We start from the raw sequence: 113,593 nt of genomic DNA on the forward strand, positions 1-113,593 counted from the left end.
GGCCGGCCACGGCGAAATCGGGACAGCACGCGCCTGATCCGGCGAAATCCGCGAAAACGCCCATCGCGATCTGCACGATGCGCTAGGCGGGCAACCCCGCGGCTACGCTGAGCCGCGTGCTGAAAGGCTTGCTGGTCGACTACGCCGGCGTCCTGACCGACCCCGACGCCCACCTGCTGTACGACTACCTCCGGGCCGCCCGCCGCCACGGCACGCGCACAGGCCTCGTCTCCAACGCACCGGGCGCCGGCCCGGCCGCCAAGAACGACCTCGCGCCCTACTTCGACACGCTCGTCTTCTCGGGTGAGGTCGGCGCCGCGAAGCCGAACCGCGAGATCTACCTCGTCGCGGCGGAGCGGCTGGGGCTCGTGGCCGCCACGTGCGTGTTCGTGGACGACGCCGCGCGCAACGTCCGCGGCGCCACCGAAGCGGGCATGGTCGGCATCCACCACGTCACCATGACCGGCACCCTCGACGAGCTCGCCGCCTTGTTCAGCTGACCCCGCGCCGCACCAGTTCGAACGATAGGACCGCGGCTGCCGCGGCGACGTTCAGCGACTCCACGTCGCCCGGCATCGGGATCGACAGCCAGTCCGTCACGAGCTCCGCGACCTCCGGGCTGACGCCGGCGGTTTCGCCGCCCAGCACGAACGCCGCCCGCTGCGGCAGCTCCACGTCGAACACCGTCGACTTGCCCGACGCACTCAGCGCGTACAGCCCGTACCCGGCCTCGGTCAGCAGCTCCGCGGCCTCGCGCGCGTTCCCGCACCGCAGCACCGGCGCCCGGAACGCCACGCCCGCCGAAGCCTTCACCACCAGCGGATCCAGCGCCGCGACGCCCCGCCGCGGCACGATCACGCCCTCGAGCCCCGCCGCGGTGGCCGTGCGCAGGATCATGCCGACGTTCGCCGGGGTGGTGATGCCGTCCAGCAGCAGGACCCGCGCGGGCGGGCGGCGGCTGTCCAGCGCCGCGCCGAGCGACCGCATCCGCGGCGCCACGACGTCCGCGAGCACGCCCTGGTCCTGCTTGCCATTGCCGGCCAGCACCTTCACGCGATGCGCGCTCGCGCGCTGCACCGGCACTCCCGCGGCCTTCGCGGCGCGCTGGATCTCGGCGGCGCCCGGGCCGCGCGCCGTGTCGGCGAGGATGACCTTGTCCACCTGCAGACCCTCGTCACCGAGCGCCTCGAGCACCGGCTTGCGCCCGTAGACGGTCAGGAAGCGGTCCTTCGGCGAAACCGCCGTGTCATCACCCACGCCGGTCAGTCTCGCACTGTGCGAGTATCGGCCCATGCCCGACCGCCTGTCCGCGCTGGACGCCTCGTTCCTCTACATCGAGGATCATGCGACCCCGATGCACGTGGGCGGCGTGGCGATCTTCGAGCGCCCGCGCGCCGGCTTCGACTACGCGGACCTGCTCGACCTCATCGGCTCGCGGCTGCCGTTCCTACCGCGCTACCGACAGCGCGTGCTCGACGTGCCGGGCCACCTCGCGCGCCCGGTGTGGGTCGACGACGTCGACTTCGACCTCAACTACCACGTCCGCCGCTCCGCGCTGCCACGGCCGGGCACCGACGAGCAGCTGTTCGAGCTGGTCGCGCGCCTGATGTCGCGCCGGCTCGCGCCCGAGCGGCCGTTGTGGGAGGCCTACTTCGTGGAAGGCCTGGCCGGCGACCGAGTCGCGCTCGTGACGAAGACGCACCAGTCCGTTGTGGACGGTGTCGGCACGATCGACCTCGCCCAGCTGATCCTCGACGACACCCCGGCGCCACCCGAACCGACGGAGGACACCTGGACGCCGCGGCGCGAGCCGAGCCGGGCGCAGCTCGTGTTCGACGCCGTCAGCGAAGCCGTGCAACGCCCGGGCGAGCTGGCCGAGAACGTCCGCTCCGCGGCCGGCGACGCCCTCGCCTCGGCGGGCAAGGTCGCCGAGACGCTGGGTGAGGTCGCTTCCACGCTGCGCACCGTCGTGAGCCCGGCGCCCCAGGGCCCGCTCAACGTGCGGGTGTCCGGCGGCCGCCTGTTCTCCGTCGTCCGCACGCGGCTGGAGGACTACCGCAAGATCCGGGCGGCGCACGGCGGGACCGTCAATGACGTGATCCTCACCGCGATCACCGGTGCGCTGCGCGAGTGGCTCCTCTCGCGCGATGTGAACCTCACCTCGACGGCCACCGTGCGCGCGCTCGTGCCCATGGCGGTGCGCGACGCCGACACGGCCGCGTACTCCACGCCGGCGCTGATCGGGAACCAGGTCGCCGCCTACCTCGTGGACCTGCCGGTGGGTGAGCCGAACCCCGTGCTGCGGCTCCAGCACGTCGGCCATGCGATGACCGACCACCTCGACTCCGGCCGCTCCGTCGCGGCACGCGGCCTGCTGAAGGTGAGCGGGTTCGCGCCGGCGACGCTGCACTCGCTGGGCGCGCGGGCGGGCGGTTCGCTGTCGGGCCGGATCTTCAACCTGATGATCACCAACTCGCCGGGGCCGCAGGCGCCGGTGTACGCGGGTGAGGCGAAACTGATCGAGATTTTCCCCGTGATGCCGCTCATGCGCACGCAGGCGCTGGCGATCGGGGTGACGTCCTACCACGGCGGTGTCTACTTCGGACTCAACGGCGACCGCAAGGCCGCGTTCGACGTCGGCCTGCTCGGCGGGATGATCGAGGAAGCGTTGGAAGAGCTGAAGGGCGCGCACTGGTGAGGGTCTACATTCCGGCGACGATCGCGATGCTTCGCGAGCTCGACGCGAACGGTGAGTTCCGGGCGCGCAGCGGCACGGCGTTCGCACTGACGCCCGGGCTGCGCGAGGCGTACGCGAGCGGTTCGGACGAAGAGCTGGAGTACGCCGCGCTGCTCGACGCCGCGCGCGCTTCGCTGCGTCTGATCAACGCGGAGGAGAAGGGTGAGCCGCGCCGCGCCGTCGTATCGGCCGACGTGGACAACGTCACGCTGCGCGCGGATCTCGACGCCGCTGTCGTCCGGCTCGACGGACCCGTGGTGCTGTCCCAGATCGCCGCGATCCACGTGGACGCCGCCGAAGCCGCCGACGCCGTCGCGGCCGCCGCGGCGGTGATCGACGCGGCCGACCTCGGCGACGAAGACGCGGAATTCACCCTCGGTGACGCGGAGGACCACGAGCTGGCCTGGTACGCGCCGCAGGAGCTGCCGTTCCTGCTGGAGCTGATGTAGCCGGTTTTGTCGTACCGCACTGGCACAGTTGCTGCCCGTGACCGACGAAGACCCCGCTGCCACCCGCTTCTGGCAGCTCATCGATTCCGCCCGCGCCTCCGGTGGCTCCGCCGCCGAGCTCCTGGCGGGCCGTCCCCGCGACGAGATCGTCGCCGCCCGGCACACGCTGGACGGCCTGCTCGCGACGGCCCACCGCAGCACCTTGTGGGCCGCCGCGTGCCTCGTCAACGGCGGCTGCTCCGACGACGGCTTCGACTACTTCCGCGGCTGGCTCCTCACCCAGGGCCGCACCGTGTTCGAGGCCGCCATCGCCGATCCCGACTCACTCGCCGACGTCCCGGCCGTGCGCGCCGCCGCGGCCGGCGGCGGCGAACTCGAGTGCGAGGACGTCCTCTACCTCGCCACCACCGCCCACCTCACGGCCACCGGCGAACCCCTCCTCGCCGGTGGCCTCCTCACGCGCCTGCCACCCCTGGAACCGGACTTCGACGTCGAAGACCCGGACGAGGTCCGGGAACGCCTGCCGCGCCTGGCGGAACTGTTCGAGAGCTGACCCTCGCGGCGGGTGGGTTCAGAACCAGTCCGGCCCCGGCACCGGCTTCTCCGGTCGCCACCCAGTGGCGCCGGTCAAGCGGTCCGACACGACGCGGTGCGAGCGCGACAGCACCTCCGTCGGCCCGAACAACCGGGCGGCCCAGCGGGGGAGCGCGCGCGGCCGCGAGACGCCCGCTGCCACTGCCAGAGCCGCGCCCAGCTGCCGCTTCCGCACGGGCGTCGCGCCGACGTTGTAGACGGCGCTGGGGGCACGCAACGCCGCAACGGCGGCCGCGGCGGCATCGGTGGGGTGGATGGCCGTCGTCCAGGCGTCGCGGCTGCCCATGATGAGCGGGGAGCCGCGGCGCGCGGCGGTGAGCAGGGCCGTCGTCATGGGATCGGCGCTGATCAGGGTGCCGATCCGGAGACGGACGGCGGTGCGGCCTTCGGCTTCGAGACCGGCGACAGCCGCGTGCGCTTCGAGCGACGACGTGGCCGGGAAGCGCGGGTCCAGGGGCGCGTCCTCAGTGAGTTCGGCGTCGCCGCCGTCGGCGTAGACGAGGGACACCCCTTCCTGCACGACGATCGCCAGCTCGTCCACCGCGCGCACGGCGGCGGCGAGCGTGCGTGCGCCCTCGGTGCGCAGCCGGTCGTTGTCCGCCCAGCCCGACTTGCGCGCGGCGTGTTTCGCGTCGGGGATCCGCGTCGCCAGGTTCAGCACGGCGTCGTGGCCGCGCAGCGCGGCCGTCAACGACTCGACGTCGAACACGTCGCCCAGCACCGGTTTCGCCCCCGTCGCCCGTACGGCCGCCACGCGCGACTCGTCCCGCGCCAAGCCGCTCACGTCGTGCCCATCGGCCAGCAGCCGCCGCACGGCGGGGATCCCAAGGACGCCGGTCGAGCCGATCACCATCACTCGCATGTCCCGCTCCTTCCACGTTCAGCACCAGGACGAAGCGAGCGCGGAAGATGTGACAGTCAGGCGCCGACGAGTGTCCCGACCTGGTCGGCCGGCGGCGGCGAAACGGCCACCGGCGACCCCCACGCCGAGTACCGCGCGGTGATCCGCGCGCCGCCCTGCGCGCTGACGACCGGCGACAGGTCCAGCACGAGCTGCAGCGGCCGGCTCTTCTCGTCAAGCCACAGGTCGAGCGGGACTTTCGTGCTCAGCTTCGCGTCCGCCGGCAGCCCCGCGGGCAGCTGGGAGCCGAGCCTCGCCAGGTCGACGTCCACGCGGTAGTGCTCGGCGGCCGCGCCGTCGAGCACCGTCGCATCGCTCGCCGTGAGGGTCCCCGCCGCGCGCACCTGCGCCAGCGTGCGCGCCGGGTCGTTCTGCTCGGCGAGCTGCGCGAGGCTGCCGCCGAGGACCTGCGAGAACGGGTCGCTCCCGTTAGGCGACACCTTCACCCACGCCTTCCCACCGGCCACCTGGTCGCGCGCACTCTCGGGCACCTTCGCGTAGAGGGTCCGGTCGACCAGTCGCAGCTCCAGCGGCTCGCCGACGTAGTCCGTGGTCATCACGAGCGCCGTCCCGCCCGGGCCGAACTCCGCCTGGCCTTGGCCGTGCGACACGAGCGCGCCCGCGGAGACGTCGGTGGTGAACTTCGCGGACCGCGCCGCGTTCGTCGCCGCGACGGCCGCGTCGGCCAGTGCCCGGGCGTCCGCGAACCGCGGCTGCTCACCCGAACACGCCGTCACCACGAGCAGCGCGGCGCACGCCAAAGCCGTCCTGCGCATCCGGAAAACCCCGTCCTGACCTGGCGGAAAGATGCCCCACCCAAGCACAGCGGGCGATTCGGCCCCGTTCGGGGGAAGCGGTACTACCGCCAGTAACGCGAAGGCGCCCCGACGGTGGTCGGGGCGCCTTCGCCGCGAAGAAGGCGGTCAGCCGCCGATCTTCTTGAGCAGCTCGCTCATGTCGCTCACCTGGTCCGCCGGCGGAGCGGTGACGGTGACCGAGGCACCCCAGTCGCTGTACTTGAGTGTCATCTTGCCGGCGCCGGACGCACCCGCGCCCACCGCCTGCATGACGGCGCTCTCGTCCATGGTGATCTGCAGCGGCAGCTGGTTCTTGTCGACCCAGAGCTCCATCGGGATCTTGACGTCCTTGCCCTTGAGCTGCTGCTCGACCTGAGCCTTGCTCTCGGCGGGCATCGACGCGGTGAACTTGTCCATCGCCTTGGCGAGGTCGATCTCCACCTTGTAGTGGTTCACCTGCTGACCGTCCAGCTGGGTCTGGTCGGAGCTGATGATCTGTCCGGCCTCGCCGATCTGGTCGAGCATCTTGGTCGGGTCGCTCTGCTCACCGGCGGAGCCCATGCTGCCGGAGAGCGACTTCGACAGCGGGTCGTCGGCGTTCGGCGAGATCTTGACCCACGGCTTGTCGGTGCCCACCTGGGCCAGCTGGGCCGCCGGAAGTTTCATGTACATCGTCTTGTCGACGAAACGCACCTCGACCTGCTGGCCGTCGCTCGTCATGGTCATCGACATGATGGGGTTGTTCGCCTCGTACGACGCGACGCCCTGGCCCGTTACCGTCTTGCCCGCGGCGGTCATCTCCATGGAGACCTTCGCCGACTTCGACTTCTGCGTGCCCTGCTTCGACGCGGACGCCAGCTCCAGCACGTTCTGGAACGGCGCGGCGAGTCCCAGCTCCGGCTTGTCGCCGGTGGCGGACGCCGTGCCGTTCTCGCTCTTGGCACCACAGCCCGTCAGCACGAGCGCCAGCGCGGCGCCCGCGGCGACGACGAAAGTGGTTTTGCGCATGCAATCCCCCTATGAAGGTCATTAAGGCATCCGCAGTATCGCCGAATCGGGCTAACAGTTACAGCGTTTTGATCACGATTCGGGAGACCGTTCGCTCGAAGGCCCGTCGACCTGCGGAGTGACGATGGGACGTTAGGAGAGGGAGTCCGGTTCCGCAACGGGATTGATCATTCCGCCGCCGCCCGCGCGCGACACGAGCAGCCGGCGTAGTGACGCGAGCCGTTCGGCGCTCGCGCGGCCCTCGGTGACGACGTCGTCGAGCGCACAGTTGGGGTCCTCCGGCGCGCCGAGGTGACCGCAGTTCGGCGGGCACTCCTCGGCGGCCTCGGCGAACTCCTCGAACGCGTTCACGATGTCGTCCGCGGTCACGTGCGCCAGGCCGAACGAGCGCACGCCCGGCGTGTCGATCACCCAGCCACCGCCCGGCAGCGGCAGCGGCAGCGCGACGGCCGCCACCGACGTGTGCCGCCCCTTGCCGACGGCGCTGACCACACCTGTCGCGAGCTCGGCATCGGGCACCAGGCGGTTGACCAGTGTCGACTTGCCGACGCCGGAGTGGCCGACGAGCGCCGTCACCTGACCTTTGAGGCGTTCGGCGAGGTCTTCGGGCTTCTCGTCGAAGCGCGTGACGACGGCCGGCACGTCGAGGCCCGCGTAACCGGCGAGCAGCTCGTCGGGGCTCGCGAGATCGGCCTTCGTCAGGCACAGCACGGGCTCGAGCCCGCCCGCGTAACAGGCGACCAGGCACCGGTCGATGAACCCGGTCCGCGGCGGCGGATCGGCCAGCGACGTGACGATCAGCAGCTGCGCGGCGTTCGCGACCACCACTCGCTCGTACGGGTCGGTGTCGTCGGCGGTGCGGCGCAGCACGCTGGTGCGCTCGTCGACGCGGACGATGCGCGCGAGCGTGTCCGGCCGGCCCGAAACGTCGCCGACCAGCGCGACCATGTCGCCGACGACCACGGACACCCGGCCCATCTCACGCGCCCGCATCGCCGTGACCACCCGCTCGGGGTCGGCGTCGACGGCGCACGTCCAGCGGCCGCGGTCCTTGCCGATCACCATGGCGGTGACGGCGTCGGCGTGTTCGGGCCGGCGCTTCGTGCGGGGCCTGGAGCCCTTGCCGGGACGCACCCGCACGTCGGATTCGTCCAGCCTGCTCCAGTCGCCTCGCGCCAAACCGCCCACCGTCCTCCCGGTCGTCCTGCCTGGTCGAAATGATCCCATGCCGGTCGCGCCCGGCCGGGCCTGCGTGTAACGATGTCGTCTTGAAGACCCGCTAGGAGGCTGGCATGTGCGGCCGTTACGCCGCGACGAAGGACCCCGCGAAGCTGATCGACGAGTTCGCCGCGGTCGATCTGACCGAGGGTGCCGCGCGGGAGGACTACAACGTCGCGCCCACGAAGAACGTCGTCACCGTGGTCCAGCGGCACCCCCGCGACGCCGAGGGCCAGGTGCTCGAGGACGAGCCCACCGAGCGATCGCTGCGGATCATGAAGTGGGGCCTGGTGCCGTTCTGGGCGAAGGACCCGTCCGTCGGCTCGCGCATGATCAACACGCGTGCCGAAACGGCCGCCGAGAAGCCCGCCTTCAAGCGCGCCCTGGCCTCCCGTCGCTGCCTCGTCCCCGCCGACGGCTGGTTCGAGTGGCGGCGCACGGGCAAGGAGAAGGAGCCGTTCTACATGACGGACCCGTCCGGCGCGTCGCTCGCGTTCGGCGGGATCTGGGAGAGCTGGCGCCCGAAGGACGGTTCCGCCGACGAGCAGCCGTTGATCACCTTCTCGATCATCACGACGGACGCCGCGGGCCAGCTGCGCAACATCCACGACCGCATGCCGCTCGTCGTCCCGCGCGACCACTGGGACGGCTGGCTCGACCCGGACCGGTCCGCGGTGTCGGACCTGCTGGTGCCCACGCCCGCCGACCTCGTCGAGTCGCTCGAACTGCGGCCGATTTCGAACCTCGTCAACAACGTCCGCAACAACGGCCCACAGCTCCTGTCGCGCGTCGAACCCGCCGTGGACTCGGACGCGCTGTTCTGATGACCACGCTCGAGATCGACACCCCCCACGGCCCGGCCCGGGCCGAGCTCCACTGCGCCAAGGACGGCGCCGCCGTGCTCATGCTGGGCCACGGCGCCGGGGGTGGGATCGGGGCGAAGGACCTGGTCGCCGTCGCGCGCGCCGCGAAGGAAGCCGGGGTGCACGTGGCGCTGGTCGAGCAGCCGTACCGGGTGGCGGGCCGGCGGGCGCCCGCGCCTGCGAAGCAGCTCGACACGGCTTGGCTCGCGGTGGCGGACGACGTGTCGGCCCACTTCGACGACCTGCCCCTGGTGTTCGGCGGACGGTCGTCGGGGGCTCGGGTGGCTTGCCGGACTTCGTCGGCCGGGCAGGCGGTGGCGGTGTTGTGCCTGGCGTTCCCGGAGCACCCTCCGGGCAAGCCCGAGAAGACCCGGCAGCCGGAACTGGACGCGGTGGCCGTGCCGACTTTGGTGGTGCAGGGCGAGCGGGACCCGTTCGGGCGGCCCTCGGGTGGTCCGCACCACGAAGTCGTGGTGGTCCCGGGGGACCACACACTGGCGGCTGATCTGGACGCCGTGTCGCGCGCCGCGGCGGAGTGGCTGGGGCGGGTGTTGAGGCCGCACCTCTGACGTTTCCCCAGGTTGTCCACAGGCTCTCCCCGTTGTGGACAACCTCCGCCGTCAGCCGGCGATCGGCGCCACCACCGCGGCCGTCAACCGCACCAGATCCGCGGGTGCCAGCTCCACCTCGAGCCCCCGCCGGCCGGCGGAGCAGTACACCGTTGGAAACCCCGGGGCCGACGAATCGATCACCACCGGCAGGCGGCTTCGATGGCCCAGCGGCGAAATCCCCCCGAGGACGTACCCCGTGGCTCGCTGGGCAGCGGCGGGATCAGCCATCCGGGCCTTCTTCCCGCCCGCGGCCGCGGCCAGTGCCTTGAGGTCGAGTTGCCCTGTGACCGGCACCACGCCCACCGTCAGCTTGCCGTCCACGTCGGCGACCAGCGTTTTGAACACCCGCGCCGCCTCGAGACCGAGAGCTTCGACCGCTTCGAGGCCGTACGAGTCGGCCCGCGGGTCGTGGTCGTACGCGTGCAACGTGTGGGCCACCTTCTGCTTCGTCAGCAGCGCCGTCGCCGGGGTTCCCTTGCCTGCCATGGGCTCGGAGTCTACGAAGGGGTGGGGAATGGACGCTCGCCACGTTCTGTTGAACCGGGTGTGACGACGACGCTGGCCACTACCCGCCCACGCAGGCGCAACCCCGAGAGGCCGGGGGGTCGGACCGTACCCGGGCCCCGCGTAAACTCTTCGATGCCGTATGCGCAGAAGCGCATCGACGCCGAACGGGAAGGGAACGGTTTGCCGAGCACCCCGAACACCGCGCCGGAGACGGCGGCCGACGAGCTGGAGCTCGCCGAGCGCTTCGAGCGCGAAGCCATGCCCCTGCTCGACCAGCTCTACTCGGCCGCAATGCGGATGACGCGGAACCCCTCCGACGCCGAGGACCTGGTCCAGGAGACCTACCTGAAGGCGTACGCGGCGTTCGCCTCCTTCAAGGCCGGCACGAACCTCAAGGCGTGGATGTACCGCATCCTCACCAACACCTACATCAACGGCTACCGCAAGCGTCAGCGGCAGCCGGTGCAGCAGCCCACCGAGGAGATCACCGACTGGCAGATCGCCAAGGCGGAGAGCCACACCTCCAGCGGGCTGCGCTCGGCCGAGGTCGAGGCGATGGACAACCTGCCCGACACCGACGTGAAGGCCGCGCTGCAGAAGCTGCCCGAGGAGTTCCGGCTGGCCGTTTACCTGGCGGACGTCGAAGGCTTCGCGTACAAGGAGATCGCCGAGATCATGGATACGCCGATCGGCACCGTGATGTCCCGTCTGCACCGCGGTCGCGCCCAGCTGCGCGACCTGCTGGCCGACGTCGCGCGTGAGCGCGGCTTCATCCGCGGTGACCGCGAGGAGGTGGCGAAGCGATGAGCACGGGTGACGCGTCGGAATCCGCCAAGGACAAGGTCCGCTGCGAAGAGGCGCTTTCGGAGATCTACCTGCTCCTGGACAGGGAGTGCAGCCCGATGCGCGACGCCGAGCTGCGCCGCCACATCGAGGACTGCCCCCCGTGCCTCGAGGAGTACGGCATCGACGAGGCCATCAAGCAGCTCCTCGCCCGAAAGTGTGGCGGTGACCACGCGCCGGCGGATCTGCGCAGCCGGCTGCGCGCCTCCATCCGCCAGACCGTCGCTTCGAGCGGCGGTGTCACGGTGGAGCGCACCGAGATCACCCTCGAGCAGCGGGCCGGCGAGTAATCCCCAGCTCGAACACGACGACGGCCCCCGTGCCTGCCGGTGCGGGGGCCGTGTCGCGTCCGGACGCCGGAATCAGGCGTTGGGCTTCTTGCCGTGGTTCGCGCCGTTCTTCTTGCGGTCGCGACGCTTGCGGGCGCGCTTCGACATGCTTCACTCCTCGTGTTCGCGCTGGGTGGCCCGTGTGCGGGGTGCCGGAGCACCTGCCGGGCTCGGGTCAACCGCTCCAGTGTGGCATGCGTGCGTGGGCTCACCTGCGGCGCCCGTGCTGATCGGGCCGCGCTCTGGTTGGATGGAGGGTCAGGAGGTGGTCGGAATGACCGGACGAACCACGCAGCAGGGCGACGAGTAGCTCGTGTCGACGCTCTCCGATCTGCTCGCCGAGAACACCGGCCTCCCTGGTGAGGCGGCCGACCACCTGCAGACCGTCGTCGCGGAGTGGCAGCTGCTGGCCGACCTGTCGTTCGCCGACTTCCTGCTGTGGGTTCCCGTCGCGAAAGACCTGCAGCCCGAGGGCGGCGATTTCGTGTGCGTCGCGCACGCGCGCCCCACCACGGCGCCGACCGCGCACCCCGAGGACGTCGTCGGCACGCGGTTCACCGTCGCCGAACACCCGGAGCTGGCGAAGGCCATGCGTGAGGTGCGGATCGGCCGGGAAGAGGACCCGCACTGGTACCGCGACCTGCCGATGCGCCGCGAAGCCGTGCCGGTGAGCTTCGGCGGCGAGGTGATCGCCGTGCTGAGCCGCGAGACGAACCTGGCCGCGCCGCGCGTGCCGAGCCCGCTGGAGATCGCGTACCTGGGCAGCGCGGGCGACCTGTGCCAGATGATCGTCGACGGCACCTTCCCCCCGTCGGGCGGCAACCAGACCGACACGCACACGAGCCCCCGCGTCGGCGACGGCCTCATCCGCCTGGACCCGAGCGGCACCGTCGTGTTCGCCAGCCCGAACGGCCTGTCCGCCTACCACCGCATGGGCCACGAGTCCGACCTGGTGGGGCAGCGGCTGGCGCCCTTGACGCGCTCACTGATCCGGGATCCGTTCGACGCCACCGAGGTCTCCCACCGCATCATCGAGGCCCTCGACGGCAAACCGTCCACCCGCACCGAGGCCGACTCGCGCCGCGGCGCCGTCGTGCTGTTCCGCGCCCTGCCGCTGCGCCCGGCCGGCCAGGCGGCGGGCGCGCTTGTGCTGGTCCGCGACGTCACCGAGGTCAAACGCCGCGACCGCGCGCTGCTGTCCAAGGACGCGACGATCCGCGAGATCCACCACCGCGTGAAGAACAACCTGCAGACCGTCGCCGCGTTGCTGCGACTGCAGTCGCGCCGCGTGACGAGCGAAGAGGCCCGTCTGGCCCTCACCGAGTCGGTGCGGCGCGTGTCGTCGATCGCGATGGTCCACGAGGCGCTGTCGATCTCCGTCGACGAGCGCGTGGACCTGGACAAGCTGCTCGACAACGTCCTGCCGATGGTCGGCGAGGTCGCCACCGCGGAGTCGCAGGTGGGGCTCACCCGCAAGGGCTCGTTCGGCATCGTCATCGCCGAGATCGCCACGCCGCTGGTGATGGTGCTGACGGAACTCGTGCAGAACGCCATCGAGCACGCGTTCCCGCAGGGCCGCCCGGGCAAGGTGGAGATCATCGTGGAGCGCTCGGCGCGCTGGCTCGACGTCCTCATCCGCGACAACGGCCGCGGCCTGCCGTCGGGCTTCTCGCTGGAACGCAGCGACGGCCTCGGCCTGCAGATCGTGCGGACGCTGGTGGAGTCGGAACTGCGCGGATCGCTTTCCCTGCGGAAGGTCCGCACGGACTCCACGGGCGCACGGGTGCCGGGCACCGAGGCAGCCCTGCGGATCCCGTTGTCCCGCCGGCTCTAGCCCGATCCGTACGGCCATTCCCAGCCGGTGGCCCCCGGCACGCGCGGCACCAGGACCAGCGCGCCGGCCGGGTCTTCCACTTCGATCTGCAGCTCGCCGCTGTAGGTGTGGTCCGACTCGTACTCGGGGCTGAGTTCGCTCACCGGCAGGTGACAGGGCGACACCGAAACCTCGTCGACGACGCCGTCGGGACCCCGGGTCTGGAAGGAAGTCAGGTCGAGCAGATCGCGAATTCCCGGGGCGTAGCCGTTCGAGATGTCGAGCGTCCGCACGGTCAGGTCGACCAACAGCACGTGGTCGCCGTGGTCCGGCTGCCAGTGCGTGGCGCACGGCGGGTCGACGGCGATCTTCGTGACCGTCAAGTCGAGCAGGTCGTGGCCGGTTTCCGCGTCCGCGACTCGGGTTGCTTGCCCGATCTTCCGCTGCAGGTTGTGGGAACCGGCGGGGGCCGACAAAGGAGCCGCGGCTGCGCTCGACGCCGGTGGCAGAACCCGGCCGAGCGTGCCGGTGGCAGGCCGCGAGCAGCCGGCGGCGAGCAGAACCGTTGCGGCGGCAGCGAACGAGCGCACAGCGGGACGAAGTCGGAACACGGTCATGGTCACCTTTCGCGGGGGGTTCGCTGGAGTCAGCACCGATATCGGTCCCGGCGTTTCCCTTCCGTCCGAAAAGGACGCCGCGGGCCGGGCCTGCCTGCGGCGTCGGGGTCACGCCTGGCTGAGCGTGACCGCCGGGAACTGCACGCGTTCCGCGGCCCGGCCGGCCTGCAGCATCCAGGCGTCGCCGGACCCGGTGGCCGACGCGATGGTCGCGACGGCGGCCGCGATCTCGGCGGGGGAGGCGACGGCGAGGCCGTGTTCGGCCAGCGCCGGCTTGATGCCCGCGATCATGCGCGTTTCGACGAAGCCCGGGCAGATGGCGTTCAGCGTGATGCCCGCTTCGGCGCACGCGGGCGCCAGTGACCGCACCAGGCCGATGATCGCGTGCTTGGTCGCCGAGTACACGGGATCGAACGTGGCCGGGGAGATGCCGGCGAGGCTGGACGTCACGACGATCGCGCCGCCGCCCGTGTCGCGCAGGGCGGGATAGGCGGCGCGCAGGCCGAACACGGTGCCGTCGACGTTGACGGCGAGCGTGCGGCGGTAGCGGTCCACGTTCAGGTCGGCGAGGCCACCCGCGCCGCCGGTGCCGGCGTTGAGGTGGACGACGTCCAGCCCGCCGAACGCGGACAGCGCGGCTCGTACGGCTGCTTCGTTGTCGGCTTCGCTGGTGACGTCGGTGCGGACGAACAGGCCGCCAATCTCCTCGGCGAGCGCGGCGCCCGCCTGTTCCTCGATGTCGGCGACGACCACGTGCGCGCCGTCGGCCGCGAAGTGCCGCGCGACCGCCGCGCCGATGCCGTTCGCGCCTCCGGTGATCAGGACGACGGTCATGCCGGGGTCTCCTCTCCGACTTCGGCCGCCACCGCGGCGGCCACGCTCTTGCGGCGGGCGTACACCCGTGTGGTGATCTCGAGGGCGAGGTACACGCCCACGTACTGCAACCCGCTGATCAGCGGCACCCGATCGACGGGCAGCGTGTCGGCGAGCAGCACCCGCACGCCCGCGTCGAGCACGAGCACCACGCCCCACATTGCGGTCGCCACGCGCAGGACGTGGCGGTAGGTGGGCGAGCCGAGCCAGTTGTGTTCGACGCGCTCGCGCGCTGCGGTGCCGAGGAACGACCGCAACACCTGGTACAGGAACGGTTTCCGCGGCAACGTCGCCAGCATCCAGCCGCCCGCCGCCGCGGTCAGCCAGCCGTCCTTGGCGAGCAGGAACCGTGGACTGCCGGACAGGAACGACGTCGCGACGCTCAGCACCAGGATGCTCAGCGTGAACACGGCGAGCGTGCCGACGCGCCGTTTCGTGACGACGGTCTGCCCGGCCCGCACGGCCGGCGGGACCACACCCGCCAGCAGTGCCAGCCACTGGTTCACGCCGAGCGCGCGCAGGCCGTAGAACAGCGCGGCGGGCGCGACGAGGTTGATGGCCAGGTTGACGATCAGCTCCCGCCGCTGCTCCGGTGGAGTGGTGGGCTTTTCGGGCGGTGGGAGCGTGGTCATCGAGCTGCCTCCGCGCTCTGGCGGGCGCGGTGGCCCCACGTCTTCGCCAGCACGGCGACCGTGATGACGCCGAGGACGACCAGCGCCAGCCACGCGATCCAGCTGCCCGTTTGCGTGAAGACAGGGCCGAGCGCCGGGTTGAGCAGGTGCGCGGTCCAGAACAGGCAGGCGAGCGGACCTGTCGCCGCCAGGATCAGGACGGTGCCGGCCACGGCGGTCGCGGGCGTCCACCCGCCCCGGCGCAGGTTGACGACGGCCAGCGCGATCGCCAGCACCAGCACGACCAGGAAGAACGGGATCCAGAAGCGCCACAGTTGCGGGTCGAGCACCGGCACGCGCGCGCCGTTCGCCGTGGTGACGGCGTGGCGGACCGCTGCCCGAACAGCACCACGACGACGAGCACTGCGAGCACGCAGCCGCTGACGACTTCGCTCCACGTGGTGGTCGAGGCGGCGTCGGCGAAGGGGAGCTGGTCGGGTGCCCACTCCTCGTCGGGCTCGCCGGCGCCGCGGTCGCTGCCGAAGCGATCGACGAGTACATAGAGGACAGTCACACCGGCGAGCAAGTACACCGCGACGGTGAGCGTGGCGCCGAGCGGCGAAAAGATCGCCGCACCAACGTTTCCGCCGCGCACCCAGTGGCCGATCCCGTTGACGACGTAGGCGATGGGCAGGACGGTGGCGCAGAGCAGTTTCAGCGCTCGGACGTAGTGGAGGTACGTCGCCGGGCCGATCAGCACGGTGGCCTTGTCCGCGTAGCGCGTGGCCAGGTGCGCGGGATCACCGAGATCCGCGAGCGCCGCGTACTCGGCCCCCGAGGGACTTTCCCCCAACGCGACGCGCGCCTCCACGTCATCGGCAATCGCGGCCCGCAACTCGCGGTCGATCTCCTCGCGGTGCGTCCCCGCAACGTGCCGCACCGTGGCGGCGACGTACCGGTCGGTGAGCGTGGTGGTCATGGTTCTTCCCCCAAAGGTGGTGTGTTTCCGGTGGATCAGGTGGTTGCCGGCCCCGCGGCGCTATCTGCGTCGCGGTCGGTGGTGGTGCCGGAGTCCGCCTCGGCTTCGGTGGCCAGGCGGCCGAGCGCCCGGTCGATGGCGCTGAATTCCTTCTGCAGTTCCTGCGCGAGCCGCACGCCTTCACGGCTCGTCCGGTAGAACTTCCGCGGCCGGCTCCCCGAGGTGTCCCACTCGCTGGTCAGGAGCGCCTGGCCCTCGAGCCGGCGCAGCAACGGGTACAGCGTGTTGGCCGGCGCGGGCACCCCGGCGCGCTCCAGGGTGTCGAGCAGGCCGTAGCCGTAGCCGGGCTTCTGGAGTGCCAGCAGGCTCGCCAGCACGACGGTTCCCCGCCACAGCTCCTGCCGGTGCGCATCCAGCAAGTCGGTGTCTTTCATATCGGCAACGATATTGTGTGAGGCACAGTATCGTCAACCGGCGATAATGTGTGCGAGGGGAATCTGTGTGGTGTCGTGACGCGTTCGCGCAGGTCAGCGTGCCTCTGCCCGCGAGGAGAGTGGGGGAGCGCGACGGGTCCAATGGCGGATGGATCGGCGCGCGGCGGTTGGTGAAGCTCTGAACGAACGTGTCCCGCGGAACGCGGCGCTTGCTCAGCGCGAACAAGCGCGCCGGACGAGGACTCAGCCGGACAGCCGAAGCCGGCGAAGGCGCGGCCGTGAACGCAGCCGCCGCCGAGGCGGCGCGGCAACGCAGGGGCAGCCGGCGGGGAGGCAAAGCGCAAAGCGCGAACTGGCACGAGTCGCAACGTCTTGAAGCGCAGGCGCCACGGGAAGGCTTCGAGGCGGCAGTCGGCGAGGAGGCAGGGGAGAAAGCGGGAGTCGGCGAGGGGCAACGCTGCGGAGTGCGCAGCCCGCCGAGCGGCAAGGCGGCCAAGCACTTCACCGGCAGCGTGGCAGTGCACTGAAGCGCGGCGACCGGCATCGCAGCAAAGCAGTGAAGCCGGCACGAGTCGCAACGTCTTGAAGTGCCGACACCACGGGAAGGCTTCGAGGCGACAGTCAACGGGGAGGCGAGTCGGCGAGGGGGCAAGGCCGCGGAGGGTGGAGCCTGCCGAGCGGCAAGGCGGCCTAGCACTTAACCGGCAGTGCGGCACTGCAGCGAAGCGTGGTAACCGCATCGCAGCAAAGCGGTGAAGCGGGCAACTGCGGGAAGGCAAGGCAATAAAGCACGAACCGGCACAAGCCCCAACGTCTTGAAGCGCGGGCAGCCGGCACCACGGGAAGGCATTGCGGCGGCAGTCGGCGGAGAGGCCAGGCGAGGAAGCGGGAGTCGGTGAGGGGGCAACGCCGTGGAGGGTGGGGCTGGCCGAGCGGGAAGGCGGCAAAGCACTTAGTCGGCAGCGTGGCAGTGCACTGAAGCGCGGTGGCCGGCATCGCAGCAAAGCAGTGAAGCCGGCAATGGCGGGGAAGCAAGGCAATAAAGCGCGAACTGGCACGAGTCGCAACGTCTTGAAGCGCAGGCGCCACGGGAAGGCTTCGAGGCGACAGTTGGCGGGGAGGCAAGGCGAGGGAGTGGGGGTCGGCGAGGGGCAACGCCGCGGAGGGTGGAGCTGGCCGAGCGTAAGGCGGAATAGCGCTTAACCGGCAGTGCGGCAGTGCACTGAAGCGTGGCAACCGGCATCGCAGCGCGGCAACGAAGCGGGCGGCCGGCGACGAGGCAAGGCAATGAAGCGACGGTCGCGGAGATGCGACGACGCGGAATGGGGCAACCGGCGGCGCGGCAAGGCAGTATGGCGTGGTGATCGGCGGCGCGGCGCGGCGGTGCGGCGTGGTGATCGGCGGCGCGGCAGGGCGGTGCGGCGTGGTGATCGGCGGCGCGGCAAGGCAGTACGGCGCGGCAGGGCGGCGCGGCAAGTCAGTGCGGCGCGGCGATCGGCAGCGGGGCAACGCAATGAGGCTCGGCACAGGGCAAGGCAACGAAGCACGGCGGCCGGCGAAGCGGCAACGCGGTCTCGCCCACACCCGGCGCAGTGTGCAACCCGCCAAGCGTCAAGCCGGCGAAAAGAAGCCGCAGCCCATCACGTCGAAAAGATCAAAATCCCTTGCTCCACACCGAAACCACACGCCAACACCACACCACACGCAGAACCGACACCGTCCACACCGGACTCACCTGGCTGAACCCAACCTCCGCCCGACCCCGGACACGCCGAAGGGCCGGTACCGAAAACTCCGGTACCGGCCCTCACGACGTTCCGCGGGAGGACTTGTTCAGTCCTGGTGAGGTGCGGCGCACCCGGGTGCGGGTGGTTTCACCTCGGTTGTTACGATCGAACCGGAGGGGTATCGCCCCAGCCTCCCGGCTGAGGGGACGCAAAAATCCCCCGGGGGAAAATCCGGTTCGGGTTGTGCCGCTGAGCGCTGGGCTCAGGCGATGGTACGCGTGCCGATCTGCGTACGGCGGCGCTTGAGCGCGCGTCGCTCGTCTTCGCTCATGCCGCCCCACACGCCGGCGTCCTGGCCGCTGGCCAGAGCCCAGGCCAGGCAGTCGGAAGCGACGGTGCAGCGGTGGCACACGGCCTTCGCCTCGGAGACCTGCAGCAGAGCAGGACCGCTGGTTCCCACGGGGAAGAACAGCTCGGGGTCCTCGTCTCGGCAGGCCGCGTCGTGGCGCCAGTCCATGTTCGTGAGCTCCTTCATAGTGGCGCGGGAGGCCGCAGCCACAGTCGTCATGGCGGTCGTGTTTTTGGGTGCTTGTGAATGCTTTCACGAAGCACCGCGTTCGACAAGGGTTTCTTGAAGATCGGTGAGTCAGCTCACCCGGCCGAGCGACGCCTCTGACCTGCGGTTTCTGTCCGAAACGAGCCGCTCGGCGGAAGCGCGATGCGGTGAGCGGAGGTTCTGCGTCGACGAGCGGCAGAATGCACTTTGCCGCAGGCGATCAGTGCTCGAACCGTCACACGATTACTGTGAGTGCGTCCGGGACGCTCTGGAACTCCACTCGCGTGCGCTGCCCGACGAGGTCGCCGTCGACCTGGAAGTTCACCGGCTCAGCTGCGTCGATGCGGATCAGCGGGACGTCGTCGAGGCGCACCAGGTGCCGACCGCGCTGGTTGCTCTTCGTGAGCAAAGCTTGGCGTACATGAGTGAACACGGTGGGCAACGCCAGACCGTTCAACGCGAACAGACCCAAACCCGTCTCGAACGAGCAACCCGGGTTGAGGTGAACGGGCCGCTCGCCCAGGTAGGTCCACGGGTCGGTGTTCGACACGAAAGCGGTCAGCACCTCGGCGGGTTCCTCGCCCGGGACCCGCACCGTCAGGGCCGGCCGGCCCAGCGGCGGCCGGAAGTAGGAGCGCACCGCGGCGCTCATGTACAAGGAAGCGCTCGTCTCCTTGCCCCGCCGCTTCGCGACGCGGCCCACCACATCGGCGTCCCAGCCGAGCCCGGCGTTGAACGTGAACCAGTGCCCGTCCGCGAGTCCGAGGCCGATGCGCCGCCGCCGGTCCTCTTCCAACGCGGTCAGCAGCTCGTGCGTCGCCTCGACCGGATCCACCGGGAGTCCGAGGGCGCGCGCGAAGACGTTGGCCGACCCGCCCGGCACGACACCCAGCATGGGCGCGAACCCGTCGGCGCCGTCGGCGAGGAGCCCGTTCACGACCTCGTTCACGGTGCCATCGCCGCCGTGCGCCACGACCAGGTCGAAGCCGTCGCGGGCAGCCGAGCGCGCCACGGCCATCGCGTGGCCGCGGTAGTCCGTCTCGACGACGTCGAGCTTCACCTGGCTGGCCAGCGCGTGCGCCAGCACGTCCCGGCCACCGGCGGTGGTCGAGGTGGCCTGGGGGTTCACGACGAGGATGGCGCGCACTTCCGCAGCGTAAGTGACGTTCGCCCGGCTGGAGAACCTTCGACGGCACAAGGTGACGCGAAGCTCAGCGCGACGAGCGGCAACCTCGACGACCGTTGGCGACCCTGTGGCGGGCGGTCCTCCCTCGTGTCCGGCGAACATCCGCTCGTCGTGACAAGTGCACCCGGGCCGACCGCCCGCTCATCGACGACAACCCCGATTTTCACGTGCTCGGCGTGCCGCGAAAACGGCCGACCGGGTGGCATACCATCGAAAGTGCTCACCCACCGTGACCCGCCCTGGTCGGGTCGCTGTGCTCCCGCAAAGCAGCTGGAAGGCCGCCCCGTGTCGCTCACCGAGAAGCCGCCGCACACTCCGTTCGAGGTCCGGCTCGCCGGGTTCCTCACCGCGCTGCCCGGGCTCGGGCTCCTGGCGCTGGGCGTCGTCATCCTCGTGCGGGGGCTGCAGGAGCCGGCGCGGCCCGGCAACAACATCTGGGCCGAATTCGCGACCTACGCCGTGCTGGCGCTGGCCTTCCTCGCCGCATCGGCCGGTCTCGTGCTCGGCAGGCAGTGGGCGCGGTCGCCGGGGGTGGTCGTCGCGCTGCTGCTCATGGGTGTGGGCTGGTACATCCTGGGCCCGTCCGGTCAGCCCGCGTGGGGCGCGCCGATCGGCGCGTGCGGACTGGTCGTTCTCGTCCTGCTCTTCCGCCGCCCGGCCCGCGCGTGGGCGCTCGGGCTGCGCGACGGCGAGACGGAAGAAGAAGCCGCCGAACGCGGCGGGCTCGCCGGGCGCCGGGCGGAGCGCGAGCGGCACGAAGAAGACTGACCGTCAGGCTTGCGCGGCCAGCGCACGCAGCGGATCGTCGGTGAGCCGGTAGGTCGTCCACTCGTCCTGCCCCACCGCGCCCAGCGCGCGGTAGAACCCGACCGCCGGGTTCCAGTTCAGCACGGACCACTCGAGCCGCGCGTACCCTTTGTCGACGCACTCCGCGGCCAGCGCGGCGAGCAGCGCCTTGCCCAGGCCCGAGCCGCGCAGTTCGGCGCGCACGAACAGGTCTTCGAGGTAGATGCCGTGCGTGCCGCGCCACGTCGAGAAGTTGAGGAACCACAAGGCGAACCCGCCCACGGCACCGTCGACCTCCGCGACGTGCCCGAACAACGCCGGGGCCGGGCCGAACAGGGCACTGTGCAGCTGAGGTGCTTCGAGATGGCATTCGCCGGGTGCGCGCTCGAACTCCGCCAGCGCGTAGACGAGTTTCACGACGGCGTCGACGTCTTCGGGTCGGATCCGCCGCACTCGGGGGTCGGGCACGGGTCAGTCTTCCAGTGCCGGCAACAGGTTCAGGTGCTCGATCTGCGGTTCGCCGCGCTCGTCGCCGAGCACCGCGATGCCGGCCGGGTCCAGTCCGAAGTGGACACCCGCGGTCGCGGAGAGCTCGACCCAGCGCGCGACGAGCACGCGGCTGAAGTGCCCGTGCCCCACCAGGACCACGTCACCGATTTCGATCTCGCGGCGCGCGCGGTCGAGTACCTTGTCGGCGCGCGCGGCTACATCGGCGGCGGTCTCGCCACCGGGGATCGGGTGTGTCCACACGGTCCAGTCGGGCACCGTTTCGCGGATCTTCTGCGTGGTGACGCCTTCGTAGTCGCCGTAGTCCCATTCGGCGAGGTCCTCGGTGATCTCGTCGATGCGCAGGCCGGCGAGTTCTGCCGTGCGCTTCGCGCGATCGCGCGGGCTCGAGATCACGAGTTTCGGGCCGCCGAGCAAGGTGCGCAGGGTGCTGCCCGCCGCGCGCGCTTGTTCTTCTCCCGCCTGGGTGAGCGGGATGTCAGTGCGCCCGGTGTGCCTGCCGTTGACGGACCACTCGGTCTGTCCGTGCCGGAGGATGAAGAGCCGATGTGCCACGAGCCCGAATATAGCGCCGCTCCCGATTGCGAGCAGGTTGCGTGATGTGCCCACTTACTCGTGAGTAGCTTGCCTGGGAGGTCCCGATGCGCGCGAGCGCGACGTTCGCGATGTGGCGCCGGCCGGCCGGCAAGACCGGCGGTGAGCAGCCGTTTTCCACCGCGTGGCCTGCTCGGGACGGTGCTGCCGACCGTCTGCCAGGTGCGTCCGGGCCACTGTTCGCTCGCCGCGCCGAAGTGGTGGGGTGTCCACAACCACATCCGGACCTTCCCGTACCCGTGCGGATCGTCGACAACCGCGGGGCGACCGTCGGCTCGGCCGCGATCACGATCTGGGTCACGCGCAGGAAATAACCGTTTTGCCGGGAGAGCAGCGCCACAATTCCGGCCGTGGAATTGTGGCGCCCGGGTGAGACTGGACCTTTTACCGGGCGGACACGGTGCACCCGGTATTCGCGGAGATCGCGCCCTTTGGGTTCGAGACGTGGTCGAACCTGTACCTCGTCACCACGAAGAACCCAGGACGTGGGCCCTTCACCTACGATGCGGCGACGGATTCGTCGTAGTCACAGTGGGAGGCCGTACATCCAGCGCGTGCCGGCTGAGGACGTGCCGGGTCAACGCGCGCGCAGCTTCTCGTAGTGGGCGGTGCAGTCCGCGTAGGACGGCAGCAGGCCCTGCGCCTCGGCCTCCGCGAGCGTCGGTGCCGAACGGTCCTTTTCGGACACGATGGGCGTGAGGTCCGCGGGCCACGGGAGGCCCAGCGCCGGGTCGAGCGGGTTGATCCCGTGCTCGGCCGGCGGGTTGTACGGCTCGGAACACAGGTACGACATGACCGTGTTGTCCTCGAGCGCGATGAACGCGTGGCCCAGGCCTTCGGCCAGATACACCGAGCGGAAGTCCACGGGGTCCAGCAGCACGGCGTCCCAATGCCCGAACGTGGGGGAGCCCGTGCGCAGGTCCACGACCACGTCGAGCAGCGAACCGGCCGGGCAGTAGACGTATTTCGCCTGGCCGGGCGGTACGTCGGCGAAGTGCACGCCGCGGATGGTGCCGCGCCGGGACACGCTGTGGTTGGTCTGGCCCACTCGCATCGGGTGCCCGGCCGCCTCGATCAGCGCGTCCTCCTGGAACGGCGCCACGAACAGCCCGCGCTCGTCGGGGAACGCGCGGGGCGTGAACTCGTAGGCGTCGGCGACCTTCAGCGCGCGGAATCGCATGCGCTCACCTTATCGAGGGCACCGGAAGCAGAATTGGTGGTGCCGCGGAAGCAGTGGCCGTGATCACTTGATCGGTTCCGCCTCCGCTAGAAAACCGGACGGACGTCTTGGGAATAGGGTTTGCCCCCGGAATATCGCCAGGAAGACGACCGGATCTGTGACATGAACCGCACCGAGGGTTCGCCGCCGGTGGGGCGCCTGTCATGATTGACGGACCGCAGCGTCCGCGGCCCGTCAGCCACACCCCACGGATCGAACGGCCGCTGTGACGCCTCGCCGACAGGCCGGCGCTACCGCGCTGGGCTGCCGTACGGAGGACTAGTTCCACAGGTGCGGGTGCGCCTCCCCGCCGCCAGTGGTCCCCCGCTCGCAGTCCCAGGAGTTGTGTTGTGACCCAGATCCACCCCGTGAGTTCCGTGATCCCCGAAGGGCGATCGCCGGAAACGACGACAGGAACCCCGATGACCGACCAGGCCAGCACGGCCGCCACCGCCGCGCCGGTGACCGACGCCGAGATCTTCACCGGGCACGAGGGCGGCAAGCTCTCCGTGGCGGCCACCCGGCCCATCGCCGACCCGCGTGACCTCTCGATCGCCTACACGCCCGGTGTGGCGAAGGTGAGCCGGGCGATCGCCGAGGACGCCGCCAAGGCGAAGCGGTATACCTGGGCCGACCGTCTCGTGGTGGTCGTCAGCGACGGCACCGCCGTGCTGGGCCTCGGCGACATCGGCGCGAGCGCGTCGCTGCCCGTCATGGAGGGCAAGTCGGTGCTGTTCAAGACGTTCGGCGGTCTCGACTCGATCCCGCTGGTGCTCGACACCACCGACGTCGACGAGATCGTGGAGACGCTGGTGCACCTGCGCCCGTCGTTCGGCGCGGTCAACCTCGAGGACGTGTCGGCGCCGCGGTGCTTCGAGCTCGAGGACAAGCTCAAGGCGGCGCTCGACTGCCCGGTCATGCACGACGACCAGCACGGCACCGCGATCGTCACGCTGGCGGCGCTGCGCGGCGCGAACCTGGTGCTCGACCGCGCGATCGGTGACCAGCGCGTGGTGATCTCCGGTGCGGGCGCGGCGGGTGTGGCCTGCGCAAAGATCCTTCAGGAGGCGGGTGTCGGCGACGTGACGGTGCTCGACTCGCGGGGCATCATCCACTCCGGACGCGACGGCCTCAACCCGATCAAGCAGCAGCTCGCCGAGACCACGAACAAGACCGGTCTCACCGGAGGTCTCGAGGACGCGCTCAAGGGCGCGGACGTGTTCCTCGGCCTGTCGAGCTCGACCGTCGATCCCGAGCTGCTCGGTTCGATGGCGGCCGACCCGATCGTGTTCGCACTGTCCAATCCGGACCCGGAGGTGCACCCGGCCGACGCGGCGAAGTACGCGGCCATCGTGGCCACCGGGCGCAGTGACTTCCCGAACCAGATCAACAACGTGCTGGCGTTCCCGGGTGTGTTCCGCGGTGCGCTCGACGCCGGCGCGCGCGCGATCACGGAGAACATGAAGCTCGCCGCGGCCGAAGCCATCGTGGCTGTCGCGTCGGACGACCTCGGTCCGGACCGCATCGTCCCGAGCGCGCTCGACCCGCGTGTCGCCCCGGAGGTCGCGGCGGCCGTGGCGAAGGCGGCCGTGGCCGACGGCGTCGTCTGAGCAGTTCCGAGCAACGGGCTCCCCGCGCTGGGTGTGCGCGGGGAGCCCGTTGCTTTCCGGTGGGACCTTGCGCCGCCCTTCGCCGTGACCACGCCGGCGAGGTTCGCGCTACAAGACCCGCATGCCGATCGAACTCGGCCGGTACGGCAGCTGGTAGCCGGCGGCCTCGACCACTCCGGACCTGGCGCGGGAGATCGAGCGGCTCGGTTTCCCGACGTTGTGGTCCGCCGGTGCGCCGGCGGACCTCGTGGACGTCGACGAACTCCTCGAAGCGACCTCGACGCTGGTGATCGGCACCAGCATCGTCACCATCTGGGGCGGGGAGCCGGGCGTCGCCGCGGCGGCGTATCACCGCGTGACCGAGCGGTTCCCCGGCCGGTTCTGGCTCGGTGTCGGGGCCGGTCACCGGGAGCACACGCCGGCGTACCGCAAGACCCTCGCCGCGATGAACGCTTATCTCGACGCGCTCGACGCGGCTGGAGTGCCGGTGGCGGGCCGGGCGATCGCCGCACTGGGGCCGAAGATGCTGGCGCTGACGGCCGAGTGGGCGGGCGGGGCGGTGCCGTACCTGGTGCCGCCGGTGCACACGAAGCTCGCACGCGAGGCGCTGGGGCCGGCTGCGGTGCCGGCGCCGGAGATGAAGGTCGTGCTGGATCCGGGTCCGGTGCGCGCCTGGGACACGGCCCGCCGCGGATCGAAAACCCGACGCTCGGCCTGGTCAGCTACACCGCCAACCTGCGCCGCCTCGGCTTCACCGACGACGACCTCGCCGGCGAAGGCAGCGACCGGCTCATCGACGCCGTCGTCGCGCACGGTGGGGCGGCGACCGTCGCCGCGCGGCCGGCCGAACACCACGCCGCGGGCGCGGACCACGTCGCGATCCAGGTGATCACCACGCGGCACACAACGCGTCCCGATCTGCCCGGTGTGCAGCTGCAGGTCTACGACGACGAGGTGCTCGACGTCTACCGGGCGCTGGTGGCCGTGCTGCTCCGACGTTTCTGGACTTGTCGGTCCATTCTGCTGCGGACACGCTGGACGGCATGACGATCGAACTCGGCTCGTACGGCATTTGGCAGTCGGCGGCACTGACCACTCCGGACATGGCGGAGGAAATCGAACGGCTCGGCTTCACCACGTTGTGGGTCGCCGGCCCACCCGTGGACCTCGCCGGTGTCGACGAACTCCTCGAAGCGACCTCGACACTGGTGATCGGCACCAGCATCGTCACCATCGGGGCGGGATCCGGCCGTCGCCGCGGCGGCGTACCACCGCCTGGCCGAGCGGTTCCTCGGCCGGTTCCGGCTCGGCATCAAAGCCAGCCACCCCGAACAGACGCAGGAGTTCCGCAAACCGCTCGCCGCGGTGAAGCAGTACCTCGACGGCCTCGATGCGGGCGGGGTGCCGGTCGAAGAACGGGCGATCGCCGCGCTCGGCCCCAAGATGCTGGCACCGACCGCCGAGCGCGCGGGCGGGGCGGTGCCGTACCCGGTGCCGCCCGCGCACACGAAGCTCGCACGCGAGGCGCTGGGCCCGGCTGCGGTGCCGGCACCGGAGATGAAGGTCGTGCCGGACCCGGATCCGGTGCGCGCCCGCGCCACCGCCCGGCCGCGGATCAAGCACCCGTACCTCGGCCTGGTCAACTACACGACCAACCTCCGCCGCCTCGGCTTCACCGACGACGACCTCCGCCTCGGCTTCACCGACGACGACCTCGCCGGCGAAGGCAGCGACCGGCTCATCGACGCCGTCGTCGCGCACGGCGACGCGGCGACCGTCGCCGCGCGGCCGGCCGAACACCACGCCGCGGGCGCGGACCACGTCGCGATCCAGGTGATCACCACGCGGCACGCCGCTCACCCGACGCCGGCCGACGTCGAGCTCCAGGTCTACGACGACCAGGTGTTCGCCGTGTCCAAGGCCTTGGCCGCCGAGCTGTACTAGCGGTCCAGCAGCTCCACGAGCCGGTGCCGCGGCACGTCCACCAGCCGGAGGTCCGTCAGTTCGGCGGGGACATCGAGGGCGACGTTCGCGAGCCGCGCGTGGGCGCGGGTCAGGATCTCCGACGGGTGCTCGACCGCATCGGCCGTGACGATCGCGTGCCGGTTGTCCGGAGTGCTGCGCAGGAAGCGCAGGCGGTACTTGGCGGCGACCAGGTCCGTCAGCGCCGTCTGCGCGGCCGCGTCGGTGAGGTCCGGGTGATTGTTCGGCACCAGCAGCGCCAGGCGGCGGGCATTGGTGCCGAGCAACGTGCGCAGGAGCCAGGGACCCGGGTCGGCGGTGAGGTCCATCGCGACGGCGTCGCCCTCGGGACCGGAGGCGGACCAGTCGACGGGCCGGGTTTCGAGGGCGAGGCCGCCCTCGGTGGCGATCTCGCGCAGCGCCGACAGGAGTGCGGGTTTCGTCCCGGACGCTTCCACGGACTGCGGGCCGTGGGTGTAGATCGCCGCCTTTCCCTTGCGCCCGCCCGATTTCTTGGCTTTCGCCGTCGGCTGGCAGACGTAGAGGTCGGCGGCGGAACCGACGGCTTGCGCGCCGGCGTAGCGGTTGAAGTCCGGCAGGATCGCCTCGAACGTGAGGCCCAGCGTCGCGAGCGAACGCTGCACCTGGGCGCCGAGCGCGGGGTGGCGGGGGCTGTAGCCGTAGGCCAGCAGGACGCGGCCTTCGGTCGGCTCGCGCAGCGCCTGCACGGCCCGCGCGGCGAACAGCCCCATGCCCTCCGGCGTGTACGGCGGATCGCTGAAGACCAGGTCCGCGCGGCCCGCGACGGCAGGAGGCAACCCGATGCGCAGATCGGTGTGGGCGAGGGTGATCGTCCGGCCGCTCGTGGCGTCCAGGTAGGACAGCACGCGTTCGTCGAGGTCCACCACGGTCAGCTCGGCTTCTGGGCACACCGCGCGCACGGCGAGCGAGGTGAGGTCGTGGTCACCGAGGAAGAGCAGGCGGGAGCGGCGCAGGTCGTAGCGGGCGCTGAGCCACAACGCGCGGCGCAGCACTGTCTCGGGCGTCGCCTGAACGTGGTCGAGTGCGGCCAGCGGGGCCGGCACCGCGGCGATCTGCGTCGCCAGCTCCGCGAGCAGGTCCGGGTGCGCGGCGACGGCGTCGTCGAGCGGGTCGGGCAGGCGCGGCAGCCGATACGTCTCGTACGCGGGCAACGCGTCCGGCGAAATCCGGACACCCGCCGCGGAACGCTCCAGATCGGCCTCCAGTGCCATCAGCACGTCCTCGACGCTGCGCCGCGGTGCCGCGCTCAGCCGCACCAGGTCCGCGAGCTCGCGGGGACCCGTGCGGAGCAGGTCGATCACCTCGTACAGCGGGCGCACGCCGGCGCCGTGCGCGGCCAGGACGTCGTCGAGAGCGGTCACGGTCGCCGAGCCTAACCGGCCACTGGGCGGGAAAGGCTGCCAAGGCCCCGCCGAGTGGGCTACGGTCGATGAAGATCTGACGTGGGGAGAAGTCCGTGACAATCGAATTCCGCGACGTGACCAAACGGTATCCGGATGGCACGGTGGCCGTGAACGGACTCTCGCTCACCGTCGAGGACGGCACGGTCACCGTGCTCGTCGGCCCGTCCGGCTGCGGCAAGACCACCTCGCTGCGGATGATCAACCGCATGGTCGAGCCGACTTCGGGCGCAGTGCTGCTCGACGGCAAGGACGTGAGCGAAGGCGACCCGGCGCTGCTGCGCCGCGGCATCGGCTACGTGATCCAGCACGCCGGGCTCTTTCCACACAGGACGGTGCTCGACAACGTCGCGACCGTGCCCCTGCTGTCCGGCTGGGACAAGCGCAAGGCGCGTGCCCGCGCGGCCGAGCTGCTGGAGACGGTCGGCCTGCCCAAGGAGCTCGGCAAGCGGTACCCGGCGCAGCTCTCGGGCGGCCAGCAGCAGCGCGTGGGCGTGGCCCGGGCGCTCGCGGCCGATTCGCCGGTGCTGCTGATGGACGAGCCGTTCTCCGCCGTCGACCCCATCGTGCGCGAGGAGCTGCAGGACGAGCTGCTGCGGCTGCAGTCGCAGCTGGGCAAGACCATCGTGTTCGTCACGCACGACATCGACGAGGCCGTGCGGCTCGGCGACAAGATCGCGGTGCTGCGTGTGGGCGGCGTGCTCGCTCAGTACGGCACGCCGTCCGAGGTGCTGCGCCACCCCGTCGACGACTTCGTCGCGTCGTTCGTCGGCAAGGATCGCGGATACCGCGGGCTCTCCTTCGTGTCCGCGAACGGCGTCGAAGTGTCCCCTGTGGATCTCCTCGAGCTCGGCACCAAGGTGCCGGGTCCGACCGAGGGCTGGCAGCTCGTGGTGGACACCGAGAAGCAGCCCCGCGGCTGGCTCCCGCCCGGCTCCACTGTGGATGGTGACCTGACCGAGGCCGACCTCGTGGCCGGCGGTTCCCTGTACGTGCAGGGCACCCCGATCCGCGGCGCGCTCGACGCCGCGCTGTCCTCGCCCGCCGGCCTCGGCGTGGTGGTCGACGACGGGCATCGTGTCGTCGGCGCGGTCGTGGCCCGCCAGGTCCTGGATGTGATCGAGGCCACCCCGCAAGCGTCCTGAAGGGCGGGTTCTTCGGCGAGCTAGGTGTATTTGGCCATCAGGTTGGTGGCAGTCGGCTGGTGGGTGGGCGTCCGCCGAGTGCGCTGTGGCGGAGTTGAGTGTTGTAGTACTCGAGCCAGGGTGCAAGGGCGCCGGCTCGGTCGGTGTTGCTCGTGAAGACCTGCCGGTGGGCCCATTCGGTGTGCAGAGTCCGGTTGAGGCGCTCGACTTCCCGTTCTGCCAGGGGCAGTGCGGCTTGATGAACCTCTGCCGGATGCCGTGCCCGGCGCAGACCCCACGCAGGGACCGGCGATAGGCCCAGGCGTTGTCGGTCATCAATCGCTGATGCCGGTGATGCCGTGGCCGGCGAAGTAGGTGATTGCCCGGAGCAAGAATGCAGCACAGGTCGGTCCCTTCTCGTCCAGGAGGATCTCGGAACAGGCCAGCCGCGAGTGGTCATCAACCAGGGAGTGGACGTAGTCGAACCCGACCTTGACACTGCGGGACATGGCCGCGTGCACCGGGAAGCCACCCCGCGCCGTCGGGAATGCGGCCGATCTTCTTGACATCCATGTGGACCAGCTCGCCGGGCCGGTCCCGCTCATAGCGCACCGCGGTGGTCTTGCTGGCCCGGATCACCTCGCCGGTCAACGGGTCGAGCGTCGTCAATCGCGGGATATTGTTGCGGGCCGGCACCCGCGACACTGTCCGCGTCGGCACTCCCAGCTCGGCTCCGAGCCAGTCCGGCCCACGACGCTGGCTCTGGCGCAGGTGCACAATCCGGCGCTCGGTCTCCTCGCTCGTCCGTCGAGGTGAGGAATGCGGGCGCGAAGACCGATCACGAAGACCGGGCTCGCCCTCCGCGGCATACCGGTCCAGCCAGGTTTTCACGCAGTTACGAGAGATCCCCATCGCGGACGCGGTGTGCGCCTTCGGCCACCCCGCCCGGTGACGTTGGACGATCAGCAACCTGCCCACGAATGTGGTCCGGGCATTACGGTGAGACACGAGAGCCTCCGCCTGGAGTGGGTCCTCGACAAACCACACCCCACCCGGAGGCTCTCCCCACGTCAACCAGGCCCCTCGCCACCAACCTCCTGGCCAAATACAGCTAGGGCGCTACCTCGGCAGCGCGAACAACCGCGGCGAAATCCTGGGCGACCTCGGCGAGCACGTCTACCTCGCGCTCGTGCCGCTCGATCGCGTGTCACCGGGTGTTCCGGGAGCGGTCAGCGGGTAGGGCGCTGAAGCGGTCGATGCAGTCTTCGCAGCTCAGACCCGATGGCGGTGACTGCAGCACGGTGTCGGTGATCCGGTCGGCCGTTGATGGCAGCTTGTGCGGCGAGGCTTACGCTGGGTGGGCCTGGGCGTGCCGGGCCGCAAGGCTGTCAGGGGTCAGCAGGCATGGCGGTCACCCTAGGTCGACGAACGTGGTTCGTGATCACTTGTCTCGACCTCGAAGCGGGTAACGAAGCCGGCGCCGTCGCGGCGGACGTGCCAGTCGCGGGCGATGCGAATGGCGTAGTCCTCGTTCAGCACCGGGTAGAAGATCGGCTGCTCGGGCAGCCGCGGCGGCCACACGCGCCAGTCGAGCTGCCGCACGAGCTCCAGCTCCACCGGGCCGGTCGGGCGCCAGAGGATGGTCATCGGGGTTCCTTCAGAGTCGGTCGAACGCCGGTGCGTAGCGGAACGCACCGCGGTTTTCCGGCGTGTACGCGGCGAGCGTGCGGGCCTGGAAGTGCGGCGCCCACGCGGCCACGGGCGGGGTGATACCGAGCTCTTCGGCCAGGACGAAGCCGAAGCGCGTGTAGTACGCCGGGTTGCCGAGCAGGACGAGCACGCCGTAGCCGAGCGCGTTGGCCGCGCCGGCCGTCGCGTGCACGAGCGCCGAGCCGACGCCCGCGCGTTGGCTCGAGGGCAGCACGCCGAGTGGTCCGAAACCCACCGCGGACTTCGGATCGTCCCCGACAACGGCCGGGCTGGAGCACGCGTGGCCCACGACCACACCGTCCACTGTGGCGACCAGTGACAGCGCCGGCACGAGGTCCCCGTCCGCGCGCAGCCCGTCGACGAGCACGGCCTCGGGCACCACGTCCAGCCCGTCCTGAGCGAAGGCAGCGGTGTGGACCGCACGGATGGCGTTCTCGTCACTACGGGTTGCCTGGCGGATCAGCATGCTTGAAATTCTTCCCGGCCCCGCGCCCGCGCGTAAAACCGTTTTCCGACGTGCCCATGTGCTTTTGTGCCTGCTCCGAACAGCGGAGTGCCGTTGAAAATCCGCCGCGAGGGCCGTCCTTCCTGCGACCGGGGCCGCGCACCTAGCCTCGGGCCAACAAGGTGTTCGCGCTGGTCGAGGAGGGACGAACTGTGCGGAAATCTCGGGGAACGTTGAGCAGAAGCCTGGCGGCGCTGGGGAGTGTGGCTTCGATCGTGATCCTCACCGTGTTCGGGAGCGGGGTGGCGTTCGCCCAGGAAGGCCCGATCGTCGGTGCGGGTGGCGCCGGTGCGGTCAAGGACAGCTACCTCGTGGTGCTCAAGGACGGCACCTCGGTGGACTCGACGGCGAAGAGCGTGACCGGCAGGCACGGCGGCTCCATCGAGCGGACGTTCTCGACGGCGTTGCACGGCTTCAGCGGCACGATGTCCGAGACCCAAGCCAAACGCACGGCTGCGGACCCCGATGTGTCCTTTGTGGAGCAGAACCGCGTCCTCCACGCCACGCAGGACCAATCGGACCCGCCGTCGTGGGGCCTCGACCGGGAAGACCAGCGTGACCTGCCGCTCGACGCGAAGTACAGCTACAGCACGACAGCAGCCGACGTGCACGCGTATGTGATCGACACGGGGATCAACCTCACCCACTCCGAATTCGACGGCCGCGCAGTCTCCGGGCACGATTTCGTGGACAACGACGACGACGCCACTGACTGCTACGGCCACGGCACGCACGTGGCCGGCACGATCGGCGGCAAGACCTTCGGTGTGGCCAAGGAAGTCTCGCTGACGGCCGTGCGCGTGCTCGACTGCACCGGCAGCGGCACGACCGACCAGGTCGTCGCCGGCATCGACTGGGTCACCGCGAACGCCGTGAAGCCGGCCGTGGCGAACATGAGCCTCGGCGGCGCGGTCTCCGATGTGGTGGACGAGGCCGTGCAGCGGTCGATCGCGGCGGGCGTCACGTACGGCATCGCGGGTGGCAACTCCTCCGGCGCCAGCGCGTGTGACGCTTCGCCCGCGCGCGTGCCCGAGGCCATCACCGTCGGCGCCACCACGAACACCGACGCCAGGTCCGACTTCTCCAACATCGGTACTTGTCTCGACATCTTCGCACCGGGCACCGACATCACTTCGGCCTGGATCGGCAGCGACACCGCGACGAACACCATCAGCGGCACGTCGATGGCGACCCCGCACGTGGTCGGCGCCGCGGCGCTGTACCTGGCCGACCACCCGTCGGCCACGCCGGAGGAGGTTCGCGACGCACTGGTGAACGCGGGCACGAAGGACAAGGTCACCAACGCGGGTACGGGCTCGCCGAACGTCCTGGTCTACTCCGGCTCCGACGGTTCGGCCGGCCCACCGTCGGCCGGCTGCACGGCCACGGCCGACGACGATGTCGCGATCCCGGACTCCGGTCGCGCGGTGACGAGCTCGGTGACGCTGACCGACTGCGCGCGCACCGCCTCGGCAGCGGCGACCGTCGACGTGCACATCGTGCACACCTACGTCGGTGACCTGGTCATCGACCTGGTGGCGCCCGACGGCACCAGATACCGGCTGAAGCACGCCGGCGACGACGCGGCCCATGATGTCAACGCCACCTACACCGTGGACACCTCGGCGCAGGACGCCGACGGTACCTGGCAGCTGCGGGTGCGAGACACCGGCCATGCCGACACTGGCCGGATCGACAGCTGGACCCTGACCGTCTGACCGGTTGGACCAGCCGAGTTCCCGCTCGCCGTTCCGCAGGTGGGTGGCCCACGGGGCCGCGAGCCGGGGAAACCGGCGGAGGCCGCCACGGGACAACCCGTGGCGGCCTCCGCCGGATCAGGCCTCGGTCACTCGAACGCCTTGGCGATCAGCGCCTTCTGCTCGACCTCGTGGACCTTCGACGAGCCGGCCGACGGGGCGGCCATCGGGCGGCGGGAAGCGACCTGCAGGCCCGCGAAGACCTCCGGGAACTTCCGCGGCAGGTTGAGACCGAAGAACGGCCAAGCGCCCTGGTTCTCCGGCTCCTCCTGCACCCACGTGATCTGCTTCGCGTTGCTGTACCGCTCGATCGCGGCGAGCAGCTTCTTCTTCGGCAGCGGGTAGTACTGCTCGATGCGCACGATCGCGACATCGTGGGCCTCGCGCTTCGCCCGCTCCGCGACGAGCTCCCAGTAGAGCTTGCCCGAAGTCAGCAGCACCTTGCGGACCGATTCCGGGTTCGGCGTGGTGTCGTCGATGACGGACATGAACCGGCTCTGACCGGTGAAGTCCTCGACCCGCGAGACGGCGGCCTTGTTGCGCAGCATCGACTTCGGCGTGAAGACCACGAGCGGCCGCTGGATGCCGTCGAGGGCGTGGCGGCGCAGCAGGTGGAAGTAGTTCGCCGGCGTCGACGGCACGGAGACGGTCATCGAGCCCTCCGCGCACAGCGAGAGGAAGCGCTCGATGCGGCCCGACGTGTGGTCCGGGCCCTGGCCCTCGTGGCCGTGCGGCAGCAGCAGCACGACGTCGGAGCGCTGGCCCCACTTGGCCTCGCCCGAGGAGATGTACTCGTCGATCACGCTCTGCGCGCCGTTGACGAAGTCACCGAACTGCGCTTCCCACAGCACCAGCGACTCGGGGTTGGCTACCGAGTAGCCGTACTCGAAGCCGACGGCCGCGTACTCCGACAGCGCCGAGTCGTAGATCATCACGCGGCCCTGACCGTCGGCCAGGTGCTGCAGCGGCGAGTACTCCTGGCCGGTCTTGCGGTCGATGAACACCGAGTGCCGCTGGGTGAACGTGCCGCGGCGGGAGTCCTGACCGGAGAGCCGCACCAGGCGGCCCTCCAGCGCCAGCGACCCGAACGCCAGCAGCTCGCCGAACGCCCAGTCGATGTCGCCCTCGCGGGACATCTTGTGGCGGCGCTCCATCACCGGCTTGACGCGCGGGTGCGGCGTGAAGCCCTCGGGGACGTCGACGAACGCGTCGCCGATCCGCTCCACGACGTCCTGGCTGACGGCGGTGGTGACCTTCGCGGGCACCTGCTGCTCCTCCTCCACCGAGGGGCTCGCCTTCGCCGGGTGCTTCTCGAGCTCACGGACCTCGTTGAACACGTGCTCCAGCTGGCTGGAGAAGTCGCGCAGCGCGGCCTCGGCCTCATCGACGGAGATGTCACCGCGGCCGATCAGCGACTCGGTGTAGATCTTCCGGACCGAGCGCTTCGTGTCGATGATGTCGTACATCGCCGGCTGCGTCATCGACGGGTCGTCGCCCTCGTTGTGGCCGCGGCGGCGGTAGCAGATCAGGTCGATGACGACGTCCTTGTGGAACGCCTGGCGGTACTCCACGGCAAGCTTGGCGACCCAGTGGGCGGCCTCGGGGTCGTCGCCGTTCACGTGGAAGATCGGCGAGCCGATCATCTTCGCGACGTCGGTGGCGTACTGCGACGAGCGGGAGTGCTCGGGCGCGGTGGTGAAGCCGACCTGGTTGTTGACGATCACGTGCACGGTGCCGCCGGTGCGGTAGCCGCGCAGCAGCGCCAGGTTCAGCGTCTCGGCCACGACACCCTGTCCCGCGAAGGCCGCGTCGCCGTGCATCAGGACGGGCAGCACCGAGTAGCCGCCGGTGGCGCTGTCGCCCTTGTCGAGGATGTCCTGCTTCGCGCGGACGATGCCCTCGAGCACCGGGTCGACGGTCTCCAGGTGCGACGGGTTCGCGGTCAGCGACACCTTCGTCTCGCCGTCGCCGAACATGCGGAAGTACTTGCCCTCGGCGCCGAGGTGGTACTTCACGTCGCCGGAACCGTGGGCCTGGCCCGGGTCGAGGTTGCCCTCGAACTCCTGGAAGATCTGGCTGATCGGCTTGCCGACGATGTTGGCCAGCACGTTCAGGCGGCCGCGGTGCGGCATGCCGATGACGACCTCGTCGAGCTCGTGCTCGGCCGCCTTGTCGAGGATGGTGTCGAGCAGCGGGATCGCCGTCTCGCCGCCCTCCAGTGAGAACCGCTTCTGGCCGACGTACTTGGTCTGCAGGAAGGTTTCGAACGCCTCGGCGGCGTTGAGCTTCGACAGCACGTACTTCTGGACGGTGGAGTCCGGCTTCTCGTGGGGGATCTCCACGCGCTCCTGGATCCAGCGCCGCTCCTCGGGGTCGAGGATGTGCGTGTACTCGATGCCGACGGTCCGACAATACGAGTTGCGCAGCACGCCCAGGATGTCGCGAAGCGTCATCCGCTCCTGGCCGGCGAAGCCGCCGACCGGGAACTCGCGGTCGAGGTCCCACAGGGTGAGGCCGTGGGAGAGCACGTCGAGGTCGGCGTGGCTGCGCTGGCGGTAGTTCAGCGGGTCGGTGTCGGCCATCAGGTGGCCGCGCATCCGGAACGCGTCGATCAGCTCGATCACGCGGGCGGTCTTGTCGACCGGGCCCTCGGGGATGTCGTTGACCCAGCGAATCGGCTCGTACGGCAGGCGCAGGCTGGTGAAGACGTCGTCGTAGAAGCCGTCCTCGCCGAGCAGCAGCTCGTGGATGCGCTTGAGGAACTCACCGGACTCCGCACCCTGGATGATGCGGTGGTCGTAGGTGGAGGTCAGCGTCATGATCTTGCTGACGGCCAGGTCGACCAGCGTCTTCTCGCTCGTGCCCTCGAACGAGGCCGGGTACTGCATGGCGCCGACCCCGATGATCGCGCCCTGGCCGGCCTGCAGGCGCGGCACCGAGTGGTTGGTGCCGATGCCGCCCGGGTTGGTCAGCGAGATCGTGGTGCCCGAGAAGTCGTCCGCGGTGAGCTTGTTGTTGCGGGCCTTCTTGATGATCTCTTCGTAGGCCTGCCAGAACTGCAGGAACGACATGTCCTCGACGCCCTTGACCGAGGCCACGACGAGGGTGCGCGAGCCGTCCTTGCCCTTCATGTCGATGGCGAGGCCGAAGTTCACGTGCTCCGGCGTGACCGCGAACGGCTTCCCGTCGATCAGCTGGTAGTGCCGGTTCATGTTCGGGAAGTCCTTCAGCGCCCGCACCATGGCGTAGCCGATGAGGTGCGTGAAGGAGATCTTGCCGCCGCGGGTGCGCTTGAGGTGGTTGTTGATGACGATGCGGTTGTCGGCCATCAGCTTGGCCGGGACGGCGCGGACGCTGGTCGCGGTGGGCACGGACAGCGAGGCGTCCATGTTCTTCGCGATGGCCGCGGCGGCGCCCCGCAGCTGCTTGGTCTCGGGCTCTTCCTTGGCGGCCGGCTCCTTCGCGGCGGCCGCGGGGGCCGGCTTCGCGGGGGCACTCGTCGGGGCGCTGGGCCGAGCCGGGGCGGCCGCGGGCTTGGCGGGCTGGGCCGCGGGCTTGGCGGGTGTGGCGGTGGGCTGGGCGGGCGCAGCGCTCGTGGCCGGCTCGGCGACGTGACCGTTGCCGGTCGTAGCGGCCGGGGTGGCGGCGCTGTCGGCCTTCGCCGGTGCCGCCTGCGTCGGCTTGAAGTCCGCGAAGAAGTCGTGCCACGCGGCATCGACTGAGGAGGGGTCCGCAAGGAACTGGTCGTACATTTCCTCGACCAGCCACTCGTTGGGACCGAACTGTGACGCAGGGCTGCTGCTGGACACGGCTTGGGCTCGCCTCTATCCGTCTCGATCTTGTCTGTGCTAATGCGCCTACCAGGCTAACCCCCTCTGTGACGGCCGTGTGATGGAACTGCCCCGTGTGAGGCCTGGCGCACTAGGGGATCGGTCACTGACACGATCAAGTGTCCCGAGGAGCGGACGTCGGCGACCGGACACGCCCATTTCGGGCAACGTTGGCGAGCCCTTCTCCACGTTGCCCGGCCGCGTTCACGCCGGGCGAGTGGACTGGCCGGAGGATGCGGCCCACGTCGGCTGTGCGCCGCAACGGCTCTGCGAGGTGGTGCAACGCGATGTGGCTGGTCGAGTGCCCGTCGTTCTGGGACCAGGGGCTCATCCGCCCGCTCGTGGTCGCCAGCGGCAAGGTCGTCCTGATGTGCGACTCGTGCGGTGTGGTCTGGCGCACGCCCACCGACATCGACGAGTTCGAGCACGTGGAGCCCTGCGAGCCCGACTGGTCGATCGACCAGCACGACCACGTCCGCCCCGGCACGGTCCGCTGGGCCTCGGCCGCGGAAGTGACGTCGGCGGGCTGGGGCGAGCTGAAGTGGCGTGAGCTGCCTTAGCCACTTTCCCGGTCGGCGTCGACGGCTTCGGCGAGGTCTGCGAGGAGCGGCAGGGCTCTTCGGCGGGCAGGAGAGCCTCGGCGCCGGTCACGCGCCCGGCCGCCAAGTGCTCACGGATGTCCCGCATGACCGGTGTGACGTCGGTGATCCCGGTGATCCACTCGGCCACGTACCGGTCGACGGCCTCGCCGCTCAGCCCGAGCTGGATCGACCGGTGCGCCAGCGCCCGGTGGCGCACGTCGCGCTCCGGATCCCGCTGGACCCGGACAGTGCTCGCCCGCACCGCCGCCCGCCAGGCGTCGCGGTCGGCGTGCACGTTGTAGTGGCTGAGCGCCGCGTGGCCCAAGACCCAGGCGAAGCCCTCGCGGGTGAGGTCGACCGCCGGCACCCGCTCCTGGCCCGCCTTGGTGGCCCACCCGCTGCGGTAGCCCATCCACCGGAACGACGGCTTGATCCACGTCATCCGCTCCCGCTTGAACGGCGCCACGAACGTGCCCGCGGTCAGCACTGCTTCCGCGATCACCGGTGAGCACGCCTGGTGGACCCGGACGGTGCGCTCGTCGTGCCGGACGCGGATCCGGCGGAACGGGACTTCGTCGGGCATGGCGCAGATTCTCGCGGCGCGCCGCGGCGGTGGCGACAGAGTTTTCAGCCCAACGACCACAGGCGCGCGTAGTGGCCGCCGGCGGCCAGGAGGTCCGCGTGGGTGCCCTGTTCGATGATGCGGCCGTGGTCGAGGACGACGATGCGGTCGGCCTTCGCGGCGGTGGCCAGGCGGTGCGCGACGACGAACGTGGTGCGGCGGCGGGAGAGGTTCTCGGTCGCGCGCAGGACGGTGGCCTCGGTGGACGGGTCGAGCGCGGCGGTGGCTTCGTCGAGCAGCAGCACGTCCGGGTCGACGAGTTCGGCGCGGGCGAGCGCGACGAGCTGGCGCTGGCCCGCGGACAGGGACCGGCCGCGTTCGCCGACGGGCTGGAGGAAGCCGGACGGCAGGGCGGCGACGCCGTCGAGGGCGCCGACCGCGCGGACGGCGGCCTCGACCTCCGCGTCGGAAGCCGAGGGGCGGCCGTAGCGGACGTTGTCGGCGACGGTGCCCGAGAACAGGTGAGCCTCCTGCGGGACGACGCCCATGCGGGCGCGCAGGCTGGGCAGGTCGTACTCGCGCACGTCGACGCCGTCGATCAGCACGGCGCCGCCCGTGGCGTCGTAGTAGCGGGCCACCAGCTTCACCGCCGTGGACTTGCCCGCGCCGGTCGCGCCGACGAGCGCGATCGTCTCCCCGGGCGCCACGTCGAGCACCAGCTTTTCCAGCGCCGGCTGCTCGGCACCCGCGTACGAGAAGTCGACGTCCTTGAACGTCACCTCGCCGCTGAGGTGCTCCGGCAGCGCGACGGGGTGCTCGGCGGGCGGCACCGACGTCGGCGTGCGCAGCAGGTCGCCGATGCGGCTCAGGCCGACGCGGGCCTGCTGGTAGCCGTCGAACACCGAAGACAGCTGCTGGATCGGTGAGAAGAACTGCTGCAGGTACAGCAGGAAACCGAGCAGCACGCCGGCCTCCAGCGTCCCGGCGGCCACGCGATTCGCGCCGACCACCAGCACCGTGGTGGTCGCCAGATCGGACAGCAGCGCGACCAGCGGGAAGTACGTCGCGATGTAGCGCTGTGCCCGCAGCCGCGACCGGCGGTACTCGTCGCTGCGGGACGCGAATGCCGCCGCCGACCGCTCCTCGCGCGTGTACGCCTGGGCCACGCGCAGGCCGCTCACGTTCTCCTGCATATCGGCGTTGACCACGCTGACCTTCTCGCGCGCCTCGCTGTACGCGCGCGATGCGACGCGGCGGAACACCAGCGTCGCCACCAGCAGCACCGGCAGCATCGCGAGCGCGTAGAGCGCCAGCGACGCGTCGGTGACCAGCAGCGCGACGGTGATGCCCACGAGCGTCAGGGCGCTCACCACGGCCGTGGCCAGCCCGGTCTGCAGGAACGTCGACAGCGCGTCGACGTCCGTGGTCATCCGGGTCATGATCTTCCCGGACAGCTCGCGCTCGTAGTAGTCGAGCCCGAGCCGCTGCAGGTGCGCGTAGCTGCGCACGCGCAGCGAGTACAGCACCGTCTCGCCGACGCGCGCCGTCAGCCGCGTCTGGCCGCGCACCACGAGCCAGTCGGCGGCCACCACGAGCGCGCCGATCGCCGACATCGCCCAGACGACGCTCTCGACCCCCGGCTGCACGCCGTGGTCCACGCCCCGCTGGTACAGCGCGGGCAACGCCAGGGACGCCAGCGCATCGGCCGCCACCAGCGCGATCACCGCGATCAACGGCCACCGCACCGGCCGCAGCAGCCGCGAGAGCCGGAAACCCGGGTCCGGTGCCGTGACATCCACTTCGGGCAGGCGCGGCCGGTCGTCGGCGGGTGGCAGCTTCCGCACGCCCTCCAACAGTTCGGGTGTCGGCGGCACGTCGGCGCCGGCCCCGGCGAACCCGGATCCGCCACCCGGCTGGCCGCCGCGGGCGAGTGCGGCCTCGGCCAGCGCGTCGACCTCGTCGTGGTCGTCGTCGCGCGGCCACAGCACGGCCGTGACGCCGGTGGCGTCGGGCTCGAGGTCGTCGCAGTGGTGCGGCTTCTCGACGTCGTCGCCCGGCCCCGCCACGAGCTCGCGGAACAACGGGCAGCGAGCGGCCAGCTCCTCCTCCGTGCCGACGTCGACGACCTTGCCCTGGTCGAGCACGGCGATCCGGTCGGCCAGCTGCAGCGTGGAGCGGCGGTGCGCGATGAGCAGCGTGGTGCGCGTGGCCGTGACCGAGCGCAGCGTGTCGTGGATCGCGGCCTCGGTGACGGTGTCGATCGCCGACGTCGCGTCGTCCAGGATCAGCACGCGCGGGTCGGTCATCAGCGCCCGCGCGAGGCCCAGGCGCTGCCGCTGCCCGCCTGAGAGCGTCAGCCCGCGCTCGCCGACCTCCGTGTCGTAGCCGTGCGGCAGCGCGCGGATGAACTCGTCGGCTTCGGCCGCGCGCGCCGCCGCGTGCACCTCTTCGTCGCTCGCGTCGGGCCGGCCGTACGCGATGTTGTCGCGCACCGACGCCGAGAACAGGAACGCCTCCTCGAACACCACGCCGATCGCCTGGCGCAGCTGCTTGAGCGGCACGTCGCGGACGTCGACGCCGCCCACGCGCACTGCGCCCGCGTGCACGTCGTAGAACCGAGGCAGCAGCAGCGAGATCGTGGACTTGCCCGAGCCGGCGGTGCCCACCAGCGCGAGCGTCTCGCCCGGCCGCGCGGTGACCGACAGCCCGTCGAGCACCGGTTCGCTGCGCGTGTACCCGAACCGCACGTCGTCGAGTTCGACGCTCAGCGGGCCCTCGGGCAGCGGCCGCGCGTCGGGGCTGTCCGCGACCTCCGGCTGTGCGTCGATGAGCTCGTAGACGCGCTCGGCGCCCGCGCGCGTGAGCTGTGCTTGCACCACGAGGCCCGACAGGAGACGCGCGGGCCCGATCAGCGTCGCGAGGTAGGTGGCGAAGGCCAGGAACGTGCCGAGGCTGATCTGGCCGTTCAGCGCGAAGATGCCGCCGATCGCGAGCACCGCCACCTGGCCCGCCGCGGGCAGCGCCGACGTGGTGGCCGTGGGGAGCGCCGCCAGCTTGGCAGCGCGCAGGCGCTCGGCGAACAAGCGCCTCGCCGTGCGCTCCAGCCGGGAAACCTCACGCGACTCCTGGCCGAAGCCCTTCACCACGCGCACGCCGGTGACGGTCTCCTCCACGTGCTGCGCGACGTCGGCCGCCCGCTGCTGCGCCGACCACGTGGCCGGGAACAGCCGTTTGCGGCTCAGCGCCACCACGATCCCGACGGCCGGCGCCACCACCAGCGCGATGAGGGTGAGCAGCGGCGACATCCACAGCATCGCGCCCAGCGCGAGCCCCGCGAAGATCACCGAGCCCGCCGACAGCGGTACCTGCATCAGCAGGCCGGTGACCAGCTGCAGGTCGGAGATCGCGCGCGAGACCACCTGGCCCGTGCGCAGCGCGTCCTGTTTGCCGCCGTCGAGCCGCGAGACCGCGCCGAACACGCGGTTGCGCAGGTCGTGCTGCACGTCGAGCGCGAGCCGGCCGCCGACGTACCGGCGCAGGAACGCCGACCCGAACGCCACCACCTGCAGCGTGACCAGTGCCGCCGCGATGCCGCCGAGCTGCGTGGTGTGCCCCGCCACGGCGTCGTCGACGGCCGAACGCACCAGCAGCGGGCTCGCCGCCTGCACGCCGACGGACAGGATCGCCGCGGCCATGGCCAGCACGACGACCCCGCGGTGTTCCCAGCACGCGGCAGAGAGGCGGCGCACCCAGCCGGCGCTCGGGGTCGGCGTCTCACCAGCGGGGCGGTCTTGACGCGCACGCGTCGCAGTGGTGGTCACGGTTCAAATCTAGGCACGCACACCGACTTTTTATTCCGCTTCACCGCCGCGGCGACCTCCTTCACCCGTTCGCCCCGACCCGCACCCCAGGCCGGCCAACACCAAAAAACCCCTTGTCCCACAACGCCTTCCCGACCGCCCGGTCACCCCTCACCGCCGCCTTCCGATCGCGCCGGGCGAACAACCGCACCCAGCCAAACCCGGCCTCGCACCGCACCCGCCACCGCCCGCACTGCGGCCGCCGAGCGGTACAAAGCCCCGCTCCAGGCTCGTACACACAACACCAACCGCGCAGACAGACCGTCCTCCCGCTCATCCACCCCAGCTCTGCGTCGCTCGCACGGCCCGCACCGCGCCGTCCGCGGCCTCGCCCACCGGCACACCCCACCGCCAACACGGACCGCACCAACCGGGCGCCCCACTCAACTGGCAACTGGATCGTGCTGGGTTGGCCCCGGTCACCCCGGGCGATCCGCTCACCTGGGCCACCGTGCTGGGTTGGCCCCGGTCACCCCAGGCGATCCACTCACCTGGGCGACCGTGCTGGGTTGGCCACCGATCGCACCGCGGGGCTCCGGGGGCTCGGCCCCCGGGCAATACATCGCCCCTTCCCAGGGAGCACGAAGTGCGAACAGGAAGGGCCAGAAGGGGCGACCCGCTCAACCAGCCTGGGGGTCACTGGGAGCGGGTCGCCGACTCCAAGCTTAGGTAATAACTCGGGAGTTCGCTCCCCGGGGTGTTCAACCGACCTCGATTACTTCTTCACCGGGTGAGCTCGCAACCGGTGAAGAAGCACGTTCAGGTTTGTGAAACCCCTCGTCAAGGCGATGCGTCCGCTCGGCAGGTGCCGTTGAGCGGGATGGCGGACGTGACGAACGTCGCTCCTGTCGAACGTGCCGGTTCAGCCGTTCGGCCCTGCCCTTGCTGGCGTCCGGCCAAGAGAGCCGCGACCGCGGAGGGCCCGGAAACACGAGGGGCCTCCGCGTGGTCGCGGAGGCCCCTCGGTTCGCCGGGTGGTTCAGGAGGTCACGCCAGTGCGGTCGCCAGCGGTGTGTGCGGCAGGCCGTGCGCCACGGCGACCGGCTCGTTGGTCAGGGCGCCGTCGTGGGTGTTGAGGCCCTTGGCGAGCGACGCGTCGGCGTTCAGGGCCGCGTGCCAGCCGCGCTCGGCGAGCTGGACGGCGTACGGGAGCGTTACGTTGGTGAGCCCGTACGTCGAGGTCCGCGGCACCGCGCCGGGCATGTTCGCGACGCAGTAGAAGACCGACTCGTGCACGCGGTAGGTCGGGTCGTCGTGCGTGGTCGGGTGCGAGTCGGCGAAGCAGCCGCCCTGGTCGATGGCGATGTCGACCAGCACGGAGCCCGGCTTCATGCGCGAGACGAGGTCGTTGGAGACGAGCTTCGGGGCCTTCGCGCCCGGCACCAGCACCGCGCCGATCACGAGGTCGGCCTGCAGCACCGATTCCTCGACCGACAGGCGGTTGGACGTGACCGTGCGGATGCGGCCGCCGAAGTCGTTGTCGATCCGGCGCAGGCGGTCGACGTTGGTGTCCAGGATCTCGACGTCCGAGCCCAGGCCCAGCGCCACGCGAGCCGCGTTGAGGCCCGCGACGCCGCCCCCGATCACGACGACCCGCGCCGGGTGCACGCCGGGGATGCCGCCGGGCAGCACGCCGCGGCCGCCGCTCGGCTTCATCAGCGCGTACGCGCCCACCTGCGGCGCCAGCCGGCCCGCCACCTCGGACATCGGCGCCAGCAGCGGCAGCGCGCCGGTGGCCGTCTGCACCGTCTCGTACGCGATCGCCGTGGTGCCTGCCGCCAGGAGGGCATCGGTCAGGGGCCGGTCGGCCGCGATGTGGAGGTAGGTGAACAGCACCAGGTCCTTGCGCAGTCGCGGGTACTCCTCGGCGATGGGCTCCTTCACCTTGAGCACGAGTTCGCCCTCGGCCCACGTCTCGTCCGCGGTGGCGAGAATCTTCGCGCCGGCGGCCACGTACTCCTCGTCGGCGATCGACGAGCCCACGCCGGCACCGGTCTCGACGAACACGTCGTGACCGCGCCCCACCAGCTCGTGCACGCCGGCCGGGGTCAGCGCGACCCGGTACTCGTGCTTCTTGATCTCCCGGGGAACGGCGATACGCACAGCGGCCTCCTGGCGGCGGTTGGTTCGAGGTGCTGCCACTCACGGTGATGCACCCGGACAGCGGTGTCATCATGCGCTCAGCACATTCTTCCTGCCATTTCATGGTGCCACGAGAACAAATCGGTTGACCTCGACCGCGCTCGAGGTTGTTGGCTGTCGCCTTCGGTCGTCGAGGAAGGGTGCTCATGCGCGCGGTGTGGTTGAGGGAGTTCGGCGGGCCCGAGGTGCTCGTGGCGGGGGAAGCGCCCGATCCGGTGCCGGGACCGGGGCAGGTGCTGGTCGAGGTGGCTTTCGTGAACGTGACGTTCGTGGAGACGCAGTTCCGCGCGTCCGGGACCGGGCCGTTCGCGGCCGCGCTGCCGATGATCCCGGGCAACGGTGTCGGGGGTGTGATCAGCAAGGTCGGGGAGGGCGTGGACCTGGCGCTCGTCGGCCGTCGGGTCGTGACGTCCACGGGCGGCAGCGGCGGTTACGCCCAGCGAGCGGTGGTCGACGCGTCGCTCGTGTTCGGCGTGCCCGACGCGTTGAGCCTCGACGCGGCGGTCGCCCTGCTCGCCGACGGCCGGACGGCGACCGGGCTCGTCCGCGCGGTCGCGGTGGCGCCGGGGGAGCGGGTGCTCGTCGAGGCGGCGGCCGGCGGTGTCGGCAGCCTGCTGGTGCAGCTCGTGAAGGCGGCGGGAGCGGAGGTCGTCGCGGCGGCCGGCAGCGCGGCGAAGCTCGAACGCGCCCGGGAACTGGGGGCAGCCGTGGCGGTCGACTACACCTCACCAGGGTGGGCCGAGCAGGTCGGTCCCGTGGACGTGGTCTTCGACGGCGTCGGCGGTGCGATCGGCACCACGGCCTTCTCGTTGCTCCGCCCCGGCGGCCGCATGGCCGTGTACGGGCTGGCGAGCGGCGCGTGGGCCGAGGTGTCCGAAGAGGACGCTCGCGACCGCGGCGTGACGCTCGTCCGCTCGATCGGCGACGCGGCCGCGCTGCGGGAGTACACGGAGTCGGCCCTCACCGCGGCGTCGGCCGGCAAGCTGACACCGGTGATCGGCCAGCGCTTCCCGCTCGAAGCCGCCGCCGACGCGCACGCGGCGATCGAGGCGCGTGGCACGTTCGGCAAAACGCTGCTCGTCGCGTGAGCGGCTTCGACGTCGAGGAGTTCCTCGCGCAGCCGTTGACCGCGCGGGTCGCCACGAGCGGTCCCATCGTGCGGCCCACCTGGTACCTGTGGGAGGACCGCGCGTTCTGGATCCTGAGCGGACCGTGGTCACGCCGGCCGACCACGTCCGGTCGGCGCCGGGCCTCGCGCTCACCGTCGACGTGTGCGACGTGGCCACGGGACTGGTGCGGGCGGTGACCGCGGGCGGCCGCGGCGACGTGCCGCCGTTCGACGTGCCGCGCTGGCGGCGGAAGCTGACGCGCTACCTCGGCCCGGACGAGGACCGGTGGGACCCGCGCTTCCGCGCTTACCTCCACGATCCGGTCCGCCGCACCGTCTGGGTCCGCCTGACGCCGCAGAAGCTGCGCACCCAGGACCTGTCCTACGAGGTCAGCTCCACCGCAGTGCCACGAGCTGGGTGAGCAGAGCCAGCCGGACGTCGGGGTCGTCGAGGTCGAGCGGGACGAGCTCCAGGAGCCGTTTCATGCGGTACCGCAGGGTGTTCGGGTGGATGCGCAGCTCGCTCGCGGCGGCGCGCGGGTCGCCGGGGTGGCGCAGCCACTCGTAGAGCGTGTCGACGTAGCCGGCCTTCGTGGTGTCGTCGTGCGCGCGCAGGACGCCGAGCGGACCGAGTTCCGCGACGCGCGCGGCGGCGGCGCCGGTGGCCGCGCGGTGCAGCACGAGCGACGTCCACGCGTCCTCGTACGCGACGACGCGGCCGGGCACCAGACCGGCGCGCAGCAACCCGAGCGCTTCGTCGGCCTGGGTCCGTGACGTGGCGAGCGCGGCGATCGGCACGGGCGCACCCGCGGCGGCCCGGGGCACCCCGCCGCGGCGGGACGCGGGCTGGGCGGCGAGCGCGTCCCGGAGCTCGGCCCACGCGGGACCGTCGGGGACGACCGCGTAGAGCACCCCGCCGAGTTCGGTGGCGACCGGGCGCCGGCCGATGCCCTGCGAGATGCGTTCGAGCAGCGCGAGCCGCAGCCCCTCGGCGTCGCGGCCGTCGCCACCGGTCACCTCGATCACGACGACGCGGTGGGGCTCGTCGGACAGGTCCAGTTCGGCCACCACGCGCCGTGGGCCGGCGTGGCCTTCGAGCACGGCGCGCAGCAGTTCGGCCGACGCGCGCCGCTGCGCGTCCGTGTGCGCGCGGCGGCGCATCAGGTGCAACGCGACCACGGGTGCGGCGTCGGCGAACGCGGCGGCGCGCTCTTCCGAGACCGGTCCCGCCACCACCGCCCACATCGAGCCCAGCAGCTCGCCGCCCATCCGGATCGGCACGATCAGGCGCGGCAACGTGCCGTCGCGCTGGGCCGGCACGAAGATCGTCTGCCGGCCCCGGGACAGCTCGCGGAACACGCCGCGGGACCGGAAGCGCGCCAGCACGTCGTCGGGGATCCGGCGGCCCATGATCGTGGCGACGCGCGCGGGATCGGTGAGGTCCTGGCGGGCGGAGTAGGCGAGCACGCGCGAGTTGGTGTCCTCGATCGTCACCGGCGCGTCCACCACGGACGCCACCGCGTCGGCGAGCCGGAACAGGTCGCCCGAGCCCGGATCGCCCCCGTTCTCCGGGGCGTCCGACTCGTCGTCCAGCGCGTCGAGCACCGTCCGCAGCAGCCACACGAGCTGCGCCCACGACGTCGCCGAGTGCACCTGGATCAACGCGATCCCGGCCGACTTCGCGGCGCGTTTCACCGCCGGTTTGGCTGCCAGCGGCGGTTTCAGCAGTACCGCGGCCGCGCCTTGGTCCGCGCTCACCCGCACGAGCTCGGCCGCGCCGGTCGCGTCCGCCGTGGCCACGCCCAGCACGAGGTCGCCGGCTGCCACGCCCGCCGGCACGCCGGGTTCGGCGATCACCACGTCGCCGGCGGCCGGGCAGTCGTCGGGCAGCTGGAGCGCGTGGAGCAACGTCGGCCCCACCCGGTCGACCACGCTGCGCACCGAGACCACGGGTACATCCTCGCCGAGCCACGGCGGGACCGCTCGGCGCGGGTGGCTTTCCCAGGGCCCCGCGCGGCCCCGTGCCCGCCTCGAACGGCCGTCCTCGCCCGCCCGGTGACCTCCGTGAAGATCCACCGGGAGACCCGTGGCCGGGAGATCGCCACCGACTCCGAGGGCAACCGGTGCGCGCGGCGGCCGCGCGACCGGATCCGGGCACCGAGTCGTTGTGTCCGCAGTGGACGGTCACCGGACCTGCGGTGCCCATCACGTTTTCGAGTGATCGGTTTCACGGTAGGTTGGACTGGAACTCCCAGCCCTTGGGAACCCTTGGGTGGTCCGTTCAGGGGAGCTAGCTTCGTCCGAGGAGCCGATCCCTTTGAGCCGCAAGGAGAACCTGATGCCGGAAGACACCTCGGGCTGGTCCTTCGAGACCAAGCAGATCCACGCCGGCGCGGCACCGGACCCCGCGACGGGCGCCCGCGCGACCCCGATCTACCAGACCACGTCGTACGTCTTCCGCGACACGCAGCACGGTGCAGACCTGTTCAGCCTGGCCGAGCCCGGCAACATCTACACGCGCATCATGAACCCGACGCAGGACGTGCTGGAGCAGCGTCTGGCCGCGCTGGAAGGCGGCGTCGCGGCGCTCGCGTTCGCCTCCGGCTCGGCGGCCACCACCGCGGCGATCCTCACGATCGCCGGCGCGGGTGACCACTTCGTCTCCAGCCCCTCGCTCTACGGTGGTACGTACAACCTGTTCCACTACACGCTGCCGAAGCTGGGCATCGAGGTCACGTTCGTCGACGACCAGGACGACCCGGAGCAGTGGCGCGCCGCGGTGCGCCCCAACACCAAGCTGTTCTTCGCCGAGACGCTGGCCAACCCGGGCAGCAACGTCCTCGACATCCGCACCGTCGCGAACGTCGCGCACGAAGCCGGCGTGCCGCTGATCGTCGACAACACCGTGCCCACGCCGTACCTGGTGCGCCCGATCGAGCACGGCGCGGACGTGGTCGTGCACTCGGCGACGAAGTACCTCGGCGGGCACGGCACGACCGTCGCCGGTGTGCTCGTGGACGGCGGCACGTTCGACTTCGGCAGGGACCCGGCGCGGTTCCCGGGCTTTTCCGAGCCGGACCCGAGCTACCACGGCCTGAAGTACTGGGAAGCGCTCGGCCCGGGTGCGTACGCGGCGAAGGCGCGCGTGCAGATCCTGCGCGACACCGGTGCGGCGATCTCGCCGCTCAACAGCTTCCTGATTCTGCAGGGCATCGAGACGCTGTCGCTGCGCATCGAACGGCACGTCGCCAACGCGCAGGCGCTCGCGGAGTGGCTCGAGCAGCGCGACGAGGTGGCGAAGGTGTACTACGCCGGTCTGCCGTCGAGCCCGTTCCACGCCAACGCGCGGAAGTACCTGCCGCGCGGCGCCGGTGCGGTGCTCTCGTTCGACCTGCGCGGCGGTGTCGAGGCGGGCCGGAAGTTCGTGGACGGCACCGAGTTGCACAGCCAGCTGGTGAACATCGGCGACGTGCGCAGCCTGATCGTGCACCCGGCGTCGACCACGCACAGCCAGCTCTCGCCGGAGGAGCAGCTCGCGAGCGGTGTCACGCCGGGCCTCGTGCGGCTCGCCGTGGGCCTCGAGGGCATCGAAGACCTCAAGGCCGACCTGGAAGCGGGTTTCCGCGCCGCCAAGGCAGACCTGTGACGGGTTCCGGTGCGCATCTCCCGCCCGCCACCGGCGCGTGGCGGGCGGGAGACCCACCCGGCGGACGGCGGTGGTTCACCGGCCCCGGCGCGCTCGCGCTGGAGGCCGGTGGTTCGCTGCCGTCCTACACCCTCGCGTACGAGACGTGGGGGCAGCTGAACTCCGACGGCTCCAACGCGGTCCTCGTCGAACACGCGTTGACCGGCGACAGCCACGTCGCGGGCGAAGCCGGGCCCGGTCACCCCAGCGCGGGCTGGTGGGACGGCCTCGTCGGCCCGGGCAAAGCCCTCGACACGGATTCGTTGTTCGTCGTGGTCCCCAATGTCCTCGGTGGGTGCCAGGGCTCCACGGGCCCGTCGTCACCCGACCCCGAGGGGCGGCCGTGGGGGAGCCGGTTCCCCGTCGTGACCGTGCGGGACCAGGTGACGACCGAGGCCGCTCTCGCCGACGCGCTGGGGATCGACCGCTGGGCTGCCGTGGCCGGCGGTTCCATGGGCGGCATGCGGGCCCTCGAATGGGCGGTCTCATTGCCCGATCGGGTGGCTTCCGTCCTCGTGCTGGCCTCGACGGCTCGTGCTTCGGCCGAACAGATCGCCTGGGCCGCACCGCAATTGCACGCCATCCGGTCGGATCCGGGCTGGCACGGAGGTGACTACTACTCCCTCGGCGCCGGGGCAGGTCCGCACCGCGGGCTGGGGGTGGCGCGGCGGATCGCGCACGTGACCTACCGCAGCGAACCCGAGCTGTCGCAACGGTTCGGGCGGTCGTACCAAGGCACGGAAGACCCGTTGCGCGGCGGGCGCTTCGCTGTTGAGTCCTATTTGGACCATCACGCGGACAAGCTGGTGAACCGCTTCGACGCCGGGTCGTACGTGGTGCTGACGGAATCGATGAACACCCACGACGTCGGCCGCGACCGCGGTGGCGTCGCGGCGGCTCTGGGCCGGGTTCGCGCGCGCACGGTGGTCGCCGGTGTCGACAGCGACCGGCTGTACCCGCTGTACCAGTCGCGGGAGATCGCCGCCGGTGTCGGTGGCGAAACGGCGGTGGTCTCGTCGCCGTACGGGCACGACTCGTTCTTGATCGAGACGGAGCAGATCGCCGCGTTGGTGAAGTCGCTCCTCGGTTGACCCGGCGCGAACGAAAAGGGGCGCCCCGGACAAACCGGGACGCCCCTGTCCACAACCAAATTCAGCCGATCGCGGCAGTCAGCGGCGTGTAGTAGCCGCCCCGCTGGCCGGCGGCCGTCGGGTGGTAGGACTCGTCCACCGGCCACGTCAGGCTGTGCAGGTAGTCGCTCGCGGACGAGCAGATGTTGTGGCCCACGAAGGCCGAACGGACGTCCACGAAGGTCGCGCCGGCGGCCGACGCGCGGGAGGCCAGCACGGACGCCAGCGTGTCCGCGCCCGAGTTGATCGCCGAGCGCTTCGTGTCGCTCAGGCCGACGTTGCACGAGCCCGGCACCGTGTAGAAGCGGGGGTAGGACAGCACGACGAGACGTGCGTTGGGGGCCTTCGACTTCACCGCGCGGTACACGTTGTCGAGCAGGCTCGGCAGGGTGTTCTGCACGTACGACTTCGCCGTGTTCACCCGGTCGACGCACGTCTGGTCGCTGTTGAGCGTGCAGGTGGTGATCACGTCGGTGAAGCCCGCGTCGTTGCCACCGACGGTCAGCGTCACCAGGGTGGCGCTCGACGGCATCGAGTTGATCTGGTTCAGCACGTCACCGGTCTTCGCGCCGGAGCAGGCGAGGAAGGTGAACGAGGTGCCGGCGTGGGCGTTGGCCCAGAGCTGGCCGTAGGCGTTGGTGCTTCGCTTGCAGGCGCCCGAGCTGCCGTAGCTCCCGGCGCCCACCCCGGAGGAGTAGGAGTCACCGAGTGCGACGAAGCTGGTGGCGGCGCCGGCGGTGCCCGCGAGGCCGAGTGAAGCGAGTAGAGCGACCCCCAGGGCCGCGCACATCCGGAGGATCGATCGGGAGGGTTGACGGCTCATGGAGTCACTCCTGTCGTGACGGCTCGACGAGAAGAATCAATACCAGGTGGAATCCCCACGGGACACCCCAGAAATCGCAGGTGACTCCACTTGGCTCAGGCAGGAAGTAGGGCGGAAGTTAGCGCTCGCTAACCGCCCGCCCTACTATGAGCGGATGCCGGCGAACCCCACCCCACTCGTGAACGGCGAGAAGGCGAACAGGCGTGAACAGATCATGGCTGCCGCCGCCGAGCTGTTCGCGCACCACGGTTTCCACGGTGTCGGCATCGACGACATCGGCGCGGCGGTCGGCATCTCCGGCCCCGCGCTCTACCGCCACTTCCGCAGCAAGGACGCGATCCTCGGCGAGATGCTGAACTCGATCAGCCACTACCTGCTCGAAGGCGGCACCGCGCGGGCCGAGACGGGCGGCACCCCGCCGGAGCTGCTCGAAGCGCTCGTGCGGTTCCACGTCGGCTTCGCGCTCGATCACCCGGCGCTGATCACCGTGCAGGAGCGCAACCTCGCGAACCTCACCGACAGTGACCGCAAGCAGGTGCGCGCGCTGCAGCGCCAGTATGTGGAGGTGTGGGTGCGCGCGATCCGCGACGCGATCCCGGGCCTCGAGGAACGCGAAGCCCGCTCGGCGGCACACGCGGTGTTCGGCTTGATCAACTCGACGCCGTACAACCGCCATCTCGGTGACGCCGAGCTGTCCGATCTGCTCTGCCGGCTCGCTCTCGGCGCACTTTCCGCGGCGGGCTGATCCCCCGGATTCGGGGTATCCCCACGGAAGCCGGTGCTGGTGTTTGATGGGCACGTGACCCCGGACCGGAGCGAGGACGAGCAGCGGCTCGTGGAGAAGGCGCAACGCGCGCTCGTCGCCATCAGCCTCGGCGAGGACGCCGAGGCGCTCGAAGAACTCACGCCCTCGTCCGAGGAGCCGCAGCAGCGCTCCGACGAGACGAAGGCGCTGATGCTCCTGCTCTTCGGCGAGTGCAGCGCGATGGTGTCCACGCTCGGTGACGGCGGCACGGCACCCGTCAAGGTTCAGGTTTTCGACGAAGACGGCGAAGAGGTGTCCATCGACCAGGCCGACCCGCCAGTGCGCACCGCCGTGCGCACGTTGCTGGCCGAAGTCCACGGCAACACCGCCGCCGCGCGGGAGCAGGTCGAGATCGCGCTGGCGAACGCCGCGCCTGACGAGGTCGACAGCCTCGTACTGCAGGCCCTGCGCTGGACGATCCGGCTGTCGGTCGAGTGCCTCGACCGCGATCTTCCGGTGGCGGAGTGGATCTCCGATGCAGTAACCGGCTGAGCTCCGACGGGAAATGTCCCAGGTACCGAGCGCTCGCCTGGGTTCCCGGCGGGCGCCGAAGGCCACATCGCGCCTCGTCGAACCTGGCTGGACAGTCACGTTAGTGGTCGCTAACATCCGAAGAGGAGTTAACGGCCGCTAACGTCTCGACGGGGAGCCATGGACACGCCGGTACTGAGCAGCTCCGCGGATCCGCGGAGCGAAACGTTCACCCGAAGCGTCACTTCTCACAACGAGCTCGTCGAGGACCTGCGCAAGCGCCTCGACGCCGCCCGCCTCGGCGGGCCCGAGAAGTCCCGCTCCCGGCACGTGGAACGCGGCAAGCTGCTGCCCCGCGACCGCGTGGACACGCTGCTCGACCCGGGGTCGCCGTTCCTCGAGCTCTCGCCGCTGGCCGCCAACGGCCTCTACGACGACGAAGCGCCGAGCGCGGGAATCATCGCCGGAGTCGGGCGCGTGTCGGGCCGCGAATGCGTGGTCGTGGCGAACGACGCCACCGTGAAGGGCGGCACGTACTACCCGCTGACGGTCAAGAAGCACCTGCGCGCCCAGGAAGTGGCACTGCACAACAACCTGCCGTGCATCTACCTCGTCGACTCCGGCGGCGCGTTCCTGCCGCGCCAGGACGACGTGTTCCCCGACCGCGAGCACTTCGGACGCATCTTCTACAACCAGGCGACGATGTCCGCGCGCGGCATCCCGCAGATCGCCGCCGTGCTCGGCTCGTGCACCGCGGGCGGTGCGTACGTGCCGGCCATGAGCGACGAGGCGGTCATCGTGCGCAACCAGGGCACGATCTTCCTCGGCGGCCCGCCGCTCGTGAAGGCCGCGACCGGCGAGGTCGTCACGGCCGAAGAGCTGGGTGGCGGCGACGTGCACGCGCGCCAGTCGGGCGTCACCGACCACCTGGCCGACGACGACGCCCACGCGCTGCGCATCGTCCGCGACATCGTCTCGACCCTCGGCCCGCGCACGCCGCGGCCATGGGACGTCGCGCCTGTCGAGGAGCCGGTCGTCGACCCGCGTGAGCTCTACGGGGTCGTGCCGACGGATTCGCGCACGCCCTACGACGTGCGCGAAGTGATCGCCCGGGTGGTCGACGGCAGCAAGTTCTCCGAGTTCAAGAAGGAGTACGGCAGCACGCTCGTCACCGGCTTCGCGCGCATCCACGGCCACCCGGTGGGCATCATCGCCAACAACGGCGTGCTGTTCGCCGAGTCGGCCATGAAGGGCGCGCACTTCATCGAGCTGTGCGATCGCCGGTCGATCCCGCTGGTGTTCCTGCAGAACATCACCGGGTTCATGGTCGGCAAGGCGTACGAGGCCGGCGGCATCGCCAAGCACGGCGCGAAGATGGTCACGGCCGTCGCGTGCGCGCGGGTGCCGAAGTTCACCGTGATCATCGGTGGCTCGTTCGGCGCCGGGAACTACTCGATGTGCGGACGGGCGTACTCGCCGCGGTTCCTGTGGATGTGGCCCAACGCGCGGATCTCGGTGATGGGCGGCGAGCAGGCGGCCTCGGTGCTTTCGACCGTGCGCCGCGACGCGATCGAGGCCCGCGGCGGCGAGTGGTCGGCCGAGGACGAAGAGGCGTTCAAGGACCCGATCCGCGCGCAGTACGAGCACCAGGGCAGCCCGTACTACTCCACCGCGCGGCTGTGGGACGACGGCGTGATCGACCCGGCGGACACCCGCACGGTGCTCGGGCTCGCGCTGTCGGCCGCGGCCAACGCACCCCTGCCCGAGGTCAACTACGGCGTCTTCCGGATGTGATGAGCGTGTTCTTGTTCGACACGGTCCTGGTGGCCAACCGCGGCGAGATCGCGGTCCGCGTGATCCGGTCGCTGCGCGAGCTGGGCATCCGCTCGGTCGCGGTGTACAGCGATGCCGACGCCGATGCCCGCCACGTGCGCGAAGCCGACACCGCGGTGCGGCTCGGTCCGGCCGAAGCGGCGAAGAGCTATTTGTCCATCCCGGCGATCATCGCCGCCGCGCGCGAGACGGGCGCGCAGGCCGTGCACCCGGGTTACGGCTTCCTCGCGGAGAACGCGGGGTTCGCGCGGGCGTGCGAAGAGGCGGGGCTGGTGTTCATCGGCCCGCCGGCGGCGGCCATCGAAAAGATGGGCGACAAGATCCGCGCCAAGGCCACGGTTTCGGAGGCCGGCGTGCCGGTGGTGCCGGGCGCGTCCGATGTGGACATCCCCGCTGGCGGGTTCGCCGAGGCGGCCGCGCGCGTGGGATATCCGTTGCTGCTGAAGCCCTCGGCCGGTGGCGGCGGCAAGGGCATGCGGCTCGTGCACGCCGAGGGCGAGCTGGCGCCCGCGATCGAGTCCGCGCGGCGCGAGGCGAAGAGCTCGTTCGGCGATGACACGCTGCTGCTGGAGCGGTTCGTGACCACGCCGCGGCACATCGAGATCCAGGTGCTCGCCGACGCCCACGGCACCGTGCTGCACCTCGGCGAACGCGAGTGCAGCCTGCAGCGGCGGCACCAGAAGATCGTCGAAGAAGCGCCGTCGGTGCTGCTCGACGAGGCCACGCGGCAGAAGATGGGTGCTGCGGCGGCCGAAGCGGCGCGGTCGGTGGGCTACGTCGGCGCGGGCACGGTCGAGTTCATCATGTCCGCACACGACCCCGACGAATTCTTCTTCATGGAGATGAACACGCGGCTTCAGGTGGAGCACCCCGTCACGGAGATGGTGACCGGCCTGGACCTCGTGGCGTGGCAGGTGCGCATCGCCGCCGGTGAGCCGTTGTCGTTGCGGCAGGAGGACGTGCGGCTCGACGGGCACGCCATCGAAGCCCGCGTCTACGCCGAGGACCCGGCGCGCGGGTTCATCCCGACCGGCGGCACGGTGCTCGCCGTGCACGAGCCGTCGGGCGACGGCGTGCGCGTGGACTCGTGGATGGCCGAGGGCGCTGTCGTCGGTTCGAACTACGACCCGATGCTGGCCAAGGTGATCGCGTACGGCCCCGACCGCGAGTCGGCGCTGCGCAAGCTCGACCGCGCGCTGGGCGACACTGCGTTGCTGGGGCTGGGCACGAATGTCGCGTTCCTGCGCAGCCTGCTCGCCGATGAGGACGTGCGCGCGGGCCGGCTCGACACGGAGCTCGTGGACCGGCGGCTGGCCGACCTCGTGTCGCCGGAGGTGCCCGCCGGGTTCTTCGTGGCCGCGGCACTGGACCGGCTGGCATCGCTGCAGCCGACGGGGTCCGTTGTGGACCCGTGGGACGTGCCGAGCGGCTGGCGCCTTGGTGGCGGGGGCGGTGTGACGTTCCGGCTGCGCGCCGGCGACGTGCTCGCCAAGGTGCGGGTTTCCGGCACCCCGGCCGACGCCACGGTGCAGGTGGACGACGCCGAGCCTGTGCGGGCGTCGGTGAGCCGGCGTGGAGATGTGCTGGAAGTGCGGCGGGCCGGCGGGATCGAGCGGTACCGGCGGGCGGACGGTCCTGACCGGACGGTGTGGCTTGCGCGTGACGGCTACGGCTTCGCGTTCGCGGACCAGGAAGTGGTGCTCTCGCACCGCGGTGAGGTGGCGGGTGCGGGGCCGGTGAAGAGCCCGATGCCGGGCACGGTGCTGGTGGTGAAGGTCGCCCAGGGCGACGTGGTCGCGGCCGGCACGCCGTTGCTGGTCGTGGAGGCGATGAAGATGGAACACACCGTGACCGCGCCGATCGACGGCGTGGTGAGCGAGCTTTCGGTGCGGGCCGGGCAGCAGGTGGCGCTCGACGAGACGCTGGCCGTGGTGAGCCCGAACGAGGAGGACCGATGATCGACTTCCGCTTGGACGAAGAGTACGAGGCTCTCCGCAAGACGGTCGAGGACTTCGCGCACAACGAGGTCGCGCCCGTAATCGGGCCGCTGTACGAGAAGGAAGAGTTCCCCTACGCGCTCGTGGCCAAGATGGGTGACATGGGCCTGTTCGGCCTGCCATTCTCCGAGGAGTTCGGCGGCATGGGCGGCGACTACTTCGCGCTGTGCCTGGCGCTGGAGGAACTCGCGCGCGTCGACTCGTCGGTCGCGATCACGCTGGAGGCCGGCGTTTCGCTCGGCGCGATGCCGATCTACCGCTTCGGCACGCAGGAGCAGAAGGAGAAGTGGCTGCCCGCGCTGTGCTCCGGCGAGGCCCTCGGCGGTTTCGGCCTCACGGAACCGGGCGGCGGCTCGGACGCGGGCGCCACCCGCACCCGCGCCAAGCTCGACGGCGACGAGTGGCTCATCAACGGCAGCAAGGCCTTCATCACCAACTCCGGCACGGACATCACCCGCCTGGTGACGGTCACGGCCGTCACCGACGTGATGGAGAACGGCCGCAAGGAGATCTCGGCGATCATCGTGCCCTCGGGCACACCGGGCTTCGCGGTGGCGCCCAAGTACTCCAAGGTCGGCTGGAACTGCTCGGACACGCACGAGCTGTCCTTTTCGGACGTTCGCGTCCCGGCCTCGAACCTGGTGGGCACCCGCGGCCGCGGCTACGCCCAGTTCCTGTCCATCTTGGACGAAGGTCGCGTCGCGATCGCCGCCCTGAGTGTCGGCCTGGCCCAGGGCTGTGTCGACGAATGCCTGAAGTACGCCAAGGACCGCGTCGCCTTCGGCCACCGCATCGGGGAGTACCAGGCGATCCAGTTCAAGATCGCGGACATGGAGGTCCGCACCCACACCGCGCGGCTCGCCTACTACCAGGCCGCCTCGAAGATGCTGCGCGGCGAGCCGTTCAAGAAGGAAGCTTCGATCGCGAAGCTCGTCGCGTCCGACGCCGCGATGGACAACGCACGCGACGCGACGCAGATCTTCGGCGGGTACGGGTTCATGAACGAGTTCCCGGTCAGCCGGTTCTACCGGGACGCGAAGATCCTGGAGATCGGCGAGGGCACGAGCGAGGTGCAGCGGATGCTGATCGCGCGCCACCTCGGGATGGCGAGCTAGCTGGGGGGACGCCCGGTCGGCGCGCAGGATAGAAATACCGGTATATTTATCCGCATGGTGGAGCTGAAGACGCCGGCTGAGATCGCGGCGATGCGGGAGGCGGGCCGGGTGGTGGCCCGCGCGCTCGCGGCCGTGCGGGAAGCCGCGAGCACCGGCGTTTCCCTGGTCGAGCTGGATGCCGTCGCGGCGCAGGTGATGACGGAGGCCGGCGCGAAGCCGTCGTTCCTCGGCTACCACCCGCGCTGGGCTCCGACGCCGTACCCGGGCGTGATCTGCGCGAGCGTGAACGACGCGATTGTCCACGGCATCCCCGGCCGGTACCGGCTCCAAGAAGGTGACCTGCTGAGCATCGACTGCGGTGCCGCGGTCGACGGCTGGCACGGCGACGCCGCCGTGAGCTTCGTCGTCGGCGGGGCCGACCCGGCGGATCTCGCGCTGATCGCGGCGACGGAGGAAGCGCTCGCCGCCGGCATCGCGGCCGCGCAGCCCGGCGCGAAGATGGGCGACATCTCCGCCGCGATCGGCACGGTCGGCCGCGCGGCGGGTTACGGCGTGACCGAAGACCACGGCGGCCACGGCGTCGGCCGCGCGATGCACGAAGACCCGCCGGTGCCCAACGACGGCCGCGCGGGCCGCGGCTTGCGCCTGCGGCCGGGCCTGGTGATCGCGATCGAGCCGATGTTCACCCGCGGCGGCCTCGACCAGTACCGGCACGACCCCGACGGCTGGACCCTGCGCACCACCGACCGCACCCGTGCGTCGCACTCCGAGCACACCGTCGCCATCACCGACGCCGGGCCGGTGGTCCTGACGCTGCCGTAGCGGTAGAACATCCGCATGGCCCTCTTCGTCATCCGGCCCGGGCGCAAGGACGACGCGGCCACGCTGCTGCGCTTCTTCGACGAAGCCGTCGAGTGGCTGGTGGCGCGTGGCAGCGCCGGCCAGTGGGGTGACCAGCCGTGGAGCAGCATCCCGCACCGGGCGTCGCGCGTGGCCGACATGACCGACGAGCCCGGCTTGCGCATCGCGGAGGTCGACGGGGAACCGGCCGGGGCGCTGATCGTCAGCGAGAAGTGCCCGGACCACGTGCCGCCGGCCGGTGAGCCGGAGCTGTACATCGGGCTGCTCATCACGTCGCGGCGTTTCGCCGGCCACCGCGTGGGTGCGCGGCTGATCGAATACACGCTGGCGGAGGCGAAACGGCGCGGGATCGGCCTCGTGCGCGTCGACTGCTGGGCCGGTGGCGACGGCGCTCTCCAGCGCTACTACGAGGCGCGGGGCTTCCGCTCGACGGTCCGCTTCGACGTCGGCGGCTGGCTCGGGCAGGTCTTCGAGCAACGCCCCTGATCGGGGCAGTCGACTGGCGCGAGCGGCCCGGCCGGGGCACCATATTGACACGACGCCAACAATGCCCCGTCGACGCAGGAGGAGCCCGTCATGGCCAAGCAGCCCCGTTCGCTGTCCGGCAAGGTCATCGTAATCACCGGCGGCGCGCAGGGCATCGGCGCGGCGACGGCCACGGCGCTCAAACGCCTCGGCGCGCGGGTGGTGCTCGGGGACCTCGACCACGTCCGCGCGGAGAAAACCGCGGGTGAGCTGGGCCCCGAGGCCGTCGCGCTGCCGCTCGACGTGACCGACACGAAAGCGTTCACCGAGTTCCTCGACGAGGTCGAGCGCCGGGTCGGACCCATCGACGTGCTGATCAACAACGCCGGCATCATGCCGCTCGCCCCGCTCGACGAGGAGGACGACTCGGCCACGCGGCGCATGCTGGAGATCAACGTGCACGCCGTCATCCACGGCACGCGCGAGGCCGTGAAGCGGATGAAGCCGCGGGGGACCGGGCACATCGTGAACGTCGCGTCGATGGCGGGCAAGTCGGGGTTCCCTGGCGCGGCCACGTACTGCGCGACCAAACATGCCGTCGTCGGCCTGTCGGAGGCGGTGCACCTCGAGTTGCGGGGCACGGGAGTGTCCGTGTCGTGCGTGATGCCGGCGGTGGTGCGCACGGAACTGGCGTCGGGGCTCGGTGAAGCGAAGTTCATCAAGTCCGTGGCGCCGGAAGACGTGGCCGCGGCCATCGCGGATGCCCTGAAGTACCCGAGGTTCGACGTGTTCGTACCAGAATCGCTGGATTTCACCGGGCGGATCACGCGGCTGTTCCCGCGCGCGTTCGGCGAGTGGTTCGTGCGCTCGCTCGGCGGCGACCAGCTGCTCGCCTCGGCCGCGTATTCGCCGGCGCGGGCCGAATACGAGTCCCGCGCAGCTCAGAGCGCGCCCGCGGCCGACGCGGAGCAGTAGCCTGCCCGGTCAGCGGCACCGTCCGAAATGGACGTGCTTGCGGGGTGCTTGCAAGTGTGGCGGTGTTGAAGCCGCTTGCGCGCGCGGGCAAGATTGCCACCCTGAGGGTCTATCTCCGGGAGGCGGGACATGGTTTCACCCACGGCACGGCTGGCTGCGGCGGCGTCCAACGTCGTGGGGAAGGTGTTCCACGGCGGCGTCGCCGACCTGCGCCCGATGCCCCGCGTGCTCATCGACCAGGGCCCGAACCGCTCGCTGTACCGCATGACCCATGGCGGCGCGCCGGTGTCCGGGCCGCCGATCCTGCTGGTGCCACCATTGGCGGCGCCCGCGCTGTGCTTCGACCTGCGCCGCGGCTGCAGCCTCATCGAGCACCTCGTGGACGCCGGGCGCAACACCTACCTCGTGGACTACGGCAACGTCGCGTTCTCCGACCGGCGCCTCGGCATCGAGCACTGGATCGACGAGGTGCTGCCGCGGGCGATCCGGAAGGTGAGCGAGGACGCCGGCGGCGCGGGCGTGCACCTCGTGTCGTGGTCGCTCGGCGGGATCTTCTCGCTGCTGGTGAACGCCGATCAGCCGGAACTGCCGGTCGAGTCCATCACGGCGATCGGGTCGCCGGTGGACTTCACCGCGATCCCGATCGTCGCGCCGTTCCGCCCGCTCGTCGACCTCACCGGCGGCCACCTGCTCACGCCGGTCTACCGCGCGTTCGGCGGCGCACCGTCCTATTTGGTCAGCCGCGTGTTCCGCGCGACGGGCATCAGCAAGGAGATCACGAAACCCATCGCGATCCTCTCGCACCTCGACGACCGCGACTACCTCGCGCAGATCGAGGCTGTCGATCACTTCATGGACAACATGTACGCCTATCCCGGGCGCACGTTCGGGCAGCTGTACCACCGGCTCTTCCGCACCAACGACCTCGCCGAGGGCACCGTCGACCTGGGCGGCCGCAAGATCAGCCTGGCGGACGTGAAGGTGCCCGTGCTCGTCGTCGCGGGGGAGAACGACACTATCGCGCCGCAGCCGTCGGTGGAACGCGTGGTGCGGCTGCTGGAGAACGCGCCGCAGGTGCGGTTCCGCACCGCGCCCGGCGGGCACCTCGGCGTGCTGACCGGGCGCCGGGCCCGCGGCACGACGTGGCAGTACCTGGACGAGTTCCTCGGCGAGCGAGCCTGAAAAAGGGGCGGCCCGCGGTGGACGGCCCCGGGTTTTCGCCAGGTGTCAGACCGCGGGTGCCTGACCGCCGCGCTGGGCGGTGAGCCACGCGCGGACGTCCTTGTGCAGCAGGCCGCGCAGGGCGAGGCCGGCGAAGATCAGCGGCAGGATCCCGGTGACGCCTTCGCTGATCAGCGTCACGATCCCGTTGATGACGACGATCGCCTCGACCACGATCGCCGTCACCCAGGGCCACTGCCGGCCGGAGGGCAGCTTCACCGCGCAGACGGCGAGCGCGACGGCCATCACGAAGTTGATCACCGCGATCACGACCAGCAAACCGGTCCCCTCGGCGCCGTTGCTGCTCGCGGCGGCCGCCAGGGCCAGGATCAGGATCGAGCCCAGCACGCTGAAGGCGACCTGGATCCACATGAAGATCCGAGCCTGACCCAGGCCCTTCGGAGGGCCGTAAACCCCAGGATTCGTCATGCGGGGAAGGTTAGGGCAAAGGTGCCGAAATCGATCGCTCGGAGATCAATCCGATATTCCGCACCTCGGCGGCGAATTGCCCGCCAGGTTGGGGAAAACCTCACTTCAGCGCGGTCGGTGGCTCGCCGGTGCAGCGGTGGGCGGGAGCACACCGAGTCGTAGTGGCGCCCGTTGGTCGCCGCGGAGAGCTTCGTGAACTGTCGCGTCGGTTGCGTGGGAGAAGAACGCCCGGTCGCGGAATCTCCCAGGAGAGCCGCCGACCGGGCGATTTCCGTTACCCCCCAACCTACTTCAGCTGCGCCGAGGTCTTCCCCAGCACCCTCCGGGCCACGATCAGCTGCTGAATCTGCTGCGTCCCCTCGAAGATGTCCAGAATTTCTCAGCAGGTTTTCGCCGACCTTGCTCACTTCGCCGTAAACGGCCTCTGAGCTGCGCTGATGCGTCTCGTTAGTTCTCGTCGTCTGTCGCCTCTCCCTGGCCTCTGACGGCCTGGAGACGGCCTGGAGACGGCCTGGGGCTCGGCCACACCTACCCCTGCATCCCGATACGAAGCCAGCACGCGGCCGGTGGTGCCGGGTCAAGACACGCTTCACCGTCTTGACGCGGTGCTACCGGCCGTTGTCACGATCCGGCGTCGGGATGGAGGTCCCTCACGACGGTGCGTAACGGAGATCGAGTCACGAACGACCCGTATGTCACGACCGCTCGCAGAGGAGGCCAACGTTGGCTCTGGGGACCCGTGTGCCGCCGCCGCGCGGCGCTGCGCCAGGTGACCCGCTGGCGGCCGCACCGCCCGGCCGGCGGGCGGAGCGGAGCGGCAGCCCGCCGTGTCGGAAGCGGATGCGGCCGCCCAGGCGAGGGGCTACGTAGGCGACAGGCGCGCCGCCGGCGGCGCGCCCCTTGATTCCATAGAGCTAAGTTCGGCAGGATGGGAAGATGTCCGAGTACCCCACGCGTTTGCAACGTACTACCAACACGCAGTCCGCCAGTTGGTTTTTAGACCTCAAATCCGCTGGTAGGCTCGATCTGGATCCACCGTATCAGCGTCGAAGCGTTTGGAACCTGCAGTACAAGCAGTTCTTTATTGATTCTATTATTCGAAACTATCCTGCTCCGAGTATATTTCTTCAGGTGGACTATGTTCCCGGGCAAGCGGCCACCTATCATGTGATCGATGGGAAGCAGCGCTTATCTGCTCTCTTCGAGTTCTATGAGGATGAATTCTCGACTTCGGATGGACTGACGGATCTTGGGTTAGATAATAAATACTACTCACAGTTGGGCAACGAGCAAAAGGTCGCCTTGATTGAGTATGTCTTCACGGTAGAAAGCATTAAAAGTGCATCGCCTGCGGAGTTAAATGAGGCTTTCGATCGTCTCAATCGCAATGTTGCAAGGCTCAATAAGCAAGAGCTTCGCCACGCCAAGTACTCAGGTGCCTTTGTTTCGAAGATTGAGCGACTGTCCGAGCATCCTTTCTGGACAGAAATCGGGCTTGTTACTCCGGCTCGTATTCGAAGGATGCTAGACGTTGAGTATGTTTCCGAGTTGTATATCATTTCCATGATGGGAATCCAGGACGGCAAGGACTACTTGGATTCTACGTATGCAAGGAATGATGCTGAAATAGCTGGCGAGTCGGATGCTGATGAGAACTTTACTGCCACGCAGGCTGCGATTTCGCAGATCGACAAATTCTTCCAGATAAAAACTAGTCGATTTTCTAATGTTGCCGACTTCTACTCGCTCTGGGCGTCGATTGCGGACCTGGTTCGCAGTGGTGAAGAGTTCGATGCGCAGGAGGCCGCGAGTAGTCTCTCAACTTTTGAAAATGAGTTGGAAGACCAGGAGACTGAACGGGCGCGGTCCTATAGGATCGCTGCTGTGCAGGGCTCGAATAAGAAGTCCAATAGGGAGATTCGGGCCGACATCTTGCGTTCTGTTCTCAAAGGTATGTAGATGACTGAACGGGTCCCCACCTCTTTCGCCGCCAAATACGCGGATCTTGAGTCACTCTTGCGGTTCGGGGTTGATGAACTTGAAGCTAGATTAAAGGCGTCGCTAAGTGGACTTCGTCCGGTTGCTATTCAGGCAAGAGTGAAGTCTATCGAGTCGGCATACGCTAAATTTCAGCGTGGTGAATACGCGAAACTGGAAGACGTCGATGACCTTGTTGCTCTGCGAGCCGTCTTTCTTCATCCTTCCGACCTTCCAAAAGCGATAGGTGTAATTCGGCAAAACTTTGAAGTACTTCTGGTCAAGAATGATGAGGCGGGTAAGCCTCATGAATTCAATTACAGGCAGCCTCATATTTCCTTCACCCTTCCGACCGACTACTTGGCTAGGCATGGGGAGCTGTCGTGGCTGAAGGCTGAGTTGCAGTTAACAACGTATATTCAGCACGCACTGCAAGAGTCTGTGCACGACGTGATCTACAAAGGCGTTGGGTTTTCTTGGCAGGAACACCGATTGGATGGTCGATTGCGTGGCTTGCTGGAGATTGTCGACAGCGTCCTCGAAAATGTCGCCAATGTGGCGAAGATCGAGAATGAACCAAAGTATGAAACTTTCGACAAGCGAAATGAAATAATCGCTACATCGGCGCAGCTTCTTGGTGAAAGCAGAATGCCGACGGATCGGCGTAGGTTTGCGATAACTATTGAGAGATTCCTCGCTATTGCTGCAATCGATATTGGTGATCTGACGGCGTTGGCTGAGAAGAATTCGGACATTGTGAACGCTCTGTCCCTGAATCCAGCAGATAAGATACTCGGAATTTTGCTGCGCGAGCGCTTAGACGTGATGATCAAGCGCGTCAAAGGTAAGAAGATTTTTGTATCAAGTGAGCTTCGCGAATTTCTTCCCGAGTTCGACAAGTTTCCTGCAGGTAATCTGATATCTATTTAATAGTCTACAGCCTTCTGTGGTGGATTATTGTTCGCGGATTTCCTCAGCTGAAGTATGGCTCTTCCTGATCCGAGATTGCATGGTGGATACGTAGGCGAATGCTGGGGTGGACGCGAAGATTTTTCAGTTCGGAAGGTTTGGCCCAGACGACTTCCTTGCTCTCACTGCTTGTGCGTGTAGTGCCACTCAATGCCTTAGCGTGGAAGCAAATTGAGAACTCTTGTCGTACCTCGCCGTCATTGTAGGCGATGACGTGCTGTGGGTCCGAGTACAGGCCGACTACCCCGGTAACCTCGCACTCAATGCCGGTCTCCTCGCGGACCTCTCGGACCGCCGCCTCGGCAAGTGTCTCGCCGAGTTCAAGCTGGCCGCCCGGGATGGAGTACAAGTCGTTGTCCGTGCGCCTGATCATTAGGATCCGGCCTTCGTCGTCCTGGATGAACGCCGACACCGCTACCGCGATGCTGTTGGCCTTGGGTGCGTTGGGGTCGTTGTAGTAGTCGACTCGGGTCATGCTGCCTCCTAGAAGGTGGCCGGCTTGGCGAGGTTCCAGACTGACTCGAAGCTCTCCGAGTAGGTCTCGAAGAGGTCCCCGGCGGAGAGTCTGCGCAGGTGGAGTGAGGGGGCGTGGGCTCCCTGGAACCCGTATACGTGGGTGTTGATGATCATCTCGTCGTCGAACCGGAAGATCGAGTTGTAGAGCGTCGTGTTGTGGAACCGCATCTCCACGCCGTCGACTCCGACCAGCGGCCGGTAGAAGGCCAGGGCGTTGCGGATGCGTGCCGCGAGCGTTCCGTCGCCGAGCTGCTCTTCCTCGCCGCGCAGGGCGACGCTGTCCCCTTCGGGGTCTCCGAACACGAGCCGGATTCGAGCGCCGGCCGCTGCCTTGGCTGTCAGGTCCTTGATGAACCGCGGGCGTTCGACCAGGAACAACGCCGCGTGTACCAGGATCTCGACGGTCTCCGATGCGTCCTTGATCAGCCGGTCCCACAGCTCGACGGGGACGGCGTTGCGGTGCGGGAAGACCTGCACAAGCTCGGCGGCGGCGGTCTCGGCCTTGCGCTCCGGGGCTACCGAGTCCGGCCACAGGTAGGTCTCTGACTCGCGTGCCATGGCGGCGATCTTGTGCCGGTGCTTGGGGTAGGGCGTCCGGTTCTTGGTGATCCAGCGCTCGACGGTCTTCTGATCGACCCCGACCGCCTTGGCGACCTGCTCCAACGTCAGGCCGTTGCGCAGGAGCGCGTCACGCAGGCGTTCGTTCGGCATCGCCACCCCTTGGGACGTATAGGGACGTCTTCGACGGTACCAGGGACGTCCCAAGATGTCCCGCCAGGTGGTGATCACGTCCCGCGTTTTGGCGGAGTCTGGGTGTCAGGTTGCCGGGACAGGCCCGGGGCCAGGACACCGAGGAGGAACGCGTGACCACTGAAACGACTGTCCGGCTGGCTGGCTTGGACACGCGGGCGGTACCTCGCCGACGTGCGGCGTAGGCGCGGCGTGGCATGCGCGACACGGTTCAGATCCACGTCACGGCTGATCTGCCGATTCGTGTCCGGGCGCTGACGTACGCAAACCGCGCAGAGGTCCGGTTCGGCAAGGCGTTCCCGGTGGTCCTGCTCGTGGACTCCGACGCGATTGCCGTACTGCGGAGGGAACTGGACGAGGTGAGCGCGGCACTGGACGCCGCAGCGGCACGAGGCGGAGAACCGCCAGAAGCTACCGACTAACAGACGACACAAGGGATTCAGCATGGCTATCGACAAGGGACACCGGTTCAGCATCGACTTCGAGGACGCGTTTCCGCAGGGCTTGGTGATGGTGGGCGAGGTGTCGCCGGACAACGAGTACCAGTCGCGTGAGGACCGGGCTGCCAATCGCCCGGTGCGGCAGCGGGTTGACGAGGTGATGGGTAAGCGGCAGTGGAAGGTGATGGTCACCGACCCGGCCGAGACGCGGGCGAAGCGGGCTTCGTTCGAGATCACGCTTCTCGCCGACGTGCAGCCGGTGCCGACCACTGCGGAGGCGCTGCCCGGGATGCGGCCGATCGAGCTGGACGGCCTCACGGCCGAACCGCGTGTGGCGGGGCAGGGTGAGTTCAAGTACCAGTCCTACGTGTTCCGCGCGACCGGCTTCAAGCAGGCCACCAGCAACGCGAAGCCGTCTCGGTCCGGTGAGTCGGCGAAGGCGGCGTGACAGGTATGGGCTTCCGCGAGCGGGTCGAGGCGTGGGAGCAGGCGTATCGGGACTACATGGCCGCGTGGGAGCACGGCCGTGTCGTGCTGTCGCCGGTGAGTGCGACGAACACGGCGAATGCTGCTCGGCGGGTGTCGCGGGCGTGGCACGAGCTGGCGCAGGTGCGTGGGTTGCCGTGGTGGTGTGTGGCGGCGCTGGAGTCGGCGGCCGAGGGGTTCGCCGACCTGGCCCGGGAATGGGAACGACATGACGGCAACGTGGGACGGGCTGGGGCTGCGCTGGACAGTCGGGGCGGGGACCGAGGTGACGGTGGAGGAGACCGGGACGGGCGCGTCACATCCGCCGGTCCTGGTGCTGACTGGCGGGCTGTGCGTGGTGACGCTGGTCCCGCCGGAGGACCAGGAAGCGTGGCCGGGATGCGCGGTGTTCCTTCGCCGGCTCCGCGACCACGCCGAGGACCTGGCGGCACTGCTGGAAGCCCGCGCAGGGAGGCGTGACAGTGCGCAAAGCTGAGCCGAAGACGCTGCGGGACGCCCACGAGGTCGTGATGGACCGCCGGCCACCGAGCGACGCGAACCCGTCGGTGTGGCTGGCGTTCCGCCTCGGCAACGCGCGGCTTTACAAGGCGATCGCCGACGTCGACCGAGGTCACCACCACGAGGCGCTGTACTGGGCCAGCTACGAGGAACGGAAAGCGGGTGAAATCTCGGCAGAACTCCAGGCGGAGAGCAAGCCTGCTGATTAGTCGCATGTAGACGACCGAAAAGTCAACAGTATCAGCGAAAAACGCACGCTATGACGTGCGGCGATGAAACACGTCCTCATGCGGGTGATCGTGATCCGTTAAGGCGCAGAAGCGGAACCTGGCTACCAACCTTGCCGCTCCTGCGCTGTCCACAACCAGCGGAAGTGAACAATGACAACGCTAAACGACGACAACCGGCGAGCGTCAACGGGGGTCACCCCAACGCGCTGCGCCTCCTGCAAACGATTCGCCAAACTCCTGCCCGACGAGACCCAGTGCGCCCCGTGTCTGGGGATGCTGCCGCTGGATCTCCGGGTGAAGCGGGGTGATCGGTGATGGCTCCCGGCTTCGCGGTAGTGGCCCTGGCTGGGCTGGGGCTCGGCGTGTGGGTGCTGCACAAGATCGGCCGCGCCCTGGCCTCGATTCTGGAAGCTCTGGCTGCGGCGGCCGTGGTGTTCGTGGCTCTGTGGTGGCTGTGCAAGGCCGTGGTGTGGATGTTCGCGCAGGTTGTGACGCGGTGGCGGACCAGTCTCGGCATCGTCGCGGTCTACGCCTGGTGTGAGCTGGTCGGCTGGCTGTCGCTGGCGATCACCCTCGGCAGCGTCGCGGCGGTCCTGGCGATGTGGTGGATGATCGACGCGGTCTCGTTTGACCAGCGGTGCTGGCGGTTCCTGCGCTCCTGGTGGGCTCGCTGGGCCGTGTACGGGCGCAAGCTGCCGGAGTGGCTACACGCCTGCGGTCTCTCCGTGCGGGATGAGGCGCTGCCGGTGGTGGTGAACGTGAACCTCGTCGGCCGTCGACGCGCGCTCTCCCGCTCGACCTCGAACCGGCCGAACGCGCGGACTCCCAAGGTGCTCGGTGTCCGCTCCGGTGCCTCGTGGGATGAGGTGCGGGTGGAGCTGGTGCCGGGGCAGAAGCCGGAAGACTTCGACGACGCCGCTCGGGCCTTGGCCGTTGCGCGGAAGGTCGCTCGCTGCCAGGTCCGCGAGCTGGCCCCCAACGTCGTCTCGATCGACTTCCAACGCCGCGACCTCCTCGGCGGCGGGGTGGCCGGTCCCCAGGTTCCGGACGGCGTCGACTCGACCGGCGTGGACCTGTGCAACGTCTGGGCCGGTCGGACCGAGTATGGCCGTGACTGGCGCGTTCCGTTGCTCGGCTCTGGCGCGCACTGCCTGACTGCCGGTGCCTCGGGCGCGGGCAAGAACAGCGTCATGTGGTGTCCGCTCGTGGCCGCTGCGTCGGCGATCCGGGCCGGGGTGGTGCGCATGTCCGGCATCGACCCCAAGGGCATGGAACTGGCCTACGGGCGCGGGATCTTCTCCCGCTACGCCGTGGGCGGCAAGGACGCGGTTGAACTGCTTGACGGCCTGGTGGAGGAGATGGAATCGCGCAAGCGCGCGTTCGCCGGTCGGCTGCGGACCATTCCGGTGTCGACGGAGTATCCGTTGGAGCTGCTGGAGTTCGACGAGATCGGCGCGCTCACGAAGTACACCGACCGCAAGACTCGTGAGGCCATTGTGGAACGCGTCGCCCTGCTCACCACTCAAGGACGGGCGCTGGGGATCTCGGTCCGTGGCTACGTCCAGGAGCCCACAAAGGACACCGTCCCGGTCCGGGAGCTGTTCACCCGACGGGTGTGCCTGCGCGTGACGTCCAAGACGCACGTCGGGATGGTCCTCGGCGACGGCGCGTACGAGCGCGGGGCCTGGGCGAACCGCATCGGCGACTCGGAGGCCGGCGTGGGCTACGTCTGGGGCGAAGGCATCCGCGAGCCCCTGCGCATCCGCGCCGGGTGGGTCTCCGACAGCACGGTCAAGGCGCTGGAGCAGTACGTGACCAACGGGGGTGTCGCGGATCTGCGACACGGCGGTGAGGGGGTGGCCGCGTGAACCGGCTGATGATCTTCCTCGACGCCATCCGCGACCACCTGGACTCCCACCAGCTGCCGCCGGTCGCCACGGTCGACGTCAACGCATGGTCGAGCCCGATCAAGGTCCAGCTCGATGCCGATGGCCTCCCCGAGGTTTCGCGGGCACTGCTGGTCTGGGCGCACACGCTCGACGACGTCTCGGCCCAGTTGTGGCGGCTGCGTGACGGGAGGTGGGTGCACCTGTCGATCACCGGCCGGACACCCTGCGGCATCCCCGTCCGCGTCTTCGGCGTGGTTCCGTTCGAACCGAGCACGTTCCCCGACCTCCCGGCCGGGGCGAAGCAGGACATGCCCGTCTATCTGTTGCGTGGCTGGTCGTCGTCGGGGGAGGTGGCGGCCTGATGAGCGAGACACGCGCCGAACGGATGCGGGCACCACTGGCGGCTGACGTGATCCGGGCGACGGCGGAGAAGCACGGTGTCTGCGTTCGGCCGTTCACGATGGAGGTCGGCGACACCGAGACCGGCGAACTCCGGTACGTCCCGGTGCCGTGCGGCTCCACGGTCGAGTCGGTGTGCTTGCCGTGCGCCCGGAAGGCGAAGGCTCTTCGGCAGGCACAGTGCCGCGAGGGCTGGCACATGACCGAAGAACCCCACCCTCACCGCAGCTCCGCCCTCGGAAGATCACAAGGAGCTGCTGACCTACCGGGCGGACCTGGTGGCGGCGTATCGGGAGGTGGTCGAGCACGACCAGGCCGAGGCAGAGGAGCTGCGGGAGGAGGTCGCCGGGGTCGATGCGGAACTTCGGCAACTCGGGATGCGGGGCCGTCTGCCCGCCCTCGACGTGCCGGCCAAGCGGGCGGTGAAGCGGTCGACTCGTCGTCGGCAGGATGCGCCGAATCTGCCTCGGCGGAAGGTCGCGAAGACGACGGTCGGGCGGGAGTTCGCGGGGAAGTTCCGGCCGTCGATGTTCGTGACGCTGACCTGTGACACCTATGGCCCGGTCCGTGGTGACGGCTCCCCGGTCGACCCGAGTCGATATGACTACCGGCGGGCGGCTCGGGACGCGGTGCACTTCTCCGCCCTGGTGGATCGGTGGTGGCAGAACCTGCGCCGGGTCGTCGGCTGGGACGCGCAGTACTTCGCCACCGTCGAGCCCCAGCGCCGGGCCGCTCCGCACCTGCACGCGGCGATCCGGGGCTCGGTGCCGCACGACGTGATTCGCCAGGTCACCGAAGCCACCTATCACCAGGTCTGGTGGCCGGCGCACGACGAGATCGTCTACGCCGATCGCCTGCCGGTCTGGGACGGTCCCGAACACGGGTTCGTCGACCCGGAGACGCGTCAGCCGCTGACCCGGTGGGACGGCGCGGTGGAGGCGGTCGAGCACCCGGCGCACGTCGTCACGTTCGGGAGCCAGGTGCATTCGAAGGGCATCCTCGGCGGCACCGAAGAGGCCGGCCGGCACATCGGCTACCTGACGAAGTACCTGACCAAGTCCACGGGTGAGGTGGTCGAGGCAGACAGCGCGGCCCAGGCCGATCACCACGACCGGCTTCACGCCGAGCTGTCGGTCACGCCGTGTTCGCCGCGTTGCGCGGTCTGGCTGCTCTACGGCGTCCAGCCCAAGGGCGTCACGGGCAAGACCACCCCGGGGCACTGCAAGGGCCGGGCTCACCGCCGGACCACGCTCGGGTTGCCCGGCCGCAGGGTGCTGGTCTCCCGGAAGTGGTCGGGCAAGACCCTCGTCGACCACAAAGCCGACCGGCGGGCCTTCGTGCTCCAGGCGCTTGCGGCCGTCGGGATCGAAAAGCCGGAGGCCGACCGGTCGCAGCAGGTCTGGCGCAAGGTCGAGGCCGGAGACCCGCAGGTAACGCCCCGTCCACACCTGGTGATGCGCGCCATCGCGGAGCGGATCACGTGGAAGGCCGAATACGACCGGGCGCTACTGGCGGCGGAGAGACCTCCAGAAACTTCGGCAACTGGACTCGCGGCCTGATCAAAGGGGGAGCAATGAACAACGTCAGCAAGATCGATCGGCTCTGGACCGTTGAGGACGTGTCCGACTACCTCGGCGTCCCGGTGAAGACGCTCTACCAGTGGAAGTGGCGCGGCGAGGGGCCGCCAGTCAAGAAGATCGGCCGGCACCTGCGCTATGACCCGGCCAAGCTGCGCGCCTGGGTCGACGCGGAGGCGGCCTGATGGGCCACATTCAAGATCGTTGGTATCGCCCCGCGCGGGACGCGGTGACCGGGAAGGTCATCCTCAACGCGCGGGGCAAGCCCGTCATGGAGCGGTCCGAGCTGTACGGCATCGGGCTGCGGTACAAGGTCCGCTACCTCGACCCGGACAACAACGAACGCTCGAAGTCGTTCGCGGACAAGCAGAAGAAGCGCGCTGAGGACTTCCTCATCGGCGTCGAGTCCGACAAGCGCGAAGACAAGTACATCGATCCGCGGGCCTCGCAGACGACGTTCCGCCAGCAGGCGGAGAGCTGGGTGAAGAGCCAGTCTCCGGACCCGGGCACTCGGTCGACCATTCTCAGTCGGCTCGAAAGCCAGATCTACCCGGTCTTCGAGACCAAGAAGGTCGGACAGATCAAACCGTCGACCATTCGTGAGTGGGTCGGCTCGATGGAAGAGCGGAAGCTCTCGGACAACTACCAGGCGGTCTTGTTCAACACCGTCTCCGGCGTGATGGATTCGGCCGTGGACGACCGCCGGATTCGTGAGAACCCGTGCCACGCGAAGACCGTGCGGCGGCCGGTCGCGAGTAGTCCGCCGATCGTCGTGTGGCCGGAGGAACGTGTTCAGGCTGTGCGGTCGGGGTTGGTGGATCGGTTCAAGATCGCCGTGCCGCTCGGCGCTGGCTTCGGTCTGCGGCAGGGCGAGATTCTGGGCTTCTCGCCGGACGACGTCGACCGGACGGCGATGACCGTGCGGATTCGTCGGCAGATCAAGACGGTCCGGGGTGTGATGATGTTCGCGCTTCCCAAGCGGGGTAAGGAGCGAACTATCCCGCTGTCGGCCGCCATGCTGGCCGAGATCGATGACCACGAAGATCGTTTCCCGTCTGTGGCCGTCACGCTGCCCTGGCAGAGCCCGGACGGTGATCCGGTGACGGCACGGCTGCTGATGACCGGGGAAGGTGGCCGGCTGTACTCCGGGGACCTGTTCACGAAGGTTGTCTGGCACGGAGCGTTCCGGGCGGCGGGAATCAAGTACCGAGGTCGCGCGGACGGGATGCACGCGCTCCGTCACTTCTACGCGTCGACGCTCTTGGCCCGTGCGGTGTCGATTACGGAGCTGGCCGACTACCTTGGGCACGCGGACCCGGGCTTCACGCTCCGGACGTACACGCACCTCGTGCCGTCGAGCCATCAGCGGGCGCGGGAGGCCGTCGACGCGGTGTTCGGACGGCCTGCCATCGGTGACGGCCTGGAGGCGGCCTGATCATGAAACCCCGTCCCCGCCGACGCGAAAGCCGCCCGGTCGCAACGCCCCGAGAGGGGCCAGCGACCGGGCGGCTTTCCGTTGCTTCACAACTACTTCAGCTCAGCCGACGTCTTCCCGAGAATCCGTCGGGCCACGATGAGCTGCTGGATCTGCTGGGTCCCCTCGAAGATGTCCAGAATCTTCGCGTCGCGGGCCCACTTCTCGAGCAGTGATTCTTCCGTGTAGCCGAAGGCGCCGGCCAGTTCGACGCACTTCAGGGTCACGTCGACGACCGTGCGGCCGGCCTTGGCTTTCGCCATGGAGGCGTGCAGGGAGTTCGGCTTGCGGTTGTCCGCCAGCCACGCGGATTCGAGCGTCAGCAGGTACGCGGATTCGTAATCGGCTTCCAGCTGCAGGAAGGTGGCGGCCGCGGCGGGCTGGAGGTGGGCCGGGCGGTCGTAATCGATCTTCACGCCGGCGGAGGCGAGCAGGCGGCGGGTCTCGTCCAGCGCCGCGCGGGCGAGGCCGACGGCCATGGCGGCGACCAGCGGGCGGGTGTTGTCGAACGTCTGCATGACGCCCGCGAAGCCCTTGGCCGTGTCGACGTCCGGGGTGCCCAGCAGGTTTTCGCGCGGCACGCGGCAGTTCTCGAAGCGCAGCACGGCCGTGTCGGACGCGCGGATGCCCAGCTTGTGCTCCACGCGCACGACCTCGAAGCCCGGCGTGCCCTTCTCGACCACGAAGGACTTGATCGCCGCGCGGCCCTTCGAGCGGTCCAAAGTGGCCCAGACGACCACGGCGTCGGCGCGCTGGCCCGACGTCACGAAGATCTTCTCGCCGTTGAGCACGTAGTCGTCGCCGTCCAGGACGGCCGTGGTGGTGATGGCGGCGGAGTCGGAGCCGCAGTCGGGCTCCGTGATGGCCATGGCGGCCCACAGGCCCGAGAACCGTTCGAGCTGCTCGTCGGTCGCGACCGAGCTGATGGCGGCGTTGCCCAAACCCTGACGCGGCATGGAAAGCAGCAGGCCGACGTCGCCCCAGCACATTTCGATGGTGCCGAGCACGACGTTGAGGTTGGCGCCGTTGCGGTTGCCGCCGGACCCGGAATCGCGAGAACGGCGCACGCCCGCCGCCCCCGCGCCGCCCTCACCGGATGAGTTCAGGCCGTCGAGCAGCGCCGCGAACATGTCCAATTCGGACGGATACGTGTGTTCTGCGCGGTCGTACTTGCGCGAGATCGGCCGGAACACTTCGGCTGCGGCCTGGTACGCCTGGTTGACCAGCGCGCCGGCCTTCTTCGGAACCTCGAGGTTGATCATCGGAAAGCCTTTCTAGAGGAGGACGGCGCCTTCCATCACGCCGATCGCCCGCAGGTCGCGGTACCAGCGCTCCACCGGGTGCTCCTTCACGAAGCCGTGCCCACCGAGCAGCTGCACCCCGGCGTTGCCGATTTGCATGCCCTTGTCGACGGCCAGCCGGCGCGCCAGTGCGGCCTCCCGCGCGTACTCCTTGCCCTGCTCGGCGCGTGCGGCCGCGCGCAGCATCACCAGGCGCAGGCCCTCCAGTTCGATCGCGATGTCGGCGACGGAGAACGCCACCGCCTGCCGGTGGCTGATCGGCTCGCCGAACGCGGTGCGTCCGTTCACGTACGGCACCACGTAGTCGAGCACGGCCTTCGCCGTCCCCGCCGCCAGCGCGGCCCAGCCCAGCCGGGACAGGCGCACGACCTCGGTGAACACGTCGGCCTTGCCGCCGCCGAGCAGCGCGCCCGCGGGCAGCGCGACCTTCTCCAGCTGCAGCTTGCCGGTCGCGGCGCCGCGCAGGCCCATCGCGGGCTCGGCCTCGACCGAGAGCCCCACCGCCGACGACTCCACCAGGAACAACGCCGGCCCGCGGCCCTCGAGGTCGGCCGAGACGATGAACAGCTCGGCCTGCGCCGCGCGCGGCACCAGCGACTTGACGCCGTCGAGCTGATACCCCTTCGGTGTGCGCTTCGCCTTCGTGGCGGGCTTGAACGGGTCGGCGAGCGGCGTGCGCTCCAGCAGCGCCAGCGCCGCGGCCGGCACCTGCTCGCCGGCGAAGGCGGGCACGTAGTCGGCCTGCTGCTGCTCGTCGCCCCACGCCACGAGCGCCGTGCTGACCGCGGACGGCGCCAGCACCGCGACGGCCAGCCCCAGATCGCCGTGGGCGAGGGCTTCGGCCACGAGCGCGTTGGTGACCACCGAACGCTCCGTGCCCGCCCCGCCGAGTTCCTCCGGGATGCCGACGAGGGTGATCCCCAGCTCCGCGGCCCGTTTGAGCAGACCTTCGGGCGCGGCGAGCTTGGCGTCGGCATCTGCGGCCGCCGGACGCAGCTGCTCGGCGGCGAATTCCGTCACCGTCTCGGTGATGAGCTGCTGGTCCTCGCTGGGCGTGACGTCGAACAGTCCGGTGTCGCCGGCCGGCGCGAGCCGCGCGGGCTTGCCGAGCCGCTGCGCGGACTTGAACGACCGCGTGGCCGCTCCCGCCGCACGGAAACCGCTGCGAGTACCCGCCTTGACCAGGTTCTGCACGGGGCCGCGCAGTCCGGCCTTGTCGATCACGCTGCTCCCGGCCAACCGGGTGAGCGCGGCCAGGCCGAAGCCCATCGCGTCTCGTTTCCTTGGCGCAGCCATGTGGCCTCTCCCTCGCGTTACCTACTGGCGAGTAGGTTAGCGCGGTGCGGCGGAGATCGCCAGTCGCCCCTGGGTGGCGGTGCGTCCGGTGCCCGGGGGCCGCGGCGAGCCGGCTGCCCGCCCGGTGCGCCTGGAATCGCCGGCTGATGTGCGTCACCGCGCCGCCAGGTGCACCTGCCGGCGCGCCCACGGCAGCCGTTCGAACGTGATCAGCCCCAGCACCGCGACCGCGGCCACCACCACGGACACGGCGGCCGGCGCGTGCTCCAGCAGCGGTGTCAGGGCCAGCAGCACAGCGGCGAGCACCAGCCGCTGCGTGTTCCAGCTGCCGAGGTTGCGCCGGCGCAGGGAGCTCAGCGCCACCAGGTACAGCGCGAGGCCGCCGGTGAGCGTCCACATCGGCACGCCGTGCAGCGCTTCACCCGGCGGGTGGTGAGCGGTGTCGGACAGGTAGAGGAACGCCTTCTTCAGTCCCAGCGCGACCAGCACGATGCCGGCGATGAGCGGCAGGTGCAGGAACGTGTACGAGTCCGTCGCGAGCTTCGTGCGCTCCAGCCCCTTCGCGTCCGCGAGCCGGTGCTCCGCGACGCGCGCGACGACGTCGAAGTACGTCCACCACATACCGGCGGCCAGCGCGATGCCGCAGATGGCGCAGCCGGCGATGAGCCACGTCATGGCCACTGGCCCGATGCCGATCCCGATCGCCACGATCGATTCGCCCAGCGCGATGATCACGATCAGCCCGAACCGCTCCGCGAAGTGCCCGGGCGAGTTGAGCCGCCAGCCTGCGGGGCCGGAGAAGTAGACGTTCACGTAGTCGACCGCCAGGGCCACCACCCACAGCATCAGCTGCCACGGCTGCGGCACGAACGCCGCGACGACCAGCAGCGCGATGCTCGGCACCAGCCCGCGCAGCATCCGCAGCAGCACGCGTCGCAGCTCCGGGTCATGCCGCGCCGCGCCCAAGTACGCGACCTCGTGCAGGACCCGCACGACGCTGTAGCACGCGACGAACAGCACCGGCCCGTCCAGCCCCCCCGGCCGGTCCGTGAACGCTTCGGGGACCGTGAGCGACAGCAGGAACATCACGGCCATCGCCGCGAACATCGCCAGCCGCGCGATGCCGTGGTCCACGTGGATCGTCGTGCCGAGCCACGCGTAGCAGCACCAGCACCACCACAGGACCGCCAGCACCAGCAACCCTTCGACGACGCCGAGCGGGCTCAGGTGGTCGGCCATCAGCTGGGTCGTCTGCGTGATCGCGTAGACGAACACGAGATCGAAGAACAGCTCGAGCGTGGAGACCCGGTGGTCCTCGTCCGTCGTGACCAGGTGAAGCCTTCGTCCGGTGGGCACGCGGAATGCTTGCACGCCCGGACGGTGGTCGGGAGCGATTTCGGCGAGGACGGATTTTCAGCGGTTCACGGGACGGCGCACTCCAGTACCGTCCGCAGCAACGCCGTCAGCTCCGCCTCCAGGTTCGGCCGACCGCTCACGCGGCGCGTCCGGGTCAGGTCGTTCGCGATCGTCAGCGCCGCGTGAACGCGGATCTTCGCCTCGCGCGCGGGCAGCGACGGGAGGATCGCAGCCAGCAGCGTCACCCACTGGGCCACGTAATCGCGTTGCACGCGCAGCAGGTCGGCCTTTTCGCGGTCCGGCATGGTGACCCGGTCGGCCGTGAAGGAGACCAAGAGCTCCGGCGTGTGCAGCAACGTGTGCACGTACGAAGCCGACAGCCGGCGCAAGGCGGTCAGCTCGTCGGGTGCCCGCAGCGCCTGCTCGGCCGCCAGCGCCAGACGGTCCGCGGCGCGGTGGCCGATGGCCGCCATCAGAGCCGCCTTGCTGGGGAAGTGGCGGTAGACGCTGGGGCCGGCGATGCCCGCTGCCGCGCCGATGTCCTCCATGCTCACCGCGTGGAAGCCGCGTTCGCCGAACAGGGCGGTGGCGGCCGAGAGGATCTGCTCGCGGCGCGACGGGGTACCGAGGCCGTTCGGGATGTCGGGCGCCGGCGAGACCGAACCCGGCAGTGTGGTGTCCAGCACAGCCGAGGCCAGTTCGACGAGCAGGGGCACGAACCGGCGGCGCGCGACGGTCGTGTGGTGCACCGCCACGCTGCCGAACACCGACAGCGCGCCCCAGCACAGGAACTCGGCGTCGTCGGCAGCCAGCTCGGTCCGAGCGGCCAGCAGCGCTTTCGTCCACGCGTCCAGCACCGCGCCGGACCGGCGGCGGATCTCGCGCCGCTCCTCGCGACGCAGGTGCGGGCCTTCCCACCGCCACAGGGCCGCGATCTCACGCCGTTCGACGGCTTGCGTCGCGAGGCCCGTGAGCAGGGTGTCCAGCTGGTCGGGGGCACCGGACAGCGCCGCGGAGGTCACGGCCTCCATGTCGTCGATGCCGGCGAGCACGACGTAGGCCAGGATCGCCTGCTTGTCCGCGAAGTGGCGGTACAGCGCGGGCCCCGTGACACCCGCCGCGGCGGCGATGTCGTTGATGCCGACCCCGTGGAAGCCGCGGGCGCGGAACAGCTCCGCGGCGACCGCGGCGAGCTGGGCCCTGCGGTCGCGCGGCCGCGACGGGCGGTCCGGAGTCTTCATGGTGAATCGACGATAGCGCCTTTCGGAACCCGGGCAACCCATTGACACCATCGGGTTCCGGTGGCTTATGTTAATGGGCATTAGCGTCAGCCGGACAGTACGATCGACGGCGAGATACACCGAAGTGTCCAACCACGCCGCTGCGCGGAGGAGTGTTCAGTGAGTAGCGAGGCCTACATCTACGAGGCGATGCGCACGCCTCGGGGTAAGAACAAGGGCGGTGCCCTCCACGGCACCAAGCCGCTCGACCTGGTGGTCGGGCTGATCGAAGAGCTCAAGGTCCGCCACCCGAACCTCGACCCGCAGGCGATCGACGACGTGGTGCTCGGCGTCGTGTCCCCGGTGGGTGAGCAGGGGGCCGATATCGCGCGCACGGCCGCCCTCGTGGCCGGGCTGCCCGAGACCGTCGCGGGTGTGCAGCTCAACCGCTTCTGCGCGTCGGGCCTCGAGGCCACCAACGTCGCGGCGCAGAAGGTGCGCTCGGGCTGGGACCAGCTGATCATCGCCGGTGGCGTGGAGTCCATGTCGCGCGTGCCGATGGGTTCCGACGGCGGCGCGCTGTTCATGGACCCGACCACGGCGTATGACCAGTACATCGTGCCGCAGGGCATCGGCGCCGACCTGATCGCGACGATGGAGGGCTTCAGCCGCGAGGACGTCGACCGGTTCGCGGTCCGTTCGCAGGAGAAGGCCGAGGCGGCCTGGGCCGGTGGCTACTTCGCGAAGTCCGTGGTGCCGGTGAAGGACATCAACGGTGTCACGATCCTCGACCACGACGAGCACCGCCGCCCCGGCTCCACCGTCGAGGGCCTGGCGAAGCTCAAGCCGGCGTTCACCGCCATCGGCGAGATGGGCGGCTTCGACGCGGTGGCGCTGCAGAAGTACCACCAGGTCGAGAAGATCGACCACGTCCACACGGGCGGCAACTCCTCGGGCATCGTCGACGGCGCGGCCATCGTGCTCGTCGGCAGCGAAGAGGTCGGCAAGCGCTTCGGTCTCACGCCGCGGGCGCGCATCGTCGCCACGGCCTCCATCGGCTCGGAGCCGACGATCATGCTCACCGGCCCGACACCGGCCACCAAGAAGGTGCTCAAGACCGCGGGCCTGACCCCGGACGACATCGACCTGTGGGAACTCAACGAGGCGTTCGCGTCCGTCGTGCTCAAGTGGATGAAGGACCTGAACCTGCCGGAGGAGAAGGTCAACGTCAACGGCGGCGCGATCGCCATGGGTCACCCGCTCGGCGCCACCGGCGCGATGATCCTCGGGACCATGGTCGACGAGCTGGAACGCCGCCAGGCGCGCCGCGCCCTGGTGACCCTGTGCATCGGCGGCGGCATGGGCGTCGCGACCATCATCGAGCGGGTGTGAGGACGGAAATGGCTGAGAGCAAGACCATCCGCTGGGAGAAGGACGCCGACGGCATCGTCACGCTGACGCTCGACGACCCGAACCAGTCCGCCAACACCATGAACGCGGACTTCCGCGAGTCGCTCGGCGTCACCGTCGACCGGCTGGAGGCGGAGAAGGACGACATCACCGGTGTCGTGATCACGTCGGCCAAGAAGACCTTCTTCGCCGGCGGTGACCTTCGTGACCTCATCCAGGCGAAGCCGGAGCACGCCGCCGCGTTCGGCGAGTCCAGCGCGCTCATGAAGAGCCAGATGCGGCGCATCGAGCAGCTCGGCAAGCCCGTGGTCGCGGCCATCAACGGCGCCGCACTCGGCGGCGGTCTCGAGATCGCGCTCGCCACGCACCACCGCATCGCCGCCGACGCGAAGGGCAGCCAGATCGGCCTGCCCGAGGTCACGCTGGGCCTGCTGCCCGGCGGTGGCGGTGTCGTGCGCACCGTGCGGCTGCTGGGGATCCAGAACGCGCTGCTGAACGTGCTGCTGCAGGGCCAGCGCCACAAGCCGCGCAAGGCGCTGGAGCTGGGCCTGGTGCACGAGGTCGTGGACACCGTCGAGGAGCTCGTGCCCGCCGCGAAGGCGTGGATCAAGGCGAACCCCGAGGGCGGCGTGCAGCCGTGGGACGTCAAGGGCTACAAGATCCCGGGCGGCACCCCGTCGAACCCGAGCTTCGCGGCGAACCTGCCGGCGTTCCCGGCGAACCTGCGCAAGCAGCTCAAGGGCGCGCCGATGCCGGCGCCGCGCGCGATCCTGGCCGCGGCGATCGAGGGCGCGATGGTCGACTTCGACACGGCCATCAAGATCGAGTCGCGGTACTTCGTGAGCCTGGCCATCGGGCAGGTCTCGAAGAACATGACCAAGGCGTTCTTCTTCGACCTGCAGACGATCAACTCGGGCGGCTCGCGTCCCGACGGCTTCGAGAAGTACACCGCTCGCAAGGTGGGTGTCCTCGGCGCCGGGATGATGGGCGCCGCGATCGCGTACGTGTCGGCGAAGGCCGGTATCGACGTGGTGCTCAAGGACGTCTCGCAGGAAGCTGCCGACAAGGGCAAGGGCTACGCGGTCAAGCTCGAGGAGAAGGCTCTCTCCCGCGGCAAGACCACGAAGGAGAAGTCCGACGAGCTGCTAGCGCGCATCAAGCCGACCGCGGACGCGGCCGACTTCGCGGGCGTCGACTTCGTGATCGAGGCCGTGTTCGAGAGCGTCGAGCTGAAGCACAAGGTGTTCGGCGAAATCGAGGGCGTCGTGAACTCCGACGCGGTGCTGGGCTCCAACACCTCGACCCTGCCGATCACCACGCTCGCCGAGGGCGTGAAGCGGCAGGAGGACTTCATCGGGATCCACTTCTTCTCGCCGGTGGACAAGATGCCGCTCGTCGAGATCATCTGCGGTGAGAAGACGTCGCCCGCGACGCTGGCGAAGGTCTTCGACTACACGCTGCAGATCAAGAAGACCCCGATCGTCGTCAACGACAGCCGTGGCTTCTTCACCTCGCGCGTGATCGGCACGTTCATCAACGAGGCCGTCGCCGCGCTGGGCGAGGGCGTCGAACCGGCGTCGATCGAGCAGGCGGGTTCGCAGGCCGGCTACCCCGCGCCGCCGCTGCAGCTGATGGACGAGCTGACGCTCACGCTGCCGCGCAAGATCCGCCTCGAAACGAAGGCGGCCGTCGAGGCGGCGGGCGGCACCTGGACGCCGCACGCGTCCGAGGCCGTCATCGACCGCATGCTGGACGAGTACGACCGCAAGGGCCGCAGCACCGGCGCGGGCTTCTACGAGTACGACGAGAACGGCAAGCGCACCGGCCTGTGGCCCGGCCTGCGCGACGCCTTCAAATCCGGCACCGGCGACGTGCCCTTCGAGGACCTCAAGGAGCGCATGCTCTTCGCCGAGGCGCTCGAAACGGTGAAGTGCTTCGACGAGGGCGTGCTGACGTCCGTCGCCGACGCCAACATCGGCTCGATCTTCGGCATCGGGTTCCCGGCGTGGACCGGCGGTGTCATCCAGTACATCAACCAGTACAAGGGTGGCCTCCAGGGCTTCGTCGACCGATCCCGCGAACTGGCCGCCCGCTACGGCGACCACTTCCTGCCGCCGGAATCACTGGTGGCGAAGGCCGCCAAGGGCGAGATCTACGAATAGGCAGTGAGCGAGAGGGGCCCTTCCCGGCCTGTGCCGGGAAGGGCCTTTTTCGTGCGCCAGTTCGAGGCGGACGGTGTAGCTGAGAAGCCGGGCGTACATCAGGAAATCGCACAATGCCGACTCGTGCACCGAGGGGCTGTGCTCCAGGCGCCACACGTGGATGACGCTCGTGCCGAGCGCCGCGGCGAGGTCGGCCCGGCTCTTCCCGGCGGCGATCCGGGCTTGGCGCAGTTCGGTTTGCAGCCGCCACGGTTCGGCCTTCGCCGCGGCGTCCGGGTCGGCCGTGAGGCAGTGGTCGGTGTGCGGCATGCGGTCGCGCCACGGCCGGTGCCGCGCGTCGGGATCGTCCTCGACGAGCAGCAGGCGGATGGCGTGGCCCAGCTCGTGGGCGCAGCGGCCCAGCGCGTGCAGCCCGTGCGACTGCGGCGCGCGGTACCACCAGCGCGCTGCAGTGACCCGGCTGGGCATACCGGTCATCTCCTGGATGTTGGCCAAGGTCCAGCCGCGGGCTTCGCGGACTTCCTCCAGGCGGGTTCTGGCCATCTCCACTTGAGCAGACAGCGCTTCGTGCGCGTCCATCGTTACCACCAACTTGCCAGGAGAGTTGATGACCTACGGTTGTACAAGTGGGCCGACTGGTCAAGACAAGCTGATGAGTGCAAGGATGATCGCATGGTGAACCGCCGAAGTGGCATTCCTGCGTTCCGGCAAGTTGCCGGCGACTTGCGCAAAAAGATCGCGGTCGGCCACTACGCGCCGGGCGAGCAGTTGCCGAGTGAGCGCGAGCTGGTCGAGACCTACAGCGTGTCGCGGCCGACCGTTCGCGAAGCCGTGAACATGCTGCGGTCCGAGGGATTGGTGACTTCGGAACACGGCCGCGGCGTCTTTGTTCGGCCACCGGCGATCGTGCAGGTGCGCATGGCTGCGACCCGGTTGTCCCGCGCGGCGCGCCAAACCGACCGCGGTGCTTTTCGCGCCGATGCTGCAGCGCGCGGTTTCACCCCGTCGGCGACGGTCGAGGTGAGGTTCGAAGCGGCGGATTCCCGGGTGGCGAACCGGCTCGCGATCGCGGAGGCAGCCGAAGTCACCGTTCGGGATCGGGTCATGCGCGCCGATGACCAGGCGGTTCAGCTTGCCGTCTCGCGACTTCCTCGCGCGTTGACGCAAGGCACGGCGATCGAACAGCCGGACACCGGACCCGGCGGCACCTACGCGCGACTTGAAGAAGCTGGGCACACCCTCGGCTCGTTCGTCGAACACGTGGGGGCGCGGATGCCGACTCCCGACGAAGCGTCGTTGTTGCAGCTCGCCGATGGTGTCCCCGTCATCACCGTCACCCGGGTGGCCTACGGGACCGACGGCACGCCGCTGGAAATGAACGACATGGTCCTCGCCGCGGATCGGTACGAGCTGTCGTACGAGTGGCCCGCCGACTGAGCATCCGCAGGTGGGACGGCAGAAATGCCGGGACCCTCCCGCCGCCGGCATGTGAAACTGGTTCATGGACCAGACCACGACACCGACCGAGGAGCACCAGCACGACTCCCTCGCCTTCACGGGGTCCGACAAGCTGGTGAAGCTCATCGGCGCCCTCTACCAGCGGCCGCGAATGGGGGATCTGCCCCGATCGCTGCACCAGGCGAACGTCGAGTGGGAGCCGGGTTACCAGCAGGAACGCGCCGGGCGCAAGGGGTTGCCCATGGTGTGCCTGGTCCGGTCGGACTCGTGCGAGGGGGTGCTCGGGGAGCTCGCGAAGCGGTTGCGCAGCGCCCGCCCCAGCGGTGGTGTCCGCTACGCCCACCTCCCGCTCGGTGACCGCGTCGCGACGGACACCGACGGGCCGGCGACCGAGCGGAGTGTCGAGGCGATCCGGGACATCCTGTGGGACGCGCGCAAGGAATTGCTGCGCAGCCCGCGCTCCCGCGGCAGCGGCCTGCGGTTCGGGCTGTTCACGCTCGTCGTGCAGCTGATGGGCGAGAAGCTGTCCGATAGTGATCCGACACCGCCGGAGCGGATGTTGCTGCGGCGGTTGCGGCAGAACGGGGTGACGGCGCGGTTCGACGCGGCGATCGAGGACGTTGGCACGAAGCTGGTGCCGGACAACTTCACGTGGAAGTTCTCGTTGCTGGTGTTGCGGTTGCTGACGATCGCGACGTTCCGGCTCGCCGTCACCGGGCGAGTGCCGCTGCTGTCGGGCCGGTACCGGTGGTTCCTGAAGCAGCCGCACCTCGCGCCGGAGATGTCGGGCAGCTTCGTGCGGTTCGCGCTGCGGCTCACCGAGACCGAGCGGACGAAGGAGTCTCCGGAATTCGTCGGCCGGCTGCTGGTCAACGCGTTCCTCGAAGACCTTCGCCGCGGCTACCGGATGCAGTTCTTCCGCCGCCGCCGCATGACGTACCCGGTGCTGCTGCTCGACCACGTCACCACTACCAACGGCGGCTACCGGTTGCTGAAGTTGATCAACAACGTCCGCAACCAGACGGGCTTGTTCGACCCACTGCTGGTGGTCAGCGCGAGCGACGCCCCGCCACCCGACGCGGAGCCGAGCAAGGACCGTCCCAAGTGGACGGCGGTGAAGGCGGGCAGCGCCTACCAGGCCTGGCAGCACGCGCTGCTCAACGACCGCCGCGCGCGCAAGGACTCGGCCTGGTACCTGCCGATCGGGCTCGACCACGTGGGCTCGCCCGAACAGCAGACCGAAGCGCGCAAGGACCTCCAGGCGCTCGGCGGCACGTACGTGCTGCGGCGCCGGCAGGCGCGGCCGCCGTGGTGGGCGACGCGGTGGATGCGCATCGGGGTGCCGGCCGCGGTGGTGCTGCTCGTCGCGGGGTTCGTCGCGGTGCGGTACGACGACTTCCGCACGAGCCACTGCGGCACGTCGAGCGAGTGGCTCACGTGGACGGGCACCGAGTGCGTCGGCGTGTCCGACGGTGCGGTCACGGTCTTCCAGCCCGTCGACGACACGATCCGCCAGGTCGCGGCGGTGATCGCGAACCAGAATCGGCGCGCGGCCGAGCTGCACGCCGCGCACCCGGAACGGCCGTACGTCACGCTCGTCGACCTGGAGGCGCTCACGTCGGCCAACGGCACGGCCGACGGCCTGACCGCGGAACGCGAGTCGCTGGAGGGCGTCGCGGTGGCGCAGCTGCGGCAGCTCACCGCGACGGCCACAGCCGAGCCGATCGTGCGCGTGCTCGTCGCGAACGGCGGGCTCGGCATGCTCCACGGTGCGGAGGTCGCGCGGCAGCTGAGCCGGATGGCCGAGCAGGACCGCAGCATCGTCGGTGTGGTCGGGCTGGACATGAGCAGCCGGCCCACCATGGACACGATCCGCGCGCTCGGCGACGCCGGGCTGCCGGTGGTGGCGTCGACTCTGTCGGCAGACGGGCTCGCGGACCAGAACCCCGTGTACTTCCAAGTGGCGCCGCAGAACCGGCGCGAGGCGGCCGTCGCCGCGGCGTTCGTCGCGCAGCGGCCGGGCCCGCGCACGCTGCGCGTGTACTACTCCGACGACGACTCCGACACCTACAGCACCAACCTGCGCGACGACCTCCTGAAGTCGTTCCGGGACAAGGGGATCGCAGTCGAGGCGCGCGTTCGAGCCGGACGGCGGGACGCACGGCACCGCGTCGCACGACCGTTACGGCGAACGCCTCGTGGGCAACGCCGCGGCGGCGGGCCGGGACACGTGCTCGTACCCGGGGTTCGTCGTTTTCGCCGGCCGCGGCGTGCCCGACTTCGGCGACTTCGTGGCGGGCGCCGCCCAGTGCGGCAGCACCGCGACGATCATCGGCGACGACGACGTGTCGCGCTACGTCGCCGACCAGGTGGCGCGCGAGCAGAACCGTGCGCTGCCGTACTACTACCTCTCGTTCGCGAGTGAGCCGGCCACCACCCCGGAGGGCCTCGCGCGTGACTTCTACACCACGCTCAACCGCACGCTGTTCCCGTTCGAGCAAACCGAACGTGGCCGCTCCTACGACGGTCACGCCGCGCTGTCCTATGACGCGGCGCTGGTGATGATCACGGCCACCGCCTACCTGCGCGAGACGTCCGCGAACATCCCGGTCACCCCGGGCGCGGTGTGGCGCGAGATCACGGCCATCCACACCTCACGTCCGGACGAAAGCCAGACCAACAAGTACATCGAAGGCGTCACCGGCACCATCGACTACGGCGGCGACATCGCGCGCCACGTCCCGGAAGCGAAGCCGATTTCGGTGTTGCGCGTCGAAGGCGGCGAGGTGGACCGCGCACTGCACGGCTTCTGCGGGATGGCGGCGGGGCGGACGTCCGATCGGTGGTGTCCGGCGGATTCCTGAGCCGGCGGCCGGGCGGGGCCGGTGATCGGTACGAGCTACGGGCGGCCCGCCGGCTGAACCCCCGCCGCAGCGAGGGCACAGACGGCGGGCCGGCTCAACGGTGGTGCGTGCTCGTGGTGTGGTGGCTGGTCGAGTGGCTGGTCGACACCGAATGCGACGAGCCGGTGCTGTGGCCGCGGATCGCGACGAAATAGACGATCGCGGCGAGGACGATCAGCGCGATGACGGCCGCGATGGCGATCTTCACCTTGCTGTAGGGCCGTTCGCCCTGGACTTCGCCGGTGCGGCCGTTGACGAGGATCCGCCAGTTCTTGCCGCCGTAGACGTAGGTGGCGACCCAGACCGGGAGCAGCATCAGCTTGAAGGTGACGTCGCGGTGCTGCGTGTTCATCGACTGCACGCGCTGCTCGTCACCGCCGATGTCGTGGCGGCAGTCGTCCTCGATGACCGTCGCCATGCGGCGCTTCGCTTCCTCGAAGCCGGTTTCGGCCTCGATGTCGTAGCGCAGCGCGAAATGCCCGGCGAGGAACTGCGGCTGGTACGGCTCGGCCTGCTCCAGGGGCCACGGGGCGAGCCGGTCGAGCTCCTTCGGCGGCAGCTGGGTACTGCCCGGCACCAGCACGTCGTCGAAGAAGCGGTCCACCCGACCGCCCGCCGGATACCAGCGCGTGCGCCGCACCTGGCGGGTTTTGCGCTGCCCGTTGTCGTAGTAGGTCTCGGTGACCCAGTAGTGCTCCCCGCGCTGTCCGGAGTAGACGGTGTCCGTCTGCACATCGTAAGTCCAGTGCGGGATGTAGGTGGCCTTGGTGGACTCGGCCGTGCCGACCTTCTTCAGCGCGTTCGGCGCGAACCAGCGCGAGTTCGTCCACTTCTTCAGGTGCGTGCTCACCTCGCCCTTGCCGAACTGGAAGGGCAGCACGCCTTCGGGCACGAGCTGCCCGGACGCGTTCGCGTCGATCACCAGAGGAGCGCCGCAGAATTGGCACAGACTGGCCGTTTCGTTCGTCTCGGTGGTGGCGCCGCAGCGCTGGCACTTGAAGACGTACTGGCCGATCGTGGCAACCGGCTTGCGGGCCAGGTTGGTCAGGTCGGCGAACGCGATCTCGTGGATCTGCCGGTCGCCGGCCGTGATCTCCTGGCGATACCCGCAATACGGACACTGCATCGAGGTCGACCCGGGCGCGAACTCCAGGCGGGCGCCGCAGCCGCCGCACGGGTAGGTGGTCGCGGCCGTGTTCTCCGGCGCGAAAGCGGGCGGCGGGCTGGACTGCGTCGGGCCACCCGGCATGGGTCCGCCGGGCCCGCCGGGCATGGGTCCGCCGGGCAACGTGCCACCGGGCATGGGTCCGCCCGGCACGGGGCCGCTGGGCATGGGTCCGCTCGGCATCGGGCCGTGGTGCGGATAGTTCGGGTTGGACATGGCGGCTCCCCTCCGCTGGATGAGTCAGGACGGCTCAGGACTGCGGCGGCAGCGGCGGCGGGGTCGCGCCGAACAGCGGCGAGACCTCCGGCGCCTGCGCGGCCGGCGTCCATTGCGGCATCCCGGACTTCCACACGAGGGTCTCCCGGGTGAGCGTGCCCGCGGAGATCTGCTGGCCGAGCTGGCCCCGGTCGAACGGACCGAGCTGCTGACCGTTCGCCCCGATGAACCACTGCTCGGACTGCGGCAGCGGCGGCGGGACCTGCGGCGTCGGCGCGGACGGCGGCTGGTACTGCGGCGCCATCGGCTGCTGGTACTGGGTCTGCTGGTATTGGGGCTGCTGGTACTGCTGCGGCGCGCCCTGCGGCCCGGCGGCCCGCTGGCCGAGCGCCATGCCGAGGCCGATGCCCAGGCCTTCGCCCGCGCCGCCCTGGTTGTTCGCGGCCGCCTCGATCGCGTTGGCGGACTGGAACTTCGTGTACTGGTCGAGATCGCCGACCACGCCCATCTGGGTCCGCTTGTCCATCGCGGCCTCGACCTCGGGCGGGACGGAGATGTTCTCGATGATGAACTTCGAGATCTCGACGCCGTTGGCGCGCAGTTCGAGGTTGAGCGCGCTGGCGATCGCGCCGCCGATCCGGTCCTGCTGGGTGACCAGGTCGAGCATCGGCACTTTGGCCGCGGCGATGGCGGGGCCGACCTTGCCGATGATCATCTGCCGGAGGTACTCGGAGACCTCCTCGGTGCGGAACTGCGGGTCGGTGCCCGCGAGCTCCTTGAGCAGCGCGACCGGCTCGACAACGCGCACCGCGTACCCGCCGAACGCGCGGAGCCGGACCATGCCGAACTCCGGGTCGCGCAGGATGATCGGGTTCTGCGTGCCCCATTTGAGATCGGTGAACTGCCGGGTGTTGACGAAGTAGACCTCGGCCTTGAACGGCGAGTTGAACCCGTACTTCCAGCCCTTGAGGGTGGACATGATCGGCATGTTCTGCGTCTGCAGCGTGTACATGCCCGGCGGGTAGGCGTCGGCGACCTGGCCCTCGTTGACGAAGACCGCGGCCTGCGATTCGCGGACGGTGAGCTTCGCACCCATCTTGATCTCGTTCTCGTAGCGCGGGAAGCGCCACACGATCGTGTCCCGGCTGTCGTCGGTCCACTCGATGATGTCGATGAACTCGCCGCGGATCTTGTCGAAAATCCCCACGCCCTGGCCCCCGTAGCCTCCGATGATTACGGGCCGTCCCCGGCCCGCCGTCACAGTACCGTGCGCCCCGTCCGCGCGCGGCTCGTCGGCTCGGGTCGCCAGGCGGGCCGCGCCCCACGGCGCCGGAATCGGTCATCATGAGGTTGGCGGCCCCGAGCGACGTGGCCGCAGGCCGCGGCGATCGAGCGGCCGGAACCGGAGGTGCGGTGGCGCGCTGGACGACCGGGGAGTCGGTGCTCGCCCGGGGTGCGCGGGTGCTGGAGGCGTTCGACGCCGAGCACCGGGTGCTCACGGTCGCCGAGATCGCGCGGAAGGCGGGCCTGCCGGTGCCGACGGTGCACCGGCTCGTGGCGCAGCTGCTCGACGTCGGGTTCCTGGAACGTGAGCAGCGGCACCGCGTCCGGATCGGTCTGCACCTGTGGGAGCTGGCGTCGCTGGGCGCGCGGGCACTGGATCTGCGGGAAGCCGCGATGCCGTACCTGGAGGACGTGCACGTCGCGACGCGGCAGCACACGCAGCTGAGCGTGCTGGAAGGCAAGGACGTGCTCGTCGTCGAGTGGCTGAAGGCGCGCAAGGTCCTCAAGCAGCTGATCCTGCACGCCGGGCGCCGTGTGCCGGCGCACGTGGTGGCGGGCGGTGCGGTGCTGCTGGCGCACGCGGGCAAGGAACTGCAGGACGAGGTCCTCGCGGGACCGCTCGCGCGCTTCAACGACAAAACGCCCACGGAGCCGGAGGAATTGCGGCGGTTGTGGGCGTACGCGAAGAAGCACGGCTACGTCGTCTGCGACGGGTTCGTGAGCCCCAACGCGGTGAGCGTCGCGGTGCCTGTCACCGGGCGGGAGGGTGAGGTCGTGGCCGCGATCGGGGTCGTGGTGCCGGCCGACGACGCGCAGCCGATGGCGCTCGTGCCCGTCCTCCTCGCAGCGGCGCACGGGATCGGGCGCGCGTTGCGGTCGACCGTGGCCGAACCGCCGACGCGGATGTGGCCCTTCCGTCCTCCTGTGTGAGCCCGGATTCCAATCATTGGAGTCTCCGTAGAGCGGGCCGGGCGCTTCCGTGGATGGTGATCACACCGCCACCACGAACGAGGAGCAACCATGGACGTCGGCACCGCGTACGGACGCAAGCCCGGCCAGTCGCTGCTGGAGCTGACCCAAGTCGGGCCCGGCACGCCCTACGGCGAGGTCCTGCGCCGCTACTGGCAGCCCGTCGCGTTGTCGACCGACGCCACCACGACCCCGAAGCGCCTGCGGATCCTCGGTGAGGACCTCGTCCTGTTCCGCACCCGCCGCGGCGCGGCCGGGCTGCTCGCGCCCGACTGCGCCCACCGCGGCGCGTCGCTGTTCTACGGCGGTGTGGAGGACGACGGCATCCGCTGCTGTTACCACGGCTGGGTCTTCGACACCGAGGGCCGCTGCCTCGAGCAGCCGTGCGAGCCGGAGCTGGGCCGCCACCGCGACCGCGTGCGCCAGCCGTGGTACCCGGTTCGCGAGTACCACGGTCTGGTCTTCGCCTACCTCGGCCCGCCGGACCGCAAGCCCGCGTTCCCCGTCTACGACGTGCTGGAGAACCTTGGCGAGGGCGAAGCCGTGTACGCCGACGACAAGAGCTTCGGCGCCGGCGGCCCCGCGGAGGTGGACTTCAACTGGCTGCAGCACTGGGAAAACGTGATGGACCAGTTCCACATCCCGATCCTGCACGCGCGGTTCTCGGGCAACCAGTTCATCCCGGAGATGGCCGTGCTGCCCGAGTGCACGTTCTCCTACACCGAGCAAGGCGTCCGCGTGACGGCGATGCGCGACTTCTCAGATGGCCGCGTGCTCACGCGCCTGACCGACGTCGTGTTCCCCAACATCCGCCTGATCCCCGGCCCGCGGCTGACCGTGGTGGGGCCGACGCCGATCGTCGGCTGGGCGGTGCCGTTCGACGACACCCACTTCAAGGTGTTCACCCTGTTCCGCGCCACGAACCCCGACTACCTGGCGACCGAGAGCCTGAAGCTCGGCGACGGCAAGAACTGGCACGAGCTCACCGAAGAGGAGCACCAGCGCTACCCGAGCGACTACGAGGCGCAGAAATCGCAGGGGCCGACCGCCGTGCACTCGCGCGAGTTCCTGACCACGACCGACCAGGGCGTCGCGATGCTGCGGCGCATGATGGCCAAGCAGATCAAGGCGGTCGCCGACGGCGGTGACCCGGTGGGCGTCGTGCGCGAGGGCGAGACCACGACGTACCACGTGCTGGCGGGCAGCTACTTCGACGGCGTGCCGGCGGCTTCGCGGTGACCGACCTGCGGGTGGTGAGCCTGACGTGGGAGGCGGACGGCGTGCTGTCGGTCGTCTTCGCCGACCCTTCGGGCGCTCCCGTGCCCGCCTGGACGCCCGGCGCGCACGTGGACGTCGAAGTCGGCGGCCTGCGGCGCAGCTACTCGCTCTGCGGCGACCCCGCGGACGATCGGGTGTTGAAGATCGCGGTGCTGCACGAGCCGGCCGGGCGGGGTGGTTCGGAGTTCGTCCACACGCGACTGCGACCGGGTGACCTCGTGCCGGTTTCGGCGCCGGTGAACAACTTCGAGCTCGTCGACGCACCGTCGTACGTGTTCATCGCGGGCGGGATCGGCATCACGCCGGTGCTGCCGATGCTCACTGCCGTCACCGCGCGCCGCGCCCAGTGGCGCCTCGTGTACGGCGGCCGGCGGCGCACGTCGATGGCCTTCCTGGACGCGCTCGCGCGCTTCGGCGCCGCGGTGGCGGTGCGTCCGGAGGACGAGTTCGGCCTGCTGGACCTCGACGAAGCGCTGAAAGAGACCACATCGGACACTGTGGTTTATTGCTGCGGACCGGAACCACTGCTGGTGGCGGTGGAGGAGCGGTGTCGTGAGCACGACCGGCAGCTCCGGGTGGAGCGGTTCGCCGCCAAGCCCGTCGAGTCTTCGTTGCCCGCCAACGCGTTCGAGGTGGTGTGCGCCCGCTCGGGGGTGACGGCGACGGTCGGCCCGGACCAGAGCGTGCTGTCCGCGCTGGAGGACGCCGGGCTGCCAGTGCTGTACTCCTGCCAGGACGGCATCTGCGGCACCTGCGAAACCACCGTGCTGGAAGGCGCCCTCGACCACCGCGACTCCGTGCTCACCGACGCCGAGCGCCAGGCCGGCGACACGATGTTCATCTGCGTGTCCCGGTGCACCTCGCCGCGGCTGGTCCTCGACCTGTAGGAGGTCTGTTCGTTGCGTCCCATCGCAGTTCTGGAGGTGGACGGCGTCCTCGCCCTGGACGACCCGTGCGTCCCGGTCGTCGAAACGGTCGTCCACACCTGCGGCCACCGCTGGGCCCGCCCCATCAAGATCCCCGTCGGCGCCGCCGACGTGCTCCACCGCCTCGCCGCCGAGTTCGACGTGGTGTGGGCGAGCTCGTGGTCCCACAACGCGCACCCGGCGTTGCAGGAGGCACTCGACCTGCCCACCGAGCCGTGGCCGTTCCTGCCCGTGCAGTTCCGCAAGCTGACCGCCATCCGCACCCACGCGGCCGGCCGCCCCTGGGCCTGGATCGACGACGCCATCCACGACCTCGGCCCCATCCCCGAGCCGAAAGACGGCCTCTTGGTACCGGTCGACCCGCGGGTCGGGATCATGGCCGTCGATCCGGTGGCACTGCGCGAGGAGGTGTTCGAGCGGGTCACCACCCGCCTCAGCTGAACGCGAGTACGCGAGGCGTCGCACCTTCGACGCACTCGTGGCCGGCCCGGGACTGAAATCGTGGCCCGGCAACAAATTCGGCCCACTTCTGCGAAATCCTTCACGGGTGTAACGATCCGTGCCTGTTCCTCGACAACGCGGCGCACGTCCATCTTTTCCGAGGAGGGTCCGAGTTGTTGCGGAAACTGGGAATGGCACTGGCCGCCTGCGCACTGGTCGCCGGCTGCGGAGTCGGCACGGCACCTACGGGAAACAGCGGCGTGGTCGCCCCCACCACGTCTTTCTCGACGCCGATCCCCACCCCGGCAACGGAAACCGCCTCCACCACCCCGACCACTTCGCCGGCCGCGACGACGACCGACGCACCATCGCCCACCACCCCGAAGACGACTACGGCACAACCAAAAACGACCACCGCCACCCCGCACCCCACCTCGACGGCCTGCGGCGCGGACTACTACCGCAACTCCTCAGGCGTCTGCGTCCACCGCCCGTCCACCAACTCCTCCGGCGCCACGGCGATCTGCAAAGACGGCTCCTACAGCTACAGTCAACACCGCTCCGGCACCTGCTCCGGCCACGGCGGCGTCAAGACCTGGCTCTGACAAACACCCCCAAGGCGACAACGCCACCTACGCAACCGCCCCCCAACGACGCAACGAGATTGCGCCCCGCCCTGCCAGCCATCTCGAACGGCGTCGCACCACGCGTACGCCACCGCCGCTCAACGACGCAACGAGATTGCGCCCCGCCCTGCCAGCCATCTCGAACGGCGTCGCACCACGCGTACGCCACCGCCACCAAACTAAGCAACGCGTCCTGCGCCCAGCCCCCGCCCGGCACCTCGATCCGAAGCCTCCACACGGCCGCCGACCGCGTGTCAAGGCACGCTTTCCCGCCTTGACACGGGGTCAGCGGCCGTAGTCACACTCGCGCTCCGGGGTGCATACGCCACGCAACACGCCCCCGCGTAGGACCGCATCCCAACCACAACGCAACACAACCCGCATCACCCCACAACGCCCCGCAACCCGCCCCTGCGCAGGCCCGCGCCACCCCGCAACTCACCCCGCGCATGACCACATCATGACCACAGCGCAACGAAACGCACTCCCATCCAACCCCCGACCCGGACCCCACCCAACCCATTGTCCAAAATGACTGCTCCATTCAGCCCAGTCCCCAAAGTCTGATCAATCACGAACCTCCCCTCTTGATCCCTCCACCCGGTACCGTCCCTTCCGGTATGACGTACGAGTAACTGGGAGCCGGAGTGACTCACAGAGGTGGACGGGCCATCGTCGTGGTCCTCGCTTCCTGCGGTTTGGTCGCGTCGTTCATGCAGACGCTGGTGGTGCCGCTCATCCCTGCGTTCCCACAGCTCCTCAACGCCACCGCCACCGATGCGTCCTGGGTGGTCACCGTCACGTTGCTCGCCGGCGCCGTGATCACGCCCGTCGCGGGGCGGCTCGGGGACCTGTACGGCAAGCGCCGCATCCTGCTCGCCAGCGTGGCCGTTCTCGTCGCCGGTTCGGTCATCTCCGCGCTGACCAGCTCCCTCGCCCTGATGGTCGTCGGCCGTGGTCTGCAGGGGTGCGCGATGGGTGTGATCCCGCTGGGGATCAGCATCATGCGTGACGAGCTGCCACCGGAGCGGGTGAGCGGGGCCGTCTCGCTCATGAGCGCGACGCTCGGCGTCGGTGGGGCCATCGGTCTGCCGCTCGCGGCCGTGGTCGCGGAAAACGCCGACTGGCACGTCCTCTTCTGGGGGTCCGCCGCCCTCGGCATCGCCTGCGCGGCCTTGATCTTCCGCTACGTCGGCGAATCCCCGCTCCGCACGCCTGCCCCGTTCGACTACGCCGGCGCGTTCGGACTCGTCGCGGGGCTCACGTGCCTGCTGCTCCCCATCGTCAAGGGCGGCGAGTGGGGCTGGGGCAGCCCCGCCACGCTCGGTTGCGCTGCCGCGGCCGTGGTCGTGCTGCTGGCCTGGGGCTGGTACCAGCTGCGCCGCCGCGACCCGCTCGTGGACCTGCGCGTGTCGGCGCGCCGGCCGGTGCTGTTCACGAACCTGGCGTCGATCCTGGTCGGTTTTTCCATGTACGCCATGGCTTTGTCGTTCCCGCAGCTGCTGCAGGCGCCGTCGGCCACCGGCTACGGGCTCGGCCAGACCATGGTCGAAGCGGGCCTCAGCCTCGCGCCCAACGGCCTCGTCATGATGGCCCTCTCACCCGTCTCCGCGCGGATCACCAACCGCTACGGCGCCCGCACCACGCTGATGACCGGCTCCATCGTGATCGCCGTCGGGTACGTCTTCGCGATTCTGCTGATGGACAACGTGGCCGAGCTGATCGCCGCGTCCGTGATCATCGGCGCGGGCGTCGGCATCGCGTACGCGGCCATGCCGGCGCTGATCATGGGCTCGGTACCCGTGACGGAAACGGCCTCCGCCAACGGGCTCAACTCGCTCATGCGCTCCGTCGGCACCTCGACGTCCAGCGCGGTGATGGCCACGCTGCTCGCCCAGCTGACCATCACCGTCGGCGCGCTCACCGTGCCGTCGCTCACCGGCTTCCGCACGACGTTCGCCGTCGCGGCCGTCGCCGCGCTCGTCGGACTGGGCCTCACGGCCCTGGTGCCCCGAGTCCCCGCGAAGACGGCTGCCCCGGAACCCGCGGCGGTCTAGAGCAGCGGCGGCACCGCCGCGTCGATCAGGTGCGGGCCCGGCTCCGCCAGCGCCCGGCTGAACTGCTCGGCCAGCTCCTCCGCCGTGGTCGCGCGGGTGGCGGGCACGCCCATGCCCTCGGCCAGCTTCACGAAGTCGAGGTCCGGCCGGCCGAGGTCGAGCAGATCCTTCGCCTTCGGCCCGCCCGACGCCGCCCCCACGCGCTGCAGCTCCATCCGCAGGATCGCGTATGCGTGGTTGTTGAGGATGACCGTGGTGACGTTCAGGTTCTCGCGCGCTTGCGTCCACAGCGCGGAGATCGTGTACATCGCGCTGCCGTCGGACTGGAGGTTGATCACCGGTCGTGACGGCGCGGCGATCGCGGCGCCTGTGGCCACCGGCATGCCGTAGCCGATCGCGCCGCCGGTGAGCGTGAGGACGTCGTGGCGCGGGGCACCGGCCGTCGCACCGGGCAACAGCAGGCCGGACGTGTTGGCCTCGTCGGCGATGATCGCCTGCTCGGGCAGCAGCGCGCCGATCACCTCGACCCAGTTCTGCGCGGTGAGCGGCCCGCTCGGCAGCGCCGGCCGCGACGCCTCCTGCAGCACCGGTGCGACGGCCCCGGCGACCAAGTTCGCGACGTCGCTCAGCGCGGTCACCACATCCTGGCCGGCTTCGGCCAGCGTGTGCACCTTCGCGCCTTCCGGCACGAGCACGCTCTCCTTGCCCGGATAGGCGAAGAACGACACCGGCGCCCTCGTGCCGGCCACGATCACGTGCTTCACACCGTCGAGCTGGTACATCGCCTGCTCCGACAGGTATCCGAGGCGTTCGATGTTCGGCAGGCCCGCACCGCGCTCGAGCCGCGACGGGAACGTCTCCACGAGCGCCTTCGCGCCCGTCGCCGCGGCGATCCGGCTCGTGGCGAGCAACCCGGCCTCTCGGCAGGCGGCGCCACCGATCAGCAGCGCAACCGGTTCGCCGCTGCGCAGCACCTCGGCGATGGCCTTCACGGTTGTCGCGTCGACGCCCTGCGCCGGGCGCGGCGGGATCGGCGCGCACGTCTCGCCACCCTCACCCCACGACGCGTCGGCGGGCAGGATCAGCGTGGCCACCCGGCCCGGCGCGTCGAGCGATGCCGCGACGGCCGCGGCCGCGTCGGCGCCGACGTCCTTCGTGTGCCCGGACCGGCGCACCCAGCCTTCGAGGGAACCCGCCACGGCCTCGATGTCCGACTCCAGCGGGGCGTCGTACTGCTTGTGGTACGTCGCGTGGTCGCCGATCACGTTCACGATCGGCGTGTGCGCGCGCCGAGCGTTGTGCAGGTTCGCGAGACCGTTGCCGAGCCCCGGGCCGAGGTGCAGCAGCGTCGCGGCGGGCTTGCCGGCGATGCGCGCGTAACCGTCGGCCGCGCCGGTCACCACGCCCTCGAACAGCCCGAGCACCCCCCGCATCTCCGGCACGGAGTCGAGCGCCGCGACGAAGTGCATCTCCGAGGTGCCGGGGTTCGAAAAGCACACCTCGACCCCGGAGTCGACGAGGGTGCGGATCAGGGACTGGGCGCCGTTCATGTGGCTCACTTTCTGGTCGAGGCCCGAGGTCTCAGTCGAAGAGTACGCCGGGGTTGAGGATGCCGGCGGGGTCGAAGCCCTGCTTGATCCGGCGCAGCAGCGCCAGCTTCGCCGGGTCTTCGAGTTCCTTGTGGTACTTGGTCTTCGTGCGGCCGAGGCCGTGCTCGCCGGAGATCGCGCCACCGAGGTCCATCGCGTGCGCGAAGATCTCGGTGAGCAGCTTCGAGCGCGTTTCGGGATCCTTGCAGAAGATCGCCAGGTGCACGTTGCCGTCTCCGGCGTGGCCGCAGCCGATCGCGCCGCCGCCCGCGGCCTGCGCCAGCTCGCGCGCCTTGGTGAGGAACTCCGACATCGCCGAGCGTGGCACGACGACGTCGATCACGTCGTCGGCACCGGCCGACTTCGCCGACCAGAACGCCTTTTCCCGCGCTTCGATGAGTTTGCGTGCGGAGCCGCCTTCGAGCACATACACGTCGACCGCGCCGAGTTCGCCCAGCAGTTCACCGAGCGTCTCGACGTCTTCGTGGAGCCGGTGGTCGACGCGGTTCTCCAGCGCCACCACCAGGTATGCCTGCACCTTGTCGCGGATCGCCTCGGGGACGCCGAGTTCCAGCTTCTCATTGTAGACGATGGCGGCCATCGTGAGGTTGTCGATGTACTCGACGATGTGGGGCGTCAGCCCGCTCGCGACGATCTTCGGGACGGCTGCCAGAACCTGGTCGAAGTCGTCGAACGGAGCGAGCACGGTGGCGCCGTGCGGCAGCCGCGGGTGCAGCTTCACGATCACCTCGGTGGCGAGCGCGAGCGTGCCTTCGGAGCCGATGATCAGCTGCGTGAGGTCGTAGCCGGTGGACACTTTGGACGTGCGCCCGCCCGTGCGGATGATCTCGCCGGTGGGCAGCACGGCCTGCAGGCCGACGACGTTGCTGCGCGTGACGCCGTACTTGATCGCCCGCATGCCGCCGGCGTTGGTGGCGACGTTGCCGCCGATGCTCGAGCTCAGCTCACCCGGGTAGACGGGGTAGGTCAAGTCCACCTCGGCCGTGCGCTGGTCCAGCTCGGCCAGCGTCACACCGGGCTGCACGACCGCGACGTGGTTGACGGTGTCGATCTCGAGCACCGCGTTCATCCGCTCGAACGACACGAGCAGGCCGCCTTCGACGGGCCGGGCCGCCGCGGACAGCCCGGTGCCGGACCCGCGCGCCGTCACCGGGACCCCGGCTTCCGTCGCGGCCTTCAGCAGTGCCGAAACTTCCTCCGCGTTCTGCGGTTTCGCGACGTACGCGGGTTTCTGCTGCTGCACGCTCAGCGCTTCGTCGTGGGCGTAGTCGTCGGAGATCGCGTCGCCGACCAGCAGGTTCTCCGCACCGACGATGTCCGCGAGCCGTGCGCCGACGTCACTCATCTACTGCCACTCCTCCTGCGCCCTTGCCTGGTTACCGAAGCGTAGTACGACAGGCGGGAGGGTCGCTATGAAACATCTTCATGTTTCGGCGAGGGTGACGCGAAAGGACCGTTCGCTCAGCGGTCGCCGATCGGAGTGGTGGCGGGGGCGATCAGCGGTGCATTGCCGCCGTATGCAAGAAAGAGGGGCATTTTCAGCGACGCCCCGCGTGCCGCCGAAAACAGCCGGAAAAACGTGTCTTGACCACGCCGGAAAATGCGCGCAGCCCGGATGTGCGTGATTGCCACCCGAGGGGCCGGCCCGCGCCAACAGGCCGGCCCCGTCGTTCGAATCCGCCGTCGGATCAGACGAGCCAGCCGAGCACGTGCGCCAGGTGAGCGAGCAGACCCGTGATCAGGTCGTGGCCGTGGTGCGAGTGCTGGATGAACGTGTGCATCGAGGGCTCCTTGTTCTGATTTCGTGTTCAGTTGTGCTCTCGCGAGGAGCGATCGAAGATTTTCACCGCCCTGGCGAGCTGTCAAAAAACGAATCGCCGGCCCGGGCGGACATCACGAATCTTCCCAGCCTAAACATGTAAGGCTTTCGTGTTCAGCGCCGGGGTGCCATTGTGGACGGACGGCGACGGTCAGTAGCGCAGAGCGAAGGTGATCACGGTGGGTAGCAGAACGTTGTTGCGGCAACCGGGCGGCGTCGCTACCCGAACCGATGATCGGCCTGCCACTAATGGTGAGTCCCGCAGGTTCACACGCCCGGGTGACGACGAGGTCGTGTCAAAGCCCGCGGCACTGCCGTCAGGACTTCGTCAACGGCCGGAGTCCCTTGTGTGAGCGCGCTTTAGCGTCGTCGGCGAAGGAGGTGTGCCGTGCCCGCACCGCTGCACGTGACCGGCTACCGGAAGGCCGTCGAGACCATCGACGCGCTCACTGAGGGTGAGATCGAGTTCACCGAGCTGCGCAAGCGCACTCGACTGTCGCGGCACTGGCTCGCACGCGTACTCCGGGTGCTCGCCGCCGAAGGGCTCGTCACCCGTGTCGGCACGTGGGACGAGCGCCCCGCGCCGGACGCGCGGTTCGCGCTGACCCGCGAAGGCCGTTGCCTCGCCGACGAGCTCGCGGACCTGGACGTCTGGACGGCGCTCTACGAGAACTACGTCAACGGCGCCACCTGACCGGGGTGGGGGACAGCGAAGGCCTCCACGCCGTGCGGACAGCGGACGCGGAGGCCTTCGCCTCGGGCAGGAGGAAACTCAGTCCGCTCGCGCGTACGTGAGCGTCTCGCCTTCGACCCCGCGCAGCCACAGGTCCTGCGCGGCCTCGGCCATCTCCGCGAGCCCCTCCTCGATCGTGGCGAACACGTTGCCCGGCACCCAGCCGGCGTCGCCGTTGATGAGGAGGTTGTTGCGGCCGTAGAAGATCGCGAGGTCCGTGGCACCCTGGTCGGCGTGGGCTTCGCTGCCTTCGTCGTAGCCGTACGCGGGGTTGCCGATCTCCCACGGCTCGAACCCGAAGTACACGACGTCGCCGGGGATCGGCGTGATCGTCGGGTTCTCCCGGCCCACCTTGGGCTTCGCGAACGGCGGCACGAGGGTGTAGACCTCGTTGCGCGCGTACTTGGCGTGGTAGGCCGAGCCGCTCTGCGGCAGCGCGTCCCACACGGCCTGGCAGGTGCGCGGCGCTTCGGCGTCGAGCAGTCGCGCGCGGCAGGTGACGCCGCGTTTGTCGAGCGTGATCGTGATGTAGCGCGCCATGGCTCAGCTCCCCGCCGTCACGGAGGCGACGACGTCGCCCCAGATCTTCAGTGCGTCGTCGACCTGCTCGGCGTTCACGACGAGCGGCGGCACCATCCGCACCACGTTCGAGTAAGCGCCGCAGGTGAGCAGCAGCAGGCCGTTCTTCGCCGCCGTCTGCTGGGCCGCGGCGGCCGTCGCACCGTCCGGCTCGCCGTCGGCGGTGGTGAACTCGGTGCCCACCAAGAGGCCGAGCCCGCGCACGTCGCCGATCGCCGGCGTCTTGTCCGCGATCAGCCGCGCGCCTTCGAGCAGCTGACGGCCGCGCTCGGCGGCGTTCTCGACCAGGTTCTCGTCGCGGATCACGTCGAGCGTCGCGAGCGCGGCGGCGCACGAGACCGCGTTGCCGCCGTACGTGCCGCCCTGTGAACCGGGGAACGCCTTCGCCATCAGCTCCTGCGAAGCGGCGATACCCGACAGGGGGAACCCGCTCGCGAGGCCCTTGGCGATGAGCACCACGTCGGGTGTGATGCCGAAGTGGTCGTGGCCCCAGAACTTGCCCGTGCGGCCGAAACCGGCCTGGATCTCGTCGACCACGAGCACGATGCCGTGGCGGTCCGCGCGCTCGCGCAGCCCGGCCATGAACTCGCTGTTGGCCGGCACGTAACCGCCCTCGCCGAGCACCGGCTCGACGAAGAACGCGGCGGTCTCGTTCGGCGCGGACACCGTCTGGAACAGGTAGTCGAGCTCACGCAGCGCGAACTTCGTGGCCGTGTCCTGGTCCCAGCCGTAGTGGTAGGCGTACGGGAACGGCGCCACGTGCACGCCGCCCATGAGCGGCGAGATGCCGGCGCTGAACCGCGTGCCCGACGTGGTCATCGTGGCGGCGGCGACGGTGCGGCCGTGGAAGCCGCCCTGGAACACGATCACGTTGGGGCGCTTGGTCGCCTGGCGCGAAAGCCGCAGCGCGGCCTCGACCGCCTCGCTGCCGGAGTTGCTGTAGAACAGCGAGTCGAGACCCGTCGGCAGCACCTCGCCGAGCCGCTTCGTGAGCTCCAGCAGCGGCTTGTGCATCACGGTCGTGTACTGGCCGTGGATGAGCTTGCCGATCTGCTCGCGCGCGGCCTCGACGACGCGCGGGTGGCAGTGGCCGGTACTCGTCACGCCGATCCCCGCGGTGAAGTCGAGGTGACGTTTCCCGTCGACGTCGTAGAGGTACACCCCCTCACCGTGGTCGACCACGACGGGAGTTGCCTGCTTGAGCAGCGGGGACAGCTGGGCCATGCGGCGCTCCTGGTTCTGGTGTGAGGTTGCGCTTGAGTGCGCGGTGAGCGGTTGTCGATTGTTGACAATATCCATAGCATGGCCTCGGGACAACACGGAGGAGCGAGCTGGATGAGTGCGATCACTGAGGCCGGCGTCGTCGGCGCGGTCGACAAGGAACTCTTCATCGGCGGCAAGTGGGTGCCGGCCAAAAGCGGGAAGACGTTCGAGGTGCAGGACCCGTCGACCGGCACCGCACTGTGCGAGGTGGCGGACGCGGGCCCCGAGGACGGGATGGCGGCGCTCGACGCGGCCGTCGCTGCGCAGGCGAGCTGGGCCGCCGTCGCGCCCCGCGAGCGCGGCGAGATCCTCCGCCGGGCCTACGACAAGCTGATCGAGCGTCGTGACGAGCTCGCGCTGCTGATGACGCTCGAAATGGGCAAGCCGCTGGCCGAGGCGGCGGGTGAGATCACCTACGCGGCCGAATTCTTCCGCTGGTTCGCCGAGGAGGCCGTGCGCATCGACGGCGGGTACGCCACCGCGCCCAACGGTGTCGGCCGCTTCCTGATCACGAAGCAGCCGGTGGGCCCGACGCTGCTGATCACGCCGTGGAACTTCCCCATGGCCATGGGCACGCGCAAGATCGGCCCGGCCGTCGCCGCGGGCTGCACGATGGTGATCAAGCCGGCCGCGCAGACGCCGCTGTCGATGCTGGCGCTGGCGTCGATCCTCGCCGAGGCCGGGTTGCCCGAGGGCGTGCTGAACGTCGTCACGACCACCGACGCGGGCGGCGTGATGGAGCCGCTGATCCGTGACGGCCGCGCGCGCAAGCTGTCGTTCACCGGGTCGACCGCGGTGGGGCGCAAGCTGCTGGAGCAGTGCGCGGAGAAGGTCCTGCGCACGTCGATGGAGCTCGGTGGCAACGCGCCGTTCGTCGTGTTCGCCGACGCGGATCTCGACGCGGCCGTCGAAGGCGCGATGCAGGCGAAGATGCGCAACATTGGCGAGGCGTGCACGGCGGCGAACCGCTTTTACGTGCAGCGCGGCGTGGCCGAGGAGTTCTCGCGGCGGCTGACCGAGCGCATGCAGGCCCTGGCGATGGGCCGCGGCACCGAAGACGGCGTGGTCGTGGGCCCGCTCATCGACGAGGCCGCCGTGCGCAAGGTGACCGAGCTGGTCAAGGACGCCACCGACCGCGGCGCGCGCGTGCTCACCGGCGGCGCGACCGTCGACGGGCCGGGCCACTTCTACCAGGCCACGGTGCTCACCGACGTGCCGGCGGACGCGCGCATGGCGTCGGAGGAGATCTTCGGGCCGGTCGCGCCGATCACGCCGTTCGACACCGAGGACGAGGTGGTCGAGCAGGCCAACGACACCGAGTACGGCCTGGTGTCCTACCTCTACACCAGCGACGTGAAGCGCGCGCTGCGCGTGTCCGAGCGGCTCGAGGCGGGCATGATCGGGCTCAACCAGGGCATCGTGTCCAACCCGGCGGCACCGTTCGGCGGCATCAAGCAGTCGGGCCTCGGGCGCGAAGGTGGCACGGTCGGCATCGACGAGTTCCTCGAGACCAAGTACATCGCGGTGAGCCTGTGAGCGAGCTTGCGAGTGAACCAATGAACACGGCGCGTCCGGCGGATGCCGCACCGAGCCCCGGCGAGGTGCGCGCATGAGCGAGTACCGGATTGCGAGTATCCCCGGTGACGGCATCGGCGTCGACGTCACGGTGGAGGCCCGCAAGGTCCTCGACGCCGCGGCGGCGAAGCACGGCTTTTCGTTGCGGTGGACGGAGTTCGACTGGAGCTGCGAGCGCTACACCAAGACCGGCTCGATGATGCCGGACGACGGCGTGGCGCAGCTGGCGGCGTTCGACGGCATCCTGCTGGGTGCCGTCGGGTTCCCCGGCGTGCCGGACCACGTTTCCCTGTGGGGTCTGCTGATCCCGTTGCGGCGCGCCTTCCAGCAGTACGTGAACCTGCGGCCGGTGCGGCTGCTGCCGGGCACCACGTCGGTGCTCGCGGGCCGCACGGCCGACGAGCTGGAGATGGTGATCGTCCGCGAGAACTCAGAAGGGGAGTACTCGGCGATCGGCGGCCGGCACAACTCCGGGCGGCCCGACGAATTCGTGCTGCAGGAATCGGTGTTCACGCGCGTCGGGGTGGAACGGATCATCCGCTACGCCTTCGAGCTGGCGCGCACGCGTTCCTCGCGCGTGACTTCCGCGACGAAGTCCAACGGGCTCATCCACTCGATGCCCTTCTGGGACGAGATCTTCGCCGAGGTCGCGGCGAAGTACCCGGACGTCGAAAGTGGACAGATGCACGTCGACGCGCTGGCCGCGCGGATGGTGCAAGCGCCCGAGAAGCTCGACGTGGTGGTGGGGTCGAACCTCTTCGGCGACATCCTGAGCGACCTGGCGGCCGCCGTCACGGGCGGACTCGGCATGGCACCGTCCGGAAACATCAACCCATCGGGTGAGTTTCCGTCGATGTTCGAAGCGGTCCACGGAAGCGCTCCGGACATCGCCGGCCAGGGCATCGCCAACCCGGTGGCCCAGATCCTGGCGGGTGCGATGCTGCTCGAACACCTGGGCGAAAGCGTTGCCGCGCAAGCGATCCGCGCATCCGTCGACGAGGTGCTCACGGCCGGCGCCGAGCTCACCCCCGACCTCGGCGGCACCTCTACCACAACTCGCCTCGGCACGGCGGTGGCCGAAGCGCTCCGCTGATTTTTCGTCGGTGCTCCCCGCTTCACTCTTCCCCGACCGACCGGGACCCGCCGGCCGGGGGTTCGCTCCACGAGCTGGAGCAGGGGGAGCAGGGCACCGATGTGCGAGCAGTGTGAGTACCCGGGCAGATCCGGGCAGGAGTACGTGGCGGAGATCCTCGCGCGGATCGAGGAGTACGGCTGGTGCGTCCAGGGTGTGCTGGGAACGGATTCCCGGCCGCCCTGGGCGTACACGGTCGGCCTGACGGCCCACGGGCTGCCGGAGCTCCTGGTCGCCGGCCTGCCACCACAACCGGCGGAGGCGCTGCTGTCCGCGGTGACCGAACGCACGCTCGAGGAGGGGCCACCGCGACCCGGTGAGGTGTTCTCGCTGCGGGGGCTGCCGACCGTGGAGATCGTGGCGCTCGCCGAACCGTCGGCACACCTGCTGGTGGCGGTCTCCTTGTACGGCAGGGAAATCCGGGCGCTGCAGCTCGTGCACGCGGACGAGGCGGGGCGCTTCCCGTGGGCACCGTCCTACCGGGACGGTCGCGGCGGGCAGCCGGTGCTGGGGACGCGGTCCGATGGGTGAGCGCTTCCGCGGTGCGGTGACGGCTGCGGCCTCGTGGTCACGAAACCTGTGTCGCCCCTTCCTTCAGGCTCGAACCCGGCAGCAGGCGGCCGATCGCGTCTTCCATGTGGGCGTCGAGCAGGTCCAGTGCGGTGTCCGCGTCGCCGGTGCGCAGCGCTTCGATGATGCGCGTGTGCTCTTCCACGCGGTCTTCCACGCCCTGGTACGTGCCTTGCAGCAGCGTCAGGCACATACGCGTCTCGATGAGCAGCGTGCGGGCCATGCGCACGAGCCGCTTGCTGCCGGAGGCCGTGATGAGTGCCTCGTGGAAGGCGAGGTCGGCCGTGGAGAGCGCGGCCGGATCGTCGTCGTCCGCGGCGGCGGCCATGTCGGCCACGGCCTGTTCGAGCACGGCGGCGATGGCGTCGCGGTCGCCGCGCAGAGCGCACAGCAGCGCCGCGCGCTCCACGGCGGAGCGGGCGAGGTAGACGTCGAACACGTCGCCGGGCTCGAGGTCGATCACGAACAGCCCGCGGTGGCGTTCACTGCGCAGCAGGCCTTCGGACACGAGGTGCTGCATGGCCTCGCGCAGCGGACCGCGCGAGACCTGGAAGCGGCTGGCGAGGTCGGTTTCGCCGAGCTGCGTGCCGGGTGGCAGGGCGCCGGTCATGATCGCGTCACGCAGCTGGCGCGCGATCACGGCGGCCGTCGACTCGCGGCTCACCGGTTCTATCCCGGGCAGGGCGACCACGGTTCAGCCCCTCACCCGGAACAGTGCGCCGAGCGAGCGCACCAGACGAGTGGTGCCGGTGAGGCGCAGGCCTTCCCAGATGGTCACCTGGTTCGCGGTGAGCACGGGCTTGCCGAGCTCGCGCTCGATGGCGTTGATCTCGGCGAGCGTGCGCATCGCGGTGTCGGGCACCAGCACGGCGTCGGCTTCGGGGTGGTCGTTCTCGACCGCCAGGCGCACCACGGCTTCCGGCTCCAGGCGGCCGACCTCGGCCGCGGTGTCGATGCCCGCGCTCTTCATCGTCAGCACCTCCACGCCGCCTGCGGCGAGGAAATCCACGAACAGGCGCGCCACGTCGTCGGGGTAGCTCGCGGCCACCGCGACCCGCTTCACGCCCAGCGCCTGCGCCGCGTGCACGAACGCGTACGACGTGCTCGAGGCCGGGACACCGGCCACCGCGGCGAGCCGGTCGGCCTGGTCGCGCGCCCCGTCCCAGCCGTACACGAAGCTGCCGGACGTGCAGGCCCAGATCACGGCGTCGGGCTCGTGCTTGGCGAGCAGCTCGGCGCCGTCGGCCAGCCGGGCCTCGCTGCCGAGGTCGAGCAGCTCGGGCACCGCGTGCAGGTCGGTGCCGTAGATGTGCTCAACCGGGAGCCGGATGTCGCCTTCGGCGGAGTCCGAACCGCCGAGCAGCTGCTCCGCGAGCGGGTAGTCGTCCTCGGCCGCGTGGTCGGGGTAGATGAAGCCGATCGTGGTCACGAAACCTCCGGGATACGCAGATTGTCGACAATCTTAACGGTGTCGGTCAAACAGCGGATCATGACACCTCCCCCAGCCACTTGCCGGGGCCGACGATCGGGAGGCGCATGCGGCGCAGGCAGGCCCACATCGTCAGCTGGTTGGCGGTCAGCACGGGTTTGCCCAGCGCCGACTCGAGGGGCTCGATCAGATCGAACGTGGGGAGGTTGGTGCAGCTGACGAAGATCGCTTCGGCGTCGGCGTGGTCGGCGGCGAGGATGCGCTCGGCGATGGTGCGGTAGCTGACTTTCCAGATGCCGCCGCCGAGGCCGAGGTGATCGCTGGAGACCGTGTCCACGCCGAGCTCGCCGAGGAAGTCGTGGAGCTTGCCGGTGAGGTCGGCGTCATACGGCGTGAGCACCGAGACGCGGTGCAGGTCGAGCTGGTGCAGCACCTCGGCCAGCGCCCCGGAGGTGGTCACGGCGTCGGGGGCGCCCGCGTCACAGATGGCTTTGGTGAGGGAACGTTCGTAGTCGGTGCCGTTGACGAAACTGCCGGAGGTGCACAGATAAGCGACGACCTCGGGCTCGACGTGCAGCACGTCGCGCGTCGCCGCGGCGAGGTGCCGGCTGTCGCTCACGAGCTGGGCCATCTCCATGCTCACGGGCACGGGCTCGTACGGCGTGCGGGCGAGGTGGAGGGAGACCTCCATGGGCACCCAGCGCCAGAGTTCACGTTCGAGGGCAAGGTCGAACGGCGCGATCACGCCGATGCCCCGCTGGGCTAACGGGCCCTCGAACGCGAGGAAGTCCAGATCCAAGGCTCAGCCTCCGGAGTACGCCTGTACGACTGACAAGTCCGGTGCTCCGGGGGACGTTCCTCGGATTGTTGACAATCATACGAGCCACTTTTACGGTGTCAATGTGATCGTCTCGGAATTTCCCGTGCTGGCGGTGCTGTGCGGGTCGGCTCCACCACCGGACATGGCCGCTATCGAAACAGCGGCGGTGGTTCGTTACACCGACGCGGCAGGATTACCCGAAGCGCTTACCGGAGCCGAGGCTCTGTTCGTCTACGACTTCCTCTCCACGGCCGTGCCCGGAGCTTGGCATTCCGCAGGCGAACTGCGGTGGCTGCACATCGCGAGCGCGGGCGTCGACCCGGTGCTGTTCCCCGGTCTGATCGAGAGCGACGTGGTGCTCACGAACTCGCGCGGGGTGTTCGACGACGCCATCGCCGAGTACGTGCTGGGTGTGGTTCTGGCCTTCGCCAAGGACTTCGCGCGTTCACTCGACCTGCAACGCGCCGGCACTTGGCAGCACCGCGAGACGGAACGGATCGCCGGGCGCGAGGTGCTCGTGGTCGGCACCGGGCCCATCGGGCGCTCGATCGCGCGCTTGCTGCGGGCCGCCGGCCTGCGCGTGTCCGGGGCGGGGCGGCGGCCGCGCACGGGCGACCCGGACTTCGGCGTCGTCCACGACTCCGCCGAGCTGACGCGGCACCTGCCGGCCTACGACTACGTGGTGGCCGTGGCGCCGCTGACCGAGCAGACGAAGGGCATGTTCGACGCGGCGGCGTTCGCGGCGATGAAGCCGTCGGCGCGGTTCGTGAACGTGGGGCGAGGCGAGCTCGTGGTCACGTCCGACCTGGTCGCGGCGCTGCGCGGCGGCGAGCTCGCCGGGGCGGCGCTCGACGTGTTCGACACCGAGCCGCTGCCCGCCGACAGTCCACTCTGGACGATGCCGGACGTGCTGCTGTCGCCGCACATGTCGGGGGACTTCATCGGCTGGCGCAGCACTCTGGTAGAGGTCTTCGAGGCGAACTTCCGCCGCTGGGTGGCCGGGGAACCGCTGCACAACGTCGTGGACAAACGGCTCGGATACGTGCCGTCGGGATCAGAGGGAGCGACCGGATGAGCGACCGGGAACTGACCGCCAGCGAGCTCGTCGCGGCCTACGCCACCGGGGAGCTTTCGCCGGTGGCGGCGACGCAAGACGCGTTGAAGGCGATCGAGGAGCGCGACGGCGAGCTCAACGCCTACTGCCTCGTCGACGCCGACCGCGCCCTGGAACAGGCGAAGGCGGCGGAGATCCGGTGGCGCGACGGCAACCCGATCGGCTGGCTCGACGGCGTGCCCTCGTCGATCAAGGACATGTTCCTCACCGCGGGGTGGCCCACGCTGCGCGGTTCGACGAGCATCCCGGCCGACCAGCCGTGGGACGTCGACAGTCCCGTGATGGCGCGGATGCGCGAAGCGGGCCTGGTGGTGCTGGGCAAGACGACCACACCCGAGATCGCGTGGAAGGGCGTGACCGACAGCGCGCTCACCGGTATCACGCGCAACCCCGTGAACCCCGCGATGACCGCGGGCGGATCGAGCGGCGGTAGCGCGGCGGCCGTGGCGGCGGACATGGGCGCGCTCTCCGTCGGCACCGACGGCGGCGGCTCGGTGCGGATCCCCGCGTCGTTCTGCGGGATCGTGGGGCTGAAGCCCACGCACGGGCGCATCCCGCTGTTCCCGGCGAGCCCGTTCGGCCCGCTGTCGCACGCCGGACCGATGGCCCGCAGCGTCGACGACATCGCGTTGCTGCTCGACGTGATCGCCACGCCGGACCCGCGTGACCCGGCCGCGCTGGCGCCGCCGGTGGGCACCTACCGCGAGGCCGTACGCCGCGACGTGCGCGGGCTGATCGCGGCGTTCTCGCCCGCGCTCGGCTACGTGCAGGTCGACCCGGAGGTCGCGGCGATCGTCGCGTCGGCGGTGAAGTCGCTGGAGGACGCTGGGCTGCAGATCGAGGAGGCGGATCCGGGGTTCGAGGACCCGAAGCCGTCGTTCGACGTGCTGTGGTCCACCGGTGCGGCGAAGTTGCTCGACTCGTTCCCGCCCGGCAGCGAAGACCGCGTCGACCCGGGCCTGCGGCTCGTGTGGGAGAAGGGCAAGACCTTCTCGGCGAGCGACTACCTCGATGCCACCGCGGTGCGCGCGGCGCTCGGCATCCTCATGGGCGAGTTCCACACGCGCTATGACGTGCTGATCACGCCGACCCTCCCGATCCCGCCGTTCGAGGCCGGGCACAACGTGCCGCCGGGCAGCGGGCTGAGCGAGTGGCCGGAGTGGACGCCGTTCACCTACCCGTTCAACATGACGCAGCAGCCGGCGATCAGCGTCCCGGCGGGACGCACGTCGGCGGGGCTCCCGGTGGGGATCCAGATCGTCGGGCCGCGGCACTCGGACGACCTCGTGCTGGCCGTCGCGAAGCTGCTCGAAGAGGTGCGTCCCTGGGCCGGGTAGAGCCGCAGCACTTCCGGGTGATTTCCGGTCGTGATCATGAAAAACTGTGTCAAGGTCTGGCCCGTGCACTCCACGGGCTGGCGCTACGAACAGGCGATCCCCACCGTTGACCTGACCGGTCAACCCACCAGCGTGGTCGTGGGCCTCATCGAACGCGACGACCGCGTCTCGGCCGCACTCCGCGTCGGCGACGGCCCGGCGGCACTGGTGCCGCTCGAGACCGGCGGGGAGCTGCTCAAGGCGCTGCGCCAGACGCTCGAAACCTGGTGGAAGCTCGACGGCCACCGCGACGTCGCGCCGGAGCCGCGGTCCCCGGGCCGCTGACGCTCGCTTCGCTGCCGCTCGAACGGTCGATGTGGCACGCTTCGCCCATGACCGAGTTCACGACGCCGATCGACGACCGCTGGTTCGAGGACTACCCGCAGGGCGCGGTGTACGAGTTCGGCGAAGCGGTGGTGACCGAAGAGGACATCATCGAGTTCGCACGCCGCTTCGACCCGCAGAGCTTCCACATCGACCCCGCCGCGGCACAGCACGGCCCCTTCGGCGGTCTCGTCGCCAGCGGCTGGCACACGGCGAGCGTCATGATGCGGATGTTCGTGGACCACTACCTGTCCACGGTGTCGAGCCTCGGCAGCCCCGGGATGGACGACCTGCGCTGGCCGCGCCCCGTGCGCCCCGGCGACAAGCTGCGCGTCCGCGCGACGATCGAGGAAGCCCGCCTCTCGAAGTCCAAGCCCGACCGCGGCCTGCTGCGCACGCACGTCGAACTCTTCAACGCCGACGATGAAGTGGTGATGAGCGCCCACGCGATCAACTTCATGGCCGTGCGCCCGAAGTGACCGGTTCGAACCGCTGAGCCGACGCGCGGTGGATGTCCACTGTGGACCCGATAGCCGCTCAACGGCACATCTTGGGCAACTCGGCTCCCCGCTGGCCGGAACGGCCGCCGCGGGCGTGGTGCGCGGCCGCCTGGCCGTGTGATCTCCTGAGCCCCGTGCGGACGACGATTCTGGGCAGAAGCGGCCTCGAAGTGTCGAGGATCGCCTTCCGGACCTGGCAGCTGGGTGGCCAGTGGGGTGCCCTTCGACGAGGACACGGCGATCGCGGCGATCCGGCACGCGCGTGAGCTCGGGGTGACGCTCTTCGACACCGCGCAGGCCTACGGCGGGGGTAGGGCGGAGGCGCTGCTGGGCCAGGCCCTGCGCAGCGAGCTGGACCACGACCGGGTCAGCGTCGTCATCGCGACGAAGGGCGGCACCATGCCGCGGTCGCAGCGGCCGCGGGATTTGCGGCGGGAGTGGTTGACCCAACGGGTGGACGACAGCCTGCGCCTGCTGGGCGTCGACCACCTCGATCTGTACCAGATCCACTGGCCCGACCCCGGCACGCCGGCCGCGGAGGTGGCGGGGGTGCTGCAGGAGTTCGTCGACGCGGGCGCGGTGCGCCACGTCGGCGTCTCGAACTGCAACGCGGCCCAGCTCGTGGCCTTCGACGAGACGCGGCCGGTGGAGACGCTGCAGCCGCCGTACCACCTGTTCCGCCGCGGGATCGAGACGGACCTCCTGCCGTACGCGCGCGAGCACGAGATCGGCGTACTCACCTACAGCCCGCTCGGCAGCGGTCTGCTCACCGGCACGCTCAAGCCCGATTCGGCGTTCGAGGAGTCCGACTGGCGGGCGAAGTCGTCGGCGTTCCAGGGCGAGAACCTGCGGCACAACCCGGAGATCGTCGAAAAGCTCGCGGCGTTCGCGCAGGAGCGGGGCTCTTCGGTGAGCCAGCTGGCGATCGCGTGGACGCTCGCGCAGCCGGGCGTCCACGTCGCCATCGTCGGCGCACGGCAGCCGCGGCACATCGCCGCCGGCACGGCGGCCGCCGACCTCGATCCGACGGACGGTGACCTCGCCGAGATCGAGCGCCTCACCGCCGACGCGATCCAGGTCGGTGGCGCGAGCCCGGAGGGCATCGCCTGACGCCGGGTGGCAAGCGCCGCCGGGGTCCTTACCCCTTCACCCCGGTGGCGCCTTCCAGCTCCGCCAGCGCCGTGTCCAAGTGGGTCAGGATCCGCTGCAGGTGCGGCACGCTGCGCCGGCAGCCCGTGATCCCGAAGTCCAGGTTGTCACCGTTGCTGGTCAGCGTGATGTTGAGCGCCTGGCCGTCGAGCAGCACCGATGCGGGGTAGATGCCGTCGAGCGCAGCACCGTTCCAGTACATCTGCTTGCGCGGGCCCGGGACGTTGGAGATGACCAGGTTGAACGGCGGCCGAGTGTTGTTCACCACGCCCGGGATCGGCGACACGCCCAGCTGGGCCACGTTGACACCCGAGAGCAGCAGCGTCTGCAGCGGCGTCAGCTCCGAGAACAGCTTCTTGCCGTTCGCCATGGACGTGTGGATGGCCGACAACCTCAGGGCCGGGTCGGTCAGGTCGGTGGCCAGGTTGCACAGCAGGGCGCCGATGTTGTTGCCCGTGGCCTCGCCGGCGTCGGCTTTGCGGCGCAGCGAGACGGGCACCATCGCGATCAGCGGTGCGTCCGGCAGTGCGCTCTGCTCGATGAGGTAGTCGCGCAGCGCACCGGAGCACATGGCGAGCACGACGTCGTTGCGGGAGACGCCGGCGGCGGTCGCGATGGCGCGCACGCGATCCAGCGGCCACGACTGCGCGGCGAACCGGCGCGCGCCGCCGATGGGCACGTTCAGCATGGTCTTCGGCGCCTGCATCGGCAGCGTCAGCGTGTGCTCGCGGAACGCCTCGCGCGCCACCTTCGCGGCGGCCGGCGCCATGCCCGTCAGCTGGTCGAACGTCTTGCCCGCCCGCTTGAACAGCGAGCCGGACGCGTGGCCGTTGCCGTTGCCGCTCCCGGCCTGCCGACTGCCCCACGGCGGCGGGCAGTCGAGGTCGTTCGGGTCGTCGGACAGGGTGCCCTGCAGGTGCCGCAGCGCGGAGACGCCGTCCATGAGCGAGTGGTGGATCTTCGAGTACATCGCGAACCGGCCGTCTTGCAGGCCCTCGATGAGGTGGATCTCCCACAGTGGGCGGTGGCGGTCGAGCAGCGTGCTGTGCCAGCGCGACGTGACTTCCAGCAGTTCGCGGATGCGGCCGGGCTGCGGCAGCGCGGAGTGCCGGAAGTGGTAATCGAGCTCGAGGTCGCCCTCGGTGCTCCAGGCCACGTGGCCCACCGTGTTCACGGGGCGGCTGGGCCGGCGGCGGAAGACGCTGCGCACGTTGTCCGTTTCGAGCATCGAGCGGCGCAGGTCGCTGAGGTAGTTGCCGGACGCGTCGACCGGTTTGCGGAACAGCTGCAGACCGCCGACGTGCATCGGGTGTTCGCGGGTTTCGACCATCAGGAACATCGAGTCGGTCACGGGCATCAACGGCATTCGGGCCACCCACCTTCCGCACGCCGGGAGCATCGGCGCACCCCGGAGCCCGAGTCTACGCACGATGTCGTGTTCCCTGCCTCCTACCACTTAAGCCCTGGTGACAAACGGTGTCCGGTGACGACCGTGCAACGCTTTCCGCCCTGTGGATACAGTGACAGCCGTGGCAGGACGGACTGGTGCTCAGCATCTGGGCGACGCGCTGAAGGCACGCGGGACCGAAGTCGTGTTCGGGCTCCCGGGTGTGCACAACCTGCCGCTGTGGGAGGCGTTGGCGGACACGGGGATCCGCATCGTCGGGGTCCGGCACGAACAGACGGCCGGGTATGCGGCCGACGGTTATGCCCGTGCCACGGGAAAACTCGGCGTCGCGCTCGTGACGACCGGGCCTGGCGCGGCGAACACGCTCGGCGCCGTGGGGGAGGCGATGGCTTCGGCCGCGCCCGTGCTGGTGGTCGCCACTGACATCCCGTCCACGTTGAAGCGTCCGGGCGTCGTGCGCGGGGTCCTGCACGAGACGTCCGACCAGCAGGCGATGTTCGCGCCCGTGACGAAAGCCGGGTTCACCGTGCACCGCGCCGATCAGATCGGCACCACCGTGCACCGCGCGGCGCGGCTCGCGCTGATGCCGCAGACCGGCCCGGTGTACCTCGGCATTCCCACCGACTACCTGCGGGAAACGACGCCGCCGCGCGAACCGCCCGCGCCGCCCGCCGAGCGCGTGCTCGACCTGCCGGACCTCGCGCGCGCCGCGGATGTCCTGTCCTCGGCGAAGCGGCCGTTGATCTGGGCCGGCGGTGGCGCGTTGCGCTCGGACGCGGGTGAGGCGATCGGCAAACTGGCCGAGCGGCTGGCCGCGCCGGTGATCACCACGTTCGCCGCGCGCGGGCTGCTGCCGGTCGATCACCCTTGCCTGGCCCCGAATCCGGTGCACACGCCGGAGGTCGGCGAGCTGTGGGACGAGGCCGACGTGGTGCTCGCGATCGGCACCGACTTCGACGGTCTGATGACGCAGAACTGGCTCATGCCGGCGCCGCCGAAGCTCGTCGCGATCAACGTGGACGCGTTCGACGCGGCGAAGAACTACAAACCGGACATCACGTTGGTCGGCGATGCTCGCCGCGTCGTCGAGTCGCTGCGCCCCGCGAGCCGGCCCGGGCTCGAGGACCTGACCGTGCGCCTGGCCTCGATCGGCCGCCGCGTGCGCCGGCGCATCCGCACCGAAGAACCGCAGGCAGCCGACTTTCTGTCCACTTTGGAGGAGGTGCTCCCGGAATCGTCGATGCTGGTCACGGACATGTGCGTGGCCGGTTACTGGGTCGGCGGCTTCCACCGCGTGCGCGCGCCGCGCAAGCTCGCGTACCCCATGGGCTGGGGCACGCTCGGCTACGGCTTCCCCGCATCGCTCGGCGCCGCCGCAACCGGTTCCGGGCGGGTCGTGTGCGTGACCGGCGACGGCGGTTTCCTCTACGCCGTGGGCGATCTCGCGACGCTCGCCGAGGAGCAGCTGCCGGTGACCGTCGTGGTCGTCGACGACGGCGGTTACGGCATGCTGCGCTTCGACCAGGACCAGGAGGGCCTGCCGCACCGCGGCGTCGACTGGGACAGCCCGGACTTCGTGGGCCTGGCGCGGTCGTTCGGGGTGCACGCCGACCGCGTGTCCGGGTTCGGCCGGGCGTTCCGGCGGCTGCTGAGCGAGTTCATCGAGTCCGACGAGCCCAACGTGCTGGTGGTGCGGGCGAAGCTCATGCCGCCGGTGAACACGTCGCCGCGGTGGCCGCGGAAGCCGCGCTGATGGCGAGGCTGTGCTGACGAACGGGCTGTGCTGATGACGGGGCTGCGGGTCGGGGTCGACATCGGCGGCACGTTCACGGACCTGTCCGTACTGGACGCGACCGGCGTCGTCGCGGTCGGGAAGGTCCGCACGACCCACCGCGAGCCGGCCCGCGCGGTCGCCGATGGGCTCGCGGAGGTGTTCTCGCGCGCCGGCCTGGACTTCGGCGACGTCGAGCAGCTCGTGCACGGCACCACGCTCGTCACCAACGCGCTCATCGAACGCAAGGGTGCCCGCACGGTCCTTTTGGCCACAGCGGGTTTCCGCGACGTGCTCGAAATGCGCCGCGAACACCGTTACGAGCTCTACGACCTGCACCTCGACCTGCACCTCGAGCTGCCCGAGCCGTTCGCGCCGCGGTACCT

General features: G+C 69.9%; 107 protein-coding genes and 4 pseudogenes (1 of these 111 only partly in view). 65 read left to right on the plus strand and 46 right to left on the minus strand.

Going from position 1 to position 113,593, the window contains the following annotated elements; all coding sequences use genetic code 11:
• Window positions 1-116 precede the first annotated feature (116 nt).
• Window positions 117-500 carry an HAD-IA family hydrolase gene (locus tag I6J71_RS04615; RefSeq protein WP_239154428.1) on the plus strand — a complete coding sequence of 128 codons (384 nt, stop codon included), beginning with the start codon at window positions 117-119 and terminating at the stop codon, window positions 498-500.
• On the opposite strand, the gene I6J71_RS04620 is transcribed toward I6J71_RS04615, so the two are convergent.
• Complete coding sequence (locus tag I6J71_RS04620; protein WP_204093584.1) at window positions 493-1,257, minus strand: RNA methyltransferase; 765 nt, start codon at window positions 1,255-1,257, stop codon at window positions 493-495. The two genes, I6J71_RS04615 and I6J71_RS04620, sit on opposite strands and share 8 nt — an antisense overlap.
• 34 nt (window positions 1,258-1,291) lie before the next feature.
• Here I6J71_RS04620 and I6J71_RS04625 point away from each other — a divergent pair, with 34 nt between their 5' ends.
• The 3 genes from I6J71_RS04625 to I6J71_RS04635 are packed head-to-tail and all read left to right on the plus strand — an operon-like array spanning window position 1,292 to window position 3,739.
• Window positions 1,292-2,698: a wax ester/triacylglycerol synthase family O-acyltransferase gene (locus tag I6J71_RS04625; protein WP_204093585.1), complete on the plus strand. Its 1,407-nt coding sequence runs from the start codon at window positions 1,292-1,294 to the stop codon at window positions 2,696-2,698.
• A complete protein-coding gene (locus I6J71_RS04630; RefSeq protein WP_204093586.1) occupies window positions 2,695-3,186 on the plus strand; it encodes a hypothetical protein in 492 nt (163 codons plus the stop codon). The genes I6J71_RS04625 and I6J71_RS04630 overlap by 4 nt, the downstream gene beginning before the upstream one ends.
• Window positions 3,187-3,223: 37 nt before the next feature.
• A complete protein-coding gene (locus I6J71_RS04635; RefSeq protein WP_239154429.1) occupies window positions 3,224-3,739 on the plus strand; it encodes a DUF4240 domain-containing protein in 516 nt (171 codons plus the stop codon).
• Window positions 3,740-3,757: 18 nt separating this feature from the next.
• Here I6J71_RS04635 and I6J71_RS04640 read toward each other — a convergent pair whose 3' ends face one another.
• The 4 genes from I6J71_RS04640 to rsgA all read right to left on the minus strand — a co-directional run bounded on the left by I6J71_RS04640 (window position 3,758) and on the right by rsgA (window position 7,665).
• On the minus strand, window positions 3,758-4,642 hold the full coding sequence (locus I6J71_RS04640; protein WP_204093588.1) for an NAD(P)-dependent oxidoreductase: 885 nt from the start codon (window positions 4,640-4,642) through the stop codon (window positions 3,758-3,760).
• A 56-nt stretch (window positions 4,643-4,698) separates the two neighbouring features.
• Complete coding sequence (locus I6J71_RS04645; protein WP_204093589.1) at window positions 4,699-5,457, minus strand: hypothetical protein; 759 nt, start codon at window positions 5,455-5,457, stop codon at window positions 4,699-4,701.
• Between the two features lie 147 nt (window positions 5,458-5,604).
• Entirely contained in the window at window positions 5,605-6,486 is an 882-nt protein-coding gene (locus I6J71_RS04650; protein ID WP_204093590.1) for a hypothetical protein, read from the minus strand.
• Between the two features lie 132 nt (window positions 6,487-6,618).
• Window positions 6,619-7,665: a ribosome small subunit-dependent GTPase A gene (gene rsgA / locus I6J71_RS04655; RefSeq protein ID WP_204093591.1), complete on the minus strand. Its 1,047-nt coding sequence runs from the start codon at window positions 7,663-7,665 to the stop codon at window positions 6,619-6,621.
• Between the two features lie 113 nt (window positions 7,666-7,778).
• On the opposite strand from rsgA, the gene I6J71_RS04660 reads away from it, so the two are divergent.
• Both I6J71_RS04660 and I6J71_RS04665 read left to right on the plus strand, forming a co-directional pair.
• Window positions 7,779-8,528, plus strand: coding sequence for an SOS response-associated peptidase (locus I6J71_RS04660; RefSeq protein ID WP_204093592.1), 750 nt, complete (start codon window positions 7,779-7,781; stop codon window positions 8,526-8,528).
• Window positions 8,528-9,136, plus strand: a complete 609-nt coding sequence (locus I6J71_RS04665; RefSeq protein WP_204093593.1) for an alpha/beta family hydrolase — start codon at window positions 8,528-8,530, stop codon at window positions 9,134-9,136. The genes I6J71_RS04660 and I6J71_RS04665 overlap by 1 nt, the downstream gene beginning before the upstream one ends.
• A gap of 51 nt (window positions 9,137-9,187) precedes the next feature.
• On the opposite strand, the gene ybaK is transcribed toward I6J71_RS04665, so the two are convergent.
• Window positions 9,188-9,664 (minus strand): Cys-tRNA(Pro) deacylase, encoded by a 477-nt coding sequence (gene ybaK / locus I6J71_RS04670; RefSeq protein WP_204093594.1) that lies wholly within the window; start codon window positions 9,662-9,664, stop codon window positions 9,188-9,190.
• 201 nt (window positions 9,665-9,865) lie between these two features.
• Between ybaK and I6J71_RS04675 the strand changes: the two genes are divergently transcribed.
• On the plus strand, window positions 9,866-10,492 hold the full coding sequence (locus tag I6J71_RS04675; protein WP_204096874.1) for a sigma-70 family RNA polymerase sigma factor: 627 nt from the start codon (window positions 9,866-9,868) through the stop codon (window positions 10,490-10,492).
• Entirely contained in the window at window positions 10,489-10,818 is a 330-nt protein-coding gene (gene rsrA / locus I6J71_RS04680; RefSeq protein ID WP_204093595.1) for a mycothiol system anti-sigma-R factor, read from the plus strand. The genes I6J71_RS04675 and rsrA overlap by 4 nt, the downstream gene beginning before the upstream one ends.
• Before the next feature lie 72 nt (window positions 10,819-10,890).
• Here the strand turns inward: rsrA and I6J71_RS50315 are convergent, their stop codons facing one another.
• Window positions 10,891-10,965, minus strand: a complete 75-nt coding sequence (locus tag I6J71_RS50315) for a 50S ribosomal protein bL37 (RefSeq protein WP_098515123.1) — start codon at window positions 10,963-10,965, stop codon at window positions 10,891-10,893.
• Window positions 10,966-11,170: 205 nt separating this feature from the next.
• Between I6J71_RS50315 and I6J71_RS04685 the strand changes: the two genes are divergently transcribed.
• Window positions 11,171-12,691, plus strand: coding sequence for a sensor histidine kinase (locus tag I6J71_RS04685; RefSeq protein ID WP_204093596.1), 1,521 nt, complete (start codon window positions 11,171-11,173; stop codon window positions 12,689-12,691).
• Here I6J71_RS04685 and I6J71_RS04690 read toward each other — a convergent pair.
• From I6J71_RS04690 to I6J71_RS04715, 6 genes are all read right to left on the minus strand, one after another.
• Window positions 12,688-13,287 (minus strand): hypothetical protein, encoded by a 600-nt coding sequence (locus I6J71_RS04690; protein WP_204093597.1) that lies wholly within the window; start codon window positions 13,285-13,287, stop codon window positions 12,688-12,690. The genes I6J71_RS04685 and I6J71_RS04690 overlap by 4 nt on opposite strands.
• A gap of 108 nt (window positions 13,288-13,395) precedes the next feature.
• On the minus strand, window positions 13,396-14,121 hold the full coding sequence (locus I6J71_RS04695; protein ID WP_204093598.1) for an SDR family NAD(P)-dependent oxidoreductase: 726 nt from the start codon (window positions 14,119-14,121) through the stop codon (window positions 13,396-13,398).
• Window positions 14,118-14,792 (minus strand): VC0807 family protein, encoded by a 675-nt coding sequence (locus I6J71_RS04700; protein ID WP_204093599.1) that lies wholly within the window; start codon window positions 14,790-14,792, stop codon window positions 14,118-14,120. The genes I6J71_RS04695 and I6J71_RS04700 overlap by 4 nt, the downstream gene beginning before the upstream one ends.
• On the minus strand, window positions 14,789-15,004 hold the full coding sequence (locus I6J71_RS04705) for a hypothetical protein (protein ID WP_204093600.1): 216 nt from the start codon (window positions 15,002-15,004) through the stop codon (window positions 14,789-14,791). The genes I6J71_RS04700 and I6J71_RS04705 overlap by 4 nt, the downstream gene beginning before the upstream one ends.
• Window positions 14,986-15,750, minus strand: coding sequence for a hypothetical protein (locus tag I6J71_RS04710; RefSeq protein WP_204093601.1), 765 nt, complete (start codon window positions 15,748-15,750; stop codon window positions 14,986-14,988). The genes I6J71_RS04705 and I6J71_RS04710 overlap by 19 nt, the downstream gene beginning before the upstream one ends.
• 35 nt (window positions 15,751-15,785) lie before the next feature.
• A complete protein-coding gene (locus I6J71_RS04715; RefSeq protein ID WP_204093602.1) occupies window positions 15,786-16,184 on the minus strand; it encodes a PadR family transcriptional regulator in 399 nt (132 codons plus the stop codon).
• A gap of 278 nt (window positions 16,185-16,462) precedes the next feature.
• Here I6J71_RS04715 and I6J71_RS04720 point away from each other — a divergent pair, with 278 nt between their 5' ends.
• Entirely contained in the window at window positions 16,463-16,711 is a 249-nt protein-coding gene (locus I6J71_RS04720; RefSeq protein WP_204093603.1) for a hypothetical protein, read from the plus strand.
• A gap of 1,462 nt (window positions 16,712-18,173) precedes the next feature.
• On the opposite strand, the gene I6J71_RS04725 is transcribed toward I6J71_RS04720, so the two are convergent.
• Together I6J71_RS04725 and I6J71_RS04730 are read right to left on the minus strand one after the other, a co-directional pair.
• A complete protein-coding gene (locus I6J71_RS04725; RefSeq protein WP_204096875.1) occupies window positions 18,174-18,428 on the minus strand; it encodes a WhiB family transcriptional regulator in 255 nt (84 codons plus the stop codon).
• 274 nt (window positions 18,429-18,702) lie between these two features.
• Complete coding sequence (locus I6J71_RS04730) at window positions 18,703-19,614, minus strand: diacylglycerol kinase family protein (RefSeq protein WP_204093604.1); 912 nt, start codon at window positions 19,612-19,614, stop codon at window positions 18,703-18,705.
• 324 nt (window positions 19,615-19,938) lie between these two features.
• On the opposite strand from I6J71_RS04730, the gene I6J71_RS04735 reads away from it, so the two are divergent.
• Window positions 19,939-20,421 carry a hypothetical protein gene (locus I6J71_RS04735; RefSeq protein WP_239154431.1) on the plus strand — a complete coding sequence of 161 codons (483 nt, stop codon included), beginning with the start codon at window positions 19,939-19,941 and terminating at the stop codon, window positions 20,419-20,421.
• A 3-nt stretch (window positions 20,422-20,424) separates the two neighbouring features.
• On the opposite strand, the gene I6J71_RS04740 is transcribed toward I6J71_RS04735, so the two are convergent.
• From I6J71_RS04740 to I6J71_RS04755, 3 genes are all read right to left on the minus strand, one after another.
• On the minus strand, window positions 20,425-20,907 hold the full coding sequence (locus I6J71_RS04740; RefSeq protein WP_204093605.1) for a GNAT family N-acetyltransferase: 483 nt from the start codon (window positions 20,905-20,907) through the stop codon (window positions 20,425-20,427).
• 3 nt (window positions 20,908-20,910) lie between these two features.
• Window positions 20,911-21,501, minus strand: coding sequence for an acid phosphatase (locus I6J71_RS04745; RefSeq protein ID WP_204093606.1), 591 nt, complete (start codon window positions 21,499-21,501; stop codon window positions 20,911-20,913).
• Window positions 21,502-22,117: 616 nt separating this feature from the next.
• Window positions 22,118-22,720 (minus strand): dTDP-4-dehydrorhamnose 3,5-epimerase family protein, encoded by a 603-nt coding sequence (locus tag I6J71_RS04755; RefSeq protein WP_204093607.1) that lies wholly within the window; start codon window positions 22,718-22,720, stop codon window positions 22,118-22,120.
• A gap of 461 nt (window positions 22,721-23,181) precedes the next feature.
• Here I6J71_RS04755 and I6J71_RS04760 point away from each other — a divergent pair, with 461 nt between their 5' ends.
• From I6J71_RS04760 to I6J71_RS50320, 4 genes are all read left to right on the plus strand, one after another.
• Window positions 23,182-24,369, plus strand: a complete 1,188-nt coding sequence (locus I6J71_RS04760) for an NADP-dependent malic enzyme (RefSeq protein WP_204093608.1) — start codon at window positions 23,182-23,184, stop codon at window positions 24,367-24,369.
• Between the two features lie 217 nt (window positions 24,370-24,586).
• A complete protein-coding gene (locus I6J71_RS04765) occupies window positions 24,587-25,258 on the plus strand; it encodes an LLM class flavin-dependent oxidoreductase (RefSeq protein WP_370542080.1) in 672 nt (223 codons plus the stop codon).
• Complete coding sequence (locus tag I6J71_RS47625; protein ID WP_239155649.1) at window positions 25,255-25,416, plus strand: hypothetical protein; 162 nt, start codon at window positions 25,255-25,257, stop codon at window positions 25,414-25,416. The genes I6J71_RS04765 and I6J71_RS47625 overlap by 4 nt, the downstream gene beginning before the upstream one ends.
• 318 nt (window positions 25,417-25,734) lie before the next feature.
• Window positions 25,735-26,313, plus strand: a complete 579-nt coding sequence (locus I6J71_RS50320) for a hypothetical protein (RefSeq protein WP_370542081.1) — start codon at window positions 25,735-25,737, stop codon at window positions 26,311-26,313.
• On the opposite strand, the gene I6J71_RS04775 is transcribed toward I6J71_RS50320, so the two are convergent.
• On the minus strand, window positions 26,310-27,734 hold the full coding sequence (locus tag I6J71_RS04775; protein WP_204093609.1) for a bis-aminopropyl spermidine synthase family protein: 1,425 nt from the start codon (window positions 27,732-27,734) through the stop codon (window positions 26,310-26,312). The two genes, I6J71_RS50320 and I6J71_RS04775, sit on opposite strands and share 4 nt — an antisense overlap.
• Before the next feature lie 95 nt (window positions 27,735-27,829).
• On the opposite strand from I6J71_RS04775, the gene I6J71_RS04780 reads away from it, so the two are divergent.
• Window positions 27,830-28,918, plus strand: coding sequence for an ABC transporter ATP-binding protein (locus I6J71_RS04780; RefSeq protein ID WP_204093610.1), 1,089 nt, complete (start codon window positions 27,830-27,832; stop codon window positions 28,916-28,918).
• 37 nt (window positions 28,919-28,955) lie between these two features.
• On the opposite strand, the pseudogene I6J71_RS04785 reads toward I6J71_RS04780, so the two are convergent.
• A pseudogene (locus I6J71_RS04785) lies at window positions 28,956-29,905 on the minus strand (IS481 family transposase).
• 97 nt (window positions 29,906-30,002) lie between these two features.
• Between I6J71_RS04785 and I6J71_RS47630 the strand changes: the two are divergent.
• Window positions 30,003-30,095 (plus strand): annotated as a pseudogene (locus I6J71_RS47630) (ABC transporter permease); the annotation flags it as partial.
• 218 nt (window positions 30,096-30,313) lie between these two features.
• On the opposite strand, the gene I6J71_RS04790 reads toward I6J71_RS47630, so the two are convergent.
• Together I6J71_RS04790 and I6J71_RS04795 are read right to left on the minus strand one after the other, a co-directional pair.
• A complete protein-coding gene (locus tag I6J71_RS04790) occupies window positions 30,314-30,544 on the minus strand; it encodes a hypothetical protein (RefSeq protein ID WP_239154432.1) in 231 nt (76 codons plus the stop codon).
• Window positions 30,545-30,554: 10 nt separating this feature from the next.
• Window positions 30,555-31,073, minus strand: coding sequence for a GNAT family N-acetyltransferase (locus I6J71_RS04795; RefSeq protein ID WP_204093611.1), 519 nt, complete (start codon window positions 31,071-31,073; stop codon window positions 30,555-30,557).
• 191 nt (window positions 31,074-31,264) lie between these two features.
• Between I6J71_RS04795 and I6J71_RS04800 the strand changes: the two genes are divergently transcribed.
• Window positions 31,265-32,830 carry a S8 family serine peptidase gene (locus I6J71_RS04800; RefSeq protein WP_370542082.1) on the plus strand — a complete coding sequence of 522 codons (1,566 nt, stop codon included), beginning with the start codon at window positions 31,265-31,267 and terminating at the stop codon, window positions 32,828-32,830.
• Window positions 32,831-32,958: 128 nt separating this feature from the next.
• Here I6J71_RS04800 and I6J71_RS04805 read toward each other — a convergent pair whose 3' ends face one another.
• Entirely contained in the window at window positions 32,959-36,678 is a 3,720-nt protein-coding gene (locus I6J71_RS04805) for a multifunctional oxoglutarate decarboxylase/oxoglutarate dehydrogenase thiamine pyrophosphate-binding subunit/dihydrolipoyllysine-residue succinyltransferase subunit (protein ID WP_204093612.1), read from the minus strand.
• A gap of 308 nt (window positions 36,679-36,986) precedes the next feature.
• On the opposite strand from I6J71_RS04805, the gene I6J71_RS04810 reads away from it, so the two are divergent.
• Window positions 36,987-37,259, plus strand: a complete 273-nt coding sequence (locus tag I6J71_RS04810; protein WP_204093613.1) for a hypothetical protein — start codon at window positions 36,987-36,989, stop codon at window positions 37,257-37,259.
• Between the two features lie 112 nt (window positions 37,260-37,371).
• Here the strand turns inward: I6J71_RS04810 and I6J71_RS04815 are convergent.
• The 3 genes and pseudogenes from I6J71_RS04815 to ald form a co-directional block, all read right to left on the minus strand.
• A pseudogene (locus tag I6J71_RS04815) lies at window positions 37,372-37,863 on the minus strand (DUF4291 domain-containing protein); the annotation flags it as partial.
• A 44-nt stretch (window positions 37,864-37,907) separates the two neighbouring features.
• Entirely contained in the window at window positions 37,908-41,663 is a 3,756-nt protein-coding gene (locus I6J71_RS04820) for an ABC transporter ATP-binding protein (RefSeq protein ID WP_204093614.1), read from the minus strand.
• 1,026 nt (window positions 41,664-42,689) lie between these two features.
• Window positions 42,690-43,805: an alanine dehydrogenase gene (ald, locus tag I6J71_RS04825; RefSeq protein ID WP_204093615.1), complete on the minus strand. Its 1,116-nt coding sequence runs from the start codon at window positions 43,803-43,805 to the stop codon at window positions 42,690-42,692.
• 185 nt (window positions 43,806-43,990) lie between these two features.
• On the opposite strand from ald, the gene I6J71_RS04830 reads away from it, so the two are divergent.
• Window positions 43,991-44,932 carry a zinc-binding dehydrogenase gene (locus I6J71_RS04830; protein ID WP_204093616.1) on the plus strand — a complete coding sequence of 314 codons (942 nt, stop codon included), beginning with the start codon at window positions 43,991-43,993 and terminating at the stop codon, window positions 44,930-44,932.
• Window positions 44,933-45,056: 124 nt separating this feature from the next.
• Window positions 45,057-45,374 (plus strand): hypothetical protein, encoded by a 318-nt coding sequence (locus tag I6J71_RS04835; protein ID WP_239154434.1) that lies wholly within the window; start codon window positions 45,057-45,059, stop codon window positions 45,372-45,374.
• On the opposite strand, the gene I6J71_RS04840 is transcribed toward I6J71_RS04835, so the two are convergent.
• Complete coding sequence (locus tag I6J71_RS04840) at window positions 45,343-46,902, minus strand: CdaR family transcriptional regulator (protein WP_204093617.1); 1,560 nt, start codon at window positions 46,900-46,902, stop codon at window positions 45,343-45,345. The two genes, I6J71_RS04835 and I6J71_RS04840, sit on opposite strands and share 32 nt — an antisense overlap.
• 388 nt (window positions 46,903-47,290) lie before the next feature.
• Between I6J71_RS04840 and I6J71_RS04845 the strand changes: the two genes are divergently transcribed.
• Entirely contained in the window at window positions 47,291-48,598 is a 1,308-nt protein-coding gene (locus I6J71_RS04845; protein WP_204093618.1) for a bifunctional o-acetylhomoserine/o-acetylserine sulfhydrylase, read from the plus strand.
• Window positions 48,595-49,728 carry a homoserine O-acetyltransferase gene (locus I6J71_RS04850; protein ID WP_204093619.1) on the plus strand — a complete coding sequence of 378 codons (1,134 nt, stop codon included), beginning with the start codon at window positions 48,595-48,597 and terminating at the stop codon, window positions 49,726-49,728. Before I6J71_RS04845 ends, I6J71_RS04850 begins: the two co-directional genes overlap by 4 nt.
• Before the next feature lie 61 nt (window positions 49,729-49,789).
• Here I6J71_RS04850 and I6J71_RS04855 read toward each other — a convergent pair whose 3' ends face one another.
• Complete coding sequence (locus tag I6J71_RS04855; RefSeq protein ID WP_204096878.1) at window positions 49,790-50,557, minus strand: SGNH/GDSL hydrolase family protein; 768 nt, start codon at window positions 50,555-50,557, stop codon at window positions 49,790-49,792.
• Window positions 50,558-50,744: 187 nt separating this feature from the next.
• Here I6J71_RS04855 and I6J71_RS04860 point away from each other — a divergent pair, with 187 nt between their 5' ends.
• The 9 genes from I6J71_RS04860 to I6J71_RS04900 all read left to right on the plus strand — a co-directional run bounded on the left by I6J71_RS04860 (window position 50,745) and on the right by I6J71_RS04900 (window position 60,294).
• On the plus strand, window positions 50,745-51,335 hold the full coding sequence (locus I6J71_RS04860; protein WP_204093620.1) for a TetR/AcrR family transcriptional regulator: 591 nt from the start codon (window positions 50,745-50,747) through the stop codon (window positions 51,333-51,335).
• 54 nt (window positions 51,336-51,389) lie between these two features.
• Complete coding sequence (locus I6J71_RS04865) at window positions 51,390-51,887, plus strand: hypothetical protein (RefSeq protein WP_204093621.1); 498 nt, start codon at window positions 51,390-51,392, stop codon at window positions 51,885-51,887.
• Window positions 51,888-52,046: 159 nt separating this feature from the next.
• The gene (locus I6J71_RS04870) at window positions 52,047-53,660 is read left to right on the plus strand and encodes a carboxyl transferase domain-containing protein (RefSeq protein ID WP_204093622.1); all 1,614 of its coding nucleotides are present in this window, start codon (window positions 52,047-52,049) and stop codon (window positions 53,658-53,660) included.
• Between the two features lie 11 nt (window positions 53,661-53,671).
• Window positions 53,672-55,657 (plus strand): acetyl-CoA carboxylase biotin carboxylase subunit, encoded by a 1,986-nt coding sequence (locus I6J71_RS04875; protein WP_204096879.1) that lies wholly within the window; start codon window positions 53,672-53,674, stop codon window positions 55,655-55,657.
• The gene (locus tag I6J71_RS04880; protein WP_204093623.1) at window positions 55,654-56,811 is read left to right on the plus strand and encodes an acyl-CoA dehydrogenase family protein; all 1,158 of its coding nucleotides are present in this window, start codon (window positions 55,654-55,656) and stop codon (window positions 56,809-56,811) included. The genes I6J71_RS04875 and I6J71_RS04880 overlap by 4 nt, the downstream gene beginning before the upstream one ends.
• 54 nt (window positions 56,812-56,865) lie before the next feature.
• Complete coding sequence (map, locus tag I6J71_RS04885; RefSeq protein WP_204093624.1) at window positions 56,866-57,633, plus strand: type I methionyl aminopeptidase; 768 nt, start codon at window positions 56,866-56,868, stop codon at window positions 57,631-57,633.
• Between the two features lie 15 nt (window positions 57,634-57,648).
• On the plus strand, window positions 57,649-58,158 hold the full coding sequence (locus tag I6J71_RS04890) for a GNAT family N-acetyltransferase (protein WP_204093625.1): 510 nt from the start codon (window positions 57,649-57,651) through the stop codon (window positions 58,156-58,158).
• A 90-nt stretch (window positions 58,159-58,248) separates the two neighbouring features.
• Entirely contained in the window at window positions 58,249-59,112 is an 864-nt protein-coding gene (locus I6J71_RS04895; protein ID WP_204093626.1) for an SDR family oxidoreductase, read from the plus strand.
• Between the two features lie 129 nt (window positions 59,113-59,241).
• The gene (locus tag I6J71_RS04900; RefSeq protein WP_204093627.1) at window positions 59,242-60,294 is read left to right on the plus strand and encodes an alpha/beta hydrolase; all 1,053 of its coding nucleotides are present in this window, start codon (window positions 59,242-59,244) and stop codon (window positions 60,292-60,294) included.
• A gap of 45 nt (window positions 60,295-60,339) precedes the next feature.
• Here the strand turns inward: I6J71_RS04900 and I6J71_RS04905 are convergent, their stop codons facing one another.
• Window positions 60,340-60,762: a hypothetical protein gene (locus I6J71_RS04905; protein ID WP_204093628.1), complete on the minus strand. Its 423-nt coding sequence runs from the start codon at window positions 60,760-60,762 to the stop codon at window positions 60,340-60,342.
• A 936-nt stretch (window positions 60,763-61,698) separates the two neighbouring features.
• Here I6J71_RS04905 and I6J71_RS04910 point away from each other — a divergent pair.
• Window positions 61,699-62,721, plus strand: a complete 1,023-nt coding sequence (locus I6J71_RS04910; protein ID WP_204093629.1) for a DUF262 domain-containing protein — start codon at window positions 61,699-61,701, stop codon at window positions 62,719-62,721.
• Window positions 62,722-63,669, plus strand: coding sequence for a RelA/SpoT domain-containing protein (locus tag I6J71_RS04915; protein ID WP_204093630.1), 948 nt, complete (start codon window positions 62,722-62,724; stop codon window positions 63,667-63,669). It begins immediately after the preceding gene.
• Between the two features lie 43 nt (window positions 63,670-63,712).
• Here the strand turns inward: I6J71_RS04915 and I6J71_RS04920 are convergent, their stop codons facing one another.
• Together I6J71_RS04920 and I6J71_RS04925 are read right to left on the minus strand one after the other, a co-directional pair.
• A complete protein-coding gene (locus I6J71_RS04920; protein WP_204093631.1) occupies window positions 63,713-64,183 on the minus strand; it encodes an NUDIX hydrolase in 471 nt (156 codons plus the stop codon).
• 8 nt (window positions 64,184-64,191) lie between these two features.
• Window positions 64,192-64,935, minus strand: coding sequence for a DUF5919 domain-containing protein (locus I6J71_RS04925; protein ID WP_204093632.1), 744 nt, complete (start codon window positions 64,933-64,935; stop codon window positions 64,192-64,194).
• A gap of 236 nt (window positions 64,936-65,171) precedes the next feature.
• Between I6J71_RS04925 and I6J71_RS04930 the strand changes: the two genes are divergently transcribed.
• The 9 genes and pseudogenes from I6J71_RS04930 (at window position 65,172) to I6J71_RS04970 (ending at window position 71,928) form a co-directional block, all read left to right on the plus strand.
• Window positions 65,172-65,396, plus strand: coding sequence for a hypothetical protein (locus tag I6J71_RS04930; RefSeq protein WP_103342138.1), 225 nt, complete (start codon window positions 65,172-65,174; stop codon window positions 65,394-65,396).
• Window positions 65,397-65,418: 22 nt separating this feature from the next.
• The gene (locus tag I6J71_RS04935; protein ID WP_204093633.1) at window positions 65,419-65,862 is read left to right on the plus strand and encodes a hypothetical protein; all 444 of its coding nucleotides are present in this window, start codon (window positions 65,419-65,421) and stop codon (window positions 65,860-65,862) included.
• A gap of 246 nt (window positions 65,863-66,108) precedes the next feature.
• Window positions 66,109-66,375, plus strand: coding sequence for a hypothetical protein (locus I6J71_RS04940; protein WP_204093634.1), 267 nt, complete (start codon window positions 66,109-66,111; stop codon window positions 66,373-66,375).
• Entirely contained in the window at window positions 66,362-66,607 is a 246-nt protein-coding gene (locus I6J71_RS04945) for an AMED_5909 family protein (protein WP_239154435.1), read from the plus strand. The genes I6J71_RS04940 and I6J71_RS04945 overlap by 14 nt, the downstream gene beginning before the upstream one ends.
• Before the next feature lie 335 nt (window positions 66,608-66,942).
• Window positions 66,943-68,496 (plus strand): FtsK/SpoIIIE domain-containing protein, encoded by a 1,554-nt coding sequence (locus I6J71_RS04950; protein ID WP_204093636.1) that lies wholly within the window; start codon window positions 66,943-66,945, stop codon window positions 68,494-68,496.
• Window positions 68,493-68,879, plus strand: coding sequence for a hypothetical protein (locus I6J71_RS04955; RefSeq protein WP_204093637.1), 387 nt, complete (start codon window positions 68,493-68,495; stop codon window positions 68,877-68,879). Before I6J71_RS04950 ends, I6J71_RS04955 begins: the two co-directional genes overlap by 4 nt.
• A pseudogene (locus I6J71_RS04960) lies at window positions 68,879-70,475 on the plus strand (replication initiator). Before I6J71_RS04955 ends, I6J71_RS04960 begins: the two are co-directional and overlap by 1 nt.
• Before the next feature lie 14 nt (window positions 70,476-70,489).
• A complete protein-coding gene (locus I6J71_RS04965) occupies window positions 70,490-70,678 on the plus strand; it encodes an AlpA family transcriptional regulator (protein WP_072476549.1) in 189 nt (62 codons plus the stop codon).
• A 44-nt stretch (window positions 70,679-70,722) separates the two neighbouring features.
• Window positions 70,723-71,928 carry a site-specific integrase gene (locus tag I6J71_RS04970; RefSeq protein WP_239154436.1) on the plus strand — a complete coding sequence of 402 codons (1,206 nt, stop codon included), beginning with the start codon at window positions 70,723-70,725 and terminating at the stop codon, window positions 71,926-71,928.
• Window positions 71,929-72,020: 92 nt separating this feature from the next.
• Here I6J71_RS04970 and I6J71_RS04975 read toward each other — a convergent pair whose 3' ends face one another.
• The 4 genes from I6J71_RS04975 to I6J71_RS04990 all read right to left on the minus strand — a co-directional run bounded on the left by I6J71_RS04975 (window position 72,021) and on the right by I6J71_RS04990 (window position 77,161).
• Window positions 72,021-73,229, minus strand: a complete 1,209-nt coding sequence (locus I6J71_RS04975; protein ID WP_204093639.1) for an acyl-CoA dehydrogenase family protein — start codon at window positions 73,227-73,229, stop codon at window positions 72,021-72,023.
• A gap of 12 nt (window positions 73,230-73,241) precedes the next feature.
• The gene (locus tag I6J71_RS04980) at window positions 73,242-74,537 is read right to left on the minus strand and encodes an acyl-CoA dehydrogenase family protein (RefSeq protein WP_204096880.1); all 1,296 of its coding nucleotides are present in this window, start codon (window positions 74,535-74,537) and stop codon (window positions 73,242-73,244) included.
• Between the two features lie 180 nt (window positions 74,538-74,717).
• A complete protein-coding gene (locus I6J71_RS04985; protein ID WP_204096881.1) occupies window positions 74,718-75,920 on the minus strand; it encodes a low temperature requirement protein A in 1,203 nt (400 codons plus the stop codon).
• Between the two features lie 65 nt (window positions 75,921-75,985).
• Window positions 75,986-77,161: a TetR/AcrR family transcriptional regulator gene (locus tag I6J71_RS04990; protein WP_204093640.1), complete on the minus strand. Its 1,176-nt coding sequence runs from the start codon at window positions 77,159-77,161 to the stop codon at window positions 75,986-75,988.
• 159 nt (window positions 77,162-77,320) lie between these two features.
• Between I6J71_RS04990 and I6J71_RS04995 the strand changes: the two genes are divergently transcribed.
• A complete protein-coding gene (locus tag I6J71_RS04995; RefSeq protein ID WP_204093641.1) occupies window positions 77,321-78,532 on the plus strand; it encodes an acetyl-CoA C-acetyltransferase in 1,212 nt (403 codons plus the stop codon).
• 8 nt (window positions 78,533-78,540) lie between these two features.
• A complete protein-coding gene (locus I6J71_RS05000; RefSeq protein WP_204093642.1) occupies window positions 78,541-80,712 on the plus strand; it encodes a 3-hydroxyacyl-CoA dehydrogenase NAD-binding domain-containing protein in 2,172 nt (723 codons plus the stop codon).
• Here the strand turns inward: I6J71_RS05000 and I6J71_RS05005 are convergent.
• A complete protein-coding gene (locus I6J71_RS05005) occupies window positions 80,671-81,291 on the minus strand; it encodes a helix-turn-helix transcriptional regulator (protein WP_204093643.1) in 621 nt (206 codons plus the stop codon). The two genes, I6J71_RS05000 and I6J71_RS05005, sit on opposite strands and share 42 nt — an antisense overlap.
• Window positions 81,292-81,384: 93 nt before the next feature.
• Here I6J71_RS05005 and I6J71_RS05010 point away from each other — a divergent pair, with 93 nt between their 5' ends.
• From I6J71_RS05010 to I6J71_RS47635, 3 genes are all read left to right on the plus strand, one after another.
• Window positions 81,385-82,149 carry a GntR family transcriptional regulator gene (locus I6J71_RS05010; RefSeq protein ID WP_204093644.1) on the plus strand — a complete coding sequence of 255 codons (765 nt, stop codon included), beginning with the start codon at window positions 81,385-81,387 and terminating at the stop codon, window positions 82,147-82,149.
• Between the two features lie 64 nt (window positions 82,150-82,213).
• A complete protein-coding gene (locus I6J71_RS05015) occupies window positions 82,214-84,595 on the plus strand; it encodes a hypothetical protein (RefSeq protein ID WP_239154437.1) in 2,382 nt (793 codons plus the stop codon).
• The gene (locus tag I6J71_RS47635) at window positions 84,516-85,034 is read left to right on the plus strand and encodes a hypothetical protein (RefSeq protein ID WP_239154438.1); all 519 of its coding nucleotides are present in this window, start codon (window positions 84,516-84,518) and stop codon (window positions 85,032-85,034) included. The genes I6J71_RS05015 and I6J71_RS47635 overlap by 80 nt, the downstream gene beginning before the upstream one ends.
• Window positions 85,035-85,128: 94 nt before the next feature.
• On the opposite strand, the gene I6J71_RS05020 is transcribed toward I6J71_RS47635, so the two are convergent.
• Window positions 85,129-86,454, minus strand: a complete 1,326-nt coding sequence (locus tag I6J71_RS05020; protein ID WP_239154439.1) for a hypothetical protein — start codon at window positions 86,452-86,454, stop codon at window positions 85,129-85,131.
• Between the two features lie 34 nt (window positions 86,455-86,488).
• Window positions 86,489-87,661, minus strand: a complete 1,173-nt coding sequence (locus I6J71_RS05025; protein WP_204093645.1) for an SPFH domain-containing protein — start codon at window positions 87,659-87,661, stop codon at window positions 86,489-86,491.
• 206 nt (window positions 87,662-87,867) lie between these two features.
• Between I6J71_RS05025 and I6J71_RS05030 the strand changes: the two genes are divergently transcribed.
• From I6J71_RS05030 to I6J71_RS05055, 6 genes are all read left to right on the plus strand, one after another.
• Window positions 87,868-88,668, plus strand: coding sequence for an IclR family transcriptional regulator (locus tag I6J71_RS05030; RefSeq protein ID WP_204093646.1), 801 nt, complete (start codon window positions 87,868-87,870; stop codon window positions 88,666-88,668).
• 90 nt (window positions 88,669-88,758) lie between these two features.
• The gene (locus tag I6J71_RS05035; protein WP_204093647.1) at window positions 88,759-89,946 is read left to right on the plus strand and encodes a Rieske 2Fe-2S domain-containing protein; all 1,188 of its coding nucleotides are present in this window, start codon (window positions 88,759-88,761) and stop codon (window positions 89,944-89,946) included.
• Window positions 89,943-90,872: a PDR/VanB family oxidoreductase gene (locus tag I6J71_RS05040; RefSeq protein ID WP_204093648.1), complete on the plus strand. Its 930-nt coding sequence runs from the start codon at window positions 89,943-89,945 to the stop codon at window positions 90,870-90,872. The genes I6J71_RS05035 and I6J71_RS05040 overlap by 4 nt, the downstream gene beginning before the upstream one ends.
• A gap of 12 nt (window positions 90,873-90,884) precedes the next feature.
• Window positions 90,885-91,352 (plus strand): hypothetical protein, encoded by a 468-nt coding sequence (locus I6J71_RS05045; RefSeq protein WP_204093649.1) that lies wholly within the window; start codon window positions 90,885-90,887, stop codon window positions 91,350-91,352.
• Between the two features lie 173 nt (window positions 91,353-91,525).
• Complete coding sequence (locus I6J71_RS05050) at window positions 91,526-91,957, plus strand: DUF3761 domain-containing protein (protein ID WP_370542083.1); 432 nt, start codon at window positions 91,526-91,528, stop codon at window positions 91,955-91,957.
• A gap of 734 nt (window positions 91,958-92,691) precedes the next feature.
• Window positions 92,692-94,035, plus strand: a complete 1,344-nt coding sequence (locus tag I6J71_RS05055; RefSeq protein WP_239155270.1) for an MFS transporter — start codon at window positions 92,692-92,694, stop codon at window positions 94,033-94,035.
• On the opposite strand, the gene I6J71_RS05060 is transcribed toward I6J71_RS05055, so the two are convergent.
• Together I6J71_RS05060 and I6J71_RS05065 are read right to left on the minus strand one after the other, a co-directional pair.
• On the minus strand, window positions 94,032-95,585 hold the full coding sequence (locus tag I6J71_RS05060) for an acetolactate synthase large subunit (protein WP_204093650.1): 1,554 nt from the start codon (window positions 95,583-95,585) through the stop codon (window positions 94,032-94,034). The two genes, I6J71_RS05055 and I6J71_RS05060, sit on opposite strands and share 4 nt — an antisense overlap.
• Before the next feature lie 31 nt (window positions 95,586-95,616).
• On the minus strand, window positions 95,617-96,990 hold the full coding sequence (locus tag I6J71_RS05065) for an FAD-binding oxidoreductase (RefSeq protein ID WP_204093651.1): 1,374 nt from the start codon (window positions 96,988-96,990) through the stop codon (window positions 95,617-95,619).
• An 862-nt stretch (window positions 96,991-97,852) separates the two neighbouring features.
• Between I6J71_RS05065 and I6J71_RS05070 the strand changes: the two genes are divergently transcribed.
• A complete protein-coding gene (locus I6J71_RS05070; RefSeq protein WP_204093652.1) occupies window positions 97,853-98,158 on the plus strand; it encodes a winged helix-turn-helix transcriptional regulator in 306 nt (101 codons plus the stop codon).
• Window positions 98,159-98,236: 78 nt separating this feature from the next.
• Here the strand turns inward: I6J71_RS05070 and I6J71_RS05075 are convergent, their stop codons facing one another.
• Both I6J71_RS05075 and I6J71_RS05080 read right to left on the minus strand, forming a co-directional pair.
• Window positions 98,237-98,737 carry a DUF3830 family protein gene (locus tag I6J71_RS05075; protein WP_204093653.1) on the minus strand — a complete coding sequence of 167 codons (501 nt, stop codon included), beginning with the start codon at window positions 98,735-98,737 and terminating at the stop codon, window positions 98,237-98,239.
• 3 nt (window positions 98,738-98,740) lie between these two features.
• On the minus strand, window positions 98,741-100,000 hold the full coding sequence (locus tag I6J71_RS05080) for an aspartate aminotransferase family protein (RefSeq protein ID WP_204093654.1): 1,260 nt from the start codon (window positions 99,998-100,000) through the stop codon (window positions 98,741-98,743).
• Window positions 100,001-100,111: 111 nt separating this feature from the next.
• On the opposite strand from I6J71_RS05080, the gene I6J71_RS05085 reads away from it, so the two are divergent.
• The 3 genes from I6J71_RS05085 (at window position 100,112) to I6J71_RS05095 (ending at window position 103,277) form a co-directional block, all read left to right on the plus strand.
• Window positions 100,112-101,575, plus strand: a complete 1,464-nt coding sequence (locus tag I6J71_RS05085; RefSeq protein WP_204093655.1) for an NAD-dependent succinate-semialdehyde dehydrogenase — start codon at window positions 100,112-100,114, stop codon at window positions 101,573-101,575.
• Between the two features lie 73 nt (window positions 101,576-101,648).
• Window positions 101,649-102,707, plus strand: coding sequence for a tartrate dehydrogenase (locus I6J71_RS05090; RefSeq protein ID WP_204093656.1), 1,059 nt, complete (start codon window positions 101,649-101,651; stop codon window positions 102,705-102,707).
• A 99-nt stretch (window positions 102,708-102,806) separates the two neighbouring features.
• Window positions 102,807-103,277 (plus strand): DUF4262 domain-containing protein, encoded by a 471-nt coding sequence (locus tag I6J71_RS05095; protein ID WP_204093657.1) that lies wholly within the window; start codon window positions 102,807-102,809, stop codon window positions 103,275-103,277.
• A gap of 37 nt (window positions 103,278-103,314) precedes the next feature.
• On the opposite strand, the gene I6J71_RS05100 is transcribed toward I6J71_RS05095, so the two are convergent.
• Genes I6J71_RS05100 through I6J71_RS05110 form a run of 3 tightly spaced genes read right to left on the minus strand, consistent with a single transcriptional unit; the run spans window position 103,315 to window position 105,544 of the window.
• Window positions 103,315-104,007 carry a GntR family transcriptional regulator gene (locus I6J71_RS05100; RefSeq protein ID WP_204093658.1) on the minus strand — a complete coding sequence of 231 codons (693 nt, stop codon included), beginning with the start codon at window positions 104,005-104,007 and terminating at the stop codon, window positions 103,315-103,317.
• Window positions 104,008-104,010: 3 nt separating this feature from the next.
• The gene (locus I6J71_RS05105; protein ID WP_204093659.1) at window positions 104,011-104,745 is read right to left on the minus strand and encodes an aspartate/glutamate racemase family protein; all 735 of its coding nucleotides are present in this window, start codon (window positions 104,743-104,745) and stop codon (window positions 104,011-104,013) included.
• Window positions 104,746-104,803: 58 nt separating this feature from the next.
• Complete coding sequence (locus tag I6J71_RS05110; protein WP_204093660.1) at window positions 104,804-105,544, minus strand: Asp/Glu/hydantoin racemase; 741 nt, start codon at window positions 105,542-105,544, stop codon at window positions 104,804-104,806.
• A 163-nt stretch (window positions 105,545-105,707) separates the two neighbouring features.
• Here I6J71_RS05110 and I6J71_RS05115 point away from each other — a divergent pair, with 163 nt between their 5' ends.
• The 5 genes from I6J71_RS05115 (at window position 105,708) to I6J71_RS05135 (ending at window position 109,989) form a co-directional block, all read left to right on the plus strand.
• Window positions 105,708-106,640 (plus strand): D-2-hydroxyacid dehydrogenase, encoded by a 933-nt coding sequence (locus tag I6J71_RS05115; RefSeq protein ID WP_204096884.1) that lies wholly within the window; start codon window positions 105,708-105,710, stop codon window positions 106,638-106,640.
• Window positions 106,637-108,016 (plus strand): amidase, encoded by a 1,380-nt coding sequence (locus I6J71_RS05120; RefSeq protein ID WP_204093661.1) that lies wholly within the window; start codon window positions 106,637-106,639, stop codon window positions 108,014-108,016. Before I6J71_RS05115 ends, I6J71_RS05120 begins: the two co-directional genes overlap by 4 nt.
• Before the next feature lie 36 nt (window positions 108,017-108,052).
• Complete coding sequence (locus tag I6J71_RS05125) at window positions 108,053-108,340, plus strand: hypothetical protein (protein ID WP_239154441.1); 288 nt, start codon at window positions 108,053-108,055, stop codon at window positions 108,338-108,340.
• 47 nt (window positions 108,341-108,387) lie between these two features.
• A complete protein-coding gene (locus I6J71_RS05130; RefSeq protein ID WP_204093662.1) occupies window positions 108,388-108,858 on the plus strand; it encodes a MaoC family dehydratase in 471 nt (156 codons plus the stop codon).
• Window positions 108,859-109,095: 237 nt separating this feature from the next.
• A complete protein-coding gene (locus tag I6J71_RS05135; RefSeq protein ID WP_370542084.1) occupies window positions 109,096-109,989 on the plus strand; it encodes an aldo/keto reductase in 894 nt (297 codons plus the stop codon).
• A 28-nt stretch (window positions 109,990-110,017) separates the two neighbouring features.
• Here the strand turns inward: I6J71_RS05135 and I6J71_RS05140 are convergent, their stop codons facing one another.
• Window positions 110,018-111,394, minus strand: a complete 1,377-nt coding sequence (locus I6J71_RS05140) for a wax ester/triacylglycerol synthase family O-acyltransferase (RefSeq protein ID WP_204093663.1) — start codon at window positions 111,392-111,394, stop codon at window positions 110,018-110,020.
• Window positions 111,395-111,557: 163 nt separating this feature from the next.
• Between I6J71_RS05140 and I6J71_RS05145 the strand changes: the two genes are divergently transcribed.
• On the plus strand, window positions 111,558-113,189 hold the full coding sequence (locus I6J71_RS05145) for a thiamine pyrophosphate-binding protein (RefSeq protein WP_204093664.1): 1,632 nt from the start codon (window positions 111,558-111,560) through the stop codon (window positions 113,187-113,189).
• Window positions 113,190-113,222: 33 nt separating this feature from the next.
• A protein-coding gene (locus I6J71_RS05150) for a hydantoinase/oxoprolinase family protein (protein ID WP_255570765.1) crosses the window boundary here: on the plus strand, window positions 113,223-113,593 show its 5' end (the start). It continues 913 nt past the right edge of the window; only the first 371 of its 1,284 coding nucleotides appear in the window; its start codon is at window positions 113,223-113,225; its stop codon lies beyond the right edge, outside the window.

This window comes from Amycolatopsis sp. FDAARGOS 1241 (genome assembly GCF_016889705.1).
Taxonomy (GTDB): domain Bacteria; phylum Actinomycetota; class Actinomycetes; order Mycobacteriales; family Pseudonocardiaceae; genus Amycolatopsis.

Coding starts and splice junctions, on each gene's coding strand:
- I6J71_RS04625 (WP_204093585.1), top strand. CDS start 1,292: ATGCCCGACCGCCTGTCCGCGCTGGACGCCTCGTTCCTCTACATCGAG.
- I6J71_RS04640 (WP_204093588.1), bottom strand. CDS start 4,642: ATGCGAGTGATGGTGATCGGCTCGACCGGCGTCCTTGGGATCCCCGCC.
- I6J71_RS04645 (WP_204093589.1), bottom strand. CDS start 5,457: ATGCGCAGGACGGCTTTGGCGTGCGCCGCGCTGCTCGTGGTGACGGCG.
- I6J71_RS04650 (WP_204093590.1), bottom strand. CDS start 6,486: ATGCGCAAAACCACTTTCGTCGTCGCCGCGGGCGCCGCGCTGGCGCTC.
- I6J71_RS04660 (WP_204093592.1), top strand. CDS start 7,779: ATGTGCGGCCGTTACGCCGCGACGAAGGACCCCGCGAAGCTGATCGAC.
- I6J71_RS04665 (WP_204093593.1), top strand. CDS start 8,528: ATGACCACGCTCGAGATCGACACCCCCCACGGCCCGGCCCGGGCCGAG.
- ybaK (WP_204093594.1), bottom strand. CDS start 9,664: ATGGCAGGCAAGGGAACCCCGGCGACGGCGCTGCTGACGAAGCAGAAG.
- rsrA (WP_204093595.1), top strand. CDS start 10,489: ATGAGCACGGGTGACGCGTCGGAATCCGCCAAGGACAAGGTCCGCTGC.
- I6J71_RS04690 (WP_204093597.1), bottom strand. CDS start 13,287: ATGACCGTGTTCCGACTTCGTCCCGCTGTGCGCTCGTTCGCTGCCGCC.
- I6J71_RS04695 (WP_204093598.1), bottom strand. CDS start 14,121: ATGACCGTCGTCCTGATCACCGGAGGCGCGAACGGCATCGGCGCGGCG.
- I6J71_RS04700 (WP_204093599.1), bottom strand. CDS start 14,792: ATGACCACGCTCCCACCGCCCGAAAAGCCCACCACTCCACCGGAGCAG.
- I6J71_RS04710 (WP_204093601.1), bottom strand. CDS start 15,750: ATGACCACCACGCTCACCGACCGGTACGTCGCCGCCACGGTGCGGCAC.
- I6J71_RS04715 (WP_204093602.1), bottom strand. CDS start 16,184: ATGAAAGACACCGACTTGCTGGATGCGCACCGGCAGGAGCTGTGGCGG.
- I6J71_RS04725 (WP_204096875.1), bottom strand. CDS start 18,428: ATGGACTGGCGCCACGACGCGGCCTGCCGAGACGAGGACCCCGAGCTG.
- I6J71_RS04755 (WP_204093607.1), bottom strand. CDS start 22,720: ATGCGATTCCGCGCGCTGAAGGTCGCCGACGCCTACGAGTTCACGCCC.
- I6J71_RS04760 (WP_204093608.1), top strand. CDS start 23,182: ATGACCGACCAGGCCAGCACGGCCGCCACCGCCGCGCCGGTGACCGAC.
- I6J71_RS04790 (WP_239154432.1), bottom strand. CDS start 30,544: ATGACCATCCTCTGGCGCCCGACCGGCCCGGTGGAGCTGGAGCTCGTG.
- I6J71_RS04795 (WP_204093611.1), bottom strand. CDS start 31,073: ATGCTGATCCGCCAGGCAACCCGTAGTGACGAGAACGCCATCCGTGCG.
- I6J71_RS04810 (WP_204093613.1), top strand. CDS start 36,987: ATGTGGCTGGTCGAGTGCCCGTCGTTCTGGGACCAGGGGCTCATCCGC.
- I6J71_RS04830 (WP_204093616.1), top strand. CDS start 43,991: ATGCGCGCGGTGTGGTTGAGGGAGTTCGGCGGGCCCGAGGTGCTCGTG.
- I6J71_RS04845 (WP_204093618.1), top strand. CDS start 47,291: ATGCCGGAAGACACCTCGGGCTGGTCCTTCGAGACCAAGCAGATCCAC.
- I6J71_RS04855 (WP_204096878.1), bottom strand. CDS start 50,557: ATGTGCGCGGCCCTGGGGGTCGCTCTACTCGCTTCACTCGGCCTCGCG.
- I6J71_RS04860 (WP_204093620.1), top strand. CDS start 50,745: ATGCCGGCGAACCCCACCCCACTCGTGAACGGCGAGAAGGCGAACAGG.
- I6J71_RS04870 (WP_204093622.1), top strand. CDS start 52,047: ATGGACACGCCGGTACTGAGCAGCTCCGCGGATCCGCGGAGCGAAACG.
- I6J71_RS04880 (WP_204093623.1), top strand. CDS start 55,654: ATGATCGACTTCCGCTTGGACGAAGAGTACGAGGCTCTCCGCAAGACG.
- map (WP_204093624.1), top strand. CDS start 56,866: ATGGTGGAGCTGAAGACGCCGGCTGAGATCGCGGCGATGCGGGAGGCG.
- I6J71_RS04890 (WP_204093625.1), top strand. CDS start 57,649: ATGGCCCTCTTCGTCATCCGGCCCGGGCGCAAGGACGACGCGGCCACG.
- I6J71_RS04895 (WP_204093626.1), top strand. CDS start 58,249: ATGGCCAAGCAGCCCCGTTCGCTGTCCGGCAAGGTCATCGTAATCACC.
- I6J71_RS04900 (WP_204093627.1), top strand. CDS start 59,242: ATGGTTTCACCCACGGCACGGCTGGCTGCGGCGGCGTCCAACGTCGTG.
- I6J71_RS04905 (WP_204093628.1), bottom strand. CDS start 60,762: ATGACGAATCCTGGGGTTTACGGCCCTCCGAAGGGCCTGGGTCAGGCT.
- I6J71_RS04910 (WP_204093629.1), top strand. CDS start 61,699: ATGTCCGAGTACCCCACGCGTTTGCAACGTACTACCAACACGCAGTCC.
- I6J71_RS04915 (WP_204093630.1), top strand. CDS start 62,722: ATGACTGAACGGGTCCCCACCTCTTTCGCCGCCAAATACGCGGATCTT.
- I6J71_RS04920 (WP_204093631.1), bottom strand. CDS start 64,183: ATGACCCGAGTCGACTACTACAACGACCCCAACGCACCCAAGGCCAAC.
- I6J71_RS04925 (WP_204093632.1), bottom strand. CDS start 64,935: ATGCCGAACGAACGCCTGCGTGACGCGCTCCTGCGCAACGGCCTGACG.
- I6J71_RS04930 (WP_103342138.1), top strand. CDS start 65,172: ATGCGCGACACGGTTCAGATCCACGTCACGGCTGATCTGCCGATTCGT.
- I6J71_RS04935 (WP_204093633.1), top strand. CDS start 65,419: ATGGCTATCGACAAGGGACACCGGTTCAGCATCGACTTCGAGGACGCG.
- I6J71_RS04940 (WP_204093634.1), top strand. CDS start 66,109: ATGACGGCAACGTGGGACGGGCTGGGGCTGCGCTGGACAGTCGGGGCG.
- I6J71_RS04950 (WP_204093636.1), top strand. CDS start 66,943: ATGGCTCCCGGCTTCGCGGTAGTGGCCCTGGCTGGGCTGGGGCTCGGC.
- I6J71_RS04965 (WP_072476549.1), top strand. CDS start 70,490: ATGAACAACGTCAGCAAGATCGATCGGCTCTGGACCGTTGAGGACGTG.
- I6J71_RS04975 (WP_204093639.1), bottom strand. CDS start 73,229: ATGATCAACCTCGAGGTTCCGAAGAAGGCCGGCGCGCTGGTCAACCAG.
- I6J71_RS04980 (WP_204096880.1), bottom strand. CDS start 74,537: ATGGGCTTCGGCCTGGCCGCGCTCACCCGGTTGGCCGGGAGCAGCGTG.
- I6J71_RS04990 (WP_204093640.1), bottom strand. CDS start 77,161: ATGAAGACTCCGGACCGCCCGTCGCGGCCGCGCGACCGCAGGGCCCAG.
- I6J71_RS05000 (WP_204093642.1), top strand. CDS start 78,541: ATGGCTGAGAGCAAGACCATCCGCTGGGAGAAGGACGCCGACGGCATC.
- I6J71_RS05005 (WP_204093643.1), bottom strand. CDS start 81,291: ATGGACGCGCACGAAGCGCTGTCTGCTCAAGTGGAGATGGCCAGAACC.
- I6J71_RS05010 (WP_204093644.1), top strand. CDS start 81,385: ATGGTGAACCGCCGAAGTGGCATTCCTGCGTTCCGGCAAGTTGCCGGC.
- I6J71_RS05015 (WP_239154437.1), top strand. CDS start 82,214: ATGGACCAGACCACGACACCGACCGAGGAGCACCAGCACGACTCCCTC.
- I6J71_RS05020 (WP_239154439.1), bottom strand. CDS start 86,454: ATGTCCAACCCGAACTATCCGCACCACGGCCCGATGCCGAGCGGACCC.
- I6J71_RS05035 (WP_204093647.1), top strand. CDS start 88,759: ATGGACGTCGGCACCGCGTACGGACGCAAGCCCGGCCAGTCGCTGCTG.
- I6J71_RS05055 (WP_239155270.1), top strand. CDS start 92,692: ATGCAGACGCTGGTGGTGCCGCTCATCCCTGCGTTCCCACAGCTCCTC.
- I6J71_RS05060 (WP_204093650.1), bottom strand. CDS start 95,585: ATGAACGGCGCCCAGTCCCTGATCCGCACCCTCGTCGACTCCGGGGTC.
- I6J71_RS05065 (WP_204093651.1), bottom strand. CDS start 96,990: ATGAGTGACGTCGGCGCACGGCTCGCGGACATCGTCGGTGCGGAGAAC.
- I6J71_RS05075 (WP_204093653.1), bottom strand. CDS start 98,737: ATGGCGCGCTACATCACGATCACGCTCGACAAACGCGGCGTCACCTGC.
- I6J71_RS05080 (WP_204093654.1), bottom strand. CDS start 100,000: ATGGCCCAGCTGTCCCCGCTGCTCAAGCAGGCAACTCCCGTCGTGGTC.
- I6J71_RS05085 (WP_204093655.1), top strand. CDS start 100,112: ATGAGTGCGATCACTGAGGCCGGCGTCGTCGGCGCGGTCGACAAGGAA.
- I6J71_RS05090 (WP_204093656.1), top strand. CDS start 101,649: ATGAGCGAGTACCGGATTGCGAGTATCCCCGGTGACGGCATCGGCGTC.
- I6J71_RS05095 (WP_204093657.1), top strand. CDS start 102,807: ATGTGCGAGCAGTGTGAGTACCCGGGCAGATCCGGGCAGGAGTACGTG.
- I6J71_RS05115 (WP_204096884.1), top strand. CDS start 105,708: ATGGCCGCTATCGAAACAGCGGCGGTGGTTCGTTACACCGACGCGGCA.
- I6J71_RS05120 (WP_204093661.1), top strand. CDS start 106,637: ATGAGCGACCGGGAACTGACCGCCAGCGAGCTCGTCGCGGCCTACGCC.
- I6J71_RS05125 (WP_239154441.1), top strand. CDS start 108,053: ATGAAAAACTGTGTCAAGGTCTGGCCCGTGCACTCCACGGGCTGGCGC.
- I6J71_RS05130 (WP_204093662.1), top strand. CDS start 108,388: ATGACCGAGTTCACGACGCCGATCGACGACCGCTGGTTCGAGGACTAC.
- I6J71_RS05140 (WP_204093663.1), bottom strand. CDS start 111,394: ATGCCGTTGATGCCCGTGACCGACTCGATGTTCCTGATGGTCGAAACC.